The 113948-nt window shown below is 64.7% G+C and carries 100 protein-coding genes, 4 tRNA genes and 1 pseudogene (1 of these 105 cut by a window edge); 59 read left to right on the forward strand and 46 right to left on the reverse strand.

The features are described 5' to 3' along the window. The 3 genes and pseudogenes from SJY12_RS12225 to SJY12_RS12235 form a co-directional block, all read right to left on the reverse strand. Positions 1-181 carry the 5' end (the start) of a hypothetical protein gene (locus tag SJY12_RS12225; RefSeq protein WP_397505490.1) on the reverse strand. Its footprint begins 578 nt before the window's first position, so the window shows 181 of its 759 coding nt (coding positions 1-181); its start codon is at positions 179-181; its stop codon lies off the left edge, out of view. Positions 182-191: 10 nt separating this feature from the next. Next, positions 192-1406: a toxic anion resistance protein gene (locus SJY12_RS12230; protein WP_063506783.1), complete on the reverse strand. Its 1215-nt coding sequence runs from the start codon at positions 1404-1406 to the stop codon at positions 192-194. Between the two features lie 170 nt (positions 1407-1576). Further along, positions 1577-3326, reverse strand: a pseudogene (locus SJY12_RS12235) (fatty acyl-AMP ligase). 133 nt (positions 3327-3459) lie between these two features. On the opposite strand from SJY12_RS12235, the gene SJY12_RS12240 reads away from it, so the two are divergent. The 4 genes from SJY12_RS12240 (at position 3460) to SJY12_RS12255 (ending at position 5538) form a co-directional block, all read left to right on the forward strand. Continuing rightward, positions 3460-4044 carry a regulatory protein RecX gene (locus SJY12_RS12240; RefSeq protein WP_397505491.1) on the forward strand — a complete coding sequence of 195 codons (585 nt, stop codon included), beginning with the start codon at positions 3460-3462 and terminating at the stop codon, positions 4042-4044. Next, positions 4041-4541, forward strand: coding sequence for a DUF192 domain-containing protein (locus SJY12_RS12245; RefSeq protein WP_397505492.1), 501 nt, complete (start codon positions 4041-4043; stop codon positions 4539-4541). The genes SJY12_RS12240 and SJY12_RS12245 overlap by 4 nt, the downstream gene beginning before the upstream one ends. 62 nt (positions 4542-4603) lie before the next feature. After that, positions 4604-5002, forward strand: a complete 399-nt coding sequence (locus tag SJY12_RS12250; protein WP_160767452.1) for an NADH:ubiquinone oxidoreductase subunit NDUFA12 — start codon at positions 4604-4606, stop codon at positions 5000-5002. Positions 5003-5004: 2 nt separating this feature from the next. Beyond that, on the forward strand, positions 5005-5538 hold the full coding sequence (locus tag SJY12_RS12255; protein ID WP_083437281.1) for a DUF2155 domain-containing protein: 534 nt from the start codon (positions 5005-5007) through the stop codon (positions 5536-5538). Here the strand turns inward: SJY12_RS12255 and aat are convergent. Further along, a complete protein-coding gene (aat, locus tag SJY12_RS12260) occupies positions 5442-6125 on the reverse strand; it encodes a leucyl/phenylalanyl-tRNA--protein transferase (RefSeq protein ID WP_050599704.1) in 684 nt (227 codons plus the stop codon). The genes SJY12_RS12255 and aat overlap by 97 nt on opposite strands. Before the next feature lie 85 nt (positions 6126-6210). Here aat and SJY12_RS12265 point away from each other — a divergent pair. Both SJY12_RS12265 and SJY12_RS12270 read left to right on the forward strand, forming a co-directional pair. Next, a tRNA-Trp gene (locus SJY12_RS12265) sits at positions 6211-6286 on the forward strand. A gap of 54 nt (positions 6287-6340) precedes the next feature. After that, positions 6341-7231, forward strand: coding sequence for an LOG family protein (locus SJY12_RS12270; protein ID WP_397505493.1), 891 nt, complete (start codon positions 6341-6343; stop codon positions 7229-7231). Here the strand turns inward: SJY12_RS12270 and thiD are convergent. The 3 genes from thiD to glmM all read right to left on the reverse strand — a co-directional run bounded on the left by thiD (position 7213) and on the right by glmM (position 9670). Beyond that, entirely contained in the window at positions 7213-8043 is an 831-nt protein-coding gene (gene thiD, locus SJY12_RS12275) for a bifunctional hydroxymethylpyrimidine kinase/phosphomethylpyrimidine kinase (RefSeq protein WP_397505494.1), read from the reverse strand. The two genes, SJY12_RS12270 and thiD, sit on opposite strands and share 19 nt — an antisense overlap. After that, positions 8040-8264, reverse strand: coding sequence for a DUF1272 domain-containing protein (locus SJY12_RS12280; protein WP_063506775.1), 225 nt, complete (start codon positions 8262-8264; stop codon positions 8040-8042). The genes thiD and SJY12_RS12280 overlap by 4 nt, the downstream gene beginning before the upstream one ends. Positions 8265-8332: 68 nt before the next feature. Then, positions 8333-9670 (reverse strand): phosphoglucosamine mutase, encoded by a 1338-nt coding sequence (glmM, locus tag SJY12_RS12285; RefSeq protein WP_397505495.1) that lies wholly within the window; start codon positions 9668-9670, stop codon positions 8333-8335. 174 nt (positions 9671-9844) lie between these two features. Between glmM and SJY12_RS12290 the strand changes: the two genes are divergently transcribed. Then, positions 9845-10456, forward strand: coding sequence for a superoxide dismutase (locus tag SJY12_RS12290; protein ID WP_397505496.1), 612 nt, complete (start codon positions 9845-9847; stop codon positions 10454-10456). A 55-nt stretch (positions 10457-10511) separates the two neighbouring features. On the opposite strand, the gene SJY12_RS12295 is transcribed toward SJY12_RS12290, so the two are convergent. From SJY12_RS12295 to SJY12_RS12305, 3 genes are read right to left on the reverse strand one after another with little or no spacing between them, the layout of a single operon-like run. Further along, complete coding sequence (locus SJY12_RS12295; protein ID WP_397505497.1) at positions 10512-11693, reverse strand: AI-2E family transporter; 1182 nt, start codon at positions 11691-11693, stop codon at positions 10512-10514. A gap of 57 nt (positions 11694-11750) precedes the next feature. Continuing rightward, on the reverse strand, positions 11751-12356 hold the full coding sequence (locus SJY12_RS12300) for a sigma-70 family RNA polymerase sigma factor (protein WP_050599697.1): 606 nt from the start codon (positions 12354-12356) through the stop codon (positions 11751-11753). After that, positions 12356-12547, reverse strand: coding sequence for a NepR family anti-sigma factor (locus tag SJY12_RS12305; RefSeq protein WP_082835656.1), 192 nt, complete (start codon positions 12545-12547; stop codon positions 12356-12358). Before SJY12_RS12305 ends, SJY12_RS12300 begins: the two co-directional genes overlap by 1 nt. A gap of 263 nt (positions 12548-12810) precedes the next feature. Between SJY12_RS12305 and SJY12_RS12310 the strand changes: the two genes are divergently transcribed. Beyond that, positions 12811-14415, forward strand: a complete 1605-nt coding sequence (locus SJY12_RS12310) for a CHASE domain-containing protein (protein WP_228135210.1) — start codon at positions 12811-12813, stop codon at positions 14413-14415. Between the two features lie 192 nt (positions 14416-14607). On the opposite strand, the gene SJY12_RS12315 is transcribed toward SJY12_RS12310, so the two are convergent. Beyond that, positions 14608-15399 (reverse strand): response regulator, encoded by a 792-nt coding sequence (locus SJY12_RS12315; protein ID WP_397505498.1) that lies wholly within the window; start codon positions 15397-15399, stop codon positions 14608-14610. 238 nt (positions 15400-15637) lie between these two features. Between SJY12_RS12315 and SJY12_RS12320 the strand changes: the two genes are divergently transcribed. Next, the gene (locus tag SJY12_RS12320; protein WP_397505499.1) at positions 15638-16417 is read left to right on the forward strand and encodes a Crp/Fnr family transcriptional regulator; all 780 of its coding nucleotides are present in this window, start codon (positions 15638-15640) and stop codon (positions 16415-16417) included. A gap of 116 nt (positions 16418-16533) precedes the next feature. Here the strand turns inward: SJY12_RS12320 and SJY12_RS12325 are convergent, their stop codons facing one another. After that, positions 16534-16977 (reverse strand): response regulator, encoded by a 444-nt coding sequence (locus SJY12_RS12325; protein ID WP_397505500.1) that lies wholly within the window; start codon positions 16975-16977, stop codon positions 16534-16536. Between the two features lie 111 nt (positions 16978-17088). Further along, positions 17089-18249 carry an N-acetyltransferase gene (locus tag SJY12_RS12330; RefSeq protein ID WP_397505501.1) on the reverse strand — a complete coding sequence of 387 codons (1161 nt, stop codon included), beginning with the start codon at positions 18247-18249 and terminating at the stop codon, positions 17089-17091. 148 nt (positions 18250-18397) lie between these two features. Here SJY12_RS12330 and SJY12_RS12335 point away from each other — a divergent pair, with 148 nt between their 5' ends. Next, positions 18398-19495 (forward strand): fatty acid desaturase family protein, encoded by a 1098-nt coding sequence (locus SJY12_RS12335; RefSeq protein WP_397505502.1) that lies wholly within the window; start codon positions 18398-18400, stop codon positions 19493-19495. 60 nt (positions 19496-19555) lie between these two features. Here the strand turns inward: SJY12_RS12335 and SJY12_RS12340 are convergent, their stop codons facing one another. From SJY12_RS12340 to SJY12_RS12365, 6 genes are all read right to left on the reverse strand, one after another. Next, positions 19556-20074, reverse strand: coding sequence for a GNAT family N-acetyltransferase (locus SJY12_RS12340; RefSeq protein ID WP_397505503.1), 519 nt, complete (start codon positions 20072-20074; stop codon positions 19556-19558). Next, entirely contained in the window at positions 20071-21168 is a 1098-nt protein-coding gene (lptG, locus tag SJY12_RS12345) for an LPS export ABC transporter permease LptG (RefSeq protein WP_397505504.1), read from the reverse strand. The genes SJY12_RS12340 and lptG overlap by 4 nt, the downstream gene beginning before the upstream one ends. 9 nt (positions 21169-21177) lie before the next feature. After that, complete coding sequence (locus tag SJY12_RS12350; protein ID WP_160767539.1) at positions 21178-22398, reverse strand: LptF/LptG family permease; 1221 nt, start codon at positions 22396-22398, stop codon at positions 21178-21180. Positions 22399-22493: 95 nt separating this feature from the next. Continuing rightward, positions 22494-22856: an ATP-dependent Clp protease adapter ClpS gene (gene clpS / locus SJY12_RS12355; protein ID WP_050599689.1), complete on the reverse strand. Its 363-nt coding sequence runs from the start codon at positions 22854-22856 to the stop codon at positions 22494-22496. Between the two features lie 212 nt (positions 22857-23068). Further along, complete coding sequence (locus SJY12_RS12360; RefSeq protein ID WP_230833224.1) at positions 23069-23806, reverse strand: phasin family protein; 738 nt, start codon at positions 23804-23806, stop codon at positions 23069-23071. Between the two features lie 106 nt (positions 23807-23912). Continuing rightward, positions 23913-25778 carry a PHA/PHB synthase family protein gene (locus SJY12_RS12365; protein WP_397505505.1) on the reverse strand — a complete coding sequence of 622 codons (1866 nt, stop codon included), beginning with the start codon at positions 25776-25778 and terminating at the stop codon, positions 23913-23915. 135 nt (positions 25779-25913) lie between these two features. Here SJY12_RS12365 and SJY12_RS12370 point away from each other — a divergent pair, with 135 nt between their 5' ends. The 4 genes from SJY12_RS12370 (at position 25914) to SJY12_RS12385 (ending at position 29564) form a co-directional block, all read left to right on the forward strand. Next, the gene (locus tag SJY12_RS12370) at positions 25914-27101 is read left to right on the forward strand and encodes an LL-diaminopimelate aminotransferase (RefSeq protein WP_050599773.1); all 1188 of its coding nucleotides are present in this window, start codon (positions 25914-25916) and stop codon (positions 27099-27101) included. Positions 27102-27207: 106 nt separating this feature from the next. Continuing rightward, positions 27208-27876 carry a winged helix-turn-helix domain-containing protein gene (locus tag SJY12_RS12375; RefSeq protein WP_397505506.1) on the forward strand — a complete coding sequence of 223 codons (669 nt, stop codon included), beginning with the start codon at positions 27208-27210 and terminating at the stop codon, positions 27874-27876. An 89-nt stretch (positions 27877-27965) separates the two neighbouring features. Further along, positions 27966-28763 (forward strand): crotonase/enoyl-CoA hydratase family protein, encoded by a 798-nt coding sequence (locus tag SJY12_RS12380; RefSeq protein WP_397506710.1) that lies wholly within the window; start codon positions 27966-27968, stop codon positions 28761-28763. 69 nt (positions 28764-28832) lie between these two features. Continuing rightward, positions 28833-29564, forward strand: a complete 732-nt coding sequence (locus tag SJY12_RS12385; RefSeq protein WP_397505507.1) for a hypothetical protein — start codon at positions 28833-28835, stop codon at positions 29562-29564. Positions 29565-29889: 325 nt separating this feature from the next. Here the strand turns inward: SJY12_RS12385 and SJY12_RS12390 are convergent, their stop codons facing one another. Then, positions 29890-30306 carry a BLUF domain-containing protein gene (locus tag SJY12_RS12390; RefSeq protein ID WP_397505508.1) on the reverse strand — a complete coding sequence of 139 codons (417 nt, stop codon included), beginning with the start codon at positions 30304-30306 and terminating at the stop codon, positions 29890-29892. 235 nt (positions 30307-30541) lie between these two features. Between SJY12_RS12390 and asd the strand changes: the two genes are divergently transcribed. After that, positions 30542-31399 carry an archaetidylserine decarboxylase gene (gene asd, locus SJY12_RS12395; RefSeq protein ID WP_397505509.1) on the forward strand — a complete coding sequence of 286 codons (858 nt, stop codon included), beginning with the start codon at positions 30542-30544 and terminating at the stop codon, positions 31397-31399. A gap of 53 nt (positions 31400-31452) precedes the next feature. Here the strand turns inward: asd and SJY12_RS12400 are convergent, their stop codons facing one another. Together SJY12_RS12400 and SJY12_RS12405 are read right to left on the reverse strand one after the other, a co-directional pair. Next, on the reverse strand, positions 31453-32187 hold the full coding sequence (locus SJY12_RS12400) for an EcsC family protein (protein ID WP_397505510.1): 735 nt from the start codon (positions 32185-32187) through the stop codon (positions 31453-31455). Positions 32188-32523: 336 nt separating this feature from the next. Further along, positions 32524-33303: a thioesterase family protein gene (locus tag SJY12_RS12405; RefSeq protein WP_348030330.1), complete on the reverse strand. Its 780-nt coding sequence runs from the start codon at positions 33301-33303 to the stop codon at positions 32524-32526. A gap of 124 nt (positions 33304-33427) precedes the next feature. Here SJY12_RS12405 and SJY12_RS12410 point away from each other — a divergent pair. Both SJY12_RS12410 and SJY12_RS12415 read left to right on the forward strand, forming a co-directional pair. Beyond that, a tRNA-Cys gene (locus tag SJY12_RS12410) sits at positions 33428-33501 on the forward strand. A 23-nt stretch (positions 33502-33524) separates the two neighbouring features. After that, positions 33525-33600: transfer RNA gene (locus tag SJY12_RS12415), tRNA-Thr, on the forward strand. Between the two features lie 542 nt (positions 33601-34142). Here SJY12_RS12415 and SJY12_RS12420 read toward each other — a convergent pair. The 5 genes from SJY12_RS12420 to cysD form a co-directional block, all read right to left on the reverse strand. Continuing rightward, positions 34143-36614: an EAL domain-containing protein gene (locus tag SJY12_RS12420; RefSeq protein ID WP_397506712.1), complete on the reverse strand. Its 2472-nt coding sequence runs from the start codon at positions 36612-36614 to the stop codon at positions 34143-34145. Between the two features lie 906 nt (positions 36615-37520). Then, a complete protein-coding gene (locus SJY12_RS12425; RefSeq protein ID WP_050599680.1) occupies positions 37521-38651 on the reverse strand; it encodes an acyl-CoA dehydrogenase family protein in 1131 nt (376 codons plus the stop codon). A 32-nt stretch (positions 38652-38683) separates the two neighbouring features. Then, complete coding sequence (locus SJY12_RS12430) at positions 38684-39883, reverse strand: acyl-CoA dehydrogenase family protein (RefSeq protein ID WP_397505511.1); 1200 nt, start codon at positions 39881-39883, stop codon at positions 38684-38686. Positions 39884-40099: 216 nt separating this feature from the next. After that, positions 40100-42019 carry a sulfate adenylyltransferase subunit CysN gene (cysN, locus tag SJY12_RS12435; protein WP_397505512.1) on the reverse strand — a complete coding sequence of 640 codons (1920 nt, stop codon included), beginning with the start codon at positions 42017-42019 and terminating at the stop codon, positions 40100-40102. Further along, positions 42019-42939, reverse strand: coding sequence for a sulfate adenylyltransferase subunit CysD (cysD, locus tag SJY12_RS12440; protein WP_397505513.1), 921 nt, complete (start codon positions 42937-42939; stop codon positions 42019-42021). Before cysD ends, cysN begins: the two co-directional genes overlap by 1 nt. A gap of 84 nt (positions 42940-43023) precedes the next feature. Between cysD and SJY12_RS12445 the strand changes: the two genes are divergently transcribed. Continuing rightward, a complete protein-coding gene (locus SJY12_RS12445; RefSeq protein ID WP_397505514.1) occupies positions 43024-44022 on the forward strand; it encodes a helix-turn-helix transcriptional regulator in 999 nt (332 codons plus the stop codon). Here the strand turns inward: SJY12_RS12445 and SJY12_RS12450 are convergent. Continuing rightward, entirely contained in the window at positions 44019-44750 is a 732-nt protein-coding gene (locus SJY12_RS12450) for an acyl-CoA dehydrogenase family protein (protein ID WP_397505515.1), read from the reverse strand. The two genes, SJY12_RS12445 and SJY12_RS12450, sit on opposite strands and share 4 nt — an antisense overlap. After that, the gene (locus tag SJY12_RS12455) at positions 44747-45883 is read right to left on the reverse strand and encodes an acyl-CoA dehydrogenase family protein (RefSeq protein WP_397505516.1); all 1137 of its coding nucleotides are present in this window, start codon (positions 45881-45883) and stop codon (positions 44747-44749) included. Before SJY12_RS12455 ends, SJY12_RS12450 begins: the two co-directional genes overlap by 4 nt. Before the next feature lie 125 nt (positions 45884-46008). On the opposite strand from SJY12_RS12455, the gene SJY12_RS12460 reads away from it, so the two are divergent. After that, positions 46009-47430: an aldehyde dehydrogenase family protein gene (locus SJY12_RS12460; RefSeq protein ID WP_063507010.1), complete on the forward strand. Its 1422-nt coding sequence runs from the start codon at positions 46009-46011 to the stop codon at positions 47428-47430. 9 nt (positions 47431-47439) lie between these two features. Here SJY12_RS12460 and SJY12_RS12465 read toward each other — a convergent pair whose 3' ends face one another. Then, positions 47440-51006 carry a hydantoinase B/oxoprolinase family protein gene (locus SJY12_RS12465; RefSeq protein ID WP_397505517.1) on the reverse strand — a complete coding sequence of 1189 codons (3567 nt, stop codon included), beginning with the start codon at positions 51004-51006 and terminating at the stop codon, positions 47440-47442. 172 nt (positions 51007-51178) lie between these two features. Between SJY12_RS12465 and SJY12_RS12470 the strand changes: the two genes are divergently transcribed. The 4 genes from SJY12_RS12470 (at position 51179) to SJY12_RS12485 (ending at position 60447) form a co-directional block, all read left to right on the forward strand. Next, on the forward strand, positions 51179-52429 hold the full coding sequence (locus SJY12_RS12470) for a serine hydrolase domain-containing protein (RefSeq protein ID WP_397505518.1): 1251 nt from the start codon (positions 51179-51181) through the stop codon (positions 52427-52429). After that, complete coding sequence (locus SJY12_RS12475) at positions 52426-53862, forward strand: metallophosphoesterase (RefSeq protein ID WP_397505519.1); 1437 nt, start codon at positions 52426-52428, stop codon at positions 53860-53862. Before SJY12_RS12470 ends, SJY12_RS12475 begins: the two co-directional genes overlap by 4 nt. Continuing rightward, positions 53859-57671: a GMC oxidoreductase gene (locus SJY12_RS12480; protein ID WP_397505520.1), complete on the forward strand. Its 3813-nt coding sequence runs from the start codon at positions 53859-53861 to the stop codon at positions 57669-57671. The genes SJY12_RS12475 and SJY12_RS12480 overlap by 4 nt, the downstream gene beginning before the upstream one ends. 118 nt (positions 57672-57789) lie before the next feature. Beyond that, positions 57790-60447: a PAS domain S-box protein gene (locus SJY12_RS12485; RefSeq protein WP_397505521.1), complete on the forward strand. Its 2658-nt coding sequence runs from the start codon at positions 57790-57792 to the stop codon at positions 60445-60447. A gap of 6 nt (positions 60448-60453) precedes the next feature. On the opposite strand, the gene SJY12_RS12490 is transcribed toward SJY12_RS12485, so the two are convergent. From SJY12_RS12490 to SJY12_RS12540, 11 genes are all read right to left on the reverse strand, one after another. After that, a complete protein-coding gene (locus SJY12_RS12490) occupies positions 60454-61122 on the reverse strand; it encodes a response regulator transcription factor (protein ID WP_197462325.1) in 669 nt (222 codons plus the stop codon). A gap of 399 nt (positions 61123-61521) precedes the next feature. Beyond that, entirely contained in the window at positions 61522-61644 is a 123-nt protein-coding gene (locus SJY12_RS12495; RefSeq protein WP_082835456.1) for a DUF2474 domain-containing protein, read from the reverse strand. Beyond that, a complete protein-coding gene (gene cydB, locus SJY12_RS12500) occupies positions 61644-62651 on the reverse strand; it encodes a cytochrome d ubiquinol oxidase subunit II (RefSeq protein WP_397505522.1) in 1008 nt (335 codons plus the stop codon). The genes SJY12_RS12495 and cydB overlap by 1 nt, the downstream gene beginning before the upstream one ends. Next, entirely contained in the window at positions 62641-64095 is a 1455-nt protein-coding gene (locus SJY12_RS12505) for a cytochrome ubiquinol oxidase subunit I (RefSeq protein ID WP_063511892.1), read from the reverse strand. The genes cydB and SJY12_RS12505 overlap by 11 nt, the downstream gene beginning before the upstream one ends. A gap of 59 nt (positions 64096-64154) precedes the next feature. Further along, positions 64155-64316, reverse strand: coding sequence for a helix-turn-helix domain-containing protein (locus tag SJY12_RS12510; RefSeq protein WP_156488712.1), 162 nt, complete (start codon positions 64314-64316; stop codon positions 64155-64157). Beyond that, complete coding sequence (locus SJY12_RS12515; protein ID WP_397505523.1) at positions 64316-66139, reverse strand: SulP family inorganic anion transporter; 1824 nt, start codon at positions 66137-66139, stop codon at positions 64316-64318. Before SJY12_RS12515 ends, SJY12_RS12510 begins: the two co-directional genes overlap by 1 nt. Beyond that, entirely contained in the window at positions 66139-67371 is a 1233-nt protein-coding gene (locus SJY12_RS12520; RefSeq protein WP_397505524.1) for an FAD/NAD(P)-binding oxidoreductase, read from the reverse strand. The genes SJY12_RS12515 and SJY12_RS12520 overlap by 1 nt, the downstream gene beginning before the upstream one ends. 23 nt (positions 67372-67394) lie before the next feature. Then, positions 67395-67808 (reverse strand): TIGR01244 family sulfur transferase, encoded by a 414-nt coding sequence (locus SJY12_RS12525; RefSeq protein ID WP_397505525.1) that lies wholly within the window; start codon positions 67806-67808, stop codon positions 67395-67397. Continuing rightward, on the reverse strand, positions 67805-68218 hold the full coding sequence (locus tag SJY12_RS12530) for a DUF6691 family protein (RefSeq protein ID WP_397505526.1): 414 nt from the start codon (positions 68216-68218) through the stop codon (positions 67805-67807). The genes SJY12_RS12525 and SJY12_RS12530 overlap by 4 nt, the downstream gene beginning before the upstream one ends. Further along, on the reverse strand, positions 68215-68664 hold the full coding sequence (locus tag SJY12_RS12535; RefSeq protein ID WP_063512345.1) for a YeeE/YedE family protein: 450 nt from the start codon (positions 68662-68664) through the stop codon (positions 68215-68217). Before SJY12_RS12535 ends, SJY12_RS12530 begins: the two co-directional genes overlap by 4 nt. Then, entirely contained in the window at positions 68661-69590 is a 930-nt protein-coding gene (locus SJY12_RS12540; RefSeq protein WP_397505527.1) for an MBL fold metallo-hydrolase, read from the reverse strand. Before SJY12_RS12540 ends, SJY12_RS12535 begins: the two co-directional genes overlap by 4 nt. A 74-nt stretch (positions 69591-69664) precedes the next feature. Between SJY12_RS12540 and SJY12_RS12545 the strand changes: the two genes are divergently transcribed. The 9 genes from SJY12_RS12545 to SJY12_RS12585 all read left to right on the forward strand — a co-directional run bounded on the left by SJY12_RS12545 (position 69665) and on the right by SJY12_RS12585 (position 76802). Then, positions 69665-70336 carry a peroxiredoxin gene (locus SJY12_RS12545; RefSeq protein ID WP_397505528.1) on the forward strand — a complete coding sequence of 224 codons (672 nt, stop codon included), beginning with the start codon at positions 69665-69667 and terminating at the stop codon, positions 70334-70336. Then, positions 70333-70677 carry an ArsR/SmtB family transcription factor gene (locus SJY12_RS12550; protein WP_397505529.1) on the forward strand — a complete coding sequence of 115 codons (345 nt, stop codon included), beginning with the start codon at positions 70333-70335 and terminating at the stop codon, positions 70675-70677. The genes SJY12_RS12545 and SJY12_RS12550 overlap by 4 nt, the downstream gene beginning before the upstream one ends. Positions 70678-70854: 177 nt before the next feature. Further along, complete coding sequence (gene exbB / locus SJY12_RS12555; protein ID WP_397505530.1) at positions 70855-71595, forward strand: tonB-system energizer ExbB; 741 nt, start codon at positions 70855-70857, stop codon at positions 71593-71595. 2 nt (positions 71596-71597) lie between these two features. Next, complete coding sequence (gene exbD / locus SJY12_RS12560; protein ID WP_050599659.1) at positions 71598-72026, forward strand: TonB system transport protein ExbD; 429 nt, start codon at positions 71598-71600, stop codon at positions 72024-72026. After that, on the forward strand, positions 72023-72769 hold the full coding sequence (locus tag SJY12_RS12565) for an energy transducer TonB (RefSeq protein WP_397505531.1): 747 nt from the start codon (positions 72023-72025) through the stop codon (positions 72767-72769). The genes exbD and SJY12_RS12565 overlap by 4 nt, the downstream gene beginning before the upstream one ends. A gap of 15 nt (positions 72770-72784) precedes the next feature. Then, complete coding sequence (locus SJY12_RS12570) at positions 72785-75148, forward strand: TonB-dependent receptor (protein WP_397505532.1); 2364 nt, start codon at positions 72785-72787, stop codon at positions 75146-75148. A 60-nt stretch (positions 75149-75208) separates the two neighbouring features. Then, positions 75209-75892 carry a Fe2+-dependent dioxygenase gene (locus SJY12_RS12575; RefSeq protein ID WP_397505533.1) on the forward strand — a complete coding sequence of 228 codons (684 nt, stop codon included), beginning with the start codon at positions 75209-75211 and terminating at the stop codon, positions 75890-75892. After that, positions 75889-76473, forward strand: a complete 585-nt coding sequence (locus SJY12_RS12580) for a ferric reductase-like transmembrane domain-containing protein (protein WP_397505534.1) — start codon at positions 75889-75891, stop codon at positions 76471-76473. The genes SJY12_RS12575 and SJY12_RS12580 overlap by 4 nt, the downstream gene beginning before the upstream one ends. After that, entirely contained in the window at positions 76470-76802 is a 333-nt protein-coding gene (locus tag SJY12_RS12585; protein WP_397505535.1) for a PepSY domain-containing protein, read from the forward strand. The genes SJY12_RS12580 and SJY12_RS12585 overlap by 4 nt, the downstream gene beginning before the upstream one ends. A gap of 37 nt (positions 76803-76839) precedes the next feature. Here SJY12_RS12585 and SJY12_RS12590 read toward each other — a convergent pair whose 3' ends face one another. Continuing rightward, positions 76840-77631: a 2-keto-4-pentenoate hydratase gene (locus SJY12_RS12590; RefSeq protein ID WP_397505536.1), complete on the reverse strand. Its 792-nt coding sequence runs from the start codon at positions 77629-77631 to the stop codon at positions 76840-76842. Positions 77632-77795: 164 nt separating this feature from the next. Between SJY12_RS12590 and SJY12_RS12595 the strand changes: the two genes are divergently transcribed. From SJY12_RS12595 to SJY12_RS12615, 5 genes are all read left to right on the forward strand, one after another. Further along, complete coding sequence (locus SJY12_RS12595; protein WP_397505537.1) at positions 77796-78821, forward strand: LacI family DNA-binding transcriptional regulator; 1026 nt, start codon at positions 77796-77798, stop codon at positions 78819-78821. Between the two features lie 119 nt (positions 78822-78940). Beyond that, entirely contained in the window at positions 78941-79573 is a 633-nt protein-coding gene (locus SJY12_RS12600) for an RpiB/LacA/LacB family sugar-phosphate isomerase (protein WP_063506203.1), read from the forward strand. 102 nt (positions 79574-79675) lie between these two features. Continuing rightward, positions 79676-80449, forward strand: a complete 774-nt coding sequence (gene kduD, locus SJY12_RS12605) for a 2-dehydro-3-deoxy-D-gluconate 5-dehydrogenase KduD (RefSeq protein ID WP_397505538.1) — start codon at positions 79676-79678, stop codon at positions 80447-80449. Beyond that, positions 80446-81471 (forward strand): sugar kinase, encoded by a 1026-nt coding sequence (locus tag SJY12_RS12610; protein WP_397505539.1) that lies wholly within the window; start codon positions 80446-80448, stop codon positions 81469-81471. Before kduD ends, SJY12_RS12610 begins: the two co-directional genes overlap by 4 nt. Further along, on the forward strand, positions 81458-83020 hold the full coding sequence (locus SJY12_RS12615) for a carboxylesterase/lipase family protein (RefSeq protein WP_397505540.1): 1563 nt from the start codon (positions 81458-81460) through the stop codon (positions 83018-83020). The genes SJY12_RS12610 and SJY12_RS12615 overlap by 14 nt, the downstream gene beginning before the upstream one ends. A 110-nt stretch (positions 83021-83130) precedes the next feature. Here SJY12_RS12615 and SJY12_RS12620 read toward each other — a convergent pair whose 3' ends face one another. Beyond that, positions 83131-84465, reverse strand: coding sequence for a polysaccharide lyase family 1 protein (locus SJY12_RS12620; RefSeq protein ID WP_397505541.1), 1335 nt, complete (start codon positions 84463-84465; stop codon positions 83131-83133). Between the two features lie 181 nt (positions 84466-84646). Here SJY12_RS12620 and SJY12_RS12625 point away from each other — a divergent pair, with 181 nt between their 5' ends. From SJY12_RS12625 to SJY12_RS12650, 6 genes are read left to right on the forward strand one after another with little or no spacing between them, the layout of a single operon-like run. Beyond that, positions 84647-87421, forward strand: coding sequence for a TonB-dependent receptor (locus SJY12_RS12625; RefSeq protein WP_397505542.1), 2775 nt, complete (start codon positions 84647-84649; stop codon positions 87419-87421). A 33-nt stretch (positions 87422-87454) separates the two neighbouring features. Continuing rightward, entirely contained in the window at positions 87455-88432 is a 978-nt protein-coding gene (locus SJY12_RS12630; protein WP_397505543.1) for an alpha/beta hydrolase, read from the forward strand. Next, positions 88429-90057 carry a family 43 glycosylhydrolase gene (locus SJY12_RS12635; RefSeq protein ID WP_397505544.1) on the forward strand — a complete coding sequence of 543 codons (1629 nt, stop codon included), beginning with the start codon at positions 88429-88431 and terminating at the stop codon, positions 90055-90057. Before SJY12_RS12630 ends, SJY12_RS12635 begins: the two co-directional genes overlap by 4 nt. A 26-nt stretch (positions 90058-90083) precedes the next feature. Continuing rightward, positions 90084-91094: a TRAP transporter substrate-binding protein gene (locus SJY12_RS12640; protein WP_397505545.1), complete on the forward strand. Its 1011-nt coding sequence runs from the start codon at positions 90084-90086 to the stop codon at positions 91092-91094. Positions 91095-91096: 2 nt separating this feature from the next. Beyond that, the gene (locus tag SJY12_RS12645; RefSeq protein WP_397505546.1) at positions 91097-91576 is read left to right on the forward strand and encodes a TRAP transporter small permease; all 480 of its coding nucleotides are present in this window, start codon (positions 91097-91099) and stop codon (positions 91574-91576) included. Then, the gene (locus tag SJY12_RS12650; protein WP_397505547.1) at positions 91576-92859 is read left to right on the forward strand and encodes a TRAP transporter large permease; all 1284 of its coding nucleotides are present in this window, start codon (positions 91576-91578) and stop codon (positions 92857-92859) included. The genes SJY12_RS12645 and SJY12_RS12650 overlap by 1 nt, the downstream gene beginning before the upstream one ends. Here SJY12_RS12650 and SJY12_RS12655 read toward each other — a convergent pair whose 3' ends face one another. Next, positions 92860-94380: a UxaA family hydrolase gene (locus SJY12_RS12655; RefSeq protein WP_397505548.1), complete on the reverse strand. Its 1521-nt coding sequence runs from the start codon at positions 94378-94380 to the stop codon at positions 92860-92862. A 106-nt stretch (positions 94381-94486) separates the two neighbouring features. Between SJY12_RS12655 and uxaC the strand changes: the two genes are divergently transcribed. The 9 genes from uxaC to SJY12_RS12700 all read left to right on the forward strand — a co-directional run bounded on the left by uxaC (position 94487) and on the right by SJY12_RS12700 (position 106447). Further along, entirely contained in the window at positions 94487-95887 is a 1401-nt protein-coding gene (gene uxaC, locus SJY12_RS12660; RefSeq protein ID WP_397505549.1) for a glucuronate isomerase, read from the forward strand. Further along, on the forward strand, positions 95884-97254 hold the full coding sequence (locus SJY12_RS12665) for a mannitol dehydrogenase family protein (RefSeq protein ID WP_397505550.1): 1371 nt from the start codon (positions 95884-95886) through the stop codon (positions 97252-97254). The genes uxaC and SJY12_RS12665 overlap by 4 nt, the downstream gene beginning before the upstream one ends. 340 nt (positions 97255-97594) lie before the next feature. After that, positions 97595-98785 (forward strand): hypothetical protein, encoded by a 1191-nt coding sequence (locus SJY12_RS12670; RefSeq protein WP_397505551.1) that lies wholly within the window; start codon positions 97595-97597, stop codon positions 98783-98785. Further along, the gene (locus tag SJY12_RS12675) at positions 98782-100125 is read left to right on the forward strand and encodes a DUF2254 domain-containing protein (protein WP_397505552.1); all 1344 of its coding nucleotides are present in this window, start codon (positions 98782-98784) and stop codon (positions 100123-100125) included. Before SJY12_RS12670 ends, SJY12_RS12675 begins: the two co-directional genes overlap by 4 nt. Continuing rightward, the gene (locus tag SJY12_RS12680; protein WP_397505553.1) at positions 100122-102920 is read left to right on the forward strand and encodes a UPF0182 family protein; all 2799 of its coding nucleotides are present in this window, start codon (positions 100122-100124) and stop codon (positions 102918-102920) included. The genes SJY12_RS12675 and SJY12_RS12680 overlap by 4 nt, the downstream gene beginning before the upstream one ends. A gap of 17 nt (positions 102921-102937) precedes the next feature. Then, a complete protein-coding gene (locus SJY12_RS12685) occupies positions 102938-103456 on the forward strand; it encodes a hypothetical protein (protein WP_397505554.1) in 519 nt (172 codons plus the stop codon). Positions 103457-103460: 4 nt separating this feature from the next. Continuing rightward, positions 103461-104072, forward strand: coding sequence for a hypothetical protein (locus SJY12_RS12690; protein WP_397505555.1), 612 nt, complete (start codon positions 103461-103463; stop codon positions 104070-104072). Positions 104073-104109: 37 nt separating this feature from the next. Next, positions 104110-106152 carry a hypothetical protein gene (locus tag SJY12_RS12695; protein WP_397505556.1) on the forward strand — a complete coding sequence of 681 codons (2043 nt, stop codon included), beginning with the start codon at positions 104110-104112 and terminating at the stop codon, positions 106150-106152. 46 nt (positions 106153-106198) lie between these two features. After that, the gene (locus SJY12_RS12700) at positions 106199-106447 is read left to right on the forward strand and encodes a hypothetical protein (protein ID WP_397505557.1); all 249 of its coding nucleotides are present in this window, start codon (positions 106199-106201) and stop codon (positions 106445-106447) included. On the opposite strand, the gene SJY12_RS12705 is transcribed toward SJY12_RS12700, so the two are convergent. Continuing rightward, a complete protein-coding gene (locus tag SJY12_RS12705) occupies positions 106444-107364 on the reverse strand; it encodes a hydrogen peroxide-inducible genes activator (protein WP_397505558.1) in 921 nt (306 codons plus the stop codon). The genes SJY12_RS12700 and SJY12_RS12705 overlap by 4 nt on opposite strands. 101 nt (positions 107365-107465) lie before the next feature. Between SJY12_RS12705 and SJY12_RS12710 the strand changes: the two genes are divergently transcribed. The 4 genes from SJY12_RS12710 (at position 107466) to SJY12_RS12725 (ending at position 110655) form a co-directional block, all read left to right on the forward strand. Next, positions 107466-107675, forward strand: a complete 210-nt coding sequence (locus tag SJY12_RS12710) for a YdcH family protein (protein ID WP_160767508.1) — start codon at positions 107466-107468, stop codon at positions 107673-107675. Between the two features lie 67 nt (positions 107676-107742). After that, complete coding sequence (gene nhaA / locus SJY12_RS12715; RefSeq protein WP_397505559.1) at positions 107743-108933, forward strand: Na+/H+ antiporter NhaA; 1191 nt, start codon at positions 107743-107745, stop codon at positions 108931-108933. Continuing rightward, positions 108930-109910 carry a calcium/sodium antiporter gene (locus SJY12_RS12720; RefSeq protein ID WP_397505560.1) on the forward strand — a complete coding sequence of 327 codons (981 nt, stop codon included), beginning with the start codon at positions 108930-108932 and terminating at the stop codon, positions 109908-109910. Before nhaA ends, SJY12_RS12720 begins: the two co-directional genes overlap by 4 nt. A 16-nt stretch (positions 109911-109926) precedes the next feature. After that, positions 109927-110655, forward strand: a complete 729-nt coding sequence (locus tag SJY12_RS12725; protein WP_197458114.1) for a carbonic anhydrase — start codon at positions 109927-109929, stop codon at positions 110653-110655. Positions 110656-110884: 229 nt separating this feature from the next. Here the strand turns inward: SJY12_RS12725 and SJY12_RS12730 are convergent. Next, positions 110885-110976 (reverse strand) — tRNA-Ser (locus SJY12_RS12730). Positions 110977-111208: 232 nt separating this feature from the next. On the opposite strand from SJY12_RS12730, the gene SJY12_RS12735 reads away from it, so the two are divergent. From SJY12_RS12735 to SJY12_RS12745, 3 genes are all read left to right on the forward strand, one after another. Further along, the gene (locus SJY12_RS12735) at positions 111209-112009 is read left to right on the forward strand and encodes a DUF1134 domain-containing protein (protein WP_063505941.1); all 801 of its coding nucleotides are present in this window, start codon (positions 111209-111211) and stop codon (positions 112007-112009) included. A gap of 111 nt (positions 112010-112120) precedes the next feature. Continuing rightward, positions 112121-113302: an aromatic amino acid transaminase gene (locus SJY12_RS12740; RefSeq protein ID WP_063505942.1), complete on the forward strand. Its 1182-nt coding sequence runs from the start codon at positions 112121-112123 to the stop codon at positions 113300-113302. 6 nt (positions 113303-113308) lie between these two features. Further along, positions 113309-113848, forward strand: coding sequence for a GNAT family N-acetyltransferase (locus SJY12_RS12745; RefSeq protein WP_397505561.1), 540 nt, complete (start codon positions 113309-113311; stop codon positions 113846-113848). The last annotated feature ends 100 nt before the right edge of the window (positions 113849-113948 follow it).

Here is a 113948-nt window from a genome sequence, read left to right on the forward strand (position 1 = left end):
AGATGACGGCCACCGCGATCAGGAGGTTGCGCACCTTCGTCATCAAGTGGTCGCGCTTGGCCTTGGCCGAACCCTGCCCGATCGAGGGCGCACGCCGGTGCCGGCCGCCCTCGCGGTTGTCGCGCACCAGCGCCTTGCTCTCGGACAATATGCGGTCGCTGTCGCGGGTGAGGTCGTTCACGATGCCGCCCTCAGCCCTCAATGCTCAGCAGGCTGCTTTCGGCGACCTGCTTCTGCGCCTGCGCCTGGCCTTCGGCGCGCGCGATATAGCCCTTCGACTTCTCGACCTCGTCGGTCAGCAGCGTGACCGTCTGCTTCATGCTGTCGAGCGCGCGCAGCTTGAAGCTGTCGACCTCGTCCATCGTGTCGTAGATGTTCTGGAAGGCGCGTTGCAGCGTTTCCAGCGGGATCGTGCTCGCTGCGGCCTGTTCGTGGATCTTGCCGGTCTGGTCGCGCAGCAGCGTGCTGGTGCTGTCGATGATTCCTGCAGTGGTTTCGTTGAGCGCGGTGATCTGGCCCAGCACGAGGCGCTGGTTGGTCATCGCCTCGGCCACGGTCACTGCCGTGCGCAGCGCGCCGACGGTGGTGGTGCTGGCGCGGTCGACGCCCTTGACCAACTCGACATTGTTCTTTTTCACCAGGTCGAGCGCGAGATAGCCCTGCACGCTCACCGCCATCTGGGTGAGCAAATCCTGCGTGCGCTGGCGGACATAGAACAGCGCGGTTTCGCGCACCGCCTTGGCCTTGGCCGGATCGGTCGCGTCGAGTTCGGCGGCCTTTTCCTCCAGCTTCGCGTCGAGCGAGTTGGAGATGTGGATCATCTGTTCCAGATTGCCCATCGCCTCCCACAGTTTCTGCCGTTCGACGTCGATCGCGGCATTGTCCATGATCAGCTCGTCCTTGCCGCTGGCGAGGTTGTTGAGGATCGACTGGATATGCGTCTGCGCGCTCTGGTAGCTGCGGAAGTAATTGGTCAGCTTGTTGCCGAAGGGAATGATACCGAGGATCTTGCGCGGACCGGACAGCTTGCCGCGCTTGCCGGGGTCGAGGTCTTCCACCACGCGGCGCAGTTCGGCCAGATTGGCGCCGACGCCTTCGTCCTTGTCCATCGCGCGCACCGGACGGTCGAGGAAACGGTTCGACATGCCCGCAGCAGCCATGATTTCCTTGCGGCCCATATTGGTCAGCTGGTCGACCTTCTTGCCGAATTCGGGCGAATTCGCATCCTCGGCGATCAGATCGGCGACGAAGCCGTCGACCTTGGTCTGCAGCTTGCTCTTCACCTCTTCCGAAACCGGGACGAGGCCCGCAGCCTTCTCCGGCTTGACCTCGGGCACGGGATCGGGCGGCGTGAGGTCGAAGGCGGTTTCGGTGGCAGTTGCGGTCGGCGTTTTCGTATCGCTCATGGGCGCAGATCTCTCCAAGCGGCTATAATCCTGTATTAGGGTGGCAATACACGATCTTCAAGCGCGCAGTCGCGCGGCGCGGCGATAGTGCCGCGCCGATGGCGCGAAGCGCAAGGCAATTCGGAAAAGGGTCCGCTCGCAGCGCCGGCGCCCGACCGGGGGCGATTGCTTCAGGCGGCCAAGTCCAGCGGTACGATTTCGCCAGCGAGATACTGCTTTTTCGCCTTGGCCCGGCTGAGCTTGCCCGAACTTGTGCGCGGCAGGGTGCGCGGCGGGACCAGCTCGACCACGCAGCTCATTCCGGTGACGCCGCGGACCTTGTCGGCGATCTGGTCGCGCAGCTTGATCCGCTCTTCGGGGTCCGAAACGCGGCAATGGACCAGCACGGCGGGGGTTTCTTCGCCATTGTCGGTATCGACCGAGAAGGCGGCAATGTCGCCGTGGTTGAAGCCCGGCAATTGCTCGACCGCCCATTCGATGTCCTGCGGCCACAGGTTCTTGCCATTGATGATGATCATGTCCTTGGCGCGGCCGACGATGAACAGATAGCCATCGGCCATGTAGCCCATGTCGCCCGTGTCGAGCCAGACGTCCCCATTGTCCTTGGCGACGAGACAGTCGGTGGTTGCTTCCTCGTTGCGAAAATAGGAATGCATCACGCTCTTGCCGCGGCACCAGACCTTGCCGATCTGGTGATCGCCCTTGATCCGGCCGTTCTCGCCGCGGATCTCGACATCCATACCCGGTATCGGTTTGCCGCAATTGACGATTGCGCGGTACCGCGCGGGTTTGGACAGGTCGCGCGGGCGTCCCGACAGGCGTTCTTCCTCGACCAGTTCGACGCGGATGCCTTCACCCGGCGGCATGACCGTTACGGCCAGCGTGGCTTCGGCGAGGCCGTAGCTGGGGTTGAAGCTGCTCGCCTGGAAACCGGCATCGGCAAAGGCATTGACGAAATTCTGCATGACGTCGGGACGGATCATGTCCGCGCCATTGCCCGCAACGCGCCAGCGCGACAGGTCGAAGCGGTCGGCGACCTGGCTCTGGCTGGAAATGCGGCGCGCGCAGATGTCGTAGCCGAAAGTCGGCGAATAGCTGAGCGTGGTGCCCTGGTTGCGGCTGATCAGGTCGAGCCAGGCGAGCGGGCGGCGGGCGAAATGCTCGGTGCGCAGGTAGTCGACCGACACCTGGTTGGCGATCAGCGACAGGAAGCAGCCGACCAGACCCATGTCGTGATACCACGGCAGCCAGCTGACCACGCGGTCGTTGGTGCCGATATGCATCGATTCGGCATGCCCGCGCAGGTTGTGGAGCAGCGCCTCGTGCGTCACTGCGACCCCGGTGGGGAAGCGCGTCGAGCCCGACGAATATTGCAGGTAGCAGAATGTCTTCGGGCTGCGCTTCGGGCAGCTCGCATGGCGGGCCGGCGCGCTGGGCGAAATCGTCCCAGCTTTCGCCGTCGCAGCCCTGCCGGTCGGCGGCGGCCTTGGCCATTTCGGCGATTTCGGCGGGATAGATCAGGATTTTCGGGTCCGAGCTCTGCAGCTGGACCGAAAGCTGGTCGATATAGCTTTCCTTGCCGCCGAAGGTCGTCGGCAAGGGCAGCGGGACCGGCCACGCGCCCATCAGCGTGCAGCCGCAGAACAATGCCGCGAACTCCGCGCTCGTCTCAGCGACCAGCGCGACGCGGTCTTCCTTGCGAATACCCATCGCCACCAGCCGGTACGCGGCCTGCAGCGCGTCCTGCTGCATCTGAGCATAGGGATAGACCCGTTCCAGCGTCCCGCGCATGTCGTGGAAGTTGAGGCCCTTGGCGCTTCGCGCAGCGTAATCGATAGCCTCGTTGAACGTCGCGAAGTCCGACCGGCGGCGTGGCAGGTCGCAGTCATTCGGCGTCGGCGTCAGTACGGCGTCGGTCATAATTTTCGGCGATACCCGTGAATAGCTGGGGCCTTTCGGCCATTCTCTTTGCGTGCTCTTTCGCGCTCATTGTAGGATGGGCGCGCTCTCCCACATTTCCCAATCTTAAAGGACTGTGGCAGGAATATGGCCCATGGATGATGAACGCACAACATCCGGTCGTGCTCGTCGCCGGGCAAAACCGCTTGATCGCATCCGGCTGGAAGAGCTGGCGGTGTCCTACGTCGCCCGGTTTTCGACCAGCGCGGGGAAGCTGCGGACCTATCTCCAGCGCAAGCTGCGCGAACGCGGGTTCACCGAGGGGGAGGAGCCCGATCTCGACGGTTTGCTGCACAAGTTCGTCGCGCGGGGCTATGTCGACGACGAGGCCTATGGCCGCGCCAAGGCGGGTGACTTGGCAGCGCGCGGCTATGGCGCCCGGCGGGTCGAGCAGGCCTTGCGGGCGGCGGGAATCGAGGACGACTTGCGCCAGGCGCTCGAACCCGGCGAGGACCAGCGGCGCCGCGCGGCGCTGGTGCTGGCGCGCAAGCGCCGCTTCGGTCCCTATGCCCGCCCGGCAGAAGGCGACGCCGAGGCGCAGCGCAAGCTGCACGAGAAGCGACTTGCCGCGATGGTGCGCGCAGGCCATGATTTCGAAATTGCCCGGCGCGTGATCGAAGCGCGCGATGTCGAGGAGCTAGAGGAATGGGTCGCGGAAGCCGCCGAGGGGTACGAATGAAGGTGCTGGCCGCCATGGCCGGGATGGCGGCGCTGCTTGCGTGTTCGCCGCAGACACAGGCCGGGGCCTCCTCCGAGCCGGCCGGCGCGCAGGCGCAGGCCCCCGAAGCCGCGGTCCACCCCGTTTCGGGCCTCGCGGTCGTTCCCCTGACCGTGACCAGCGGCGAAGACCGCTACCAGTTCGCGGTCGAAGTGGCCGACACGCGCGAAGCGCAGGCCCGCGGCCTCATGTTCCGCACCGAGCTCGGCGATTTCGAAGGGATGATCTTTCCTTATGACGGAACGCGCGCGCAAAGCTTCTGGATGAAGAACACGCCGTTGTCGCTCGACATCATCTATGTCGGGCCGGACAACCGGATCAGCAATATCGCCGCCGAGACCGAACCCTATTCGCTCGACCCGGTCTACTCGGTGGGCCCGGTACTGGGCGTGCTCGAACTGCGCGGCGGACGCGCGGCGGAACTGGGGATCGAACCCGGCGATCGGGTCGAATGGTAAAGTCGCGCGGCCCCGCACGCGGGCGCTTGAGGCACGGCGAATAAACGGCTAACCGCGCGGACATGAACTTCCTCGGCAAGATCTTCACCTGGTGGAACGGTGCCACCATCGGCACGCATCTGTGGTCGGCCCGCAATGGCGAACACGTCGGCACCGATGCGCAGGGGAACAAGTACTACCGGTCGAAGAAGACCACCGGGGACGGGCGCGAACGCCGCTGGGTGATCTACGAAGGTGCCAACGATGCCAGCCGCGTGCCGAGCGAATGGCACGGCTGGCTGCACGGTTCCTTCGACGACGTACCCGAAAGCCATCTTCCGCCCGCCCGGATCTGGGAAACCGATTACACGCCCAATGCCACGGGTACGGCAACTGCCTATCGCCCCGCCGGAGCGCTCGAGCGCGGCGGGCAGCGGGCCCGCGCCACCGGCGATTACGAAGCCTGGTCGCCCGAGGCGTGACGATGCGCGGGGCGCTTGCCCTCCTGGCCATGGCGGCGATTGCCTCGGGCTGCGAGCAGCAGGCCGAAGCGCCCGAAGAAGCCGTCGCCACCGACATTCCCGAAGAGCTGCAGCAGGACGCGCTGCCGGTGCAGCCTGCCGCCGAAGCGGGAATCGGCACGCCGATGGCGGAACGCGTCGCCACGCTCGGCCTGCTCAACAAGCGCAACAATGTCAGCCGCGATCTCGAATTGCAGCCCGGCGACCAGCAGCGCGTGGGCGACGTGATCGTCCGCCTGCAGGCCTGCGAGCGCACGGCGCCGTGGGAAATGCCGAGCGAAACCGGGGCCTTCGTCCAGTTGCTGGTCAAGGAACGCGGGACTGAGGACCAGTTCCGCAAGGTGTTCTCGGGCTGGCTGTTCAAGAACTCGCCGAGCCTGAACGTGGTCGAACACCCGATCTACGACGTGTGGGTCAAGGAATGCACGATGGCCTTCCCGGGCGAGGAAGATGCGCCGAACCCGGCCACCACTGCAGGTAGCGACGCCGCGGCCTGACCGCCGGCTTGCGCCACCGCCGCCATGTATTGCGCTTGCGGCAGCGGAACCGCGCCCATCCGGCCCAGATGCTCGGTCATGAACTGACAGTCCAGCACGGCATAGCCCGCCTCGCGCAATGCCGCGACCAGCCACGCCAGCGCCACCTTGCTGGCATCGGATGTGCGGCTGAACATGCTTTCCCCGCAGAACACGCGGTCGAACGCCACGCCGTACAGCCCGCCGACCAGCTCGCCGTCCTGCCAGCATTCGATCGAATGAGCGTGACCGGCCCTGTGCAGCGCGTTGTAGCTCGCTTCGACGCGGTGGCTGATCCAGCTCTCGGCGTGCTCTTCGCGCGGCAGGGCGCATTGGGCGATCACGGCGGCGAAGGCGTGATCGCAGGTCACGCGGAAGCGGTCCTGCCGCAGCGTCTTTCGCAGGCTCTTCGACATGCGGAATCCGCCAAGCGGAATGATCGCGCGCTCGCGCGGCTCTACCCAGTAGACTTCGGGGTCGTCCCGGTGGTCGGCCATGGGGAATACCCCGCCGCGATAGGCGCGCAGCAGCAATTCGACCGGAATCAGCGAGAGGTTGGGGGCATGCATCGCGCTGCGCTCTACCACTTCCCGATTGCCAGCGATATCCGCCTTGCCAAGTAGGGATGGGCATACTAATGCGCGCCCTTCCTGCAGGGGTGTAGCTCAGCTGGTAGAGCATCGGTCTCCAAAACCGAGGGCCACGGGTTCGAATCCTGTCACCCCTGCCATTTCCTTTTCGCGGTGACTTGTCGTTGGCTCGCGCGCGCCCTATCGGGCAGCGCATGACAGAAGACGAAAAGCGCCGGCGCGGCATCGAAGACCGCAAGTTTTACGCTGCCGAACAGGAAGCCCGGTTCGAGAAACAGGGCCTCGAATTGCACACTCCCCAGACCGAGCATCCAAGCTACAAACTTGCGTTCCAGGACAAGGACTTCCTGCTGCGCGAGGAACTGCGCCCGGTGCGCTTCCAGCTCGAACTGCTCAAGCCTGAAATGGTCCTCGACGAGGCCGGGGTGGGCTCGACGCTGGTGATGTATGGCAGCGCGCGCATTCCGCCTCCCGAAGCGGCGGAAACCGCGCTCGAAGGCGCGAAGGACCTGCCCGAGGAAGAGCGCAAGGTCGTCGAGAGCCTGGTCGCCAAGTCGAAATATTACGAGGAAGCGCGCAAGCTGGCCAAGCTGGCGACCGAGAAGTCGATCATCGAGAACGGCAAGCGCCAGTTCGTCGTGTGCTCGGGCGGCGGTCCGTCGATCATGGAAGCGGCCAATCGCGGTGCCAGCGAGGCGGGCGGCGAATCGATCGGCCTCAACATCATCCTGCCGCACGAACAGGCGCCCAACCAGTATGTGACGCCCTACCTGTCGCTCAACTTCCATTATTTCGCGCTGCGCAAAATGCACTTCCTGCTGCGCGCGCGCGCGGTTGCGGTGTTCCCCGGCGGGTTCGGCACGTTCGACGAATTCTTCGAACTGCTGACCCTAATCCAGACGGGCAAGATGAAGCCCATCCCGATCCTGCTGTTCGGCAAGGATTTCTGGTCGCGCGTCGTCAATTTCGAGGCGATTGCCGAAGAAGGCACGATCTCGAAGAAGGATCTCGACCTGTTCCGCTGGTGCGAAACCGCGGACGAGGCGTGGGAATATCTGTGCGACTTCTACGATCTGGGCTGCTGATCGCGTTCGCCCCGGTTGCGGACCGCGTGATGGCCCAGCGGGCCTGACCCGTCGCCGAAACCGGGCGCGTTCTCGATCGCGGCATAGGTGAACGCGCGGGCGATCCGGATCGCGTGGGTCAGTGGCTGCCGGTGCCCCAGCAGCGTGGCCAGCGCGGCAGACAGGGTGCAGCCGGTGCCATGCGTATGGCGCGTGTCGAGGCGGGTATGCGCGAAGCTGGCGAATTTCCCCGAAGGCGAGGCGATCCGGTCGACCACCTGCGTTTCGTCGCCGCCGTGGCCGCCCTTGGCCAGCACCTGGACGCCATGGCGTTCGGCCAGCGCGTGGGCCGCATCGAACATCTCATCGTCGGCAAGCGGACCGCGACCGGCCAGTATCTCGAGTTCGGGCTTATTGGGGGTGACGATGGTGGCGATGTCCATCAACGCGGCGAACCCGGCGATCGTCTCATCGTCGGCCAGCACCGATCCGCTGGTTGCCACCATGACGGGGTCGAACACGATCGGGCCGGCGAAGGTGTCGAGCCGCTCGGCCAGCAGCCGGGCAGTTTCGGGGGAACCGAGCATGCCGATCTTGATCGCATCGGCGCCGATGTCGGACAGGCAGCTTGCCACCTGATCGAACACGAAGTGGGGCGGCAGCGGTTCGACACCCTGGACGCCGCGCGTATTCTGCGCGGTGATCGCGGTCAGCGCCGTCATCGCATAACCGCCCAGCATGGTGATGGTCTTGATATCCGCCTGGATACCCGCGCCGCCCGAACTGTCGGAGCCCGCGATGGACAGGATGCGGGGAGGCGGCGCGTCGCTCACGCGGCAGCCTTTCGCTTGGTGGCAGGCGGGAATTTTTCGTGCAGCTTCCTGGCCCGGGTCGGGCGGTCCATCAGTTCGCCACCGCAATTGGGGCACAGATCGTCCAGCTCGTTCGCGCAATCGGCGCAGAAAGTGCATTCGAAACTGCAGATGAAAGCGCCGGGATCCTGCGCGGGCAGGTCGGTTCCGCAACGCTCGCAATCGGGTCTCATGTCCAGCATGGCTTGCTCCGTTTCCGCCCTTGCAATGTGCGGCGGTTCAATTTGTCGATGGTGCGCGCGGCGAGGCGTCAGGACGCCGCCCGCACGGCATCGCAGATCCGGTCGACCAGCAACTCGACCTGGGCGGCATCGTCGCCTTCGGCCATCACCCGGATAACCGGTTCGGTGCCCGACGGGCGGATGACCAGCCGTCCGTTGCCCCCCAGTTCGCGTTCGGCCTCGGCGATCGCCTGCTGGACGCTGTCCTGCTCGAGCGGCGCCCCGTCATCATAGCGCACGTTCTTGAGCAATTGCGGCACCGGTTCGAAGAGCCGCAGCAATTCGCTCGCGCGCTTGCCCGAACGCACCAGGCCGGTCAGCACGCTCAGCGCCGCGACCGTGCCGTTGCCGGTGGTGGCGTGATCGAACAGGATCATGTGCCCCGACTGTTCCCCGCCGACGTTGAAGCCGCCGCTGCGCATGCGTTCGAGCACGTGCCGGTCCCCCACCTGCGTCCGTTCGAGCGTCAGCCCGATGCCCGCAAGATAGCGTTCGAGACCCAGGTTCGACATCACCGTGGCAACCACGCCGCCGCCGGTCAGCTTGCCGCGTTCGTGCAGCCGGGTGGCGATTGCCGCCATGATCTGGTCCCCGTCGACCGTCTCGCCCTTCTCATCGATGACGATGAGGCGGTCGGCGTCGCCATCCAGCGCGATACCGATATCGGCGCCTTCGGCGACCACGCGCGCCTTGATCGCCGCGAGCGAGGTCGAGCCCACGCCGTCGTTGATATTGGTCCCGTCGGGCTCCACCCCCATGGCGATCACTTCGGCGCCCAGTTCCCAGATCGCGCCCGGGGTGACCTCGTAGGCGGCGCCATTGGCGCAATCGACCACCACCTTCAGCCCATCGAAGCGCACGTCGCTGCCGATCGATTGCTTGACCGCGTGCATATAGCGCCCGCGGGCATCCTCGATCCGCCGGGCGCGGCCGATATGGCCGGGCTCGACGAGCTGCGGCTGCTCTTCGAGCAGCGCCTCGATCGAGGCCTCCGCCTCGTCGGACAGCTTGAAGCCATCGGGACCGAACAGCTTGATGCCATTGTCCTCGAACGGATTGTGGCTGGCCGAAATCATCACGCCCAGATCGGCGCGCATCTCGCGGGTCAGCATCGCGATAGCAGGGGTGGGCAGCGGCCCGGTCATGACCACATCCATGCCGACGCTGGTGAAGCCCGCCACCAGCGCGCTTTCCATCATGTAGCCCGACAGCCGCGTATCCTTGCCGATCACCACGCGGTGGCGATGGTCGCCGCGCAGGAAATGCGTGCCTGCCGCCTGGCCGACGCGCATCGCAGTTGCGGCAGTCATCACCCCGCTATTGGTGCGTCCGCGGATTCCGTCAGTGCCGAAGAACTTGCGAGCCATAGATGGTCAAACTCCCTTGTGTCGGGGCCCCAATGGCGCGGTTGCCCGAGAAATAAAAGGCCAGCGCCCCTCTTTTCGCGTGCTATATTGCCGCTATGTGCAACCACGCGCTTACAGGGGCGTTAGGGACGCGAGTACGAAATTTGTTCACACCAACCCAAGAGGGGACATTCCATGGCTTTTGAGCTGATCGACCTGCCTTACGACGACACTGCGCTGGAACCTGCGGTTTCGGCCAAGACGCTCTCGTATCACCACGGCAAGCACCACAAGGCCTATCTCGACAAGACCAACAAGGCGATCGAGGGCACCGCCCACGAAGGCAAGAAGCTGGAAGAGGTGGTTGCCGCCGCGCGCGATAGCGACCAGGGCCTGTTCAACAATTCGGCGCAGAGCTGGAACCACGGCTTCTACTGGCACTCGATGGCGCCGGAAGAAACCAGCCCGTCGGACGAGCTCAAGAGCATGATCGACGATGTCTTCGGCTCGGTCGACGGCGTGAAGGAAAAGCTCGCCGAACGCGGTGCGGGCCACTTCGCCAGCGGCTGGGTCTGGCTCGCCGTGAAGGACGGCAAGCTGACGATCGAGGAAACGCATGACGGCAACACGCTGGCCGATCTCGACGGGGTGAACCCGCTGCTCGTGATCGACCTGTGGGAACACGCCTATTACCTCGATCACCAGAACGCGCGCCCGGCCTATCTCGAGGCGGTCAATGGCAAGCTCAACTGGAGCTTCGCGAGCGAAAACCTCGCGCGCGGTACGACCTGGGAATATCCCTGCTAAGCGTCAGGAACCCGACGATTTCGAAACCCGTCGCTAGCAATGGCGGCGGGTTATTTTACTGCTGCGCGGCAGTTTCGGCGGTCTCGGCTTCGCCGAACAGATCGGTCGCGAACAGCGGTTCGCCGAAGATGAACCCGACCAGATTGGGGCGTCCGATATGGTCGAACAGCGCAGTCAGCATCAACAGGATGGGGACCGAGAGCAAGGCCCCGAACACGCCCCAGATCCAGGTGAAATAGGACAGCGCGATCAGGATCAGCACCGGGTTCATGGTGAAGCGCGCGCCCAGGATCGACGGGGTGACGAGATTGGCTTCGACCGTGTGCAGCGCCAGATAGGCGGCCGCCGGGACGAGGCCCAGCACCACTGTATCGGCGGTGCCGATGCCGAACAGGCCGAGCAACGCGACCATCACGATCGGTCCGACATAGGGCAGGAAATTGAGCAGCGCCGCCAGCCCGCCCCACATGATCGGGGCATCGACCCCCAGCGCCCAGGCGCCGAGCGCCACGACCACGCCGACCATGGCATTGATCGACCCCACCGTAAGGATATAGGCGGCGACCCGGTCCTGCACTTCGCGGATCACGCGCGCGGCCTTGATGCTGGTGCCGAAGCTGGCGCGGCCGAACAGCAGCCGCTGGCGCAGTCGCACGCGCGCCTCGATCATGAAATAGGCCATCAGCAGCGTCAGGATCGTCTCGAGGATCAGGCTTGGCGTGGCAAAGGCCACCTGTTCGAGCAGGCTGGGTGCGGCCAGCACCACTTCGCGGGTGCCGTCAGTGTTCATCAGCGCGGCGAGCTGTTCGTTGAGCGTGGCGATCCAGGCGAAGCGCTCGCGCAATTCGCCGAAGCGCGCCATCACGCCCTGCGCCATTGCTGGCACGTCGTCGAACAGCGCGACGGCCGGCTGCAGGATCAGTGCCAGCGCCAGCAGCAGGATGGCGAAGAAGAACATGAGCGCCGCAAGCGAGGCGAGCGCATTGGGCAGGCCCCAGCCGTTGAGCTTGTCGGCCAGCGGCGAAAGGATCACCGTCAGCACCAGTGCGGTAACCACTGGCAGGAACACCACCGAACCGATCGACAGCACGAAGGGCAGGGCGAGGAACAGGCCCAGCCCGATCAGCAGCACCAGCGACGAGATCAGCCGCAATTCCTGTTCGGCGAAGGCGTGCCTGCTCGACCGGCGGCGCGGCGCCGGTGACACGGTTTCCTCGGGCGGCTTGGTCTCGCTCATCGGCGCTTATCTGCCTCGCATGGCGATTGGTGACAAGCGGCGCGGTCGCGACGGTTGCTAGCTGCGGCTGCTGCCCATGCCGGAGGCCACATCGTCGAGTTCCTGCAGGATCGCGCGGTGCGCTGCGCTGTCGCTGATCGAACGCTTCGGAATGTTGCCATCCGCCAGCATCGCATTGAGCGCGGCGCGCGCACGGCCCACCCTGCTCTTGATCGTGCCAACCGCGCAGTCGCAGATTGTCGCAGCCTCCTCGTAGGAAAACCCTCCGGCGCCAACCAGCAGCAGCGCTTCGCGCCGTTCGGGCGGCAGCGTCAGCAGCGCCCGGTGCATGTCGGACAGGTGGATCGGTTCTTCCTGTCCCGCCGGTGCGGTCAGGACGCGCTCGGCGACGGTCTCGTCATATTCGCCGCGAAAGCGGTTGCGGCGCATGTCGGTGAGATAGGCATTGCGCAGGATCACGAAGGTCCATGCGCGCATGCTGGTGCCGGGCTGGAAGCGCTCCTGCGCCGCCCATGCCTTGAGCAGCGTTTCCTGGACCAGATCGTCGGCCATGTCGGCGCGTCCGCACAGGCCGCGCGCGAAAGCGCGCAGGTGGGGGACGACCTCGGTCAGTTCCCGTTTGAAGTCGGCTTTGTCCGCTGCCGTCCGTTCGTGGTCCGACATCAGTCCTTTACATCCAGCTTGTCGAGCAGGTCCTGGAAACTGTCGGGGAGGGGCTCTTCAACCACGGAGTCATAGAGTTGGCGCAGGCCGTTCGCCCAATCCGGATCCTGTTCCTTCCCCGGAGCAGATGGATGTGGCGGCGGCCCGCCAGCGGGCGCCCGCTGCGGAGTGTTCGGCGTATCTGAGCTCATGGCTTGAAGACTGCTACCCTTTTCGTATGTCACCGGCAGGATGCCCTACCGGCATCTTTCGATCCCGCAATGTGCTTCGCACAACGCATGGGACGATGTCGAGTTCCCTTGCTTTGTGCAATGGAACAATTAGGCCCCCGCGGCATAGTAAGCGTTACTATGGGACCAGGCAAACCGTCAGGGGCAGGAAGCTGGTAAGCGAAGAACTCCAACGCAAAGGGCGCCGCAGGCGTTGGCTGATCGACTATCCGCGCGGAATCCCGGTGCTGATCTTCGTCCTGGTCACCGCCATAACCGTGCTCAGCGTCTTCGCGATCGAGCGCGGCGAGGCGCAGCGCGATGCCGCGGATGTCGCGCGCAAGGCGCAGGCGATGACTTCGGCGATCGAACGCCGTGCCTATACCAGTTCGGCCTACCTGCGTGCCGGCGCCGCGCTGCTGTCGACGCAGGACGAGATCACGCCCGAACTGTTTCGCCGCTTCGTTTCCGAATTGCGGCTGGATGCCAATTACCGCGGGGCAGAGGGGATCGGCTGGGCCCCGGTCGTCACTGCGGCCGAACTGCCTGAATTCGAAGCCCGGCTGAGCCGCAGCCGCGTGGAAGAACAGCGGGTGTCGCCGAGCCTGGCCGAACAGCCGCGCGACATGCTCACTCCGATTCTCTACCTGCAGCCGGATACAGTGCGCAATCGCCGCGCACTCGGCTACGACATGTATTCGGAACCCATCCGCCGGGCCGCGATGGATCTGGCGGGGGCGAACGATCGGCCCACCGCCAGCGGGCCGATCGTCTTGCAGCAGGAAGGCGACAGCGAGGCTGCAGGCTTCCTCATTTACATGCCGGTGTTCGAAGGGCTGAGCAGTACGCGCGAACTCAAGGGCTTCATCTACAGTCCGTTCAATGCCTCGCAATTCCTCAGCTCGGCCAGCGAACTGGTCAGTTACGAGGCGGTCGGGGCGCGCTTGCTCGATACGGATGCCACGGCGGAGGTCGCGATCGCGCATAGCAACAGCTGGATCGAGGGGCGCCCCACGATTACCCGCGAACTCAGCCTCGCCAACCGGTCGATGCTGCTCGAAGTGCAGTCCGCACGCGAGGAAGGTTTGTCGGCCATGTCGATGATCACGCTGCTGTTCGGGCTGGCGGTCGCCAGCCTGCTGATGCTCGTGGCCCGCCTGCTGACCCAGCAGACGCTCGAGGATCGCCGCGCGATCAGCTGGTTCGAGGAACAGAACTCGATCCGCAACTCGCTGACGCGCGAGCTCAACCACCGGGTCAAGAACACGCTCGCAAATGTCCTTTCGATCGTATCGCTGACGCGGCGCCGGTCGCAGGACCTCGACGAATTCGCCGAAGGTCTCGACGGCCGCATCCGCGCGCTGTCGGCCACGCACGACCTGCTGACCCAGTCCGAATGGGGCACCACGCCGATCCGTTCGGTGGTCGAGGTCGAGCTCGCACCCTATGCGCGCGACCAGGACCATTCGCTCGATCTGGTGGGGCCGCATACCGAGCTGGCGCCCAATGATGCGCTGTCGCTGGGGCTCGCGATCCACGAACTGGCGACCAATGCGGCCAAGTTCGGTTCGCTCAGCGTCCCCGGGGGCGAGGTCGCGGTGCATTGGAGCCAGGTCAACGACACGCTGGCGAAAATCGAATGGATCGAAAGCAACGGGCCGCCGGTGGACAAGCCGCGCCGCCGCGGTTTCGGCACCGATCTGATCGAGAAGATCGTCGCGCATGAACTGCGCCACCCGGTCGAGCTCGATTTCTGCCCCGAAGGGGTGCGGTGCACGCTGCTGGTACCGGTGCGCGAACCGAGCGAGTTCGAACTGCGCCGCAAGGGTCCCGCGGCGGTCGGGCGCTAACAGCACGGGTTTCGCGGCCGCAAGACCCCGCGCCGACCTCTCGCAACTACATCAATTGATCCGAGAAAAACGCGGCCCGATCGCGCCGCGTCGGTGCCGACCGCATCGGCACGGTGCAGCCTTCGCACTGCAGGCAAAGAAAAACCCGGGCCGCAGGGACCCGGGCTTTCAAAAACCGATTGCCGGCGGGGGTTAGCCCAGCGGGCGGCTCGAGCCGAAGAACAGCGCTTGGCTGATCGCGGCACGAACGGTCTGTTCCTGGAACGGCTTGGTCACGAGATAGGTCGGCTCGGGACGGTCGCCGGTCAGCAAGCGTTCGGGATAGGCGGTTATGAAGATCACCGGCACGCTGCTGATCGCAAGGATATCATCGACAGCATCGAGGCCCGAGGACCCGTCCGCCAGCTGGATATCCGCCAGCACCAGGCCGGGCGTCTTCTGCGCCACGACTTCCTGTGCCTGCGTGCGCGTGGCAGCGGTGCCGCAGACTTCATGGCCGAGCGAGGTCACGAGGTCTTCGAGCTGCATCGAGATGAGCGGTTCGTCCTCGATGATCAGCACACTGGTCGACAACTCGCGGTCGATTTCCGAAACCGCTTCCTGGGCCAGCCGCTCGATATCCTCGGCCGACATGTCCATGATTTCGCCCGCCTGGTCGGACGAGAAGTCCTCCAGCGTGGTCAGCAGCAGCGCTTGCCGGTTCAGCGGGGTTACCGATTTCAGCCGGTCCTGCGCCGCATTCTCATGCGTGTTGTCGCCGACGGCTTCGGGCACTTCCATATAAGCGCTCGACCAGACCTTGTTGAACGCCCGGTACAGCGGGACGCGGCCGCCTTCGAGCGATTCCTTGAGTTCGCTGTCAGCCAGTGCGGCTTCCAGCGTGGCACGTACGAATGCGTCTCCCGTGGCCTGCGAACCGGTCAGTGCGCGCGCATAGCGGCGCAGGTACGGCAGGTTACGAGCAATTTGATCACCAAGCGACATTTAGACCCCTTCCTTAAGGTGCGCGCTTCTAACGTCCCGATGGGGGTTAGGTTCCTTGGGCCGATGCCGCAACCCGCAGGTTTGACATCCATGCCGTTTCAGGCCCATTCCGGGTGCTGGGGATTGCCTGTCGAGGACTGCCGCGTTGCAAGAAATTGCCGATCCGATTGCCTGTGTCGAGTGTCCGCTCCAGTCCTGTCCGGGACTGCGGCCGCTCGAGCCGAACCAATTATCCTACATGCAGCGGTTCAAGGACGGCGAACTTGCGCTGCAGCGCGGCGATATCCTGATCGAGGAAGGCGCGTCGCATCGCCGCCTGTTTACCTTGCTCGACGGCGTGCTCATTCGCTCGCGTGCGCTCGAGGACGGGCGCCGGCAGATCCTCAATTTCATGTTCCCCGGCGATCTGGTCGGCTTGCAAAGCGCCTTCGACCAACCGGCAACCCATACGATCGAGGCGCTGATCGACGCGCGCCTGTGCCGTTTCCGTCGCGCCGATTTCGCCGATCTCATCGCGCAGCACCCGGCGCTGGGCTACGACATCACCTGGCTGGCGGCTAAGGAAGAAACCGCGCTCGAAGGCCATATCGTTTCGCTGGGACAACGCAGTGCGCGCGAACGGGTGACCTATCTCGCGGTCTGGCTGCTCGACCGGGCGCAAGCGACCTGTCTCGCCGATCATCACAATACGCTCGCGCTGCCGATCACGCAGGCGCAGATCGCGGACATGCTCGGGCTGTCGCTGGTGCATACCAACCGCACGCTGCGCCAGCTCGCGCGCGAAGGGCTGGTGGACTGGCAGTCGCGACGGATCCACGTGCCCGATCTCGACCACGCCGCCGACTATGCGCAGTTCGAGCGCAAACAGGGCGGTGGGCGCCCATACATTCTGATTGTTTTTGCTTCGGAATGTCATTTTAGGCAAAAAATTTCACCCCGCTTGGGAACCCAGTTTCTGGCGGCGCGTATTCCTTATGTCACCGCCGAGACCCCCCCTCCCGTCCAAAGCGGCTGGTGATACGATCCCGAAAGGCCTCCGTTGCACGGCAACGGAGGCCTTTTTTCTGTCCGGCGTAGTTTCGGCAGGGTTTGTGATCCGGAACGCGCGCCTTGATCCGGCGCGTGCGGCCGCGTCTATCGCAGCGCGCCGCGCAGCCGCGAGATGATCCCGCGCGGCTTCGCCTGGCGCAGCACGGCAATCAGTTCCTGCGCGTCGTAAGGCTTCTCGAGCGTGCAGCCCAGCGCGGCGATGTCCGCCGGAATGTCCTGCGGGGCGCCGGTCGAAAAGATGATCTGGGGGCTGTCGGCGCCCAGCGTGCGCACCAGTTCGGCAATCGCCCAGCCGTCGTCGCGATCGGCCAGGTGGACGTCGAGCACGATCGCTTCGGGACGCCCGTCGCGCAGGTGCTGCATGGCTTCTTCTGTCGACGCGCACAGCGCCACCCGGGCCACGCCTGCATCGAGCAGCGCCTGCTCGATCGTCATGCCGAGCACGGCGTCATCCTCGACGACCAGCACGTGGCCGGGCAGTTTAGCGGGGGCGGCCGTCTCGGGGTGCTGCGTCATCGTCTCTCGCATGGCTGGCGACACGGGCGCCGCTTTCGGCTGTCCAACGGGAGGCGGCCGGGCGCAGTTCCCGGCCCGCGCGCATTGCCGCCGGGCCGTGGCGCAATTGCGACAATCCCGCGGTCAGGAGGCAAGCGAGCGTTCGTAAATCGCATATTCGCGGTTGACCGTGCTGCCAATCGCATCAGCAATTGCCTTCATCCCCTGGTTGTCGTCGAGGATCCAGCCGATCTCCGCGCGCTTGGTCTGGTATTCGGCGATCGCCACCTCGCGGATCTGGCTGATCATCATGAAGGCCAGCTGGCTGGCGAGCCGCGAATTGTGCAGTTCGCGGCGCACCCCCATCAGCGGAACGCGCATGCCCGCACCGCTCGGCTTGCGCATCCAGCGCAGCAGGCGGAGCCAGCCCAGCGGCCACAGCCTGCCGTTCACCTTGCGCAGCACATCGTTGATGTCAGGCAGGGTCAGCATGAAGGCCACCGGCTTGCCGTCGACCTCGGCGATCAAATTGATCTGCGGATGGATGATCGGCTTCAGCTTCTTGCCCGCATAGGCGATCTCGGCATTGGTGAAGGGGATGAAGCCCCAATTGTTCGACCATGCATCGTTGAGGATGGCGAGGATGGTCTCGACCTCCTCGTCCCACCGCGACAGGTCGACCGGGCGCAGGCTGATCCGCTCGTTGCGCTGGCCCGACTGGACGATCCGGCAAATCAGCGGCGGGAACCCCACCGTCACGTCGAGATCGTAGGTCAGCAGCGTCTTGGCGCGCGCATAGCCCGCGCTTTCGATCCAGTGCTGGTAGATTTCGGAATGGTGCCCCATCATGATCATCGGCGCGTGATCCTGTCCGCTTACCAGCAGGCCCGGCTCTTCCCAGATCGACATCGAAATCGGCCCGATCGCGCGGTCCATGCCCTGGCCGCGCAGCCAGTCCTCCGCCGCGCGCAGCAGCGCATGCGCCACCGTTTCATCGGCGGCGTCGAAATAGCCGAACATGCCGGCACCCGGGCCGAAACCCTGCTGGCGCGGCAATTCCAGCGCGAGGCGGTCGATATGCGCCGAGATCCGGCCGACCACCGCGTCGCCGCGCCGGGCCACGAACAGCTGGTGTGCGGCATGGCCGAAAAAGGGGTTCTTGGCAGGATCGACCAGTTCGAGCTGTTCGCCCCGCAATTGCGGCACCGCATGCGGCTCGCGCGATGCGAAGCGGCGGCCCGTATCGACGAAAAGGGCACGGCCCCGCTTGCCTTCGACCGGATCGATCACCACTTCACCATTCATTCGCGCACACCTCGTTCAGCTTGGATTAGCCCTGTGTGCGCTAGCTGATCTTTGTCAAGGAACCGCACCGCGCCGATCACTATGATCGCAACCCATCGCTGTAATGCGGGTGCGTTTTCGGCTAAGGGCCGCTCCAGGATACCAGACCATGAATGTTCAACAGACACAGATTTCGCCTGCCGATACCCTTTCGCGTCGCGAGGCGGGAAGCGGCTGGCATGCGCAAATCCCCGACGACAAGGCCATGCTGCGCGCCGCGCGCGACCTGACCAAGGATATCTCCGCCCACCGCGCGGACATCTACTGGGCTGACATGATCGTTTCGGCGCTGGTCGGCTATGGCGCGCTGGCGGGCGCGATCCTGACCGGCAGCCTGCCGCTGGCAATCGCGCTGGGCGTGGTTTCGGTGCTCGCGCTCTACCGCGCGCTGCTGTTCATCCACGAGATCTCGCATTTCCGTAACGGGGCGCTGCCAGGCTTCCGCACCGCTTGGAACGCATTGGTCGGCGTGCCGATGCTCACTCCGTCGTTCATGTATGAAGGCGTGCACACGCTGCATCACAAGCGCACGCAATACGGCACGATCGAGGATCCCGAATACCTCCCGCTGGCGCTGATGAAGCCGTGGAGCCTGCCCGCATTCGTGCTGATCGCGCTGCTCGCACCGGTCGCGCTGCTGCTGCGCTTCGCCGTGCTGGTCCCGCTGGGCGCGATTATCCCGCCGGTTCGCCGGCTGACCTGGCAGCGGCTGAGCGCGCTGGCGATCAATCCCGATTTCCGTCGCCGCAATCCCGAAGGCGACCTGCGCCGCCGGGTGCTGCTGCAGGAAGCGGGCGGCATGCTGTGGAGCTGGGCGCTGATCGGCAGCGTCTTCGCGTTCGGCTGGAAGCCGCTGCTCGTCGCGCTCGCGGTTGCCTCGGTGGTCGCGCTGCTCAACCAGCTGCGCACTCTGGTGGCGCATCTGTGGGAGAACGAGGGCGAGGCCATGACCGTCACCGCGCAGTTCCTCGACAGCGTCAACGTGCCGCCCCCGGGCCGGATCGCCGAACTGTGGGCGCCCGTCGGCCTGCGCTATCATGCGCTGCATCACCTGATGCCGTCGATGCCCTATCACTCGCTGCCCGAAGCGCACCGTCGGCTGGTGGCCGAGCTGGCAACCGATTCCAGCTACCACGGCGCCAACCATGCCGGGATGGGCGTGCTGGTATCGCGCATCGCAAGCAACACGATGCGCCCGCGCGGCTGAGGCATTCGCGCTTGTGCCGCTGGTCCTGCGGGGCCGGCGGCGCATCGCCGCAGCCGCCGCTCAGTCGATAAACCTGATCATCGCGATACGGCGCTCCGCGGGCAGGCCCGCAGCGATCTCGGCGTCGAGCTCGCTTGCCAGTCGCGGGTGCGCGGCCAGGTCCCCGACCTCGACGAAGCCGATCCGCGCATAAAAGGGGGCATTCCACGCGACATCGCGGAAAGTGGTCAGCGTGGCTGCCCGAAATCCGCCATTGCCCGCATCGATCAGGCAGGCGCGCAGCAGTACCGCGCCGATCCCTTGTCCCTGCCAGCGGGGCAGCACGTCCATCTCCTGAATATGCACTTCGCGCCCGCACGGCCTTGCCGCAAGGAAGCCGACGATGCCGCCCTGCGCCTCGGCGACGAGGCAGTGCCCGCGGGCGATCAGGCGGCGATGCTCATCCGCAGGGATCACGCGCGCCGGGTCGATCGCGGCGCTGTCGGGGTCGTCGGCGAAAGCCGTGGCCGCCTCGCGTTCGATGCCGGGGAGCGCCTCGGCATCTTCGGGGCGCGCCAGCCGGATCGAGAACGCGCTCATTCCTCGGTGCGGATCAGCACCGTCTCGCCGATCAGCAGGAACAGGAAGAACGGTGCCCAGGCGGCAAGGAAGGGCGGGTATCCGCCGAAGCTGCCCATTGCGAGCGCGGCATTGTCGACCACGAAATAGGCGAAGCCCAGCGCCATGCCGATCACCGCGCGGACGAACAATTGCCCCGACCGGGCCAGGCCGAACGCCGCCACCGCGCCAAGCAGCGGCATCAGGAAAGCGGACAGCGGGCCCGATATCTTGTGCCACCATTTCGCGCGCAATTCGGCCGTCGGCCTCCCCGCGCGTTCGAATTCCGCAATCGAGCGGGTCAGTGTCCAGAAGGGTTCGGCATCGGGGTCGATCTTGGCAAGATCGATCTGATCGGGAGTCAGCGCTTCGCCCACCAACAGCGTATCGGGGGTGTCGGTCACTGCGTTCTGCACTCCGAAGCGCGTGACGCCCGACAGCTGCCAGCCCGGCGCGGCATAGCGCGCTTCCTCGGCCTCGACCTGCTCGGTGATCATGCCGTCGGCATTGCGTTCGTACCAGGTGACCTGGCGCATCACGATGCCCTCGCCCGACCCGGCGAGATAGCCGGCCGTCAGGATGTTGCCGTTGTCGTTGAGGTAGATATTGGTGCGCACGCGCTCCTCTTCGGGGATCGGCCCGTATTCGACCGCTTCCCACGCCTTGAGCGTCTCGGTCGCCTGGGTGACCACGCGCTCGTTGAAGGCGAAGGTGGCCACCGACACCAGCCCCGCGGTCAGCAGCAGCGGGGCCAGCACCTGATGCGCCGACAGCCCCGCCGCCTTCATGGCGATGACCTCGCTGTTCTGGTTGAGCGTGACCAGCGTGATCAGCGTGGCGAGCAGCACCGAATAGGGCAGGAAACGCGATACCAGCTGCGGGATGCGCAGCCCCGCATAGGTGAGCAATTCGCCCTGGCCATTGCCTTCCACCGCCAGGATCTCGCCGCTGCTCGACAGCAGGTCGAGCATCATCAGAACCAGCACGAGGACGAACAGCATTGCCGCGATCCGCGCGACGAACATCTTCGCGAGGTACAGCGTCAGCGTGCGCGAGGGGAAGAAATCGAGCTGCATGGGTTCCCGCTATTCGGCTGCTGCCAGGTCGATCTTGAGCCGTCGACGGCGGAATACGCGGCCGACGCGCTTGGCCAGCTTGTCGAACCAGATTTCGAGCGCACCGATCGCCTGCCCGCCGGGGACGTAGGCGACCCGCCAATACATCCACACGATCAGCGCGGCGAACAGGAAGAACGGCCCCCACAGCGCCAGGATCGGATCGACGCGGCCCAGCGCGGCGACGTCTTCGCCATACTGGTTCACCTTGTGATAGGCGACCACCATCACGATCGACAGGAACACGCCCAGCGCGCTGCTCGAACGTTTGGGCGGCACGCCGAGCGCCACGGCCAGCAGCGGCATCAGTGCCATCATCACCACTTCGACCAGCCGGAAGTTGAAGCTTGCCTGGCTGGCGTCGCGCTGGGCTTCGGGGCGTTCGTCGCTCCACCCGATGCGCAGCAGTTCGGGCAGGATGTATTCGCGTTCGGCATCGCCGCGCGCGCGAAATTCCTCCACCGCGGGCAGGTCGATCGGCAGGTCGTGGCGCGTGAAGGTCAGCACACGCGGCGTCTGGCTGCCGGTGTCCTGCACGATCGTGCCATCGGTCAGTCGCAGGATGATCGTATCGGGGCTGTCGGTGGTGGCGAGGAAGGCGCCTTCCTTCGCGGAGATCGACAGCACCTGGCCGCGGTCGTTCGCGACGCGGGCGAAAATCCCCTTCAGGCGGCGGCCGTCGTCCTCGCTTTCCTCGATCCGCAGCGCCATGCGATCGGCCAGCGTGGTAAATTCGCCCACCTTGATCGAGGCGCCGAGCGCGCCCGAGCGCAGCTCATATTCCATCTGCTCGTAATAATAGCGGCTGACCGGCTGGATGAAGAACACCAGCGCGACATTGACCATCATCAGCACGGCGGTGATGGCGAACGGGACGCGCAGCAGGCGGCCATAGCCGAGCCCGACCGCGTGGAAGACGTCGAGTTCGCTGGTCGTCGCCAGCTTTCGGAAGGCAAGCAGGATGCCCAGCAGCAGGCCCAGCGGAATGGCGAGGCTGGCATATTCGGGCACCAGCGCGATCAGCATCTTGAACACGACGCCCACCGGGCCGCCTTCGACCGCGACGAAATCGAACAGCCGCAGCATCTTGTCGAGCACGAGCAGCGACGCGGCGATGGCAAACACCGCCAGCATCGGCACGGTCACGAGCCGGAAGATGTATCGATCGATGCTGGGCAGGAATTTGAGCAAGGGGCCGCCGGTCAATTGTCTCCGCGCCAGCCCCTAGCGCGCTTTTGCCTGCAGGTCATGCCCCTTGTGCGGACGGGCCGCGCGGCGTCGCCGGTTCAGGCCTTCTCCAGCGTGCATTGCAGCGGGTGCTGGTTCTGCCGAGCGAAGTCCATCACCTGGTGGACCTTGGTTTCGGCAACCTCGTAGGGGAAGATCCCGCAGACCCCGACACCCTTCTGGTGGACGTGGAGCATCACGCGGGTGGCTTCCTCCATGTCCATCTTGAAGAAGCGTTTCAGGACGATGACCACGAATTCCATCGGCGTGTAATCGTCATTGAGCAGCAGCACCTTGTACTGGCTGGGCTTCTTGGGCTTGGCGCGGGTCTTGGTGGCAATGCCGACCTGACCGTCGCCCTCGCGCGAATCGTCGTCCTCACCGGCAGCGCGGATGGGGGTAAGGGGGGGAATCTCGGCCATTGCTGAACCCATTATCGTAACGCTTGGGCAAATCGCAAGGCACGAGCGGTGAGCCCGTGCCTGTGCGCGCCCGCTGGGCCGCACGGATGCAGCCTGTGCGGCAGACGGAAAAAAGGGCCGGATGGCAAAACCATCCGGCCCACGGTGTCCAATTCGCCGGGCGAGGGAGAGAGGAGAGAGTGCCCGGTGGAATTGAAGCTGGAAATTCGGCCTCAGGCGGCCTTGCCGACCTTTTCGGCGGCCAGGCTCATGCGGTTCGACATCGGCGCGAACGCCTCGTTGACCAGCTTGAGCATGGCTTCGGTGTTCTTCGACGCAGTCGAGACCATGGCATCGAAATTGCGGCGGGCGATTTCGCCCTGCAGTTCGAAGAGCTCGGTCGGCGACTTGATCGCGGTGAACTTCTTCATGTCTTCCTGCACGGTCTCGGCAGCCGACTTGGCTTCTTCCGCATAGCTGCGACCCATGTCCTGCATGCCCGAAGCGAGGATCTTGCCCGATTCGACCACGGCCTCGAGATTGCCCTTCTGGAATTCGGCGGCTTCCTTGGTCATTGCAGTGCCCTTTTCGTAGGCGGCCTTGACGCGGGTCTGCATGTCGGCAGCCATGTTCTGCGCCTTGGCGGTGTAATCGGTGGTGTTAGCGGTCTTGGCAGTAGCCATGATGGTGTCCTTCAACTGGGAGATCGGGGCGGTCTTGGCGAGCGCCGCAGCCGGCGCCGCGGGAGTGGCCTGCTTCGCCGCCGGCGCTGCTTTGCGCCGGGCGGTCTTGGGTGCGGCCTTTTTCGTCGCGGCTTTCTTCGGCTTTTTCGCAACGCTGGCGGGGCCGGCATCGGCTTCCACGGCCTTGGCGATGGCCGCGGTGCTTACTGCATCGCTTGCCGGCGCAGCCGCAGGCTCGGTCGAAACCGTGGCAGTCGCCTTGGCGCTCTTGTTCTGGCTGTCACCCATCGGGAACCTCGCTATGTTGCAGTGCACAAAATAGGCACTGCAGCCGCGAAGTCAAGGATATTTTGTGCACTGCACAATAAAGCGCGACTGCGCCGGGCGGGGCCGGTTATCGCGCCGCGACGTAGCGTCCCGGCGCATCCTCGATCACTCGGTCTCCGCGGCCGCCGGGCTTGCGCTTGCCTTTCGCGGCCACCGTGGCGGGATCCTGTTCGCGCAGCCATTCGATCCAGTCGGGCCACCAGCTGCCGGGATGCTCCTGCGCACCGTCGCGGAATTCGGCCAGGGTGCGCGGCGATCCCGTATTGGTCCAGTACTGGTACTTGCCCGAGCCCGGGGGATTGACCACGCCCGCGATATGGCCCGATCCCGCCAGCACGAATTTCAGCGGGCCGGCAAAATGGTCGGTAATCCGCCAGACACTTTCGGCGGGCGCGATGTGGTCTTCCTTGCCCGCCTGGACGTAGGTCGGGGTCTCGACCAGGCCGAGATCGATCGGCGTGCCGTCGGCGCTCAGCGCATCGGGTTCGACCAGCCGGTTGTCGCGGTAGAAATCGCGCAGATATTGTTCATGCCACTTGGCGGGCAGGTTGGTGACGTCGCCATTCCAGTGAAGCAGGTCGAAGGCCGGGTAATCCTCGCCCAGCAGGTAATTGTTGACCACGTAGTTCCAGATCAGGTCGGTGCCGCGCAGCAAGTTGAAGGTCGCCGCCATGTAACGCCCGTCGAGATAGCCTTCGGGGGTCAGGCCCTTGATCGCCGCCAGCTGCTGGTCGTCGACGAAGTTGCGCAGCTCGCCCGCCTTCTCGAAATCGACCTGCGCGGTGAAGAAGGTCGCGCTCCTGACCTTGTCTTGCTCGCCGCGGCGGTGCAGCACCGCCAGCGTCCCCGCCAGCGTCGTTCCGGCCACGCAATAGCCGATCGCGTGGACCGCCGGCACGTCCAGCCGCGCACGGATATGGTCGATCGCGTCGATTTGCGCGCGCACGTAATCGTCCCACACCACGTCTTTCATGCTGGCATCGGCCGATTTCCAGCTGACCATGAACACGGTGACGCCCTGTTCGACCGCCCAGCGCACGAAGCTTTTCCGGGCGTTGAGGTCGAGGATGTAGAACCGGTTTATCCATGGCGGGAAGATGACCAGCGGCGTCGCCAGCACCGTGTCGGTCGTCGGCGTGTACTGGATCAGCTGGTAGAGCGGGGTCTCGTGCACCACCTTGCCCGGCGTCACCGCGATGTTCTCGCCCAGCGTGAAAGCGCTCGCGTCGGTATGCGACAATTGCCCGCGCCTGAGATCGGCGAGCAGGTGTTCCATCCCCGTGACGAGGTTTTCGCCCTGCGTTTCCAGCGTGCGTTCCATCACCACCGGGTTGAGCAGCGGGAAATTGGCCGGGCTGGCCGCATCGGTCATCGTCCGCGTGGTGAACCGCAATTGTTCGCGCTTGTCGTCGGACAGCCCGTCGATCCGGTCGACCATTTCGGCCACGCGCTCGGCCAGGAACAGATAGGTCTGGTGGATCAGCGCATAGGCGGGATGCGCGCGCCAGCGCGGGTCGGCGAAACGGCGGTCGCGGCGCGGCATGTCGGCGGCGTCCCGGGCCTCTTCCTGCCCGCCGGCGCCCAGTCCGTATTGCGCCAGCACCTGCTGCCACACCTCCATCCCTTCCTGCCACAGCGCCTGCTGCTGTGCGGGATCGGCCAGCGGCATCTGGCGGTACCAGTCCTGCGCCAGCCCCATCCACCGCGCCGGGTCCATCCACGGCACCAGCGCCTGCGGATCGGCCAGTTGCTCGGCCTGGTATTCCAGCCACATCGTCTGCAGCTTCGTCCCGACCTCGGCCCAGTGGCGCATGTCCTCCGCCGACAGCGGGTTGCCCCCCGCCGCCTCGGCCATCGGCGCGAACAGCGCGCGGGCGAATTTCGCCGGCGCTTCGAAAAGGTTGGTGAAGGGGTCGGGGCCGTCGTCGGTCATCATCGCTCCTGCCTGGTGCCAAGCGCCTGTTGGGGTCGCAATAGGATATTCCGCCTCCGCATGCACGCGCGCCGATTGCACCGGGGAGGTGAATAGGTAATCAGTGTGACTCGCCTACAGCCCGAAAGAGCCATGATGTCCGACGAATTCTACCGTATCAAGCGCCTGCCGCCCTATGTCATCGCCGAGGTCAACGCGATGCGGCACGAGGCGCGGCGCGCGGGGCGCGACATCATCGATCTCGGCATGGGCAATCCGGACCACCCGCCGCCGCAGCACGTGATCGACAAATTGTGCGAGGTCGCGGCCAAGCCGGGCGCGCATGGCTATTCGCAGTCCAAGGGCATTCCCGGGCTGCGCAAGGCGCAGGCGAACTATTACGGCCGCCGCTTCAACGTCGATCTCGATCCCGATCGCGAAGTGGTGGTGACGATGGGCTCGAAGGAAGGCCTGTCGTCGATGGCCACCGCGATTACCGCGCCGGGCGACGTGATCCTCGCGCCGAGCCCGTCCTATCCGATCCACACCTTCGGCTTCATCATCGCCGGGGCGACCATCCGCAGCGTGCCGACCACGCCCGACGAGCGCTATTGGCGCGCGCTCGAGAACGCGATGGACTACACCGTACCGCGGCCGACCGTGCTGGTGGTCAACTATCCCAGCAACCCGACTGCCGAAACGGTCGACCTCGCGTTCTACGAACGGTTGGTCGCCTGGGCGAAGGAGAACCGGGTCTGGGTGCTGTCCGACCTCGCCTATTCGGAACTCTATTACGACGGCAAGCCGACCCGCTCGATCCTCGAGGTCCCGGGGGCGAAGGATGTCGCGGTGGAATTCACCTCGATGTCGAAAACCTATTCGATGGCCGGCTGGCGGATGGGCTTCGCGGTCGGCAACCCGACGCTGATCTCCGCGCTGACGCGGGTGAAGTCCTATCTCGACTACGGCGCCTTCACCCCCATCCAGGCGGCCGCCTGCGCCGCGCTCAACGGGCCGCAGGACGTGGTCGAGGAAAACCGCGCGCGCTACCAGAGCCGCCGCGACGTGATGGTCGAAAGCTTCGCCCGCGCCGGGTGGGATATCCCCACGCCGCCCGCCAGCATGTTCGCCTGGGCCAAGCTGCCGCCCGGTTTCGAGGAGATGGGCAGCCTCGAATTTTCCAAGCAATTGCTCGAACATGCCGATGTCGCGGTCGCGGCCGGGGTCGGCTATGGCGAGGAGGGCGAAGGCCATGTCCGCATTGCCATGGTAGAGAACGAGCAGCGCATTCGCCAGGCAGCGCGCAATGTGAAGCGCTTCCTCGCCGACCACGCGGGGCGCTGATGCGGCTGTTGCATCCGGATCGGTAGCATTTCCGCGTCCGGGCGGTTCTCAAACCTCGGTTTTTACTTAGTCTCCGGCCCGCATCGGAAAACCGAGGGGTCGCTTGATGAGGGGCGCGACATTCGCATGGCTGTCGACCAGCCCGGCTGTCCCGGTCCGATGGGATCTGGGCCATGCCGGCTGGTCGATGGAACACGCACCGGATGCCGCCAGCGCATCCGCGGCGCTGCCGGGCGTGCTCGACTGGCGGGCCGCCAGCCGGCTGCGTGACTGGCATGAGCTTACGGGACGCAGCCGGATCGTCGCGGTGGGGGTCGATAGCCCGCGGGAACGCGCGCGCTTGCTCGATGCCGGGCTGGGCGATGCGCTCTCCAGCCACGTCGCCTTCGTCGAGCTCGGCGTGCGGCTGGCGCGGCTGCGCCACGGCGAAAGCTCGCTCCCACGGTCGATGCGGGCGGGGCCGGTGACGCTCGACCTGTTCCACCGCGACGGGCGGCTCGATGGCCGCTGGCTGGGGCTGCATCCGCGCGAATTCGGCCTGCTCTGGCGGCTCGCCGAAGCGCGCGGCATGCCGATCACCCGCCGCCAGCTGCTGCGCGATGTGTGGCGGATCGAGCATCCGCCCGAAACCAACTCGCTCGCCGTGCATGTCTCGCGGCTCCGGGCCAAGCTGGCGGTTTCCGCCTGCAGCTGGCTGGTGGAAACGCATCCGCAAGGCGGCTACCGGCTGGCGGCCCGGCCCGCGGCCATTCCCTGCGAGGCGCAATGCGCCTGACCGGCCGTGCCGCTGCCGGCACGCGGCAACTGGACATGGCCCGCCCGATGGGTACCAAGGGGCGCACAGTTGCGGAGAGAGGTTTCAGCATGCAGTTCAACGATCGCGTTTCCATCGACCTGGCCGATAATGGCGTGGCGCAGGTCCGCTTCACTCGCGGCAACAAGATGAACGCGCTCGATCCCGCTCAATTCGACGCGGTGATCGCCGCGGGCGAAGCGCTGCGCACGATGAAAGGGCTGCGCGTCGCCGTGCTGTCGGGCGAGGGGCGCGCCTTTTGCGCCGGGCTCGACACTGCCAGCTTCGGCGGCAACGGCGGCGGATCGTCCAAGCTTGCCGAACGCGGCTATGGCAATGCCAACCGCGCACAGGAAGCCGCGATGACCTGGCGCAAATGCCCCGTGCCGGTGATTGCCGCAGTGCACGGCGTGTGCTTCGGCGGCGGGCTGCAGATCGCCAGCGGCGCCGATATCCGGGTGGTGCACCCGCAGACGCGCATGGCGGTGATGGAAATGAAATGGGGCCTCGTGCCCGACATGGGCGGCTATGCCCTGTGGCGCGGGCTGGTGCGCGACGACGTGCTGCGCGAACTGACCTACACCAACCGCGAATTCATCGGCGAGGAAGCGCTCCAGCTCGGTCTCGCCACCATGCTCGACGACGATCCGCACGCCCGCGCCACCGCGCTGGCCGAAACCATCGCCAACAAGAACCCCGAAGCGATCCGCGGCGCCAAGCGCCTGTTCCGCGTGATGCATGAAGAGGGCGAGGATGCGATCCTGCTGGCCGAGAGCGAGGAACAAGACGCCATCATGCGCCAGCCCAACCAGATCGAGGCAGTCATGGCCGAAATGCAGAAACGCGCGCCGGTGTTCAAGGACGTGTGACCGGGCCTTGGCCTTGGCTGATTGCGCGCGTTAACATAGCAATGAGGATCTGCGCCTAAGCACGCTGGTATGCAGCAATTCGGCCAAATCACTCGCCGCCTGTCCGGATGGGTCATGCTCTGCCTTGCACTGGCAGTCGCGGGGTGTTCACTCACCGATCAGACGCCAGTCTATCGCTATCGGCTGACCGTGGAGGTCGATACGCCCGATGGGGTGAAGACCGGATCGAGCGTGATCGAGGTGGATACCGAGGTAGCGGGTGAATATTCGATCCCGACACCCGGGCGGGTTACCAATCGCGTACGCGGCGAAGCGGTGTCGGTCGATCTCGGCGAGGGGCGGGTGTTGTTCGCACTGCTGCGTTCGGAAGCCGACATCGATTGGGCAGGACGGGTAATGTACCGCCTTTCTCCGCAATACGCCGGCGAAAATGCTCTTCGGGACGGATATCGGAACATGCTGCGGCACCGGCCGGAAAGGACCGTGCCGCGACATTTTTCGCGCGCCGACCAGGTGAATAAACGCTCGGCCTATCCGATGCTGGTCACTTTTGGCGACCTCGACGATCCTGCCAGCGTCGAACGAGTGGATCCCGACGATCTGGCCGCGACATTCGGAGAAGGGGTCCGCCTCAAGCGCATCACTGTGCAGATCACCGACGATCCGGTTACGAGCGGGATTGAGCAACGGTTGGGATGGTTGGGCAACATCAGGGAAATGAATCTCTCCAATGAGGACTTCCCAGAAGATTTTCCCGTTGGTGATTTTAGTGGGCTCTTCCAAAAGGATACAATGAGGTGAAATGGAATGTTTTATCTCGTTGGTCGCCTTTGATAGCTGCAATCGCGGTTTTGGATTAGATACCGATAAGTTGGCTAATCGGCTCGGCTAACATCCCAGCGCTCGCCACCATATCCTACCGCCGCACCCACCAATCACCCCGCCCGCGGGATAGCGCAGGCCGAAGCGTAGCCCAGGCCGCGCGTGATCGCGGGGAACAGCCTGCCGCCGGCTGCGGCGAGCGTCATTTCGGTAGGGACGGGGCGCGAATGCTGCGCTTCGATTGCCTCGCCCAATTCGACCGCGCGGAGAAAATCGCTTTCGTCCGCGGTTATCTCGCCCGAGGCTAGGCCGCTTCGGTCGCGGCCTGCGACGCGGCGAGGAATTGCCGTACGAGGTGTTTGAGATGCGTCGGGAAATGGTCGAGCCCGGGGGTCTCGCCGATCGGCGCCCCGATCTTCGTGCCCGGCTTGAGCCGTTTCATGCGCCAGTTGGGAAATGCGCGCTGCGCGATTTCGGTCTGGCTCAGGATCTCGATCTGCGAATGGCGCGTGTCTTCGCCAAGCCGCGAAAGCAGCGCATCGATTGCGCTCCGGGATCCTTCCACGACCTGGAAGAAGCGGTTTTCCGCGAAGATCAGGAACCCGGTGAGATCGTCTCGGGAATTGTTTCGTGCTGAGGTTTCGATGATCTTGAACACATCGTCGGGAGCAAGGACGCTCGATGCCCTGCTCACATAGGCTATTTGCAACACCCGGTTCACTCCTGAATTTTCGCTATCCTAACCAGTCTGGCTTACCGAGCCGTTAAGAAATTGCCGGCCAGTGGGTGCGCCACGGCGCCGTTCTGTCACCGCTCCGCTCTTGGCCGCGGGGCTTCCCATCGCTGCAAATTCTCGGGTATCGCCGGCATCCCCATCGCGCTGCCCGATTGCGCGTGTTCAACACCGCAGCCGGTTCATCCAGGGGCACGATCGGGCTTGCTCCACGTTAGAGGTCATGATGTTCGATCGCCTGTCTGTCCTGCCGCAATATCTCCTGCCCAAACGCGGGCTGACCCGTCTTGCCGGACGCGTTGCCCGGGCGCGTGGGGGGCGGGCGACGACCCGGCTGATCCACTGGTTCGTCGGAAAATACGGCGTCGACATGAGCGAGGCCGAAAACCCGGACATTGCCAGCTACGCCTCGTTCAACGATTTTTTCGGCCGCCCGCTGAAACCGGGCGCGCGGCCGCTGGCCGATGCCGATTTCATCTCGCCGGTGGACGGTGCCATCAGCCAGTTCGGCGCGATCGACGATCACCATATCCTGCAGGCCAAGGGGCATCGCTTCACCACGACCCAACTGGTCGGCGGGGACGCCGCGCTGGCGGGCCGGTTCCGCCACGGCAGTTTTGCGAACCTGTATCTCTCGCCGCGGGATTATCACCGGCTGCACATGCCGTGCGCGGGCCGCCTGCAACGCATGATCTATGTTCCCGGCGCGCTGTTCTCGGTCAATCCCGTGACCGCGCGCGGCGTGCCCGGACTGTTTGCCCGCAACGAACGCGTGGTCTGCGTGTTCGATTCCGAAACGCATGGGCCCTTCGTGATTGTGCTGGTCGGCGCGACGATTGTCGGCAGCATGGCCACTACATGGCACGGGGTGGTCAATCCGCAGCGCACCGGGGCGATTGCCGAGTGGGATTATTCGGACCAGCCGGTCGTGCTCGAACAGGGCGAGGAAATGGGCCGCTTCCTTCTCGGATCGACGGTGATCATGCTGTTCGAGAAAGATGTCATCGAATTCAATGCGGACTGGCGCCCCGAAGGCCCGGTTCGGCTGGGAGAGGTGATGGGCAACAGGCCCGCCCGGTAATCCCGGTTCACGGCTACGCGCAGTCTCGGATCAGGAAACGCGCCGTGCGGTGCTCAGGCGGCGGCGGAGGCGTCGCCCTTCAGCCGCCGTGCCTGGAATGCGAAGCGCGCGGCCTTGCCGACATCCTCCTGGAACGATGAATTGACCAGTCCGCCGACGATCGAACCCACGAGGGGTACGACCATGCCCGCCCGGCTGCGGAAGCTGGTGAATGCGATCGCGCGCGAAATCCGCTCGACTGCCTGATCGACGATCGGCGCGATGTGTTCGTGATCGGCATGGACGAGTTCCCCGGCCGGGCCGAGCGCCGCTTCCAGCGCCGCAATGCGGTCCCGGCGCGCCTCGGGTTCGTCCACTGCGGCCAGTTCGAGGATCTGGAGGCGGAACAGCTTTTCTGCCGGGCCATCGCCCGCGTAGCCATAGGCGCGCCCGGTATCGCGGATGGCGCGCAGCGCAATGGCGATGGTGGCCGGGATGTCCGCGCTCATCGACAGCGCACCGCCCAGGCCAGCGGCGGCCCCGGTGGTCGCGCTGACGCTGCGCGCGGTGCGCGATACCTTGCGGGCCGCCTGCCGCGCCGCCTCGAGATCGGCCGCATCGTGATCGAACTGGACGAGGCGCGGGGCGCCCGCCGCCCGGTCGAGCCCCTTCAGCACGGTTTCGACCAGACCCTTCGGGACCACGCTGGCGATCGCTGCGCCGAATGGATGCGTCAGCCGCTCCAGTCCGCGCCCGAGGCGGGAAGGGGTGCTGTCGCGGAACCGGCGCTGCTCTTCGATGATATCCATGCCAACCGAATGGCTGCGGGGCGAACACGTTCCGGAACGGGGCTGGTAATTCGGCAGCCGGTCGGTGGCTTCGCCGGTACGCCAGTTCCCCCGCGCTCGCTCCTTTAGCCCCGGATAGAGGCGACTCGCACGCCGCTTTCCTACAGCGTGGGCGATCGGCATGAGCGGCCCGCTCTTTGACCGCGTGAAATTGCTACCCTGCCGGGCGTGACCGGTGCAGTGCCTTATACTGCCGGAAGGTCACACATGCGCGGGCGTTGCCGGGGGCAAGCTGCTGGCTGCGCTGATCATTCCGGGAAGGTCACGCTTTTCGCAGGCGCGTAAAGCGGTCCATGTTCAGCCGAACACCGCCACGCATTGCATGCCGTCGAGCATCTGCTTGCCGTCGGCGTTCCACAGCCGCAGCCGTTCGGAGGAGTAGCCATGCGCGGCGTGCTGGCTGGCGTTCTCGCTCATCCACCAGCCGTCGCGGGTCGCGGGCGCGGGCTCGAGCAGGTTGAACGACCAGTTGACCGAGCTGATCGGTCCCTGCCGTTTCATCGCGCGCATCGCGCCCGGGGGCAGGACGTCGCCCAGCAGGATGAGCTCGCTCACCGGGTCGAGCCCTTCGCGGTCGGTCAGCCGCGCCCAGCGGCGCACCACCGGGTCGCCCGGGCCCTGCTGCTCCTGCGCGCGGCGGATCTCGAAGTTGTTCTGGATAAAGGCGGGGCCCTTGCCGTGCATCGCGTTCTCGGCTTCCTCGGGCGGACCGGGCCAGTCGCCGACCGGTGCGGCATCGTGCATCGCATTCGCCTCGCGCTCGGTGCCGAACAGCCAGAAGGCGGTCAGCGTGCATTGCCCCTCGCACCAGATCTCGCTGCGCACCTGCGCGACGTTGCGACCTTGCCGGACGATCTCGCGGCGTAGCTCGACATCGGGTCCCGTAGGGGCGACGAAGGCGACCTGGGCGCCGCGCAGCGGCGGCAGGTCGGGGAATGCGCGGGTAACCGCGGTATAGGCGATCAGCGCGGAGGCGCCGCCGTAGAGCGTGCGGCCCTGCATCCAGTGGTCGAGCCCGGAAAAGCGCGTTTCGCCGCCTGCCGCGGTGATCGGATCGAGAAGGTTGGCAATGCTCATGCGCAGGGTCATTGCCCCTATCCGGCCATGCGTCCAGACTGACGTTACGTAAGGCATCACTGGGCGATTGCCTTTGCCGCGGAGAATCGCTAGTGCGCCGCTTCCTTCCCGAGAGGGAGGGCGAGGCCCGATGGCGGAGTGGTTACGCAGAGGACTGCAAATCCTTGCACGCCGGTTCGATTCCGGCTCGGGCCTCCACTTCCCGCGCAACCCGCGAAAGTGCCGCTTTAGCTCAGTTGGTAGAGCACATCATTCGTAATGATGGGGTCACAGGTTCGAGTCCTGTAAGCGGCACCATTCACGGCCGAGGCCGAAAAGCGCCCAGCCCGCTCCAGCTGCATCGCCGGATGAACGAGAAGAAGCGCGAGCGTGGTCCGGCATTTGCGCGCGCGCGTTGCGGCTCCGCCCGCCGTGTCGCCAAATGATTTGGCCGAGCACTCCGCCACGTCGGACATTGCCGGCGGCAAGTGGTCTAGTCCGACAGGGGTAGGGTCGAAATCTGCAGCGCCGCCCCCGGGAACCTCCGGAAGAAGTCCGCGCGGGCAAGTTCGGTTCCGGTCGCCGCGCACACATCCAGCAGATCGGGCGCCTTGGTCCACTGACCATCCCGCCAGCACCACGGCAGGGAATGCCTGGTGTCGATTATGACTGCAGTTCCTTCGAGCTGGTAATAAGCGATCTGCACGGCGCCCTCGTCTGTTCGGCGAGACGCCAATAGAAAATCGGAGGGCCGATACACCCTAGGATTATCACTTAGAAAGCCGGGCGGCGGGGACAGTTTGACGCGAGCACTGGAGCGCTGGCAATCCGGGAGCAGGAGCGGCCGGGAAGCCGCGCGGTCAGGCGGTTTCCTTGTCCGAATATCCGAACCGAAGCGCGCAGGCTTCGTCCACCGGGACGGCAGGGCTGAACAGGTAACCCTGCCCGTAATAGCAGCCAATCTCGAGCAAGGTCCTTCTCTGCTCTTCGGTTTCTATGCCTTCAGCGATCACCTCGATACCGAGGCTGCGGCTCATCACGACCATGGCCTGAACGATGTTCTTGGACATCACCGAAGTGCATATGTCGCGTACGAAAGAGGCATCGATCTTGACCCGGTCGATCGGGAAATCGCGAAGATGGGTGAGCGAGGAATAGCCGGTGCCGAAGTCGTCGAGGGCGATCCTGATCCCGCGACTTCTCAATTGGTCCAGAACGCTTTTCACATTCTGGTTGTCGCCGACCATCAGCATGGTTTCGGTAATTTCCAGGGTTACCCATGCCGGATTGATTTGGTGTCGCTCCAACGCCTCGAACACGCGGGGTACGAAGTCGCGGCTTATCAGGTCGGCTTCGGTGGCATTGATGCTGACATATTGCACTCCGCCATGCGCGGCCATCAGGCTCGGGAGATCGCGCGATACGTTCTCGAACATTCGTACGCTGATCTGGCGGGAAAGGATGGGGTCCATGATCGCGGGAATGACGGCGGATGCCGGTATCAGCGTATCGTCTGCGGTTTTCAGCCGCATGAGCGATTCGAAACCGATAAGCCGGTTGTCGGTGATCTGGATGATCGGCTGGTACCCGGACTGCACCCGGTCCTCGCCCAGAGCCTGGGTTACGGTCTCTATGGCCCGCCTACGCTCGACATGCGGCAGTTCCATGGACGAGTTGTAGAAGTGGACCGTTCCCGGTTCGCGTGCCTTGCCATGATACAGCGCCAGATCGGCCTTGTGGATCAGCGCGTCGAGGGATGCGAGCGCCGTGCTCTCCGCAACGCCGCATGTCGCGCCGACACCGACACCGCCTTCTCCCAGGTCGACCGCCTCTTCGATCGTCAGCAGCAGGTTGCTGGCGAAGTCCTGAACCTCGTCCTCCGACATCGATAGCGGACTGAGCACCGCGAATTCGTCGCCGCCCCACCGGGCAAGGATCGCGTTTGCGGGTACGGCGTCTTCGATTTGCTTCGCAATTCGCCGCAAGAGCTTGTCGCCCGTCTGATGGCCGAAAGTGTCGTTGACGAACTTGAAGCCGGTAAGGTCGAACAGCATCGCGTAGAAGGTGCAATTGATCGCCGCGGCATCTTTCAGGCGCTCGACTGCACGCGCTTCGAACGCATTGCGGTTAAGCAGGCCCGTCAGATCGTCGTGACTGGCCGCATAGCGCAGGTCCAGCATCGCTTGGAGCTTTTCCGTAATATCGCGGACAGTACCGATCATCACGGATTTGCCGCCCTTGGCATTCTCGACGAACTCCGCGATTATCCGGGCCTGTCGTCTTTGGCCCCCCCGGCCCACGATCTCCGCGGTGAAATCGAGGTTCTTCCCTGTCCGGCGGGACTCCAGATAGAGCGCTTCGACGCGCTCGCGTTCATGCGGGGAGTAAAACTCGAGGGTATCGTCGAGCGTCATCGGACGCTGCTGATCCAGCCCCATGATCTTGTAGGCTTGATCGGAAAAGGTCAGCGACTGCGTCTCGACGTCGAATTCCCATGAACCCAGCTTCGCGATTTTTTCCGCTTGCTGGAATGTCCTGACGCTTCGTTCCAGCCTGCGATGCGACTTGGCCAGTTCGTCTCGCGCGGCAACAACCGCGTCGATGTTAAACGCCTCGACGATCGTCCCGACTGTCGATCCGCTGGAATCGACCATCGGAGAAGCGGTGTAGGAGACGTTGTAGAAATTGCCGTCCTTGTGGACGAACATGTCTTCGCCGCTAATCTGGTGGCGTTCGGGAAACGCCCGGTCGATGGGGCATTCTTCGATCGGGAAGGGCGACCCGTCGGGGTATTGGTGATGGATCAGGCCGTGGAGGCACCGTCCGACCGCCTCTTCGAAACTGTAACCGGTCAATTCTTCAGCAGCGCGATTCATGAAAGAACAGTTCTGCTGCTCATCCATCATGAAGATGGCCATCCTGGTGTTGTTCAGGATGGCATCCAGCCGGGAGCTGGTCCGTTCGAGGCGGTCCCTGATCGAGTTGAATTCGGAAATGTCCCGGATCGCTGCGAAGAAAACGAACTCGCCCTGGGATTGGATCAATTGCAGCGAGACCGAGACTTCGTAAGTGCTTCCGTCTTTTCGGCCGTGCACCGTCTCGAACGAAAGCCTGGGAACTTCTGCGGATAAAAGCGGGCCGACGAAGGCTTTGAATTCTTCTTCGGAGAACTCCGGCTTCAGGTCCCAGGGGTGCATTTCGCTGAGTTCTGCCAACGAATAGCCGAGGTTTTCGCGCGCACCCCTGTTGACCAGGATAAAGCGGAAGTCATCCGCGGCGAAGACGTAGATCTCGGACGCCGACTGCTCGACGACTTCTCCCAAACGATCCACGCCTAAAGTTGACATCCGAACCTCATCCTAGGGAGTCTGAGTATCGCAAAGAAGGTAAACCAAACCCTTCATGCCTATCACGCGTAAGGCCTCGTTCCCGATTGACCGGCTGTATCGCTGCGCGCTCGCGGCGGGAGGGCCGCTATCGGCGATGGGGACCTCGTTCCGGTGCTGGTCCGGTCAACCCACGTTTGAAGATTGTGCAGGAGGAGGCGGGCTTTGGGGGCCGGCATGCGCGCCCGCCGACCATGCTGTACCAGACGGTGCGGAAAGCCGGGGCGCCGAGCCGATCCGGCCACAGCGGCTTTTCGGGAAGCCACCGGCGGCCCCTCCGCGCGCAGGCGAGAGCGGCCTCAGGCGGGGATGAAGCAGCAAGGGTAGCCTGCAAAGCGGTTTCGACGAGCCGCCGAGCCCCATGTGGGTTCATTTCTGACAATCCCCAAAACCTAGCGGATTGCGACTCATGTTATTATTATTTGAAACCAAGCTATCAAAAGCGGGAATCGGAAGCAAATTCCCGATATTTTTCTTACGATTATCCGAGCAGGTGCAAGCGGTGTCATGCGCTGTCACCGGGGCGCGCTTGCGCCTGTCCTGATTCATCCGACCGGCCGACGCCTGGCCCATGCTGCCGAGGGGCAGGTGGACTGGCGGTCAGCCCAGTCTGTCGTGAGACATCCGTGATCAGGTCGTGGTTCCGGGAAGCGTCAGCCCGTTGCCGTGCCAACAGCAGCAGCTAGGAACCGGCATGCTAGCCGTGCCGCTGTACATCTCTCGCCCGCGGGCCCGAAGCGGTCAATGCCGCTGGTCAATGATTGGATGATGACTTGCCGGCGGCGCACCCTATGAGGGCGGGCTGGAAGCCAGCCGCGCCGCTCATGGGGCGTGTATCATCCACGCACGCCGTCACGAAAGCGAAACGTGCCGTTTCAGGTGGTGGTCGACGCTGCCAAATTCGGATTCGAAGATCGTCAGGCGCTTGAAGTAATGCCCGATCGCATATTCATCGGTGACGCCATTGCCGCCGTGGATCTGCACGGCTTCCTGGCCGATCAGGCGCGCGGCCTGGCCCACGCCGACCTTTGCCGCCGAGGCGGTGCGCTTGCGTTCCTTTTCGCCGGCATCGAGCTTGATCGTGGCGAGATAGGTCAGCGAGACCGAGGTCTCATAGGCGGTATACATGTCGACCATGCGGTGCTGAAGCACCTGGAACTTGCCGATCGGCACGCCGAATTGTTTGCGTTGCCGCGAATATTCGACCGTCATCGCATGCGCGACCTTCATCGCGCCACAGGCCTCGGCACATTGCGCGGCGATCGCCTCGTCAGTCACCTGCTCGATCAGCGGGAGCGCGGCACCTTCTTCGCCGATCAGCGCATCTGCGGGGACCGAGACATTCTCGAAATAGATTTCCGATGCGCGGCGCCCGTCGACGGTTTCATAGTCGCGCGTGACGATACCGTCGGCCGATTTATCGACAATGAAAACGCTGACGCCTTCGCGGTCGCGGCGGTCGCCGCCGGTGCGGGCAGTGACCATGAGGTGGCTGGCCCAGGGGGCGCCGATGACCACGGCCTTGTGGCCGTTGAGGACGTAGCCATCGCCGTCTTTCTTCGCCGTCGTCTCGAGATCGGCATAATCGTAGCGGCCACGCGGCTCGGCATAGGCGAATGCGAAGACACGTTCCCCGCCGATGATGGCCGAAAGGTGTTCCTCGCGCTGGGCGTCGCTGCCAGCATGCTTGAGGAAGCCGCCGGCGCAGACCACGGTGGGAACGAAAGGTTCGACCACCAGGCCCTTGCCGAATTCTTCCATGACGATCATCGCGTCGATCGCGCCGCCGCCAAAACCGCCGACATCTTCGCTGAAGGGCATGCCCAGAATGCCGAGTTCGGCGAGCTGCGCCCAGATTTCGGGGCGCCATCCGGCATCGCTCTCGATGGCAGCGCGGCGCGTTTCCCAATCGTATTGTTCACGGACCAGGCGCGAAAGACCGTCGCGCACCATGTCCTGTTCTTCGGTGAAGTTGAAATCCACGTGTCGTCCCTTTCCCGTGCCGTCCGGCGCTCTCAGAGCCCGAGGATCATTTTCGTAATGATGTTGCGCTGGATCTCGTTCGATCCGCCATAGATCGAGGTCTTGCGCATGTTGAAATAGGTTGCCGCCGAATTGTGAGCGTAGTCGGGGCCGATCGGGTATTCGTTCGATCCCGTGTCGTTGGCTATGCTGCCGTAATAAGGGGCCGAGTAGCTGCCGACCGCTTCGAGCGTGAGTTCGGTCAGGCGCTGCTGGATTTCAGTGCCCTTGATCTTGAGGATCGAGCTTTCCGGTCCCGGACCCTTGCCGGCCTGCTCGCCTGCAAGCGTGCGCAGTTCGGTGATCTCGAGCGCGGCGAGGTCGATCTCGAGCTGGCTCACCTTGCGGGCAAAATCCAGATCGTCGATCAGCGGTTCGCCATCGAGCGTTTCGTTGGCAGCAATTTCGCGCAGCTTTTCGACGCCGCGCTTCGAGCGGGCCACACCGGCGATCCCGCTGCGTTCGTGAGCGAGCAGGAACTTGGCATAGGTCCAGCCCTTGTTCTCTTCACCAACGAGGTTTTCGACCGGGACGCGGACATCGGTCAGCCAGGTTTCGTTGACCTCGTAACCGCCGTCGAGCAGCTTGATCGGCTTCACTTCGACACCTGGCGACTTCATGTCCACGAGGATGAAGCTGATGCCTTCCTGCGGCTTGGCGGCGTCCGGATCGGTGCGGCAGAGGAAGAAGCCCCAGTCGGCATATTGCGCCAGCGTGGTCCAGGTCTTCTGGCCGTTGATGACGTAATGATCGCCGTCGCGCACCGCCGTGGTCTTGAGCGAGGCAAGGTCGGAACCCGCGCCGGGTTCGGAATAACCCTGGCACCACCATACTTCGCCGCTGCGGATGCCCGGAAGGTGCCGCGCCTTCTGCTCTTCGCTGCCGAAGGTGTAGATCACCGGCCCGACCATGGAGACGCCGAACGGCAGCGGCATGATCGCATTGACCCGCGCGTTCTCCTCGGACCAGATGTATCGCTGGGTAGGCGTCCAGCCCGTGCCGCCATACTCGACCGGCCACGCAGGAACCGACCAGCCCTTTTCTCCGAGGACCTTGTGCCAGGCGAGAAAATCCTCGCGCGAGAGGTCTTCGCGCAGGCCCACGTCGCCAAGGTGCTTGGGGTAATTTTCTTCGATGAAGGCGCGCACTTCGTCGCGGAAGGCCTGCTCTTCAGGGGTGAATTCGAGGTTCATATGCTCAAGCTCCGGTTTCCATCCGCTAAGGCTCGGAATTCCCCGTCCAGTTTCTACCGGGTCGGACCATTCGGCTAGGTGAAGGTCTTCGCGAAGCGCGGCGCCTTTGACAAGTGCAAGCTCGACAAATCCTATCTGAAGCGCGTGCAATCTACGCTTTCGCCCGCTCGATCACGGCGGCCGGGGCCAGCTTCGCGCCAGGCCCCGGCCGTATGGTCACTTGAGCGGCAGGATGCGGCCGATGATGTAATCCGCGGCTTCCTCGGGAGTCATTTCGACCGTGTTGACGCGGATCTCCGGGTCTTCGGGAGGCTCATAGGGGCTGTCGATCCCGGTGAAGTTCTTGAGCTTGCCCGCGCGCGCCTTCTTGTAGAGCCCCTTCACGTCGCGGGCCTCGGCCACTTCCAGCGGCGTATCGACGTGGATCTCGACGAACTCGCCCGCGTCGATCATGTCGCGGACCAGCTGGCGATCCGCGCGGAACGGACTGATGAAGGCGGTGAGGACGATCAGCCCCGCATCGGTCATCAGCTTGGCCACCTCGCCGATGCGGCGGATGTTCTCGATCCGGTCGCTTTCCGTGAAACCGAGATCCTTGTTGAGGCCGTGGCGGACATTGTCGCCATCGAGCAGGTAGGTGTGGCGGTTCATCAGCGCCAACTTCTTTTCGACTTCGTTGGCGATGGTCGACTTGCCCGAACCCGACAGGCCGGTGAACCACAGCACGCGCGGCGTCTGGTTCTTCATTGCTGCGTGATGATCGCGGGTGATGTCGGTCGGCTGCCAATGGACGTTCTGGCTGCGCCGCAGGCTGAAATGCAACATGCCTGCGCCGACCGTGCGATGGGTGATCTTGTCGATCAGGATGAACCCGCCCAGCGCACGGTTGTCGACATAGGAATCGAACACGATCCGCCGGTCGGTGGTGATCTCGCACACGCCGATCTGATTGAGGTGAAGTGTCTGCGAGGCGAGGTGCGACCCCGAGCCTGACGGATTGTTGACGTCGATCTCGTATTTGGGTTCCGCCGCGGTCACGCTGACCATCTGTGCGCCCAGCTTGAGCCAGTAGGCGCGCCCGACGACCAGCGGTTCGTCGTCCATCCACACGATGGTCGTCTCGAACTGGTCGGCGACTTCGGGCGGACTGTCGGCTGCGGCCAGAACATCGCCGCGCGAACAATCGATCTCGTCGGCCAGCGTGATGGTGACCGACTGGCCGGCAACCGCTTGGTCCAGGTCGCCATCCATGGTGACGATCGACTTGACCGTGCTGGTCTTGCCCGAGGGGAGCGAACGCAGTTCGTCGCCGGGTTTGACCGTGCCGCTGGCGATCAGGCCGGAGAAGCCGCGAAAATCGAGATTGGGGCGATTGACCCATTGTACCGACATGCGAAACGGCTTGGCCTGACTGGCGGTGTTGCTGACCTCGATGGTCTCGAGGTGGTCGATCAGGACGGGACCATCGTACCAGGGCGTGTTGCCGGATCGGGTGGTGATGTTGTCGCCGGCAAGGCCGGACATGGGAATGGCCGTGAAATCCTCAACTCCGATGCTGTCGGCGAATTTCCGGTAATCGGCCACGATCGCTTCGAACTTTTCCTGATCGTAGTCGATCAGGTCCATCTTGTTGACGGCCAGGACGAGGTTCTTGATGCCGAGCTGGTGACACAGGAAGCTGTGACGCCTGGTCTGGACCAGCACGCCCTTGCGCGCATCGATCAGGATAACCGCACAATCGGCGGTCGAGGCGCCCGTCACCATGTTGCGCGTATATTGCTCGTGTCCCGGGCAGTCGGCGACGATGAACTTGCGTTTCTCGGTCGCAAAAAAGCGATAGGCGACGTCGATCGTGATACCCTGTTCGCGCTCGGCGGCGAGCCCGTCAACGAGCAAGGCGAAGTCGATCTCCTGCCCCTGCGTGCCCACGCGTTTGCTGTCGTTCTCGAGCGCGGCGAGCTGGTCTTCGAAGATCATTTTCGAATCGTAGAGCAGGCGGCCGATCAGCGTCGATTTGCCATCATCCACGCTGCCGCAGGTGATGAAGCGCAGCATCGACTTGTTCTGGTGCTGCTCGAGATAGGCTTCGATGTCGTCCGCGATCAGCGCGTCCGTCCGGTAGATGGGGTCGTTCATCAGAAATAACCCTCCTGCTTTTTCTTCTCCATCGACGCGTCGCCCGCGTCCTTGTCGATCACGCGGCCCTGCCGCTCGCTGGTGGTGGTGAGCAGCATTTCCTGCACCACTTCCTGCAAGGTGGCGGCCTCGCTCTCGACCGCGCCGGTCAGCGGGAAGCAGCCCAGCGTGCGGAAACGGATCGAGCGCTCGGTAATCTCGGGCCGATAGCCCATCACCTTCTCGAGCCGGTCGATGTCGTCGGCCATGAACAGCCCGCCTTCATGCTCGTAGGTCGGGCGTTTGGCACTGAAATAGAGCGGCACGATCTCGATATTCTCGGCCATGATGTACTGCCAGATGTCGAGCTCGGTCCAGTTGGACAGCGGGAAGACGCGAATGCTCTCGCCCTTCTTCTTGCGCGCATTGTAAATGTTCCACAGCTCGGGGCGCTGGTTTTTCGGGTCCCAGCCATGCGTCGCCGTGCGGAAGGAGAAGATGCGTTCTTTCGCGCGGCTCTTTTCCTCGTCGCGGCGCGCACCGCCGAAGGCGGCATCGAACCCGTGCTTGTCGAGCGCCTGCTTAAGCCCTTCGGTCTTCCACATGTCGGTATGCAGCGGGCCGTGATCGAAGGGATTGATCCCGCGTTCCTCGGCTTCGGGATTCTGGTGAACGATCAGTTCCATCCCCGCATCACGCGCAGCCTTTTCGCGCAGCGCATACATGTCCTGAAACTTCCACGTCGTGTCGACATGCATCAAGGGGAAGGGCGGTGGCGAGGGATAGAAGGCTTTCTTGGCGAGGTGCAGCATGACGGCGCTGTCCTTGCCGATCGAATAGAGCATCACCGGCCTGTCTGCCTCGGCAGCGACCTCGCGCATGATGTGGATGCTCTCGGCCTCGAGCCGCTGGAGGTGGGTCAGGGTCTGGGGTTCGGTCATGTGGGGCTCCGTAACACTTGCCCCAGAGATAGGAGCGGATCGTCAGGATAGACCTCCCAAATGGGAGGTGATAGAAAAGCTTGCATGCGGATTCCCAATCTCGGCGAGACCGACCTGCTCGTACCGCTCCATTCGGGGGTGTTCGAGCAACCCATGTGGCAGACATTCCTGCGCCAGTTGCGGCGCGTCTGCGGCGCGCGGGGTGCGGCGATCCGGCTGGCGAGCGCGGGTGAGGGGGGCGATATCGCCTTGGGCGACGGGGCCCCGATTGCGGCTGTTACTGCCGCAATGCGCGAGGCGCGTGTCTATTCGGGTGGCGATCTGGACGGTCGCGAGGATGGCCTGCGCGCCGTCCGCGTGAGCGGAGCGGACATCGACCTCACCTTGTGCGTGCTCGCGGACAACACGCCGGGGGCCGAAGTCGCCAGCCTGCTATCGGCGCTCGTCCCGCATGTGCGCGTGGCGCTCCAGGTCGTCGCTTCGATCGAGCGCGAGCGCAACCGCGCTTCGGTCAGTGCGGAGGCGTTCCGGCGGATGAATTTCGGCTGGATCGCGCTGGACCAGCGTTGCCGCATCGTCGATATGGATGCGCAGGCAGAGCGCTTGCTTGAACGCTCGGGCGTGCTGCGCCGGGGGGCGTATGACCGGCTGGTCCCATCTTCTCCCGCGATCGATCGCCAACTCACCGCGCTGGCCAAAGCGATGGCGCGGGACCGCCGCCACCGGCCGCGTGCCATCAACCTGGCGCAGGATCCATGGATCGATATCCTGGTGGCGCCGATGCGGATCGATGCGCTCGCTCGCGAAAGCGAGGCGGTGGCAGTGGTCTATCTGCGCGGCGACCGTTCATCGAGCGCCGACCGGCACGAACAATTGGTCGATCTGTTCGATCTGACCCCCGCCGAAGCGCGGCTCGCCTGGTCGTTGGCGCAAGGGCTCTCGATCTCCGAGGCGGCGCAGGCGCACGGTCTGACCGTGGAAACCGCCCGCTATTACTCAAAGAAAATCTACGCCAAGACGGGCGCGCGCGGGCAAGTCGACCTGGTGCGCAACATCCTGACCGGTGTGCTTGCGCTGGCCTAGTCGGTTCGCGCGGTCAGCCCGGGCCAGAACGCGTCGGCCCCCGCATCGACCACCAGTGTGCCCAAACGCTTGCTCCAATAGGCGTCGTTCCCGTATTCGGACCGCCATTGCCACAGCCGCCGCGTCAGCGGATGAAGCCCGTATTCGTGCGTGAAGCCGATCGCGCCATGAACCTGATGAGCGACCGTCGTGCCCACCTCCACCGCGCGGTTGGCGCGCAGTTTCGCTGCGGCAATTTCGAACCCGGCATCCCCGCGCTCAAGCGCCTGTGCCGCACCGACGGCTGCGCAATTCGCGGCAGCCGCCTCGCAGGCGAATCCGGCGAGCGACTGCTGCACGGCCTGGAACTTGCCGAGCGGCCGGCCGAACTGTCGCCGCTCGTTGACATAGCCGACCGACAGCGCGAGCGCCGCATCGAGCGCGCCGGCGATCTGCGCCGTGCGCGCGAACGCCATCAGGGCGAAGTGCGCTTCGGTGCCTTCCCCGGCCGTCTTGGCAACGATCATAGCGGGCAGGTCGATGGCCAAGGCGTGGTAGCCGGCGAGGCGGAAAACGGTCAGCGCGTCCATCCAGTCACCGCCGAAACCGCCATCGGCTTCGGGCATCAGCAGCGCGGGCAGGCCCAATTGTTCGAGCCTGGCCCCGTCACGGTCCATCGTGGCATCCGCGCCCAGTTCGGCAAATAGCGGATCGGCCATTTCGGCCAGCATGCGTCTGGTGTCGCTCATCGTAGTCCCAGCCCCCGGGCGATGATGCCCTTGACGATTTCGCGTGTTCCCCCGCGCAGCGAGAAGCTCGGGCTGACCTGCAGCAGGTAGAAGCAGACTGCCTGCACGACCTGTGCATCGATGCGTTCCCAATCGACCGCGGCCTGCACCAGCTGCGGGATCGCCTGTTCGTAGGAATTGCCGAGGTCCTTGACCATGGTCGCCTCCAGCGCCGGGTCTTCGCCGCGCGCCAGCTTGGCAGCGACCGATGCGCTCATCAGCCGCAGGGTCCAGGCTTCCGCGGCCAGCCTGCCGACCAGTTCGGCCAGCGCGGTATCCTGCGCAGTTTCCGCATGGCGCACGAGTTCGAGGAACAGCACCATCGACGACAGATAGCGTTCGGGTCCCGACCGTTCGAGCGAGAGCTCGGCAGTCGCTTGCTTCCAGCCGGCACCCTCTTCGCCCAGCAACGCATGCGCTGGCAGGCGGACGGCGTCGAAGAACACCTCGTTGAACTCATGCGCGCCGGTGAGGTCGGTGATCGGTTTCACCGTCACACCGGGCGTATCCATCGGGATGACGAATTGCGACAGGCCCTGCTGGCGTTCGCTGCCCGCTTCGCTGCGTACCAGGGCGATCATGAAATGGCTGACATGCGCGCCGCTGGTCCAGACCTTCTGCCCGTCGATCACCCAATCCGAGCCATCGCGCCGTGCCGTGGTGCGGACCGAGGCGAGGTCCGAACCCGACCCCGGTTCGCTCAAACCGATGCAGGCGAAGGCTTCGCCGCGCGCGATCTCTGGCACCCAGCGGCGCTTCAGTTCCTCGTTTCCAAGCCGCAACAGCAATGGCCCGCTTTGCCGGTCGGCAATCCAGTGTGCGCCGACCGGCGCGCCCGCAGCAAGCAATTCCTCGATCACGACATAGCGTTCGAGCTGGCTGCGTTCATGCCCGCCGTATTCCTTGGGCCAGGTCATGCCGAGCAGCCCGGCCTCGCCCAGCTTTTTGCTGAACTGCGGGTTTGCCTTGGTCCAGCAATTCGCACGGCGGACCGGGTCGCGCTCGCCATGCGCGGCCACCAGCGCGCGCACCTGTTCGCGCAGGTCCGGCGCGGTCTCGGGCCAATCGACGGCTTCGGTAACGAAGGTCTGCATTGCTCTCCTCTTCGGCGCCTCTCTCTCCAATTTGGCGCCGCACCGCAAGACCCGTTGCATCGAGCAACGAATTTCGACAGTGTGATGCCAAGGGACGAATCCCAGATTTGCGCGAGGAGAGAGACATGACCGACTACAAGAACCTGATCGACGGCAAGATGGTCGATAACGGCCAATGGCTCGAGGTGCTCAACCCCGCCACCGAGCAGGTCGTTGGCCGTGTGCCGTCCTGCGGCAAGGAAGAACTCGACAGCGCCGTTGCAGCTGCACGCCGCGCCTTCACCCAGTGGAAGAAGACCACCGCCGAAGAACGGCAGCAGGTCGTCCAGGGGATCGCCGCTGCGATCAAGGAGAATGCCGACGAGCTCTACCGCTTGCTGACCAGCGAGCAGGGCAAGCCGCATGCGCAGGCACAGCAGGAAATCTACGGCGCGGCGGGCCTCGCTGCCGCCCAGTCGACGCTCACGCTTGACGATGTGATCAACCAGGACGACGATACCCGCCTGTCGCGCACGCGGCGCGTGCCGGTGGGCGTGGTCGGCGGCATCGTGCCGTGGAACTTCCCGATCATGATGGCGATCCAGAAGATCGTCCCGGCGCTGGTCGCGGGCTGCACCATCGTGCTCAAACCGTCGCCCTTCACGCCGCTCACCACGCTGCGGGTGGCCGAACTGATCAAGGATGTCGTGCCCGCGGGTACGGTGAACATCATCACCGGCGAAGACACGCTCGGCCCGCTGATCACCGAGCATCCCGATATCGACAAGATTACCTTCACCGGTTCGACCGCTACGGGCAAGAAAATCATGGAAGGCGCCTCGGGCGACCTCAAGCGCATCACGCTGGAACTGGGCGGCAACGACGCCTCGATCGTGCTGCCCGATGCGGATGTCCAGAAGGTGGCCGAACAGCTGTTCTGGTCGAGTTTCTCCAACGCCGGCCAGGTCTGCATCGCGGCCAAGCGGATCTACATCCACGAGGATATCTACGACGACCTGTCGAAGGCAATCGCGGATTATGCCAAGACCGTGGTCGTCGGTGACGGTTCGCAGCAGGGCACGGGCGTCGGGCCGATCCAGAACAAGAAGCAGTACGAGCGCGTGCTCGACTTGATCCAGGACGCCAAGGACAATGGCTACAAGTTCCTCACCGGGGGCGACAAGGATCCCTCGGGCACGGGCTATTACGTGCCGATCACCATCCTCGACAATCCGCCCGAGGATGCGCGCATCGTGGCAGAGGAACAGTTCGGCCCGGTCATGCCGCTGATGAAGTTCGCCAGCGTCGACGAAGTGATCGAGCGGGCGAACAATTCGGAATACGGGCTGGCAGGTGCGGTCTGGACCAAGGATACCGACAAGGGCGTCGAGATCGCCGAGCAGCTCGAAACCGGGACCGTCTGGATCAACGAATTCATGCAGCTGTCGCCCTTCGCGCCCTTCGGCGGGCATAAGCAGTCGGGCTTCGGCGCCGAATACGGCATCGATGGGCTGAAGGAGTTCACCTATCCGCAGGTGATCACGGTCAAGCGCGACGCCGCCGTCTGATCGATATGCTTACACCGGGCGGGGCGGGCCGAACCCGCCGCCGCCCGGGGTCAGCACCACGAAGGTATCGCCCGGCTGCATTTCGGCCCTGGCGGTAGCCCCCAGATCCTCGCGCGACCCGTCCGCGCGTTCCACCCAGTCGCGTCCCGGCGCGGCATCATGCCCGCCGGCAATGCCGCGCGGCGCGATCGCCCGCCGGTTGGCGAGCATGTTGGCGTGCATCGGTTCGAGGAAGGTGATCCGCCGCTCCACCCCGTTGCCGCCGCGAAATTCGCCATCGCCCCCCGACCCCGCGCGGATCGCGAAGGCATCGACCCGCACGGGTAGGCGGGTCTCGAGGATTTCGGGATCGGTCAGCCGCGAATTGGTCATGTGGGTCTGCACCGCGCTGGTGCCATCGTGGTCCGGCCCCGCGCCCGAACCGCCGCAGATCGTCTCGTAATACTGGTCGGTTCCGTCGCCGAAAGTGAAGTTGTTCATCGTCCCCTGGCTGGGGGCCAGGCGGCCGGTTGCCGCAAACAGCGTGTCGGTGACGACCTGGCTGGTCTCGACATTGCCCGCCACCACTGCGGCGCCGGGGCGGGGGTTGAGCATCGATCCTTCTGGGATCACCAGTTTGACCGGCCGCAGGCACCCGTCGTTCATCGGGATGGCATCGTCGACCAGCGTGCGCACGACATAGAGAGCGGCTGCCCGGGTGATCGATTTGGGAGCGTTGAAATTATCGGGCAGCTGGTCGCTGGTGCCGGTGAAGTCGAACACGGCCGCGCGGCTGGCATGATCGATCCGGATCGCGACCTTGACCACGGCACCATTGTCCATCGGGTAGGCAAACTCGCCATCGTCCAGCCGCGACAGCAGCCCGCGGACGCTTTCCTCTGCATTGGCGAGCACGTGATCCATATAGGCGGAGACGACTTCTGCGCTCTCGTCGCGCGCCGCCGCCTGGAGCAGTTCCATCCCCCGGGTGCACGCTGCCAATTGAGCGCGCAGATCGGAAATGTTGCGATCGGGATTGCGCGCCGGATAGCGGGCTGATGCCAGCAGCTCGCGCACGTCGCTTTCACAGAAGCGGCCTTCATCGACCAGCAACATATTGTCGATCAACACGCCTTCCTGTTCGATCGTCCGGCTCTCGGGGGGCATTGATCCGGGCGCGATCCCGCCGACGTCCGAATGATGTCCACGCGCGGCCACGAACGCATCGGGTTCGCGGCTGTCCTCGCCATAGAACACCGGGACGATCACGGTGATATCGGGCAAATGGGTGCCGCCGCGATAGGGATCGTTGAGCATGTAGGCGTCGCCGCGCCTGAACCCGCGACCGTCACGGGCTTCGCCGCGGGCCTCGATCACGCGCGCAATGCTGTCGCCCATGCTGCCCAGATGCACCGGGATATGCGGGGCATTGGCGATCAGTTCGCCGGCCGCATCGAACAGCGCGCAGGAAAAATCGAGGCGCTCCTTGATGTTGACCGAGGTGGCGGTGGATTGCAGCACGACGCCCATTTCCTCGGCAATGGCCATGAACAGATTGTTGTAGATCTCCAGCCGGACGGGATCGGCGAGGGTCCCCGCCGCACTGCTGCGCGCCAAAGGTTCGTTGCGCTTCAGGATCAGGCTACCCTCGACCGCCCGCTCCGCCTGCCAGCCGGGTTCGACCACCGTGGTCGAGGCCGGATCGATGACCAGTACGGGCCCCGCGACCGGTTCGCCGCAAACCATTGCGGCGCGGTCGATGGTCTCCCAACCGCCCGTGGCAGCCGTGCCCGATGATACCGGTTCGGCAACCGCTTCGCCAAGCCCGCCCGAAGTGCCGCTGGCTTCGACGCTGAGCGCTTCGACGATGATCGGGGCGGAGGCGTCCGAATAGCCGAAACGCTGGCGGTGGAGCGTGCGGAAAGCGGCGTCCATATCCGCGCGATCTTCGCAGTCGAGCGTGAGCACGCTGTCGCTGCCGGCAAACCGCAGCCGGGCGCGGCGTTCGAGAACGATCTGGTCAGGCGCGATGCCCTGTTCGGCAAGGGCGGCGCGGCTATCCGCTTCGAGCGCGCCGAGTTCGGCGGTGAAGTCTTCGGTCAGCGGACGCACGAGGCTGACCTCGCGGATCGCCTTTACCGGCGCGAGCCCGATGCCATAGGCGGACAGGATCCCCGCCAGCGGATGGACCAGCACTGTGCCCATGCCCAGTGCATCGGCCACACGGCAGGCATGCTGTCCGCCCGCTCCCCCGAAACAGGCGAGCGCATAAGTGGTGACGTCATGCCCGCGCGCGACGCTGATCTTGCGGATTGCATTCGCCATGTTGTCGACCGCGATGGCCAGGAAGCCTTCGGCAATGTCCTCGAGCGAACGGCTTTCGGGCAGGCCAGCGGCGATGTCTTCCAGCCGCGCGCGCGCCGCGGCTGGATCGAGCGGCTGGTCGCCATCGGGGCCGAAGACGCTCGGGAAAAACGCTGGATCGATCCGGCCGAGAAAGAGGTTGCAGTCGGTCACCGTCAACGGGCCGTCCTTGCGATAGCAAGCCGGGCCCGGATCGGCGCCTGCGCTTTCCGGGCCGACGCGGAAGCGCCCGCCATCATACCGGCAGATCGAGCCGCCGCCTGCGGCCACCGTGTGGATCTGCATCATCGGTGCGGCGATCCGCACTCCGGCTACCACGCTGTCGGCAGTAAGCTCGTATTCGCCCGCGTAATGGGCGACATCGGTGCTGGTCCCGCCCATGTCGAACCCGATGAGCTTGCGATGGCCCAGCGGCTCGCTCGCCGCGACCATCCCGACCACACCGCCGGCCGGGCCCGAGAGAATCGCGTCCTTCCCGCGGAAGGCGCCCACTTCGGCCAGCCCGCCGTTCGACTGCATGAAGCGCAGGCTGTCGGTCTGCGGCAGGCCCGCCTGCAAGGCATCGGTATAGCGCCTCAGAACAGGCGAGAGATAGGCATCGACCACCGTGGTGTCGCCGCGCGGAACCAAGCGGATCAGCGGGGCGACCTCGTGGCTGACGCTGACTTGGGAGATGCCTTCCTCGCGCGCGATCTCGGCGAGGCGTTCCTCATGTGCTCGGTAGTGCCAGCCGTGCATCAGGACGATGGCCAGCGCATCGAACCCGTCGGCCTTCAGCGCAGCGAAATGAGCGCGTGCCGCTGCTTTATCGAGCGGGGTCAGAACCGTGCCGTCGGCACCGACCCGCTCGTCGATCTCTATGACACGTGCGGGCAATTGTTCGGGCAGCAGGATATGCCGTGCGAATATCTCGGGGCGCGCCTGGTTGCCGATCCGCAGCGCATCGCCGAAGCCTCTCGTAATCGCGAGGGCCAACCGCTCGCCCTTGCGTTCGAGCAGCGCATTGGTGGCTACGGTCGTACCGATCCGCAGTTCGGCGATCGGGCCCTCCCCGTGACGGTCCATCAGTCGCCGCACGGCTTCGCTCGCGGCATCGTCGTAATGGCCGGGGTTCTCGGACAGCAGCTTGTCGGTCACCAGCTGTCCTGCGGGAGTTGCGGCGACGACATCGGTAAAGGTCCCGCCGCGATCGACTGCGAAGCGCCATGCGCCCGGATTTGCCTTGGCATTCATGGCTCAGGGCTTTGCACGCACCGGCAAGGCATTTCAAACGCCGCGACCCGCGGCGCTGCCGGGACCATCGGATCCCGCATCTGCGTAATCCCCCGAACCGGGAATTAACTATTTAACATTAGCTATATTCGCGGGGCGAGCGGGGGTTCGCCGGAAAAGACGGGGAGCCAGAATGTCGCAGCAGGCACTTTTGCCGAGATCGGCCGAACCGAGCCGGTTCAATGACGACGATTGGGCACGCGGTCATGTGGCCGCGGGCTTCGAGCCGGTAGCACATGCTTTTGCAGCGACCATCCGGTCGGGCGCGGCGCTGGGCGCTGCCTGCACCATCATCCACCGCGGCGAAACGGTGGTCGATTTGCAGGGCGGGTGGCAGGATCGATCGCGCCAAGTGGCCTGGCAGGGTGACGATATCGCGCTGGTCTATTCGCTCACCAAGGGGGTGACCGGAATGGCTGCGGCAGTCGCCGTCTCGCGCGGCCTGTTCGCCTATGAAGAGCCGGTCGCCGACATCTGGCCCGAATTCGCCGCGCAGGGCAAGGGCGCGGTGACAGTTGGCGAAGCGCTGTCCGAACAGGCGGGGCTCGCGGCTATCGATTTCAAACTCACGCTCGATACCATGGGTGACGAGGACGCCATCTGCGCTGCCATCGCGCGGCAGAAGCCCAATTGGACACCCGGAGACTATGCGGGCAACCATGCCTATACGCTGGGCTGGATCGCCAGCGAGTTGATCCGCCGCCGCGATCCGCAGCGCCGCAGCCTGGGCCGGTTCTTCGCCGAGGAAATCGCCGCCCCGCTGGGGATCGACGTCTTCATCGGGCTGGACGAAAGCTTCGATCGCAGCCGCATCGCCCGGATCGCTGGCTTCGGCGTGCCCGACCTGTTCCTGCACCACACCACCATGCCCTGGCCGCTGACGATCAGGATGTGCCTTCCCGGCACGCTGGCGTTCCGCACGCTCAACAACCCCTTGCTGCTGCAGGGACCGGGGGCGCTCGACTGCGAGGCTTTCTGGCGGGCCGGGCAGGGGGCCGCCGGGGGGATGGCCTCTGCACGCGGGCTGGCCGCACTCTACCAGGTCTTTGCCGAGGGCGGGGAGCGCCTCGGGATCACCCGCGCGGTGATGAACAAGATTTCCTCGGGCCATCGCTATCCGCGCAAGGGCCTCAAGGACCAGATCCTCGCGCTCGACATGTATTATTCGCACGGCTTCGAGAAACCATTCTCGGATTGGGAATACGCCCGCAGCCGAAACGCCTTCGGCAGCTTCGCAGTGGGCGGTTCGCTTGCCTACGCCGATCCCGAGGACGAAGTCGCCTACGCCTGGATAACCAACCAGCTCGGCACCGGAAAATGGGACGACCCGCGCGAGAAGATCGTCCGCGACGCCTTTTATGCCTGCCTGGAGAATCGCTCATGACTATTGCCCAGATCGTCCTGTCGGACCTCCACCTGGGGGCCCGCGACAGCCTGCTTACCCATGTGCTCGGCGGCGGGGAAATCGCCCGCGAGCCGTCCCCCGTGCTGGCGGCCTTCGCTGCGGGCCTGCGTGCGACGCTGGGGGATCGGGAAAAGCCCCAGCTCGTGCTGCTGGGCGATGCGCTTGACCTGGGTCTGTCGCCCTTCGGCGATGTGTCGAAGGCGTTCCTCCAGCTGATCGATGCGTTTTACCCGGAACACGGGCAGGAAATCTTCCGCCGGGACATCGTCTATATCGCGGGCAATCACGATCATCACTTGTGGCGCATGGCGCAGGACCACCGCTTCGTGACGCAGCTGCAGGACGGGCAGATCCCGGGCGATCTCGAACACATCACCCCGATTATCGGACAGCCGACGCACAGCTGCCGGCTGATGGAATTGCTGATCGCACAGCGTCCGCACCTGGCCGGCGCTTCGGTGCGGATCGCCTATCCCAACTGGGGCCTGGCCGATGCCGATCGCAAGCGGGCGGTGGTCATGCATCACGGACATTATCTCGACGGCATGTATCGTGCGCTGTCGAACATGCGCGGCTTTCTCGAACAGACGCCCGCACGCCCGGCAACGATGCACCAGCTCGAGGCGGAGAACGGCCCGTGGATCGATTTCCTGTGGTCGGATCTGGGCAGCGCAGGCGAAGTCGGCGGGCAGACCGGTTCGCTCTACCAGACCATGCTAAGCGCCGGCGCCAGCCACGATTTTGCCGAAAGCATCGCGCGGCGGCTGACCGGCGGGTTGAACGCGAAGCTGGGCATCAATCCGCAAATGCAGCTGAAATACGGGATCACGCTCGATAACCTGATCCGCGCCGGGGTCGATCTGACCGCGGGACGCGCCGCCGAACGCCAGCGCGAAGGCTATGGCCACGTACTTGGCGAAGCCGAGATCGACGACATCGGCTGGTATCTCGGGCAACCCATGGCTGCCCAGCTGCGCGAGGAACTGGGCGAATTGCCCCGCGAAATGCAGTTCGTGTTCGGACACACGCACAAGCCGTTCCAGGACGAATTGATGGTCGATGGCTACGCCGCCCCGGTCGGTGTCTTCAACACCGGCGGCTGGGTACTCGACGAACCGACGCTGATGCCGGTGCAGGGCTGTGCCGCCATGCTGATTTCCGACGAGCTCGAGGTCGCCTCGCTGCGGCTCTTCAACGACCCGACCGACGGCACGATGGCGCCGGTTCGCGTCGAAGGCAGCGGGCGCGTGTCGCGGCTTGTCGATGACGCGAGTGAGGCAGTGGCGGGCGCAGCCGACGAATGGGCCGCATTCTCCAGCGAAGTACACGGGCGCATCGTCGCGGAAGCCGACCGGCGGGTCCGCGACATGCTCGACCAATCGAACCACGCCGTGCGGGAGGCAGCAGAATGACTACCCAGAAACGCATCGCAAAGCCTCTCGACCAGGCGCAATCACATTATACAGTTCTCGTCGTCGGCTCCGGCTACGGTGCGGGTGTTGCGGCTTCGCGGCTGGCCCGTGCCGGCCAGCAGGTCGCAGTGCTCGAGCGCGGCCGCGAACGCCTGCCGGGCGAATATCCGAACAAGCTCGCCGATGCGCAGGGTGCGATGCAGATCAATGCGAAGGGCGGGCGGATCGGTGAACCCGACGCCCTGTTCGAACTGCATGTAAACGACGATCAATATGCTCTGGTCGGCTGCGGGCTGGGCGGCACATCGCTCATCAACGCCAACGTCGCACTCGAGCTCGACAAGCGGCTGCTCGATCAGGCGCATTGGCCCGCAGCCTTTCGTGACAACCGCAGCGAGATCGACGGTTATTTCGAACGGGCGCGCGAAATGCTGGCGCCCAACCCCTATCCCGACAGCCATCCCGTACTGGGCAAGCTCGAAGCGCTCGAACATTCGGCCAAGGCGATGGGGCAGCGTTTCTACAAGACCCCGATCAACGTCACTTTCGAGGACAAGATCAACAAGTTCGGCGTTCCGCAGCCGGCCTGCACGAATTGCGGCGACTGCGTTTCTGGTTGCAATGTCGGGGCGAAGAACACCACGCTGATGAACTACCTGCCCGATGCCGCGAGCCACGGGGCGGACATTTTCACGCAGGTCAAGGTCCTGTGGATCGAACGCGACGGACCGCGCTGGCGCGTCCATATCGAGCCCAATGGCGAAGGGGCTGCGCAGGGCCCGGGCAGCATCACGGCCGACCATGTCATCCTCGGCGCGGGCGCGCTGGGGTCGACGGAGATCCTGCTCCGCTCGCGCGAGAAGGGGCTGCCATTGTCCGACAGGCTGGGGAAGAATTTCTCGGGCAATGGCGACGCGCTGGGCTTCGCCTATGACAGCTACCTAAAGGCTGAAAAGCAGGGCGATACGCTGACTGCGCAGCCCCTCTATGCGATTGGCGTTGGCGCTTCGGATATCGCGAAGGATGCCTATCCGGGGCCCTGCATTACCGGCGTGATCGACATGCGGGCGACCGAGGATGTCACCGACGGGCTGGTTATCCAGGAAGGTGTCGCGCCGGGGATCATTGCCACCGCGCTCGCGCCTGCATTCTTCTTCGGAGAGGCGCTGGCCGATGGGTTCACGCGGTTCGGCATGGACCAGGTCAAGCCGCGCCTGCTCGATGCCAAGGCAATGGGCGAGGCGGTCCAGACCGATCCGGGAAGCATCGCGCAATGGGCATACAAGGGGCCCATGGCGCGCACGCAGACCTATCTGGTGATGAGCGTCGACGATTCGGGTGGGCAGCTCGCACTCGAAGACGACCGGCTTGCGATCCATTGGGCCCAGGCCGGCGAACAGCGTAGTTTCCGGCGCGACGACGACCGCATGGCCGAAGCCGCGCGCGCAATCGATGCGCAGTATTTCTCCGATCCCCTGTGGAGCGACCCGTTCGGCAAGAAGCTGATCACCGTCCATCCGATCGGTGGCTGCGGGATGGGTGACGATGCCGCGCATGGCGTGGTCGACGATACCTGCCGCGTGTTCGCCGGCACGAGCGGAGCCGAGGTGCACGAAGGGCTCTACGTTTGCGACGGGGCGGCGCTGCCCGGGGCGGTGGGCGTCAATCCGTTGCTGACGATCACCGCAGTGGCCGAGCGTGCGATCGAAAAACTGGCCCGGCGACAGGGCTGGCAGATCGATTACACGCTGGGCAAGGAAGCGCCCTTGCCAGCGCCAGTGGAGCAAGCCGCAGAAAAGCCGCAAGCCGACCCAGCACCCGAACCCGCGGCGGCCACGACCGCCCACGGCATGCGGCTCGACATCGCCAAGTGGGTTCCCGGCCATGCAATCGAGGCTGTGGCGCAAGCCGTCGAGAAAGCCGCACGGCATTTCAGGACCGGGGCGATCGATGAAGGCAAGGAAGCGATCCGCCAGCTGGTGATCGACCATCCCAATGCGATGAGCCCGGGGCTGTCGTTCACCGAAACCATGGCAGGTCACATCAGCGCCACCGAATGCCATCACCGTCCGTGCGGCCATGTCGAGCGGATCCGCGACGATTATGCCAATGGCGAAGCCTGGGGGCGCAGCGAGGGCAGCGCGTGCGATTTCCGCCTGACGGTGACCACAGACAACCTCCATCGCATGCTCGAGGAGAAGGACCATCGCTCGCGGATCACCGGCGCGGTGACGGTCAGCGCGCTATCGCCCAATCCGCTGCCCGTTCGCGAAGGAACCTTCCGGCTGCTGGTCGCCGATCCCGAACGGGCGGAAAGCTGGACGATGCTTTACGACATGGTCCTCGAAGGACCTGAAGGCCCCGTTCATTTCCATGGCTTCAAGACGCTTGCGCAGCGCGGTAAGTCCGATCCGTGGACCGATCTGACCACTTTGTTCGTGACGCTGCGCACAGGCGAGGATGCGACCGGCGAACTGATCGGGCGCGGCGTGCTGAAGCTGGGCATCGATGAATTCATGCGCCAGCTGACGACGATCGAAGTGCACGACAGCAATAGCCTGATCGGTCACGTGGTGAACCTGATCCCGCAGGCGCGCAAAGCGATCGAAACCTATTTCGTCGCCAAATATGCGGGCTTCTTCGCGATGACCACGTTCCGCGCCTATGGCGGGATGCTGGCAACGCTCAACGATTTCCCCGCCAAGGACGCCGCTGGTCTGGTCGCGCGCGCTTTGCGGCTACCCCTTCCCGAACGCCATGTCGTCCCGACCGCCGATGGCATCAACATCGGCCTGACCCGCTATCGTGGCGGCCCGCGCGGGCCGCTGGTACTGGCGCCGGGACTGTCGGTGCGCGCCTCCAGCTTCGCGACACCGACGGTCGAGGAAAACCTCGCCGAAAGCCTCGTCGCCCAGGGCTATGATGTGTGGCTGTTCGATTACCGCGCGAGCGCGGATTCGGGCAATGATACCGAGCATCCGCCCGAGTTCACGATCGACGACATCGCGCGATATGACTGGCCTGCGGCAATCCGCAAGATCCGCGCTGTCACGGGCGCCGACAGCGTCCAGGCGATCGCGCATTGCGTCGGTTCGATGAGCCTCCTGATGGGTATTGGCGCGGGCTGGGTGTCGGGCGTGCGGTCGATGATCGCCTCGCAGCTGACGCTGCATCCGGTGACCGACTGGCTCAACTACATGAAGGCCGATCTCGGCCTCGTCGGCGCGCTGGAACAGGTGTCGATGCTCGATGGCCATCTCGATTTCGTCGGGCAGGGCACCGAAGAGGACAATGAAATCGATGCCATCGCCTACCAGATCCCTGTGCCCGAAGGGCAGGCCTGCAAGAACCCGGTATGTCGCAGGGTATTCGGGGTGTTCGGTCCGAGCTGGGATCATGCGCAACTGGGCCACGATACGCATCTGGCGCTGGGCAGCATGTTCAGCCGTGTTGCGCTCAAGCCGTTCGAACACCTGCAGGACATCATGCGGCAGGGGCTGGCAGTCGATGCGGCGGGAGATGCGATCTACACGACGGAGGATGCGGCGCGGCGGCTGGCGTTGCCAATCAGCTTCCTGTCGGGCGCGACCAACAAGCTGTTCTATCCCGAAAGCGGGCAGCGCACTCGGGTCTGGCTGCAGGACCGCAACGACCGCGAGCTATACCAGCAGCGGATCGTGCCCGATTACGGCCATATGGACTTGTTCATAGGGCATAGCGCGCATCGCGATGTCACGCCAGTGATCCTCGAACAGCTCGAATGGCTGGACGGCCAGGCGCAGCATGCGGCGGACCGCCACCAGGCGTAATCGCTCGCTTTTGCAGTGCAGCGGATAACGCCCGCTGGCGCGCGCCGAGGGCTGGTGTTGGAGCACTTGGCTGCGCTACGCAATTTTTCGCGTCGTGGAGGTTCGGCAGTTGGACAAGATGTTTCGCCGAGAAATTCTCGAGGCGATCGGGCACGGGGTGGTGTTCACCGATCCCGCAGAGAAGATCACTTACGCCAATCGCTATTTCTGCAAGATTACCGGCTATAACGAGAGCGAGGTGCTCGGGCGGACGTGCCGGTTCCTGCAGGGGCCCGAGACTGCAGCCGAGACCAAGTGGCGGATCCGCCAGGCGCTCGATGCGCGTACGCAATTCGATGGCGACGTCCTCAACTATCGCAAGAATGGCGATGCGTTCTGGAACAGCATGTCGATCACGCCGCAGTTCGGCGACGATGGTGAACTGATCGGCTATGTCGGGATCACGCGTGACGTCACCGAGAGCAAGGCCCGCCAGCTTCGCAATGAAGAGCTCGAGCAGCAGTTTCGCCTGATCTTCCAGAAGATCCAGGCAGGTATCGTGGTCCACTCGCCCGAAGGGGATGTGGAGATGATCAACCTGCAGGCTTGCCGCCTGTTGGGTCTTTCGCACGATGAAGATGCCGCACTGGGCGAATTCGAGGAGCTTACGCTCATGCTCGAGGACGGGACGACGCTGGCGAAGGAGGATTATCCGGCGCGGCAGGTGGCGGCGACGGGCGAATTCAAGCGCGGCCTGATCGTCGCTCTTGCACAGGACGGGCTGAAAAATGTGCGGTGGCTGTCCTGCAGTGCCTTTCCAATCTGCAACGACGCTGGCGAAGTCACGGTCATCGTATCCAGCGTGACCGATATCACTCATGCGCGCGAACAGCAGTTCGCGGCCCAGCGCGACCGCGAGCGGTTCGAACTGGCATCGCGCGCCGCGAAGAGCATGATCTTCGACTGGAACCTCGTCACCGGCGCGCTCTGGACCAACCAGAATTTCGAACGGATTTTCGGAACGCAGCCGCCGGCCGAAATGAATTTGGACAATGTCGCGCAGTTCGTCCTCGAGGCCGAGCGCGAGACTACGCATGGCCAGCTGCTCGAGGCGTTCGAGCAGGGCAGCGAACGGCTCGAAGGGGAATTCCGCTTTGCTCGGCCGCGGGGCGGCGTCGGGATCGCGCATGCGGAATTCATGATCCATTACAATGACGAAAAACCTGTGCGTATTGTCGGGGCGATCCGGGACCTGACCGAGCTGCGGCGCAAGGAGCAGCGGCTGGAAACCTCGGAAGAGCGGCTGCGGATCGTGGCCGAACTTTCGAGTGACATGCTGTGGGAACTCGACCCGCGCACCGACCTGTTGTGGCGCGCCAGCGAAGGGGTGGAGCGGCTCGGGCTCGATCCGTCGCTGGCCCCCTATTCGGGCGGCGTGTGGCACAACACCATCCTGCCCGAAGACCGACGGGAGGTGATCGCTTCCTTCTGCGAGGCGATCGAAGGCAAGGCGGATCGCTGGCGCGCCGAATACCGGATCGAGCGCGCGGACGGGTCACACCTCCTGGTCGAGGACCGGGCGGCGATCATCCGGTCGAAAGACGGCACAGCAATCCGCGTCGTCGGGGCGGTGCGCGATATCACCGAAAGCCGGCGGCTCGAGGACATCCTGCGCGAGAACCAGTCGCTCGAAGCTCTGGGGCAGCTTACCGGTGGGGTGGCCCACGACTTCAACAACATGCTGATGATCATCATGGGCAATGCGGAGACGCTGGCCGAAGATCTCGCCAGTCCGTCGGACCGCGAACGGCTCGAACTGATCCACTCGGCGGCGCGCAACGGAGCCGAACTTACCAGCCGCCTGCTGTCCTTCGCGCGGCAGCAGCCGCTGGCCCCGCAACGGATCGATATTGCCGAACAGATGGCGCAGGCAGCCCGCCTGATCCGCCACGCACTGCCCGACCAGGTGGAACTGACGGTCGATGTCGAAGGCCAGGCGCTTTATGCCGAGGTCGATCCCAGCCAGCTCGACAATGCGCTGGTCAATCTGGCGCTCAATGCCCGCGACGCAATGCCGCAGGGCGGTTCGCTCTCGCTGGAAGCGCGCCCGTACCGGGTCGAGGCCGGTCTGCTCGATTCCGTGCTGGAGCCTGGCGACTACATCCGGATAGCGATGGTCGATACCGGTGCCGGGATCGCGCCGGAGATCGCGCCGCGCGTTTTCGAACCCTTCTTCACCACCAAGCCGATCGGCGATGGAACGGGGCTGGGGCTCAGCATGGTCTATGGCTTTGCCAAGCAATCCGGCGGCCACGCGTTGGTGGAAAGCAGCCCGGGCAAGGGGACGGCGGTCAGCATCTTTCTTCCGCAGGCAGCCGGTGGTCGGCCCGTCCCACGCTCAAACGACGCAAGTCCGCGGATGGACGGGGAAAATGCGACCATCCTGCTGGTCGAGGACGATGCGCAGGTGCGCGACTACGTCGAATGGATTCTGAACGCCGAAGGATATTCGGTGCTGAGCGCGTCCGATGGCCGCGAGGCGCTGGAGATACTGGAGCAGCATGCGGAAATCGGGCTGATGTGCACCGATGTCGTCATGCCCGGCGGGATGGACGGTATCGAACTCACGCGCGAGGCGCAGCGCCGCTTACCCGGCCTCAAGGTGCTGGTGATTTCAGGCTATGCGAGCGAGGCATCGCTGCGCGAGGCGCTCGATTGGAGCGATACCGCTTGGCTGCCCAAACCGTTCACCCGCCGTGACCTGGCGGGTGCACTGGCGCAGATGGAGCGAAGCTGACCGCGCTCAGCAGTTGACGGATGCGGGCCGGGCGGCGAACTTCGCCCTTTCGAAGGTCAGAGCGAATTCCACCGCGTTGCGGACCTCCAGCTTCTTGAAGATATTCGCACGGTGAACCTCGACGGTTCGCGGGCTGATATCGAGCGCGCGGGCGATTTCCTTGTTGCTGCTGCCATGCACGATCTGGTTGGCGATTTCGCTTTCGCGCGATGTCAGCCGCGCAATCAGCGATTTGCACGCTTCCACTTCCGCAACCTGCCGCCGGAGTTCCACCGACCGTTCGATATGCCCCGCGATCTTGTCTGCGAAGCTCTTGATCGACACCGGCTTCTCGACGAAATCGACCGCGCCGCATTTCATGGCTTCGACGGCTAGGCTCACTTCGCCATGCGAGGTAAGCATGATGACGGGTATTGCCTGCGCTTCGGCCGGGATCTTGCCCAGTACTCCCAGCCCGTCGAGTTCGGGCATCCGCATGTCGAGGACTACGCAATCTGGAATCTCGAATTCGAGGCTGTCGAGGAAATCCACGCCGCTGCGAAAGGGACGGCAAACATAGCCGAACCGTTCGAGCCCGCGCACCAGCGTCTGGCGCACACCGGATTCGTCATCGACGATCGCGATGCGGTGTTTAGCGTCGTTATTGGCGTTCGTGTCCTGCGGATCAGCAGTCAATAGTTCCTCCACCCCTGCTCGGTCGTATCGGCGCATCGAGGCGCACAATACAACCCCTTTCCGGCCGGAACCTGCTCTTACCCCGCCCTCGAGCAATCGGCGCGCCCCGACAACGGATGTGGGGGTTAGCCGAATTATCATTAACATCGTCGGAACGCAAATTTGCGGCGCATAAACAAGATGCTATCGGACGGGGCCTAGGATGGGGCGCGGCTGCATTCTACCCAGCGAGATCGGGGGGCGACTGTTCGTGCAGCTAGACTTGCGTGAACGCTTCATTTGTCGTCGGTGAAGGCGGCGACGGCAGAGATCGACATGGTCGGAACGCCCAGAAAAATTCTCAGGACCGTTACTTGGGTCCTTCGCGAAGTGCGCTCGCGTAGCTTTAAGGGCGCCCTATCAGGACTTGAGCCAAGTCCTGATAAGGAAGGCTACCGTTCCCAGCACTGCGACGCTGGCGAGCCAGATTGCTGCCATCCATCCCAGCCGCTGCCACAGCGGGCGATCTTCGGGCTGCCCCATCAATGGTAACCTTCGTCGCCCACCTTGCCGCGAAAGACCCAGTAGGCCCAGGCGGTATAGGCGATGATCAGCGGCATGGTGATGGCAACGCCCACCAGCATGAAGATTTGGCTGCGTTCGGGTGCCGCGGCATCCCAAATGGTGACGCCGGGCGGGACGACATAGGGCCACATGGTGAAGCCGAGCCCGGCCATGCCGAAGAAGAACAGCGTCAGGCTGAGCCAGAAGGGCTTGCTGTGGCGCTCGACCGACAGCGAACGCAGCAGGGCGATGGCGATAACGCCGGTCAGGATAGGCACGGGCGCAGCGAGGTATATTTCCGGCGCCGTCAGCCAGCGATCGGCATATTCGGGGTTCAGGAAGACGTTGTAGAGGCTGACCCCGCCCATCAGCGCGAGGGTGGCCCATGCCGCGCGCTTGCCCATCTGCCGCGCGTGGTGCTGGCCAGGCCCGTCGAGCTTCCATACCAGCCAGGTCGCGCCGAGCAGGGCATAGCCCGCCACCGTGCCGAGCCCGGTCAGCAGCGTATAGGGCGTCAGCCAGTCGAACCAGCTGCCCGCATAGGCGCGGTCGACCACCTCGATGCCTTGCAGCAACGCGCCCAGCGTCATCCCTTGCGCCATCGCCGCGACCAGGCTTCCGCCGGTGAAGGCGGCATCCCACAGCCGCCGATGGCCAGGGTCGCGCCAGCGGTATTCAAAGGCGACTCCGCGAAAGACCAGCCCCAGCAACATGGCGATGATCAGCGGATAGGTGGCGGGCAGGATCACCGCGTAGGCCAGCGGGAAAGCAGCGAAAAGCCCGCCGCCGCCCAGCACGAGCCAGGTTTCGTTGCCATCCCAGACCGGGGCGATCGAATTCATCGCGCGGTCGCGTTCGGGCCCGACTTCGAAGGTCGGGAAGAGGATGCCGATGCCCAGATCGAACCCGTCCATCACGACATATGCGAAGACCGCAAAGGCGATGATGAACGCCCAGATCACGGTGAGGTCGAAATTAACGGCCATCGGTCGCCTCCTCCTGATTGCGCGGCAGGGTGCTGGGGTCGCCCGGGTTCTGCGACGGCCCCGGGGTAATGCCGGCGGTCCGGATGGGGCCCGTATCGCCGCGCTTGACGCCCTTCTCGCCGACATGGGGCGATTTGCGCATCAGGTGGAGGATGTACCACACACCCGCGCCGAAGACCGCGAAATAGACCAGGACAAAGGCCACCAGCGATGCGCCGACCGCGGGCGCATCGAGCGGGCTGGCTGCATCGGCCGTGCGCAGGAGATTGTAGATCACATAGGGCTGGCGGCCGACCTCGGTCGTGATCCAGCCGGCAAGCACTGCGACAAAGCCGCTGGGCGCCATGACCAGCGCCGCACGGTGCAGCCATTGCCAGTCGTAGAGCTTGCGCCGGAACCGTGCGACGAGGCTCCACAGACCCAGCCCGAGCATGGCGAAGCCGATGCCGACCATGATGCGGAACGACCAGAACACGATGCCGACCGGCGGTTCCTCGTCGTCGGGAATGGTGTCGAGCCCGGCGAGCGGCGCATCGAGGTCGTGCTTGAGTATCAGCGAGGATAACTTCGGGATTTCGAGCGCATATTTGACGCGTTTCTCCTCGCTGTCGGGAATGCCGAACAGGATCAGCGGCGCCCCGTCGGGGTGGCTCTGGTAATGGCCTTCCATTGCCATCACCTTCTGCGGCTGGTGCTCGAGCGTGTTGATGCCGTGCATGTCGCCGGCGACGATCTGGATCGGCGCGACGATTGCCGCCATCCACATTGCCATGGAGAACATCTTTCGCGCGTGCAGGTTGGTGCGGTCGCGCAGCAGATGCCAGGCGCCGACCCCGCCGACGACGAAGGCAGTCGTGAGGTAGGCGGCAGTCACCGTGTGGACCAGGCGATAGGGGAAGCTGGGATTGAAGATGATCTCGAGCCAGCTGTCACCCGGCAGATATTGTCCGTTGGCGCCGATCTCGTACCCCACCGGCGTCTGCATCCAGCTGTTGACCGACAGGATCCAGAAAGCGGACACGAAGGTCCCCACCGCGACCATCAGCGTGGCGGCGAAATGGAGCTTCTTGCCGACGCGGTTCATGCCGAACAGCATGACGCCGAGGAACCCGGCCTCGAGGAAGAAGGCGGTCAGGACCTCATAGGCCATCAGCGGGCCGATGACGGGTCCGGCAATGTCGGAGAAGACCGACCAGTTGGTGCCGAACTGGTAGCTCATCACGATGCCCGAGACGACGCCCATGGCGAAGGCGATGGCAAAGATCTTCAGCCAGTATTTGAACAGGTCGAGATATAGCTGCTTGCCGGTCTTGAGCCACAGGCCTTCGAGCACTGCGAGAAAGCTGGCGAGCCCGATCGAGAATGCCGGAAAGATGAAGTGGAAGCTCACCGTAAAGGCGAACTGGATCCGGGCGAGTAGAAGTGCGTCGACGCCTTCGAACATGACTTTTTCCCTATCTCTCTGCCTGTCTAGTGGAGCGGGGGGCTCGGGGCCCGTCCGATTTACGCAAGGGGTGTTGCATTGGATCGGCGCTCGGCACGCCAGCGATAGAAGGTCTTCTCCGAAATTCCGATTTCGCGGCAACTTTCGCATACGCCCCGGCCTGCGGCAATGAGCGCCGCGATCCGGCGGCAGCGGGCGTCCTTGTCGGGGATGCGCGGCATCAGATCATCCCGCGCGCCATGTCGGCGGGCGGCACCTCGGACGGGCCGCCATTGGCCGCAAGCTCGCGAAAGGCGCGGTTCTGCGACAGGAACACCCGGCCGCTGAGCTCGGCGACGAAATCTGTGCGGTTCAACCGGTCCATGACCGGCCCCTTGACCTCGGACAGGTGCAATCCGATCCCGGCGTCGGCGAGGCGATGATTGATCGCCTCGAGGCTTTCGAGGCCAGAAGCGTCGATCTCGTTCACTGCGCTGCACATCATGATCACGTGGCGCACTGCGGGTCGGTCAGCGACTTCCTCGAGGACATATTCCTCGAGCCAGCGCGCGTTGAGATAGGTCAGGCTCTCGTCGATGCGGATCGACAGGACGTGCGGCACGGTGAACACGTCGTGGCGGTCGATATTGCGGAAGTGCTCGGTCTCGGGAACGCGGCCGACGATCGCGGCATGCGGGCGGCTGGCGCGCCACAGATAGAGCAGCAGTCCCACCGCGACCCCCGCGATCACCCCAAGTTCGACGCCCGCCACCAGAGTGATGACGATGGTCACCATATGTGCCGCGAAATCGGCCTTGGAATAGCGCCACAGCTGGCCCGGTGTCTTCAGATCGACAAGGCTGAGGACGGCAACGATGATCGTCGCGGCCAGTGTCGCGATCGGCAGGCTGAACAGCAGCGGTGTCAGGAACAGCCCCGCCAGCGCGATACCCACCGCGGTATAGGCGCCCGCCGCGGGCGTTTCCGCACCGGCATCGAAATTGACCACCGACCGGGCGAAACCCCCGGTGACGGGATAGCCGCCCGAAAAGGCGCTGGCGATGTTGGACGCGCCGAGGCCGATCAGTTCCTGGTTCGGCGCGATCCGCTGGCGGCGCTTGGCGGCCAGCGTCTGCGCGACCGACACGCTCTCGACAAAGCCGATGATCGAGATCAGCAGCGCGGGCACCCATAGCTGCGCAATCAGGTCGGGATTGGTGGAGGGCAGGGCAAATGGCGGTAATCCCTGCGGGATCGCCCCGACGAGGTTGACCCCGCGCGCGCCGAGGTCGAGCGCGAGCGCCGCCACGATGGTTGCAGCGACGGCGGCAACCGGCCCCGCCTTGGCGACGATATCGGCGGCATGCTGCGTCAGGCCCAGCCGGACCAGCAGCGGCTTCAACCCTTTGCGTACCCAGAACAGGAACAGCGTGGCGGGCAGCCCGATCGCGAGCGTCCAGGGATTGATCTGGTCGATGGCGGCGGCAATCCCGCCGAGCATGGCGGGCCAGGTATCCCCGCCCGCGCCGACACCCAATATGTGCTTGAGCTGGCTGGTCGCGATCAGGATCCCGCTGGCCGTGATGAAGCCGCTGATGACCGGATGCGACAACAGATTGGCAAGGAAGCCCATCCGCAGCAGGCCGAGCACTGCCAGCATGATGCCGGATAGCGCGGCGAGCGTGATCGCGGCTTCGAGATAGAGCGCCGTGCCCTGCGCTGCCACCGCACCGGCCGCGCTTGCAGTCATCAGCGAAACCACCGCCACCGGCCCCACCGCCAGCGTGCGGCTGGTCCCGAAGATGGCATAAGCTACCAGCGGCAGGATCGAGGCATAGAGACCCACGACCGGGGGCAGGCCCGCCAGCAGCGCATAGGCCAGGCTCTGCGGGATCAGCATGATGGTGACGACCACGGCCGCGACCAGATCCCGCGTCAGGACCGCGCCGTTATAGGAGCGGCCCCATTCGAGAATCGGGAAATATTGCGCCAGCGCATGCGCGCGCTGGCGCTGCCCGGGTGCGCCTGGCGGTGCCGCGCTACCTTCGGTGCCGGCCGGTTCCATCAGGCTGCGGTCTTGACCTGCGGCCGTGCCAGCCACTCATGGCCCTTGAGCATGCCGTTCCAGTAGATCCACGGCAGCGCCTCGGACTTGAGCAGCCAGCTGAGCCTGCGCGGACGGGTGCCGTCGATCAGCCAGGTGGGCAGGCTGGGCAGGAGCTTGCCGCCATACCCGAATTCGGCGAGCACGATCTTGCCGCGTTCGACAGTCAGCGGGCACGAACCATAGCCGTCGTAATCGGCGACCGGCTGCTTGCCGTCGAGCACAGCCAGCGCGTTGACCGCGACGATCGGGGCCTGCTTGCGTACGGCGGCTGCGGTCTTGGCATTGGGGCTCGACCCGGCATCGCCGAGCCCGAAGACATTCGGATAGCGCACATGGCGCAGGGTGATCGGATCGATATCGACGAAGCCGCTTTCGGCCTGCGCGAGCGGGCTGTCGGCAACGAACGCCGGGGCGACTTGCGGGGGAACGACATGGAGCATGTCGAACGCGACCGTTTCCTCGCCGGCTTCGGTTTTGAACGTGGCGGTCTTTGCCGGTCCGTCGACCGCGACAAGTGTTTGGTTGAGCTTGAGGTCGATGCCGTATTTCTCGACATATTCCATCAGCGCGGGGACGTATTCCTTGACGCCGAACAGCACTCCGCCGGCATTGCGGAACTCGACATCGATATCGCCCAACACGCCGCGATCGGCCCAAGCGTCGCACGACAGGTACATCGCCTTCTGCGGTGCGCCCGCGCATTTGATCGGCATGGGCGGCTGGCTGAAGATCGCCCGGCCTGATCTGAGCGTACGAACGAGGTTCCAGGTGTAGGGCGCCAGGTCGTAGCGATAGTTCGAAGTGACGCCATTGCGGCCGAGCGTCTGCTCCAGTCCCTCGATCTGTTCCCAGGCGAGCCGTATGCCCGGTGCAACGATCAGCAGCCGATAGGCGATCGTGCTGCCATCGCGCAGCGTAAGCTGGTTGTCTTCGGGGTGGAAGGTTGCCGCCGCCTGCCGGATCCAGCGGGTGCGTTTGGGCATGACGCTGGCCATCGGGCGGCAGGTCACGGGCGCATCGAACACCCCGCCGCCGACCATGGTCCAGCCGGGCTGGTAATAGTGGTGTTCGCTCGGTTCGACGATGGCAATGTCGAGCAGGGGCCGTCGCTTGAGCAGCGATGCGGCGGTGGCGATGCCGGCCGCGCCGCCACCGATGATGACCACTTCGTGCGTGTAGCTGTGTGCCATGCCAGATCTCCGGTTTGCGGGTGCTATTCGGCCAGTTGCGATGCGAGCGCGGACAGGTCGTAGCCCGCGGCGCTGGCTTGCTCGAGGCGGTCGGCTACGCTCAATCCTTCGGGATTGGCGAGCGCATCGAGCGTGATCGAACGGGTGCCGGTGCGACAATAGGCGAGCACCTTGCCGCCGGCTTCGCGGCGGACCTGCCCGAAGGCGGCAACCGCTTCGGCAGGAAATGCGCCGCCGGCAACGGGGATATGGTGGAAGCGCATGCCGGCGCTTTCCGCCGCCGCGCGCATCACTTCCGCGGCGGGCTGGTCATCGTCCTCGCCATCGGGGCGATTGCAGACCAGCACGCTGAACCCGTCCTGGACCAATGCCGGCAGCGCTTCGGGCGAAAGTTGCGGAGCCACTGCAAAGCGATCGGTTACGCGTTTGCAGGTCATGCCGATTTCGCTTCGAACAGCCGGACCAGGGCCATGCCCGCCAGCATCGCGGCGACGAATATTGCGGCCGCACCCGGTTCGATCACCAGAGCGGCAATTCCGGGGCCGGGGCACAGGCCGGCGATGCCCCAGCCAATTCCGAACAAGGCGGCTCCGCCGATCAGGCGCGGCGTGAGATCGGCGCGGGTGGGAAGGTGGAAGGCCTCGGCCAGCCACGGCGTCTGCATCCGCGGAACCGCTCGCCAGACGATTGCCATGACGAGCACTGCCCCGCCCATCACGAAAGCGAGCGTCGGGTCCCACGCGCCGAACAGGTCGAGGAAGCCGCGTACGCGCGCCGGGTCGGTCATTCCGCCAAGTGCGAGACCGGCGCCGAACAGCGTACCCGAAACGAGGGCGGGGAGGGTCATCGCAGCACCTCCATGCCGAGCGCATTCATCGCGGCGACAGTGGCGATGCCCGCCGCCATGAAGGTCAGCGTGGCAACGATCGAGCGGGCGGACAGGCGGCTGACGCCGCAAACCCCGTGACCGCTGGTGCACCCGCTGCCCAGCCGCGTCCCGATACCCACCAGCAGGCCCGCGACAATCAGGACCGGGGCGCTGGCGAAGCGGGCTTCGATACCGCCTTGCAGCATGGACACGACCAGCGCGCCGAGCGGTAGGCCGATAACGAATGTCCAGGCTCCGCTGCGGGCAATGCCACTGCCGCCCAGCCCCGCAGCCTTGGCCGCAATCCCGGAAACGCCTGCAATACGACCCAGGCCAAGCAGCATGACGGCTGCAGCAAGGCCAATCAGCACGCCGCCCGCAAGGCCGGCGAGCGGGGCCGCCTCGGGATAGCCTGGCAGCGTCATACCGCGTTCACCGGGATCTTGATGTAACTGACGCCATTATCTTCCGGTTCGGGCAACCGCCCGCCACGGATGTTGACCTGCACCGAAGGCATGATCAGCTTGGGCATGTCCAGGGTCTTGTCGCGGCTGGTCCGCATGGCGACGAAGTCTTCCTCGGTGACGCCGTCCTTCACATGGACGTTTTCCTCGCGCTGCTGCTTGACCGTGGTCTCCCAGGCATATTCGTCGCGGCCCGGCGCCTTGTAGTCATGGCACAGGAACAGGCGGGTTTCGTCGGGAAGCGACAGCAGGCGCCGGATCGAGCGGAACAGTTCGTGTGCATCACCGCCGGGGAAGTCGGCGCGTGCGGTGCCGAAATCGGGCATGAAGATCGTGTCGCCGACAAAGGCCGCATCACCGATGATGAAGGCCATGTCTGCGGGCGTATGTCCGGGCACGTGCAGCGCGATGCCCTCGAGCTCGCCAAGGGCAAAGCTTTCGCCATCGTCGAACAGCTTGTCGAACTGCGATCCGTCGCGCTCGAAATCGGTACCGGCATTGAACAGCTTGCCGAACACTTCCTGCACGCGGATGATCTCGCGGCCGATCGCCAGCTTGCCACCCAGCCTTTCCTGCAGATAGGGCGCCGCCGAGATATGATCGGCATGCGCATGCGTCTCGATCAGCCAAGTAACTTTCAAATTATTCGAAGTGACATATTCGATAATTCGATCGGCGGAGCCGTTCGAAGTCCGGCCCGAGGCCGCTTCGAAATCGAGCACCGAGTTGATGATCGCCGCCTCCGCGGTCTTGGGATCATGCACGACGTAGGATATGGTGTTGGTGGCTTCGTCGAAGAAGCCAGCGATCGAGGGACGTCGCGTCTTGTCGTCGCGGGCGCGCCCGATCTGCTGCGTGGCGTGGGCGAGTGGTTGGTCGGTGGCCATCGGACTTACTCCAATAAATTACATAAACTATGTATATGTATTGCACTATTGATGTCAAGTGGTAGGAAGGCGCGATGAGGCAGGACGCGCACAACTCCGGCGATGCATCTGCGGCCCCCTGCGCGGGCCTGCGGATCGGCGACATGGCCCCCGATTTCTCGGCGCGCAGCACTACGGGCGATGTCCGTCTGTCCGATTACCGCGGGCGCTGGCTGGTGCTGTTTTCGCACCCGGCTGATTTCACGCCCGTCTGCACTACCGAATTCGTCGCGCTGGCGCGTGCGGCGGGTGATTTCGCGCAGCGCGACTGCGCGCTGATGGCGCTGTCGGTGGACAGCCTGTTCTCCCATTTCGCGTGGCTCAGGATGATCCGCGACCGGTTCGATGTCGAAGTCCGCTTCCCCATTCTCGAGGATCCGACGCTGGTGATCGGCCGCGGTTACGGCATGGTCGCACCGGGCGACAGCGACAGCGGCGCCGTACGATCGACCTTCTTCATCGATCCCGAAGGCGTAATTCGCGCGATGACCTGCTATCCCGCCAATGTCGGGCGTTCGACTCCCGAAATGCTGCGCATGCTCGACGCGCTGCAGGCGGTCGACAAGGAGACTTCGCTGGCACCCGCGAACTGGCAGCCGGGCGAGGCACTGCTGGGCCAGCCACAGGCGGACCTCGACAGTGTCTTCGCGGCCGAAGGCGAGGCCGACTGGTTCCTGGGCAAGGCCGGGGCGGGAGCGCGCAGGTGAACGATGACGATCTGGTCGCGGCGCTGAAGGCGGTGGCCCACCCGGTCCGCTTGCGCATCCTGCAGACGCTGTCGGGCGCCGAACGCAATGTCGGCGAAATCGACGACGCGGCGGAGATCGGACAGCCGACGCTGTCGCAGCAGCTGGCCGTCCTGCGCGGTGCCGGGCTGGTGGCCACGCGCAAGGACGCGAAGCTGGTCTATTACAGGATCGACGAAACCAAGCTCGGCCACGTGACCGCCGCGCTGGCGCAATTCGCCGGCGAAGCGGTGGGGTCAGAAGCGCCGGTCCGTCGCCACACTTCAGCGCCCGGCGTGGCCAATTTTGCCCAGCTCGGCTGAGCTGGGGCGAATTCCGTAACTCCCAATAAGCACGCTCCCTGATCATGATCAGGGAGGCGGCGAATGGTGCAATTCATGCACCATCGCGCAGCAGAAAACGCAAATGAGAATGACTTGCAATAGAAGTTGCGCGGGCTTAGGCGGACGCTCCAAGCGAATCAGCAGGGCCCAGCACACGTGTTCCGACAACTCCTTCCCGCAGTCTTTCTCATCGTCGCGACTCCGGCCGCGGCAGGCACCCAGACACTGCCGCACGATCTCAGCGTGTGGGGCATGTTCGCGCAGGCCGACTGGGTGGTGAAACTGGTGATGGTCGGGCTGGTCCTGGCCTCGGTCGCCACCTGGACCGTCCTTATCGCCAAGCATCTCGAGCTCGCTCGCCAGCGCAAGAGCGCCGAAGCTTTCCGCGACACGCTGGCCGAAGCGGGATCGCTGGCGCAGCTCGATGCCGCGTCCGCCGCGCATCCCATCGTTAAAGAGGCGCGGGCGGAAATCGCCCAGTCCGCCGATGCTCTGGCGGATGCCGAGGGCCTGAAGGAGCGCCTCGTCTCGCGCCTCGACCGCTACGAGGCGAAAGTTGCCCGCAAGATGACGCAGGGGGTCACGATCCTCGGCACCATCGGGGCGACGGCACCCTTCGTCGGCCTGTTCGGCACGGTGTGGGGCATCATGAACAGCTTCATCGGGATTGCCGAATTGCAGACCACCAATCTCGCCGTGGTGGCACCGGGCATCGCCGAAGCCCTGCTGGCGACGGCACTGGGCCTCGTGGCCGCCATCCCCGCCGTGGTGATCTACAACCATTTCGCGCGTGTGATCGCCGCGCACCGCGCCGTGGTCGCCGATAGCGCGGCCGCCTTGCTACGCATCGTCTCGCGCGATCTGAGCCGCGGCACGCTGCCCGCGGTCGAGGGCTGACCATGGCGCTCAAACTTGCTTCGGACAGCGAGGACCTCGCGGTCGCGCATGAAATCAACGTGACGCCGTTCATCGACGTGATGCTGGTGCTGCTGATCATTTTCATGGTCGCCGCGCCGCTCGCGACCGTCGACGTCAAGGTCGATCTGCCGGTATCCAACGCGCAGGCGGCGGCCAAGCCCGAAACCCCCGTCTACCTTTCGCTACAGGCCGACGGGGCCATCCTGGTAAATGAGGACGCGGTCGAGCTCGGCGGGCTCGGTATGGCGATCGAACAGGCGACTGCAGGCGACCGTGAGGAGCGCGTTTTCCTGCGTGCCGACAAGGCGATCACCTATGACGAGATCATGCAGGCCATGAACGCCCTGCGGGCTGCGGGCTACGTCCATGTCGCTCTGGTCGGCGCGGAAGCCGCCGGAGCGGCGCAGTGATCGATATCGGGGCAGGCCGCAGCCACTGGATGCTGGGAGGCGGTTTCGCGATCGCCGGCCACGCAGCCGTGCTGGCGGGCGTGCTCCTGGTCAACACTGGGCCGGTGGAACCCCCGGTCGAGGATCCGGTGGTGCTGGTCGAGCTGCCATCGCAGGCGGCCCCAGCGCCTGCGCCGGCCGTTTTGCAGCCGGTCCAGCAGCAGGCCGACTACATCCCGCCGCAAACCTTGCCGCCGCGCGTCGAAGCGCCGCGCGTGAACGCACCTTTGCCGCGCGAATTCGTCGCTACGCCGCCGCCCCCGCCGCCGCTTCCTGCCCAGCGCAGCGCAAGCCCGCCGCCGAGGCCCGCTGCCCCGGCCGCGCCGCCGCGCGCTGCCCTGGCGACAACACCGGCGGGCAGTGGCACCGGAACCGCGGCTACCCCCGGCGACGATCCGAAGGCGAAGCGCGAGGAAGCCGACTATTATTCTCTGCTCAGCGCGCATCTCAACCGCAAGAAGCGGTACCCCAGCGAAGCCAAGAAGGCCCGCCAGCAGGGCGTCGTCACCGTTCGCTTCACCGTCCATGCGGATGGCCGGATCAGCGGCAGTTCGATCCGCACATCGAGCGGCCACGACCTGCTCGACCAGGCCACGCTCGACCTGATGGAGCGCGTCGCCCCGCTGCCCAGATTCCCGCGATCGATGACGCGCGACCGCGTCACGATCTCGCTTCCCATCGACTACTCACTACGCACGAAATGAGAGAAAGGTTTTACCATGAGGGATCGTAACCGGGGCGTGATCCGCCCGCTCAGCCTGCGCGGTGCCGGACGGGGCACTGCTGCGGCGATGGGCCTGTCGGCCGCGTTGATTGCCGGCGGTGCACAGGCGCAGGATGCCAATGGCGAAGACGAAGTCGTCCTCGACACGCTGCAGATCGAAGACGCCACCGCCGACGTTAACCCCAACGCCCAGCCGGGCGTACCCTACAAGGCGCGCACTTCGGGTGATCTGCGCCGCTTGAAGCCGCTCTCGGAAACCCCGCAGACGATCCAGGTGCTGACCGAACAGCAGCTCGAGGAACAGGGCGCAACCGACCTGCGCGACGTGCTCGACAATGTCCCCGGCGTGACCATCGGTACGGGCGAGAACGGCAACGCCTTCGGCAACCGTTACATCATCCGCGGCCACGAGGCCCGCAGTGACGTCTTCGTCGACGGCCTGCGCGATCCGGGCATGACCACGCGCGAGACTTTCGCGGTCGACCAGATCGAAATCACCAAGGGGCCGAGCTCGAGCTTCGCGGGTCGCGGTTCGACCGGCGGCGCAGTTAACTCGATCACCAAGAAGGCCAGCACCGATTACCAGTTTACGCGGGTGGACGCGGGCATCGGTACCGATGACTATTACCGCGTCACGCTCGACGCCAACGTGCCGCTGACCGATACGCTCGCGCTGCGTGCCAACCTGCTCTACGGTTACGAGGAAGTGCCCAACCGCAACTTCTCCGACCGCGAGCGTTACGGCGCCGCTGTGTCGGCCGCCTTCAAGCCCAGCGAAGTGTTCGAACTGGTGCTCGACTACTATCACCTGACGGCGAACGATACGCCCGATCTCGGCGGCTACGTTCCCCGGCCGACCGGTACCGGCCCGGACGATGTAACGGTTTACGAACCGTGGGACGACGTGCCCAATTACACGCAGAACGGCAACTTCCTGGATTCGGATGTCGATACGGTCACCGGCCGCATCTACATCACGCCGTTCGATGGCTTCACGATCGTCAATTCGACCCGCTACGGCGAAACCAGCAATGGCTATGTCCTTACCGGTCTTCGCGGCGGTGCCTACGATCCGGCGACGGACACCTACGCCCCGGTCACGCTCAGCACGCACCAGGGCAATCAGGAAGTCGAATATTTCGTCAACCAGTTCAATGTGCTGGGCGAATTCGCCACCGGCACCGTGCTGCACAATCTGATCGTGGGTGCCGAATATTCGGACCTCCAGGTCGCCAATGGCACTTACGACCTGACCGCGAACGGCGCGACCAATTGCGTCACTGCCGGGCGCGGCGGACTAAGCCCGAATTACTGCATCACCGATGAGAACCGCAATGTGATCTTCGGCGAGAACGAAATCCACAACATCGTGCAGCGCACGATCGCGGATGGCAGTGTCGACAGCGATTGGCAGGTCGAGACGCTGTCGGTCTATGCGATGGACACGGTGGACTTCACCGACTGGCTGTCGGTCCATGGCGGGATCCGCATGGATGCCTTCAGCTACAGCAACGTGGTGACCAGCCGCGGCACGGTCACGCCCTACACCTACAGCGATACGCTGTGGAACGGCCATGCCGGGATCGGGGTGAAGCCGCTTGAAGAAGTGTATGTCTACTTCAACTACGGCACGGCCAAGAACATCAACGGCGGCGAATCCGATCTTGGCGGCAATTGCGGCTACGGCGGCATCTGTGTCGACGACGGTACCGGCATCGGCGATGGCAGCCCGGAAAGCAGCGACAGCTTCGAACTCGGCGTCAAGGCCGACCTGTTCGACGATCGCTTCCTCCTGACTGCCGCGGCCTTCCAGATCACCAAGGGCGACGTGTTCGAATTTGCCGGCGACGGTTACAGCGCCGGTGGCTCGCTCAACACCGGCGAGAACCGTGTACGCGGTCTCGAATTCGGGCTGGTCGGCAACATCACCCCGCAGCTGCTCGCGCAGGCGGCGCTGACCGTGATGGATTCGGAAATCACCGACTCGAACGACCCCGACAAGATCGGCCGCCGGCTGAGCAATTTCGCCAACACGCAGTTCAGCGGCCAGCTGCGCTACCAGGTCACCGATGCGATCGCCTTCGGCGGCACCGCGACCTACAAGAGCGCACAGTACACCGGCCAGCCTGACGATGCGGCGAGCTACGACAGCAATCTGGACATCTTCACCTACCGCGTGCCGGATTACTGGACCTTCGACGCCTTCGCGAGCGTGGATTTCAACCAGAATTTCGGTGCCCGCGTAAACGTGACCAACATCGGTAACGAGGATTACTACGTCTCGGGCTATCGCTCGGGTCACTTCCTCTACAAGGGTGACGAACGCCGGGCGACGCTGACGCTCACCGGCAAGTTCTGATACGGCAGGGCGCGGGCTTCGGCTCGCGCCCTTCCACTCTTGCGACAAGACGACACTGCCATGCTGACCATCATCGAGAACCTGCTTAACGATGAAGAAGTGCGCCGCTTTCGCGAGCGCTTGCATGCTGCCGACTGGCAGGACGGGGCGGGAACCGCCGGTACCCGCTCGATTGCTGTAAAGCAGAACCTCCAGCTCCCCCGGAAAGATGCCTTGGCGCAGGAACTGGGCAATGCGATCCTGCGGCAGCTCGGCCAGCATCCGGAATTCGTTTCTGCATCGCTGGCGGAGAAGATCTGGCCGCCGGTGTTCAATCTCTACCAGGACGGCGGACATTACGGCACGCATTCCGATGCGGCGCTGATGCGCCTGCCTGAAGCGGACCTGACCATTCGCAGCGACCTTTCGGCCACGCTGTTCCTGTCCGACCCGGACAGCTACGACGGCGGCGAGCTGATCGTCGAGGAGCAGTTCGGCGCGCAGGCGGTCAAGCTGGCGGCGGGCGACATGGTCCTCTACCCTTCGTCGAGCCTGCATCAGGTGGCGCCGGTGACGCGCGGGCAGCGGATCTGTGCGATAACCTGGATCCAGAGCGCGGTCGCGGATACGCCGGCGCGCGCGCTGCTGTATGATCTCGATCAGTCGATCAGGGGGCTGACGCCCGAGCGGCCGAAAGACGATCCCGAGATCAACCGGCTGATCCACGTCTATCATAATCTGCTGCGGCGCTGGGCCCAGGTGTGATCGGCACGCGGCGGGCATTGCTGTGGGTGGCGCTGGCCATCCCGGCGGCGCTGATGATCCAGCGCTTCGCCAGCGGCGAAGCACTGGCGATGGATTTGTACCATCCGAGCGGCGAGATGGCAGTGCGGCTAATGATCCTTGCGCTGCTGCCCGGTCCGCTGGCGGATGCGCTGGGGCACAGCCGCTTCCTGCGCGGCTGGCTGGCGATCCGCCGCAATTTCGGCGTGGCCGCATTCCTTTACGCGCTGCTGCACCTCGTATTCTATGTGCTCGACATGCGGATGATCGCCGCGATGCTCGATGAAGTGGTTATCCCCGGCATCTGGACCGGCTGGCTCGCCCTCGTCTTGATGCTGGTTCCGGCGGCGATCAGTTCCGACCGGGCCATGCGCTGGCTGGGCCGCCGCTGGAAAAGCTGGCAGCGACTGGTGTACCCGGCATTCCTGTTGGCGCTGATCCACTGGCTGCTGCTCGATTGGCAGTGGGGGCCAGCACTCGTTCATTTGGCGCCGCTAGTACTCGCCTGGAGCTTACGTTTCGCGGTGCGGCGCCCGAAATCGCTATCGAGGAGTATCGCATGACCTTTCGCCAAAACGCCAAACGCTCTGCTCTTGCCGCTGCCGCATTCGCAGCACTCGGCCTTGCAGTGCCTGCGCAGGCCGATGGCGACGTGACCTGCAATGCCGGCCCGCACAAGGCTTGGCAGAAGATGTCCAAGCTCAAGAAGAAAGCCTGGCTGGAAGAGTGGGAACTGCTCAAGATGCAGGTCGAGGGCAATTGTTACGAAGTCTATGCGCGGACGAAGGAAGGACAGTCGATCGAGGCTTTCTTCCATCCCGTTACGCTGAAGAAGCTGGTGGTCTTCCGCCGCGGACAGGAAATCTACCGCGCCGACGGTTTTACCGGATAGCTCGTTTGCGCTGTTGCGGCGCATTCTCGGCTCAGGGTCAGTCCCGGTCCCCGGCGATCACCCGCGCGGAAATTTCACCGATCCCGTCGAATACCGCGGTGGCGTGCTGGCCAGCGGCTATTTCGTGCACGCCGGTAATTGCGCCGCTCGAAATCCACCAGCCCGCCTGCGGATCGATGCCGCGCTCCGCCAGATTGCGCAGAAGGAAGGCCGCCGCGCCGAATGGCCCGTCGAGCATCGTCGCAGTCGTCGCACGGCCCTTTTCCTCGCCGTCGATCGCAAGCGTGACCCCGACCTCATCGAGCCGCGACCAGTCTGCCCGATCGACCAGGCGCCCCAGCAGAAGGCCCGCGTTATTGCCATGGTCGGACACGGTCACGCAGGGGCCGTCGCGATTGATTGCCGCATAGGGCGAAGATGCTACCTCGAGCCCGATGCGAACCTCGTCGACCCAGTCCATGGCCTGTTCGGGGGAGGTGGGCGGCGCGGCCTCGCGCGGGGCGAGCCGCAGCATGAATTCGGCCTCCATGGCAGCGAAGCCGCCGCTGAAGATCGGAAATTGGGCCAGGCCTTCGGCTTCCGGTTTGATCGTGTCGGCGAAAGCGGGCCCGATCAGGCGATTGGCTCCCAGTTCATGGCTGGCGGGGGGATTGATCTTGCCCACCTTCCAGCCGCCGATCGGGCGATCCCACTGTTCGAGGGCGGCATCCTGGATGGCATAGGCCCCGGCAAGATCGGTCGGCCGGCGCCCGGGATATTCGGCCAGGGTCTTCCAGTTGCGGCGGGCATCGACAAAGGCGCGTGCAATGTCGCCGGCTGCGGAATTCATGGGGGCCCCTCTCGAAATATCCCACTTGCAGGGTGTCTTTGACGAAAAAGGAAACCGGTGTCAAAACGTATTTCGCCATCGCCCTGCGGATAGCGTTCAGCTGCGCCCTCCCATTTTCCGAGTTGGCGGCTATGAAGATGGCGCACAGCAAAAGGTTGCGACGAATGGCAAAGTCCGGTCCGGCACCTACGATCAACGACGTAGCGCGGGTTGCGGGCGTCTCGAAGAAAACCGTCAGCCGGGTGATCAACCGGTCCCCTCTGCTCAAGCAGGCCACGCGCGAAAAGGTCGAGAAGGTCATTGCCGAGCTCGGCTACACGCCGAACCCGCAAGCGCGGGCCCTGGCGCTGCGGCGCAACTTCCTGCTCGGGCTGCTGCACGACAATCCCAATGCGCAGACCGTGCTCAATTTCCAGGAAGGGGTGCTCGACGCCATCCGCGACACCGAATTCGCACTGGTGGTGCGGCCGGTCGATCGCCATTCGCCTGCCATGCTCGACGACATCCGCAACTTTCTCGAGCAGCAGCGGCTCTACGGCGTGCTGATCCTGCCGCCGATTTCCGAGAATGACGAACTGGCCGCGCTGTGCCGCGAAATGGGTTGCGGCTATGTTCGCATGGGATCTGCAGCGCTCGACGAGGCGGAGCAACTGGTCCAGTCGAACGATCGCGAAATGGTCGAAGGGGTGGTCGATTACCTGGTCGAGATCGGGCATACGCGGATCGGGTTGATCGAAGGGCCGCAGGGTTTCCGGTCTGCCTTCGAACGGCGCGAGGGTTTCCTTACCGCCGTGACGCAGCACGGGCTGGAAATACCCGACGACGCGCTGGTGCAGGGCAATTACCGGTTCAGTTCAGGGGTCGAGGCGGCGAACCGGCTGCTCGACCAGAACCCGCATGTCACCGCGATTTTTGCCAGCAATGACGAAATGGCGGCGGGCGCCTATCACGCGGCGCGCGAACGGGGCGTCGACATCCCGCGGGATCTTTCGATCGTGGGATTCGACGATTCCCCCATCGCCGCGCATATCTGGCCGCCGATGACCACGGTCGGCTGGCCGATCCGCGAAATGGGCAAGGCCGCCGCGCTCAAGCTCGTCGCGCCCGATACGGCGGAAGCCAAGCCATCGTGCTTCCCCGCGCGGCTGGTTACGCGCAATTCGGTCGCCCCGCCTTCCAAGAAAATCTGATCCGCCGCTTGAAATAGCCTCTGGTTTGCGGATACAACGTGTTTTGACACCGGTTTCCTAACTGGACTTTTGGAGCCGCCTGAATTCGCACCAGCGCCCCCAGCGGGCAGGGAGAACCCATGAAGATCGCCCTCATCACCGAGAACAGCCAGGCCGCCAAGAACGGCCTCATCTACGATGCCCTCAACACCGCTGCCGAACCGTTCGGCCACGAAGTGTTCAATTACGGCATGTACACCGCCGAAGACAGTGCATCGCTGACTTATGTGATGAACGGTGTGCTGGCGGGCATCCTGCTCAATTCCAAGGCTGCCGATTTCGTCGTGACCGGCTGCGGCACGGGCATGGGGTCGATGCTCGCCTGCAATGCGATGCCCGGCGTGTTCTGCGGCCTCGTGATCGACCCGACCGATGCCTTCCTGTTCAACCAGATCAATGCCGGCAACGCGATCGCGATGCCCTATGCCAAGGGTTTCGGCTGGGCCGCCGAGCTCAACCTGCAGGATTGCTATCGCAAGCTGTTCGAAAACGAAGCGGGTGCGGGTTATCCGCGCGAACGGGCCGAACTGATGCGCAAGAACCGCGGCTTCCTCGCCGACCTCAAAGCTGCCAGCACGCATGACATGCTGACCGTGCTGAAGAATGTCGATCAGGACCTGCTGCGCGCCGCGATCGCGGGCGAGCGCTTCGCAGAATATTTCTACGCCAATTCGCAGGATGACGCGATCAGCGACTATCTGCGCAATCTCTGACCCCTTCGGGAATCGCATGACCGGCATGAACCGGCACCGGGGGCAGGGGATCGCGTCGTCGCGACGCGATCCCCACCGCACCACACTGGGAGAGTGAATACCATGGCCACCACCCCCTTCGACCTGACGGGGCGCACCGCGCTCGTCACGGGTGCCAATACGGGTATCGGGCAGGGCATCGCCATCGCGCTGGCACAGGCCGGGGCCGATATTGCTGCAGTGGGCCGCAGCCCTGCCGACGAGACCGCCGAACAGGTCTGCGCGCTGGGCCGCCGCTGCGAGCTCGTTTCCGCCGACCTGTCCTCGATCGAACCGGTCGCGGACGTGGTCGACACGGTCGTAGGCAAACTCGGGCGTCTCGATATCCTCGTTAACAACGCCGGGATTATTCGCCGCGAGGATGCGCTCGACTTCTCGGAAGAGGACTGGGACGCCGTGATGGACACCAATCTGAAGACGCTGTTCTTCCTATGCCAGGCGGCCGCGCGCCACATGACCGGCTGGGCATCGCAAGGTGGCGAACGCGGCAAGATCGTCAACATCGCATCGATGCTGACCTTCCAGGGCGGCATTCGCGTGCCGAGCTACACCGCCAGCAAATCCGGCGTCGGGGGCCTGACCAAGCTGATGGCCAATGAATGGGCGCCGCGCGGCATCAACGTCAACGCGATCGCGCCGGGCTATATCGCGACCAACAACACCGCTGCGCTCCAGGCGGACGAAACGCGCAATCGCCAGATCCTCGAGCGGATCCCCGAACAGCGCTGGGGCGACCCGGCCGATATCGGCGGCGCGGCGGTCTTTCTTGCCAGCCGCGCGGCGAATTATGTCCAGGGGCATATCCTCGCGGTCGATGGCGGATGGCTGGCGCGATGACAGCGCTGCCGAAATCGGGCCACGTGGTCTGTTTCGGCGAGATGCTGGCGCGCCTGTCGCCCGAGGCGGGGACGCCGCTGGCGCGCGCGCACACTCTCGCGCTCGCAATCGGCGGGGCCGAGGCCAATGTCGCCATCGCGCTTGCCAGCCTTGGCCAGCCTGCCGCGATGCTCAGCACTGTGCCGGACAATCCGCTGGGGCTCCGCGCGCTCGCCGCGCTGGGCGAAGCGGGTGTGGATCAGCGCTTCGTACGCCGCGCAGCGGGCCGGATGGGACTGTATCTGTTCGAACCGCCCAGCGGTCCGATCGGGGGGCGGGTGACCTACGACCGCGCGGGAAGCGCCTTCGCCATGGCGCAGCCCGAAGATTTCGACTTTGCGGGAGCGCTCGATGGCGCGCGGCTGCTGCATCTTTCGGGCATCACGCCTGCGCTGGGCCCCGACGGGGTGGCGCTGGCGAAGAAAGCCGTTGCCGCCGCGCGTGCGGCAGGCGTGCCGATCTGCTTCGACGGCAATTACCGCGCCAGTTTATGGGATGCCTGGGATTGCAATCCGCAGGCGATCCTGACCGAACTGGTCGAAGCGGCCACCATCCTGATCGGCAATCACCGCGACATCTCGCTGCTGCTCGGCAAGAGCTTCTCAGGCGATGGGCCGGATCGCCGGCGCGAAGCCGCCGAAGCCGCCTTCGCGCGCTTCCCCGACCTGGCGGCGATCGCCTCGACCGCGCGTCATATCGAAAGCTCGACCACGCATGGCCTCGCCGCCCGGGTCGACCTGCGCGAAAGCCATTGGCAGACCGAAGAGGTCCGGATTGCCCCGGTGGTCGACCGTATCGGCACCGGTGATGCCTTCGCCGCGGGCGTGCTGCTGCGCTGGCTGGAAGATGGGTCCGCGCAGGAGATGGCCAAGACGGGTCTGTCGCTGGCGGTGATGAAACACGGTATTCCCGGCGACACCATAGCTGTGACGCGCAGTGAGCTGGAGAGCTTTCTTCCGGCAGGAGCCGATGTCAGCCGCTGACGGCATGACCCGCCGCGCGGCTCTGCGCGGGGGCCTCGCAGGGGGCGCATTGCTTGCGGCCCCGGCGGTGGCGGCAGGGAGCAGCGGCGACCCCCGGGCTCTGGCCTACCGCGGCATGATCGATCGCGGGGTGCCCGCATTTCTCGGCATTCGCTATGCCCGCGCGGCGAGGTTCGACCGCCCGGTGCGCGAGCCTGTTCCTACCGCGCCCACGCCCGCGACGCAGTTCGGTCCGCTGTGCCCCCAGCGTAATCCGATGTCCCCGGCAATGAGCGAGGACTGCCTGTTCCTCAACATCTGGACGCCGGATGCCCATTCTTCCGCGCGCCGCCCGGTGATGGTCTATTTTCATGGCGGGGCCTACAATTGGGGCTCGGTCACCGACCCGCTGACGCATGGGGCGAAGCTTGCCGAACAAGGCGATGTGGTGGTCGTCACGGTCAATCACCGGCTCAACCTGTTCGGCTATGGCTGGCTGGGACCGCTCGGTGAGCGTTTCCGCCATAGCGGCAATGCGGGGCAGCTCGACCTGATCTGCGCGCTCGAATGGATCCGCGAGCATATCGGGGCCTTCGGCGGGGACGCGGACCGCGTGATGGTCTTCGGCCAGTCGGGCGGCGGCGCCAAGATCGCGACGCTGATGGCGATGCCCGCAGCCGATGGTCTCTTCCACACTGCCGCGACGATGAGCGGCCAGCAGGTCACTGCGCAAGGGCCCGGCAATGGCTGGCGGCGGACGCGCGCCCTGCTCGACCATCTCGGACTGGCGGAAGACGACGGCGCTGCCCTGCTTGCCCTCCCGTATGAGCGCTTGCTCGAAGGCCTGGAGGCGACCGATCCGGTGCTCGGGGGCAGTCTCTATTTCGGCCCGACGCTGGATATGCTGCATCTGCACCGCCATCCGTTCTGGCCCGATGCTGCGCCGCAATCGCGGCACATCCCGATGATCCTCGGCAACACGCGGCACGAGACGCGCGCCTTCATCCGCAGCGACGGGCCCGTCGTGCAAGGTCTCGACTGGCAGAATATCGCCGAGCGGCTGGCCCCGCAGATCCGCATCGATTTGCCCGCGGACTGGGTGGTCGCGCAATATCGCGCGGAGTTTCCGCACTGGTCGGCCGAGCAAGTATTCTATGCCGCGACCACCGCCGGACGCAGCTGGCCCGGACAGGTGATCGAGGCCGATGCGCGCGCCCGCGCAGGGGCGCAGGCCACCTGGGTCTATCAGCTCGACCGGCCCAGTCCGATCGATCCCACGCGCGGTGCGGCGCATACCGACGATCTGCCCTATGTCTTCGGGACGCTCGCTGCGGCGGGCAGCTATTCGGGAACCGGGCCACGCGCCCGCACGGTCAGCGCTGCGATGATAACTGCCTTTGCGGGCATGGCGCATACGGGCCGGCCGGGGCTTCCATCATGGGCGCCCTATACGCTTGCCGAACGCGAGACTTTGGTGATTGGCGAAGAGAGCATCGCGACCGAGTACGATCCACGCGGGTGGGAGCGCGAGCTGTGGGCGCGGGGGCCTTATATCCAGCCGGGGAGTTGAAACTCGGTCAGACCTGATGCGGCGGTCCGTCACAGTGGGTAGGCGGCTCGCTTGCGGCATGAAGACATACCGCCGCGAAGCCGCCTACCTCTTAAGAAGCCCCGGCATGGTTATCGATTGGTGGCGCGCATCTCACGGTCGCGGGGCGAAAGATGCTCCTGCGCACCTTCCTTCTGGCCTGGCCAGATGCCCGACTTCGGGGTCATGGTGGCAAGGTCCCAATCCGCTTCAACGAAAGGCGCGCTCGTCGCTTCGAATTGCGGATAGCCGCCGACCTCGTCTTCCGAATCGATCACCTCGCCGCGTCCTTCGGCGATGTAGAAGAGGACGCGGATTTCCATTTCGCTGCGATCCCACGGGCGCGCGCCCGAGGTTGCGAGCAGGACGGTCTCAACATCCTCGCTGGGCATGATCGAATAGCCGTCCAGATCATGCAGCGGCGTATCCTGCTGAAGGATCTGTGCGCGTGTGTGGCCATAGCGGCCGAACATCGGCAGGTCGTTCCCATACCGGTCGATCGCGACATTATCGCGGCCATAGTATTGCAGATCACCCACACCGCCGATCGTCAGGAATGGCAGGCCCGCATCGGTGCTGTTGCCGCCGCGCATGACATTGCCCACTGCGGTAAGCTGGCCGTCGACCGGCGCGTGGCCCGCCCATTCCAGATCCATCAGATTGTAATGCACCGCGCGATATTGCGGATCGTAGATCAGATTGTTGATCATCAGCGCCTCGACCCCGCCCTTCAGCAGCGGCGAGCGTTCGACATTGTGGGCCCAGACATTGCGTTCGAACACGATGCCGGTGGCATTGTCGTGGATCAGCGAACCCTTCGAGTGTTCGCCCTTGGGGTGCGTCGAATTGGCCAGGCCCTCGGCCGCCAGGTTCGACCGGAAGATTATGTTGCGGCTGGTGCCTTCGCGCCATTCTTCCACCGTATCCCCGGTAAAGCGCGGACCCGAAGCGGACATGTTCTCGTCGACACCCCAGAAGAAGCTGTTGTTCTCGATCAGCAGATTGTGCGCCGAGCGGGTGGAGATAGCGTCCACTTCCCAACCGTGGCGTTTCGGCAGGCCGTCGCTGCCCACCGCCACGCGCAAATGGCGGATGATGACATCATGCGTGTTTACATTGATCCCGCCGCGCAGGATGGTGATGCCGGGCGAGGGCGCGGTCTGGCCCGCGATGGTGACATGCGGCTGGGTGATGGTGAGCGAAGACCTCTCGAGGTCGATCGCGCCGCCGACTTCGAACACGATGATCCGCGGTCCTTCGCGGTCAAGCGCGTCGGCAAGGCTGCCGGGGCCATCCTTGGCAAGCGTGGTCACGCGGACGATCTGCCCGCCCGCGCCGCCGTCGGTCGGTTCGGCAGCATTTACCGCTACTGGCGAAGCAATCACAAACACGCACAGCGCGAGCAGGCAATTTACGATATATTTCATGACCATTTCCTCTCCGTTGATTGCATCCTTGACAGCGAAGGCGAGATCGAGCAAGAAGAATTGACACCGGTTACCAAAACAGCCGGGTCGAGGGAATTCAGAGTGTCGGGGAGGGGTGCGGCCAAGGCCGCTATTTCGCTTCTCCAAAAAAGACACCGGTGCCAATTTGGAGGAGGATGCGATGAGGTTTGTGGTTCCCACGGGGAGCGTGAAGGCGGCTCTGCTAGCTGGCAGCGCGCTGGTAATTTCGACGCCTGCGCCTGCGCTTGCGCAGGACGCGGGTACGCTCGATGCCGAGGAGGTGAGCGATGCGGCCTCGGAAGCCTCGGGCGAGATTTCCGATAGCGATAACGTGATCATCGTGTCCGGCTTCCGCCAGTCGCTCAATGCGGCCATCGCGGCGAAGCGCGAGGCGGTCGGCCAGGTCGACGTGATCGTAGCGGAAGACATCGCGAAATTCCCCGACACCAACCTTGCCGAATTGCTCCAGCGTATTCCCGGCGTCGCGATCGAACGCGATGCGGGCGAGGGCCGCCAGATTACGGTCCGCGGCCTCGGGGCGCAGTTCACGCGGGTTCGCGTCAACGGCATGGAAACGATCGCGACCTCGGTCGATGGCGCCTCGTTCAACCGCGACCGCGCGTTCGACTTCAACGTCTTCGCATCCGAGTTGTTCAATTCGATCGTCGTGAACAAGACCGCCTCGGCCGCGCTTGACGAAGGCTCGCTGGGGGCCGTGATCGATCTCAACACCGGCAACCCCTTGTCCTATGGTGCGGGCCTGAAGCTCGTGGGTTCGGCGCAGGCGCGCTATAACGATCTGAACGATGATCTGGCGCCGCGCGTCGCGGGCTTGCTCGCGTGGAACAATGCCGACGAGACCTTCGGCATCTCTGCATCTGCGGCCTGGACCAAGTATGAAACGCCCGAACTGGGCAACAATTCGGTCCGCTGGGCGAACAATGCGACCTTCCGTTCGGTCGATGGCGTCGACTGCGCGGCCAATCCGGCCGATTCCGGATGCGTCGAGGTGCGCGAGGCGTTCCATCCGCGCATCCCGCGCTACGGCCTGGTCAATCACGACCGCGAACGCTTGGGCGCAACGGCGGCGATCCAGTTCCGCCCGACCGATCGAACGGATATCGAGCTCAATGCGCTTTATTCCAACTTCAAGGAAGACCGCGACGAATATTGGGGCGAAGTGCTGCTGCGCTCGAACGAGGACGAGATCGACCTGTCGAATTATGTGATCGACAGCGACAACAATCTGATCAGCGCGGACCTGCAGAACGCGTGGGTTCGCAACGAGCGATACCACCGCGAAAGCGAAACGGATTTCTACCAGATTTCGGGTCGGCTCGAGCAGGCGTTCAGCGACACCTTCCGCGTTTCGCTGCTGGCCGGCTTTTCCAAGTCGGACGCCACCATCCCGGTCGAAACGACGATCATCTTCGACGATCGCGATGGCGAATACAGCTATGATTACACCGATATGAAATTCCCGCGGCTGACCTTCGAATCCGATGTCACCACTCCGGGCGCATTCCAGCTTGCCGAATTCCGCGACCGGCCGAGCTCGGTTGAGAACAAGTTCAAGACCGTCGCATTCGATCTCGAATGGGAGCCGACCCAAGGCCTGAAGCTTTCGGGCGGTCCGTTCTATCGGCAGTTCGATTACGCGACCGAAAGCGCGCGTCGCGACAGCCAGTACTGTTCGGTCTTCACCTGCGCTCCGGGGGCCTATGGCGCTCCGGTCACGGGCGACCTCGCCGAACTGTTCGAACTGGGCGATGCCGGTCAGCCGGCGGGGAACACCAACAGCTGGATCGTGCCGGACCTTGATGCGGCGATCGCGTTCCTCGATCTCTACAATCGTCCGGCCGTCACCCGCGAGGGCGACGTGCGCGGCGTCGAGGAAAAGGTCACCGGGGGGTATTTCCAGACCGACTTCGAAATCGACCAGGGTATGCGCGTGACCGGTAACTTCGGTGCCCGCTACGCGCGCACCGAGCAGGCCTCGCAGGGGTTCAACAACGGACAGTACGTCACTGTCGAACGCACTTATGAAGACTTTCTGCCCGCGTTGAACCTGAATGTGTTCCCGAGTGACGACTTCATCATCCGCGGTGCCATCGCCAGGGTTATCACCCGCCCGTCCCTGGGCAATCTGACGCCGGGCGGTTCGGTCGATGAATTCAACTTCCGGATCACCACCGGCAACCCGTTCATCGAACCCTATCGGGCCTGGAATTACGACCTCTCGGCGGAGTGGTATTTCGCCCCGGGTGCGATCCTCTCGCTGGCAGGCTTCATCAAGGAGGTCGAAAGCTTCCCGGTGGGCAGTTCGCAGCAGATCACCTATGCGCAGAGCGGGCTGCCGCTGTCGCTGCTGACTTCGGGAACGCCGGCCTACGATGCCATCGTCAACGGGACCGACCCGAACCGCGAGTTCGAGTTCCGGTCGACGACGAATGGCGAAGGCGCCACGATCAAGGGGCTCGAGCTCGGCCTGCACCTGCCGTTCTCCGTTTTTTCCGCAGGTGCGCTGTCGAACTTCGGCGTGCTGGGTAACGTCACCTATGTCGACAGCTCGCAGGAAATCGAGTTTGAGGGCGAGACTTTCGAAACAACCTTCGCAGGGGTTTCGAAATACTCCGCCAACGGCACCGCGTACTATGACGACGGGCGCCTGTCGGTGCGCGTTTCGGCCGCCTATCGCGACGGATACAACGCCGGCGGCAGCGGCAATGGCAACTTCCTCGAAGGCTTCAGTTCGTCGTTCAATCTCGATGCCGCGATCCGCTACAAGCTCAACGACTTCATCGAGCTGACGCTGGACGGAAACAACCTGACCGACGACTACCGTTTCCGTTGGACCGACGACGTCGCTCGCCGGAACTACGAAAACAACCACTTCGGCCGCATCATCATGGCCGGTGTGCGCTTCGAATACTGACCCGAAGCGCGTGACGACGAAGAGGACCCGCGTATGAGAAGTGATCGACGGTCGCTTCTCGTCGCGGGTCTCTCGCTGTCGGGAGTTCTGGCCGGCGGGGCGGCTGCGCGCGCCGACCGCAACCCTGCAGATGCGAAACTCGCGGCGCTTGAACTCTGGCCGGGGGGCGCGCCCGGCTTGCCCGATCGGCCGCCGCTGGAACGCATCACTGACCGGGCGGCAGACCCGTCCTACCAGGACCGCGCGGTCGCCGGGATAACCGCTCCGCGTGTGAGCGTATTCCAGCCCGAACGTCCCACCGGGGCCAGCGTCCTGCTGCTGCCGGGCGGCGGATACCGCCATGTGGTCGTGGACAAGGAGGGGCATGAAATGGGCCAGTGGCTTGCCGGCCGCGGCATCACCGCTTTCGTGCTATTCTATCGTTTGCCCGGCGACGGTTGGGCGGCCGGACCCGACGTGGCGCTCAGCGATGCGCAGCGTGCGATGCGGCTCATTCGCGCGCAGGCGAACCGCTTCGCGATCGACCCGGCGCGGGTCAGCGCCATGGGCTTTTCCGCGGGCGGGCATCTGTGCGCCGATCTTGCCACGCGGTTCGCGAAGGAAACCTACCGTCCGGGCGACGCAGCCGACGCGCTTTCGGCCCGTCCCGATGGCGCGGCCTGTATCTATCCGGTGATCAGCATGGATCCCGCGATCGCCCATGCCGGTTCGCGCCGCCTGCTGATCGGCGAGGGGGCCAACGCCACACGCGAGCGTGCGCATTCGCCGGACCACAACGTCGCAGCGGACACTCCGCCAATGTTCCTGCTCCACCCTGAGGACGACGGCTCGGTCCCGGTGGAAAACAGCCTGCGGATGCGGTCCGCACTCAAGGCACAGGATGTGCCGGTCGAGACGCATTTGTTCGCCAGCGGCGGACACGGGTTCGGGCTGCGCAGGGCGGTAGGCAAGCCGGTGGAAAACTGGCCCGAGCTCTGGCTGGCCTGGGCCGCAAGAAGGAAGCTTGCATGACTATCCGCCGAAGGGATCTCCTGGTCGGTGTCGCCGGGGCCGGAATGTGCGCATTCTCGCCCGGTTTTACAGCGCCCCTCGCTGCGCGAACCCACGCCCAACGCAGCTCTGGCGGCTCGTCGCAGACCTATCGCCGCGGGTTCGACAACCAGCGAATTCCCGATCTCGGCAATGGCACCTTCCTGAATCCCGTAGTGTCGGGCGACCGTCCGGATCCCGCGATCCTCAAGGATGGCGCCGATTACTACATGACCTTCTCCACCTTCGACGCCTATCCCGGGCTGACGATCTGGCATTCGCGCGACCTGGTGAACTGGCGGCCGCTGGACGCCGCGCTGACGCGCAATATCGGGTCGGTCTGGGCCCCCAGCCTGCACAAGGACAAGGGCCGCTACCTGCTCTACATCCCCGTGAAGGCCAAGCCGCAGAACGACATCTTCGTCGCCTGGGCTGACGATATCACCGGGCCGTGGAGCGATCCGATCCCGCTCGGCCTGCCGAACCATATCGACCCCTGCCATGCGGTCGCCGAAGACGGCAGCCGCTGGCTGTTCCTGTCGGGCGGCGACCGTGTTCGCCTGTCCGACGACAATCTCTCGCTCGCCGGCGCGGTCGAGCATGTCTACGATCCCTGGCGCTATCCGTCCGACTGGATCGTCGAAGGGTTTTCGCCCGAAGGTCCGAAGATCCAACACATCGGCGGCTGGTATTACATGATCACCGCAGTGGGCGGCACCGCCGGTCCGCCGACAGGCCACATGGTCATCGCCGCCCGTTCGCGCTCGCTGCATGGCCCCTGGGAACACCATCCCGGCAATCCGCTGGTTCGTACCGAAAGCGTGGATGAGGCGTGGTGGTCGCGCGGCCATGCCTCGCTGGTCGAGGCGCCCGATGGCAGCTGGTGGTCGCTCTATCATGGCTATGAAAACGGCTATTGGACGCTTGGCCGCCAATGCCTGCTCGATCCGGTGGAATTCACCGCCGACGGGTGGTTCCGCATGACCGGCGGCGACCTGTCCGCGCCGATCGCCAAACCGGGCGGCGGGGCGGCGGTCACGCATGGCATGCCGCTGACCGACGATTTCTCCGCCCCGCTTGCGCTGGGCAGCAAATGGGCCTTCTTCAAGCCCGACGCCGATGAAGCGGCGCGGGCGAACAGCGGCAACGGCGTGTTGCGGCTGAAGGGCAAGGGCGCGGCGCCGTCCAGCGGCTCGCCGCTGTTGCTGACCGCAGGCGACCGATCTTATCGCTTCGAATGCGATATCGAACTCGCGCCCGGCGGACGGGCGGGGCTGATCCTGTTCTATGACGACAAGCTCTATTGCGGGCTGGGTTTCGATGCGGAGCGCTTCGTCACGCACCAATATGGCCGCGAGCGCGCAAGACCCGCCAATCCGCATGGCGGGCGGATGCGGATGCGCGTGACCAATCGGCGCCACATCGTCACCTACGATACCAGCGGGGATGGCGGAAAAACCTGGCACCGCTTCGACCGTGGGATGGAAGTGTCGGGCTATCACCACAATGTGCGCGGCGATTTCCTGATGCTGCGGCCCGGCCTCTATGCGGCGGGGCCGGGCGAGGCGAAATTCCGTGACTTCCGCTTCACCGCGCTCGCAGATTGAACAAAATGACGGGGAGCGGAGGAAACATGACGAACGGGCGCATGGCGCTGTCGCGGCGAAGCGTGCTGGCCGGCGGCATGGTGCTGGGGGCAGGCGCGATCCTGCCCGGCTGCAAACCGGTGATGTCGGGGCTGCTGACCGGCGCCGACGCGCATCCGGGCGATTACCCGACCGTACGCGCGGTCGAGTTCATGGGCCGCTATCTCGATGAGAAAACGGGCGGCCGGCTGGGCATCAGGATGTTCGCCGGCGGCCAGCTCGGCAGCGAAACCGATACGCTGGAGATCACCAGTTTCGGCGGCATCGATTTCAACCGGGTGAACTTCGCGCCGCTCAACTCGATCGAGCCGATGACGCTGCCTTTCTGTCTGCCCTTCGTATTCGATTCGGTCGCGCATATGCGGCGCGTGGTCGACAGCGAGGTGGGCGACGAAGTCATGGCCTCGCTCGAACCGCACAATCTCATCGGCCTGTGCATTTACGATTCGGGTGCGCGCAGTTTCTACAATGTCCGGCGCCCCATCACCACGCCGGAGGATCTGCGCGGGCTCAAGATCCGCGTGCCCGCATCGGACCTCTATATCGCGATGGTCAATGCGCTGGGCGCCAATGCGGTGCCGATCCCCTTTGGCGAAATTTACCAGTCGCTTGCCCAGGGTGTGATCGACGGCGCGGAAAACAACTGGCCCACTTTCGTGGGCGAGCGCCATTACGAAGTCGCCAACTATCTCAGCCTGACCCAGCACCTGCTGACCCCCGAGGCGCTGGTGATGAGCAAGGCGAGCTGGGAACGGCTGTCGCGTACGGACCAGCTGCTCGTGCGCGAGGCGGCCAAGGCTTCGGTCGTCGAGATGCGGCGATTGTGGGACATTCGCGTCGGCGAGGCCGAGACCGCAGTGGCCGCGTCGGACGTTGCCGTGAACACGGTCGATACCGAACCCTTCGCAGCGTTGATGCGGCCGGTGTGGGATCAATTCATTACGACACCCGCGCAGCAGGACATCGTCCGGCGCATCCGCGATATGAGGGAAGGATGACTATGGCCGCGACCCTATCGCGCTGGTTGATCGGCTTCGGTTCGATCGGGCTTCTGGCGATGACCGCGATCATCGGCTGGCAGGTGTTCGGGCGCTTCGTGCTCAACTCGAGCCCGTCTTGGACCGAACAGGCTTCGCTGATCATGATGATCTGGTACGTCATGTTTGCCGCCGCCGCGGGGGTCTATGAAGGCTTCCATATCCGCATCGCGCTGCTCGAGGAAAAACTGGGCGACCGCGCGCGGCCGCTGCTGCGGATCATCGCGCTCGTGATTGCCGCGATCGGTCTGGTGCTGCTCGTTTACGGCGCGCAGCTGTGCTGGGCAGTGCGCGGCAATGTCGTACCCTCGCTCGGCGTCAGCCGCGCGGTAGCCTATGTGCCGCTGCCCGTTTCGGGACTGCTGATGACATGGTTCGCGCTGCCACAGCTGCTGACCGGACGTCATCCGGCGGATGATGCCAGTGAAGGGGAGCGCGGCTGATGGAACTGCTGATCCTGTTCGGCGTGCTCCTCGCCATGCTCGTCATTGGCGTACCGGTGGCCTTTTCCCTGCTCGCGGCGGCGCTTGCCTGTTTCCTCGCGATGGATATCCCTCCCATCGTCGCGGTCCAGCGCGTCGCCGCGGGAATCAGCGTTTTCACGCTGATGGCGATCCCCTTCTTCATCTTCGCGGGCGACCTGATGTACCGTGCGGGGATTGCCGACCGGCTGGTCCGCGTGGCCGATGCCGCCATCGGGCGCGTGCGCGGCGGCTTGGGGATCGTCGATGTCGGCGCCTCGATGATGTTCGGTGCGGTGTCCGGCTCGGCTATCGCCAGCGCCTCGGCGATCGGCTCGACCATGGTCCCGCTGATGAAGGAGAAAGGCTATCCTGCAGATTATGCGGTCAACGTCACCGTAACCGCGGCGATCGTGGGCCTGCTGATCCCGCCTTCGCACAATATGATCATCTATTCCGCCGCCTCGGGGATCGGCGTATCGATCGGCGATCTGTTCCTTGCCGGCGTCATCCCCGGCGTGCTCACCGGCCTGATGCTGATGCTGGTAGCGTGGCTGGTGGCCAAGCGCGGCAAACTGCCGCTCGGCTGCTTCCCCGGCTGGCGCGAGTTCATCCTCGCAAGCGCCTATGCAATCCCCGGTCTGATGACCGCAGTGATCATCATGGGCGGTATCCTCAGCGGGTTTTTCACGCCTACCGAAAGCTCGGCTATCGCAGTGATCTACACCATGCTCATCGGGACCTTCGTCTATCGCAGCCTGGGGTGGAAGGGCATGTGGGAAGCCGCCGGGAAGTCGGTGCGCACCGCTGCGATGGTCTTGTTCATCATCGCTGCCGCCACCGCCTTCGGCTTCGCGCTCGCGCTGCTCGAAGTGCCCGCCGCGATGGGCGCGCTGATCGGCGTGATGACCGACAATCCGATCCTGACCCTGCTGATCATCAACCTCATGCTGTTGGCGCTGGGCACTTTCATGGACATGGCCCCGCTGATCGTCATCACCACGCCGATCTTCCTGCCGGTGGCGATGGATGTCGGGGTCGATCCGGTGCACTTCGGGATCATCATGATGCTCAATCTGGGCATCGGCCTGGTCACGCCGCCGGTCGGCTCGGTGCTGTTCGTCGGCTCGGCGGTGGGCAAGATCCCCGTGACCGCGCTGGTGAAGACCATCTGGCCGTTCTATCTCACGCTAATTGCAGCGCTGGTAGTGATTACCTTCGTGCCTGCGCTCTCGCTCTGGCTGCCGGGGGCATTCGGCAGCTGATCACAGCGTCACCCCGCGTTTCCAGATCGAAATCACGCGCTGGTCGCTGCGTTCGGCGGCGGTGGGCTCGCCGCTGGCAATGGCGAGCAGATAGTCCGCAAAGGCGGCATCGACCGCCTCCACCCCTTCGGCAAGCGCGCGGCCCGCGTCGAAATCGATCCAGCCCGGCTTGGTTTGTGCAAGCGCGGTGTTGGACGAAATCTTGACCGTGGGCACCGGGAAGCCGAGCGGGGTGCCCCTTCCGGTGGTGAACAGCACCAGGGTCGCCCCCGCCGCGGCCAGCGCGGTGGAGGAGACCGCATCATTGCCCGGCGCTTCGAGCAGCGTCAGGCCCGGCCGCGATACAGTGCCGCCATAGTCGATCACATCGACCAGCGGTGCGCAGCCGGCCTTCTGCACCGCGCCAAGCGATTTTTCTTCCAGCGTGGTGATACCGCCCGCGATATTGCCGGGCGAGGGGTTCTTCGAAACCGGCTGGCCCTGGTCGAGGAAATAGCGCTTGAAGCGGTTCACCAGCGCGCCTGCCTGCTCGAAAACCTCCGGTGAAACGGCGCGCGCCAACAATGCTTCCTCGGCGCCGAAGATCTCTGGGATTTCGGTCAGCACGAGGCTGCCGTCCGACCCTGCGAGACGATCGCTGTAGCGCCCGAGCAGGGGATTGGCGGTCAGCCCCGACAGCGCGTCCGACCCGCCGCATTTCAGCCCCACGGTCAGCGCGCTCGCCGGCGCATCTTCGCGCATTACCGGAGCGAGTTCAGCCACCAGATCGGCAATTTGCGCAAGCAGGCGTTCGCGCTCGTCGCCCGGGTCCTGCGCGCGGACAAGCCGCAGCTTGGCGCGGCTGCGCTCGGGGACACTGGCAACAAGGTCACCGAGCTGGTTGCTTTCGCAGCCGAGCCCCACCAGCACCACGCCGCCCGTATTGGGGTTGTCGCACAGCGCGGCCAGGAGCGCGCGCGTGCCCGAAAGATCGTCGCCCAATTGCGAACAGCCGTGCGGATGACCGAACCCCACGATTGCATCGACCCTCCCGCGATGGATTGCGCTTGCTTCGCGCGCCACCAATTCCACCAGCGGGGCGACGCAGCCGACAGTGGGCAGCAGCCAGATCTCGTTGCGGGTGGCAAAGCGCCCGTCGGCGCGCCGGTATCCCCGCCAATTGCCCAGTGGTGGGGAGGCTTCCGGGCTCGGCGCAGGCGGCGCAAATGTGCCATACTCCATCTCCCCATCCAGCGCGGTGGCGAGATTGTGCGAATGGACATGCTCGCCCGCTGCGATTGGCTGGCTGGCAAGGCCGATCGGGGCGCCATAGCGCAAGACCGGTTCGCCTTCGTTGTGGGGGCGGAGGGCGAATTTATGGCCTCTCGGGATCGCTTCGGGCAGCCGCAGGACAATTCCGTCCAGTTCGATCCATTCGCCGGCCTTGTGATCGCGCAGTGCGACGCCGGCGCCATCGGCCAGGTGCGAGCGCCAGACATCGGGCAACCTCATCCCTGTGGAAGCGCTGTCGGCCTCGGTCATTGCGCGTCGCTCCTTATCCCCCTGCCTGACCGGTTGATTTCCTCTCCGGTAAGCGGCAGAAACCGCTCTTGACACCGGTTACCATAGTTCGTCGCGGGAGAGAAGAATGAGCACGCCCCTGAAGCTGCATGAGGATCGCCTGTTCCCGGCGGAGCCCGGCATCCGCGCGCTTGCGTGCGAGCTCTATGCCGATGTCGCCGATCTGCCGATCATCAGCCCGCATGGGCATACCGACCCGGCGTGGTTCGCTCATGACGAGCCGTTTGGCAATGCGACCGAATTGCTACTGCATCCCGACCATTACGTGTTCCGTATGCTGTATTCGCAGGGCATTGCGCTGGAGGATCTGGGCATCGGGGGAGGCGGGGCCGATCCGCGTGCCGCGTGGCGCATCTTCGCCGACAACTATCACCTGTTTCGCGCCACGCCTTCGCGGATGTGGCTCGACTGGGTCTTCGCCAAGGCCTTCGGCATAGAGGTGCGGCTCGATGCGAGCACGGCCGATCTCTATTTCGATACGATCACCGAGAAGCTGCAGCAGGACGATTTTCGCCCGCGCGCGCTGTTCGACCGCTACGGCATCGAAGTCCTCGCCACGACGGAAAGCCCGCTCGACCCGCTCGACCATCACCGCGCCATTCGGGCCAGCGGGTGGGGTGGCCGGGTCATTACCGCCTATCGCCCCGATCCGGTGGTCGATCCCGAGTTCGAAGGCTTTGCCGACAATCTGCGCGCATTCGGCGACCTCACTGGCGAGGATACGCTGTCATGGCCGGGCTATCTCGCCGCGCACCGCCAGCGGCGCGAATACTTCGCTGCGATGGGGGCGACCTCGACCGATCACGGCCACCCCAGCGCAGCCACTGCCAATCTGTCCGATGCCGATTCTGCCGCGCTGTTCGATCGTGTGAAGCACGGGGGCGCCTCCGCCGCCGATGCCGAACTGTTCCGTGCGCAGATGCTCACCGAAATGGCGGCGATGAGCGTGGACGATGGCCTGGTGATGCAGATCCACCCCGGCAGCTTCCGCAACCATAACCACCAGTTGTTCGCCAGGTTCGGCCGCGACATGGGGGCAGATATCCCCACGCGCACCGACTATGTGCAGGCGCTCAAACCGCTGCTCGACCGGTTCGGGAACGAGGCGGAGCTGTCGATCATCCTCTTCACGCTCGATGAAAGCGCCTATGCGCGCGAACTGGCGCCGCTGGCGGGACATTATCCGTGCCTCAGGCTCGGCCCGGCGTGGTGGTTCCACGACAGCCCCGAGGGCATGCGCCGCTTCCGCCAGATGACCACCGAAACCGCCGGCTTTTACAACACGGTCGGCTTCAACGACGATACGCGCGCCTTCCTGTCGATCCCCGCGCGGCACGACGTCGCCCGGCGGGTCGATTGCGGCTTTCTTGCGCAGCTTGTCGCCGAACACCGGATCGAGGACTGGGAGGCCGCCGAGGTCGCCCATGACCTCGCCTATACTCTGGCGAAGCAGGCCTACCGCCTGTGAGGCTCGGGCCCGATACGCTCGCCCACCTGCCTGCCGATGTCGGTACATACTCTTACGACCGGGACGCGCAGAAGATCGGCATCGTTCATTTCGGGATCGGGGCGTTCCACCGTGCGCATCAGGCCTGGTATACCGATTGCGCGATGACCGCGGGGGACCGCGACTGGGGCATTTGCGGCGTTTCGCTCCGCTCGCCCGACGTCGCCCGGCAGCTCAATCCGCAAGACGGGCTCTATACGCTGACCGAACGGCGGGGCGATGCTGCGCAAACGCACGTGATCGGGGCGGTTCGCGAAGTGCTCTACGCCCCCGATCAGGCCGGGGCGGTAGTTACCCGGCTCGCTGATCCGGCCTGCCATATCGCAAGCTTCACCGTCAGCGAGAAGGGCTATACGCGCAGCCCTGACGGCGGCCTCGACCTTACCGCGGGACGCAGCAGCTTCTATCCCTTGTTGGCGCAAGGACTGGCCGAGCGCCGCGCGCGCGGACTGGGCGGCCTCACGCTCCTGCCCTGTGACAATCTGGCGGAAAACGGCAAGGTGTTGGCGCGGCTGATGGAGCAGTGGCTGGCGGCGGACATGCCCGACATGGTCGAGTGGTTCCGGCGCGAATGCCGTGTCCCGTCGACGATGATCGATCGCATCGTGCCGCGCAGCGGGCCGCAGGATCTGGCTGAGCTCGAGCAGCACCTCGGAATGAGCGATGCCGGAGCGGTCTTTACCGAGCGGTTCAGTCAATGGGTGATCGAGGACGACTTTGCCGGCCCGCGTCCGCAGTGGGAGAACCACGGCGTGGAGTTGGTCGATGATGTCGCCCCCTTCGAGACCGCCAAGCTGCGCATGCTCAATGGAGCGCATTCGCTGCTTGCCTATTGCGGGCTCGAGGCCGGCTATACCTATGTCCACGAGGCCGTCGCCGATCCCCGCCTCGCCGCGCTTGCCGAGCGGCTGATGCGCGATGAAGCGATCCCGACGATCACTGCCGCGCCCGGTCAGGATCTCGCGGCCTATGCCGGCCAATTGATGCAGCGCTTTGGCGACCCCGCGCTGATGCACCGGCTCGACCAGATCGCCATGGATGGTTCGCAGAAGATCCCGCAGCGCTGGCTCGACACGGCCGCCGTCCTGACACGCTGCAGCCTGCCCTGCGACGCGATCGCTGCAGGTTTTGCGGCCTGGGTGCGTCACCTTGCCGATGGCCGCTGCGTCGATGATCCTCACGGTGAAGAACTGCATGCGATTGCCATTACGGGAGGCGCACGCGGTATCGTCGACCGGTGCTTGGGGGCAGGAACCGGCATGACGGCGCTATGGTCCGGCTACCAGCATCTGGCACAGACCCTGTTATCAGCCGAACGGGAAGATTGAGATTTCAATTCCGCTCAGGCTTAAAAAAACCTTTCCGGATACTTACGGCTGCAAACCAGATATTATCCAAAACACGTTTACCGCGATAAGTATTCTGATATTGTGCAAGTACAGGCGATAGTTAACAAGCTAGTACTGATATATCTGTCTCTCACCTGCCGTATAGCGTCAAAAATACCAGTCTATACTTCACAATATTGCCGTTTATCGCGATGGTTAAGTCATAACTTTTTCAATCAATATCTTGAGGTTGTTGTTTTACCGCATCTCAAAGGCAGGTTCGGAAGGGGTTCGGACATAACTTGCCCCCTAATCGGGCGTTGGAGGTCAAGGCCCGCCAATGCTCGTTTCTGTAATCGGCATATTGATACTGGCAGTGACAGTGCTCGATGCGCTGCTCACCGTGCTCGATGCGAACGGGCGCAGCCTGTTTTCGACGCGCGCCTACCGTTTGTTCTGGTGGATCGGCCGCCACTGCGCGAAACTGCTGCCCTATCCAGTCGCCCAGCGCGCGCTGAGCATGGCCGCACCACTGATGATCGCGTTGATGATCGTCCTGTGGGTCAGCGGTATCGTGACCGCCTTCGCGCTCATCTTCTTCGGCGGCCTGTCGGTTGGCGATTTCATCACCGGGGGCGGGTCGCAGCCGAGCCTCGCTGCTGCTTTCCGGCTCAGCTGGGTCACGCTTTCGACGATCGGTTTCGTCGAAATCAGCCCGTCGAACATGGCCTATTCGGTCGCAGTGGCGCTCGAGGCGCTGCTCGGCAGCGTGCTGCTCACTTTCTCGATCACCTACTTCCTCAGCGTGCACCGGCGGATACTCGATTACGACCGGGTGGTCGCCGATCTTCACCACCGCATGGACGGCCGCGACGATCCGCTGGAAATCGTCGCCGAGCGTTATGCCGCCGAGGATATCGACGGGCTCGAACGCTGGCTCGAGCGGTTGCATGACGGGCTGATCGGCATGCACCAGGGCCTGGCCCGGTATCCGATCGTCTATTTCTACCGGCCCCAAGAGCGCGGACGTAGCCTGCCGAAGACGCTGCAGGCGCTGGGCCGGATCGCTGACGGGCTCACCCACTGCCTGCCATCGCCGTCGCGGTCCGACACCAGCCCGGCCTTGCGCGCGCTGACCGCGGGAATGAGCGACCTGGTGGGCGATTTGCGCGAAGCCTATGTGCCGATGCCCGTCGGGCCGACACCGCAGCCGGTATCGCGTGCCGAATTCGAAACCACGATGCGCAGCGACACATTGCAGGGCGCGCCATCGGTCATACGTTACCGCGAAATATGCCACGCGCTGGGTGACGTTGCCGACACGGACAGTAGTCCCGGCGATGCTTATACCCGCTATCGCAACTGGTTCCTTGCCGATCGGCAGACCCGCGCGTTCGTCGCGGCGGTGAGCCACGATCTCGGCTATGACGAAGACCTGCGCCCGCGGCGATCGTCCTATCTGGCAGCCCTGCTCAACCGCGGGCCCAAGCAACGTCCCCAGGCGCTGCATGCCCGGCGAGCGCAGCCATGAGAATACCGATCAACTACTCGGCCATTCTGGGGCGGCTGCGGATGCGGGTCCACCGCGCGTTCTGGATCGCGCCCATGCTGGCGATTTTCGGGGCGATCGCCACGGCGGCATCGGTCGCGCGGCTGGACTTCACCACTTCCGCAAGCCTTGGCGGCGTGCTGACCACGGGCGGCCCGGTGGGCGCACGCAATCTGGTCGAGATCGTGGCGACCACCTCGTTGACCGTGGTCACGATCGCCTTCTCGGTGACGATCGTGGCGCTGCAGGTCGCGGCAGCGCAATACTCCCCGCGAGTCCCGCGGCAATTCATCCGCGACCGCGCCACGCAGTTCGTGATGGCGGTGTTCATCTTCACCTTCGTCTACAGCCTCACGGTGCTCCGCTCGATCCACGAGAAGGAGGGGTTCGTCCCGCAATTCGCAGTGACGCTGGCGTTCCTCTTCGCGCTCGCGAGTGTCGTCGCCTTCGTTTATTTCATTCACCACATCGTCCACGCGGTTCGGATCGAGCAGGTGCTGCGCCAGGTCGAGGAGCACACCGTCGCGTCGATTTCCGCCAATTACGAAGCGCTCACCGACGACGACCCCAAACCCGAACTGCCCGCCATCCCGGCACATGCGGTGCCGGTCCTCGCGCCGGCTTCGGGCATCATCCAGCGGATAAATCCCCGGCTCCTGCTGCGCTATGCGCAGAAAGAGGACCTCGTCATCGAATACACCTATTTGCTCGGCGACCAGGCGGTGATGGATACCGCGCTGGCGTGGGTGTGGACGCGGGATCCCGACCGGGAGCAGCCCGATCCCACGGGCGATTTGCGCAAGCGCGTGATCCGGTCGTTGCAACTCGGGCATGAGCGCAGCGTCCAGGCGGATGTCGCCTTCGGGCTGACCCAGCTGGTCGATATCGCCCTGCGCGCGGTTTCGAGCGCCATCAACGATCCCACCACTGCTCGTGCATCGATCCGCTCGGCGGAAATCGTGCTCGTCCAATTGTCCAAGCACCGGCTGGGCGACCGGCTGATCAAGGATGACGATGGGATCGTGCGGGTCGCAGTGCCGCGGCGGTCTTTCGGCGACTATCTCGACATGGTCGTCACCCCGCTCAGGAACACCTGCCCGGGCGACATGGCGGTCATGCTGCGCCTGTGCGAAATGCTCGAGGATGTCGGCCGCGCTGCCGCGCATCGCGCCGAGCAGCGCGAGCGGATCGCCGCGCAGATCGAACTGGTGAAACGGGCTGCCATACGCGCCGTCGAAGAACAGGCCGACCTCGACAAGATCTTCCGCGCCGCGCATTCGGTCGAAGTCGCGCTGGCGGGAAAGCCGCCGCAGCTGTCATGACCCTGCGCCCTTCCACCAAGGTCCGCGCGGCGACGTTCTTCCTGCTCGGCGGTGTGACCAGCACGCTGTTCTACTGGATCGTGGGGCTGGCCGCTTTCCTGCTCGCGGTCATCTTCTCCGCCCGTTTCTACACCGAGGTCCTGTGGTTCGACGATATCGGCTATCTCGATGTCTATCTGACCATCGTGAAGACCAAGATCTGGATGGGGGTGGTGCCGTTCCTGTTCATGGCGGCAATGGTCGCGGGCAACATGCTGCTGGCGCACAAGCTGGCCCGGGTCGACCGGATCATTTCCGCGGACGAGCGGCGCGTGGACAGCTGGCGGCGCACGGCCGAACCCTATTTCCGGCCTATCGTGATTACCATCGCGCTGATCTGCGGCCTGCTGCTCGCGCTGCAGACCTATCCGCATTGGCAGGACTACATCCTGTGGGCGAATGGCGAAGAGTGGGGGCGTAACGATCCGCAGTTCGGGCGCGATCTCAGCTACTTCATGTTCGAGCTGTCGCTGCATGTGGCGATCAACCACTGGCTTTTCGTCTGCGTGCTGGTGGTGCTGCTGCTGACGGCGTTGACCAGCTATGTGTTCGGCGGCATCCGGCCGCAAGCGCCCAATTCGATGCTGCCGTTCCAGGTCAATCTGCATTTGTCGGCGCTCGTCTTCGCGTTGATGGCGCTGCTGGGATGGGGGATGCTGCTGCAATTGCATCTGCTCAGCTATTCCGAGCGCGGTGTGGTGACCGGGCTGGGGTTCACCGACTCCAATGCCAGCCTGCTCGCCTACAAATTCGTCGCCGCGGCAGTGGTTGCCGGCTTCGTGATGTTCCAGGTCAACATCCGCCGACCCGGCTACATCATTCCGACCGCGATCATCGTGTATCTGATCCTCGTCGGTCTCTCGATCGTGCGGTTCTATCCCAACCTGTTCCAGCTGATCATCGTCGAACCGCAGGAGCTCGAACGCGAGCGGCCCTATATCGAGGACCATCTCCAATTCACCCGCTACGGTTTCGCGCTCGATCAGGTCGAACGCCGCACCGCGTCGATTGCCGAAACGGGCGATCTGCAGGCGATCGCAGGCGACCGGCGCCTACTTGAATCGCTTCGGCTGTGGGACCCTGCAACGCTGCTGATCAATTTCCGCGAATTGCAGGCGTTCCGGGCCTATTTTGATTTCACCGACATCGATGTCGATCGTTACCGCATCGACGGTGAATTGCAGCCGGTCATGATCGCGGCACGCGAGGTCAATACCGAGAACCTGCCCGAGCATTCGCGGCGCTGGCAATCCGAACGGATGATCTACACGCATGGCTACGGTCTCGTCTCGGCATCGGCGGTCGAATCGACTCCGGCAGGCCTGCCGAAATTCCTCTCGGGCGACGCGCCCAGCGCCGGGATGGGGCCGCTGTTTGTACGCTATCCGCAGGTCTATTTCGGCGAAAATTCGCCCGAGTTCTCGATCGTCGGGACCAAGACGATCGAACTCGACCGGCCGCAGGAAGGGCGCAGCTTCGCCAAGCACGATTACGCTGGCGGGCGCGGGGTTTCGATCGACGGGCTTGTCCCCCGACTGCTGTTCGCCACCCGGTTCTGGGACCTGCGGCTGGCGTTGACGACGCTGCTGGGGGACGACAGCCGCATCCTGTTCCACCGCAATGTGCGCGACCGGGTCAAGCGCGTGGCGCCGTTCCTCGAAGTGGATTCCGACCCCTATCCGGTCGCCGCCGACGGACGGATCAAATGGGTCATCGACTGTTACACGACCAGCGACATGATGCCCTATTCCAAGCGGGTGAACCTGGGCGATCTGTCGCAGGTCTTCCAGGGCAAGCAGGAAGAGTCCGGGATCATCCCTGCCGAGTTCATCCGGCTGCTGGAACGGCGCACGCAGCGCGCGAACTACGTGCGCGGCAGCGTCAAGGCGATCGTCGATGCCTATGATGGCAGCGTGACGCTGTACGTCACCGACCCGGACGACAAGCTGCTTCAGGCCTGGCGCCGCGCCTTTCCCGACGCCTTCACACCGGTCGAAGAAGCCAGCGCGGAGATCAGGGCGCATTTCCGCTATCCGCAGGACCAGTTCCAGATCCAGTCGGTGATCTGGGCGGATTATCACATGCGCGCGCCCGACGCCTATTATGCGCGCGAGGGTGCCTGGCAGATCCCGCAGGACGCCAATTTCATCTCGCTGCGCCGCGAACGCGCGCGGCCCGGCCACGAACAACGCAATGCCGACCTGCGCCCCTATTGGCTGAAGACCCGCTTTCCCGGCGAGGAAGACGCCGAATTCGCGATCGTCCAGCCGTTCAGTCCCGAAAGCCGCAACGTCCTGTCGGGCTATCTGGTCGGGGGCAGCGACGGCGACCGGCTGGGGCGGCTGACCTCCTACGAATTCGCTCCGGACACGACGGTTGTCGGGCCCTCGCAGGCGCAGGCGCGGATCGATCAGGATCCGCGGATCTCGGCATGGATGACGCTGCGAATGCAGTCCGGTTCGCGCGTCTCGCGTGGCAAGCTGCTGACCGTGCCGCTCGACAATGCAGTGCTCTATGTCCAGCCGCTGTTCGTCCAGGCGGACAAGTCGAGCGTGTCCGAACTGCTCGGCGCCCAATTGTCCAGCGTTCCCGAACTCAAGCAGGTCGTCATCGTCTTTGGTGACCGGGTGCTGATGCGCCCCACGCTGAAGGGGGCGGTCGCCGCCCTGTTCGAAGACGAGAGCGAAGGCGCCGCGCTCGATCAGGCAACTGCGGATACCGCACCCGCTTCCCCCCAACCGACGCGCAGCAACTAGGCGAGAAAGGCCCAGCCATGCTTACGATCATCCTCATCCTGGTCATCGTGGTCATCCTGGCCAGCCTGATCGTCGCCGCCCTGCGGCGCCACGACAGCAACAACTATTTCGATCAGGATCGCCAGCCGTTTTACGCCGAGCCCGACGAACTGGTCGATTGCGGCCTGCTGTATTCGCAGAAGGACTACGAAGGCAAAGAGTCGCACACCTATACGGTAACCCCGGCGGGGGAGGCCGGGCTGCGGGCGTGGCTGCGCGAGCCGACCAACGATCCCGGCTTCCTGATGCGCAATTACGCCGGGATCGTCGAACGGCACGACCCGCTCGAGGTGGCGCGCAGCCGGCGCCCCATCCATGCCGCCCGCAAGGCCGAATACGAACGCCTCGAGCAGTTGCTCGTGAACCGGCCCGAGTGGCGCTACGCGCTCGCCGCCAGCCGGCTGGGCATACGCTTCGAACGTGCCTGCCTGACCTTCTGGAACGATGTCGCGAACGAGAATTCGGCCGAGGGTCGCGACCAGAGCGAAGCGGAGTAACCCCATGCTGCTCATCATCCTGATCATCGCCTGCATCCTCGTCCTGCTTGCCTATCTGGTGGTCACCGTCAGGCGGCACGACCGGAACGCCTATGCCGATCGCGAGCGCGACCCCTTCTACAGCGAAATGGCGCGGCTCGCGGCGGCCGGGCTGCTTTACGAGGAAGAGGAACGCAGCATCGGGCGGCAGCGCCACTCGTTTATCGTAACCCCGGCGGGCGAAGCCGTGCTGCGCAACTGGATGCGCGAGCCGATGAACGAGCCGGGACTGCTGCGGCTGTATTTCGCAGGCATCGTCGGCCCGGCGGATGTGGTCGCCCTGGCGCGCGAACAGGCAGCCAAATGCACCGAGCGGCTCGCGAAATTCGACCGCGTCGACGAGCTGTTCGGCCGCAAGCAGGGCTGGGAGGCCGAGCGCGCGCATCTCGAGCTGGGCCGACGCTTCGAAACCTTCTGCCTCGAATTCTGGGAGCGGCAGGTCGACCAGCCATTCAACGCCCATCTGTTCGCCGACGACGGCGGCGAGAACGAGGATCCGGGCACGGACGAAAAGGCACCGCGCACTGGGTCCCAGCACGACGACACGGGCTCAGCCGACCGATCCGACGCGGATTAGGGCCCCGCCTGCGATTCCCACTGCAAAGGAGGAAACCATGAAGAAGCTCAACACCCTGGCCGCGGCGACAGCCGTATCGGCGTTAAGCGCAGGATATGCGGCCTGTGTACCATCAGCCGCAGCTGCGCAGGATGGCGGCGCAAGCGGCACCGGGTCGCTGGTCGAACAGGCCGACGCGGTGACCCGGGAGACCAGCACCGCCGAAATCGTCCAGCGCTCCGACCAGTCGGGTACGTTGGGCGAAGTGACGGCGATCGAGCTGTTCACCGGCCGGCAGCTACAGCCCGACCCGGCCCGCGGCATCTTCCAGAAGGCGCGCGGGGCGACGGCGCGGATCACCTATCTCGGGGTCGATAATGCCGCGGCCATCTACCAGAGCGACGACGCGGGTGATGGAGCCGACGGTTCGTCCGCGACGATCCGCCTTGGCAATGACAGCGCTGCGGGCACCGACAGCACGGCCTATATCGATCAGCGCGGCGACAAGGGCGTGGTCGATATCCGCCAGCAGGGCGATGCCAATTTCTCGGTCGGCATCCAGCACGCCAATCCCGCGGGTGGCGCCAGCGGTGCGGAACAGACGCATACGCTTGCGGGCCACGACCATCGCAGCGAAATCGTCCAGGAAGCAAGCGGTACGCTGGCCGATGTCACGCTGTCGCAGGGCGGGGGCAGCACGGGCCAGGTGCGCCAGACCCAGATCGGCGCCAAGGCGTCGATCGCGATCAAGAATGGCCCCTCAAGCCGCGCGCGACTGGTGCAGACCGGTTCGGGCCGGGGTAACGTGGCAGACGTCGATGTGGATGGCGGTGAGAACACCACCGATATCTCGCAGCGCGGCGAGGATGGAGCGCACGAAGCCAGCGTGGCGCAGGCGGGCGAGAAATCGGAAGTTGCCATCGTGCAGGAGGGCCGGAAGGGCAATGTCACCACGATCGACCAGAACGGGACCGATGGCAGCGCGGTAGTGCGGCAGGAAAATTCGCCGAACAACAAGGCGCAGATCGATCAGGCGGGCGCGGGTTCGGTAAGCCTTGAAGGGCTGATCGAGCAGAGCGGCGCGGGCGGCAACAATTCGGCCGATATCGACCAGACCGGCAGCACGCACACCGCGGTCGTCCGTCAGCGTGGCGCGGGTGGCGGCAGCGTCGCCGGGATCGACCAGTCGACCGACAACACCGACGAGAACGAGGCGACGGTCGACCAGGTCGTCGATGCCGCTTCGGGTACCGACACGGTCGACATCGATCAGGGCGGCAGCGCGAATCGCGCGACGATCGAGCAGAGACGCGGGGGCGGCAACACGGGCAGCAATGCGAGCGTCACCCAGCCCGGTGGCCGCGGCCGCGCAACCGTGGCCCAGGAAGGGCCCGCGCTGAAAGCCCAGATCGACCAGAACGGCAACGCCAACGAGGGCGAGATCAGCCAGAAGGGCAAGGGCACCGCCGGCGAAGCGTCGATCAAGGCGGGCAGTGGGACCGACAACAACATGGCCCGCATTTTCCAGGAAACGGGCGGGACGATCGCTTCCATCGACCAGACTTCTCCCAACAACGAAGCGACGATCGAACAGGCCAATGCGCAGCCTGCGGCGGGGACGGTCGAAGCCGATATCGACCAGAGCGCGGATGTGCAGAATATCGCTTCGATCGTGCAAACGGGTGGGGGCACCGTCCGCAGCGCTTCGCTGGCGCAGTCGGGCCGCGAAAATGATGGCGCGATCGACCAGTCGGGCGCGGCGAACGGCATGACCGCGAACGTCCAGATGGCGGGAGATCTCAATACGGTGCAGCTAACCCAGGACGCCCAGGGCAATGGCAACCTCCAGGCCGAACTCAAGCAGCAGGGCGACGGGAACTCGATCACCTGGGACCAGCGCGGCAGCGAACTGGGGGCCACCGTCACGCAGCAAGGTTCGGGGAACGCGGTCGAAGTGACTCAGTCGGGCAGCGGTTACGATGTCAGCATCACGCAGAACGGCGACAACAACAGTCTGCGGATCACCTATTCCGGTCCGTCCGAGGGCGGGGGCGGATTCACCGTGGTGCAGAACGGCGGAGAAACCCGTCATGCTGACTAGCCTCTGGCTCGCTTGCGCAGGATTGGTTGCGGCCTGGCCAGCTGCGGTGGGTGCAGGCTGCGAAAGCTGCGCGGAAAGCTATTGCAGCGATGCCGGTGCAGCGCCGCAGGGAACGCTGGTGACGAGCAGCGCGACGATCGGCTTCGCAATTGCTGAGGAGGGTTTGCGGCTGACCGTGCGCCATCGCGGATCGAGCGCCGAAACCGTCCTCGACCTGCCCTATCCTGCCCCCAAGCGCGCCAGCCACGCGGACGAGGGCGGGGCGGGCGGCGCCTGCGATCCGCCGGCCGGTTAGCCCCTGGGGCCGGCAGCCGGCAGGCGGATTCGCGCTTCTTCGGCGATGGTTTCACCGATTTCGGTATAGAGTTCGGCAAAGGCCGCGGAGGACCGCCAGGCGACGCCCACGCTGCGATATTCCTGCCAACCTTCCGGTTCGGCGATGCGGACGACATCGAGCCCGCCTGCATCGGAGCGGATGTAGAGTTCGGGCAGTATCGCCAGCCCGACGCCCGAGCCGACCATCTGCTGCACGGCATCGAGGCTGGTGCCTTCGTAATCAGCCAGCACGGTGGCATCCAGATGCCTGCAGATATTTTCCAGCTGGCGGTGGTAGTGGTGACGGTGGTCGAGCGTAAGGAATGTTCGGCCAGCGAAGTCGGCAGCGACCAGTCGCGGTCGTTCGTTCAGCGGATCGTCGGGCGGGACCACGATGCGCAGCGGCTCGCGGAACAGCGGTTCGATGGCGAGACCCCGGCCCGCTATGGGCAAGGGGGAAAGCACCATGTCGAGTTCGCCGGCCGCCAGTTCCGCGTGCTGCTGGTCGGGAATGCCTTCGCGGATGTACAGCCGCAGCCCCGGATAGCGCCGATGCAGCGTCTTGATCACGCTGGGCATGAGGTAGGGGCCGAGCGTTGGCGTCACTCCGAAACGGATCGATCCCACGAAGCGTTCGGCCGCGCGGTCGGCGGCATCATCGAAGTCGCGCACCGCATTCTGTACATTGCGCGCCGCGCTCAACAGGTCGCGTCCTGCCGGGGTCAACTGCATGCCCTTGGGGACGCGTTCGAACAGCTTGAGCCCCAGGCTGGTTTCGAGCGTGCGCAACTGCTGGCTCAAAGCCGGCTGGGTCAGCGCAAGGGCGGTCGCCGCCTCGCTCATATTGCCGGTGTCGGCGAGCTTCGCGAAGATCGCGATCTGCTTGAGAGTAGCCATGCTCTCCCATTAGCTTTTCTTATGGGTGCGGCGCAAGAATTCGAATTGGATTATAGTGCGGGCACCGCGCATATCGGCTCGACACAACGATGGAGAGCGACATGACCAAGAGGTCACCCGATGAAAAGATCATGAAGCCCTATCTGCGCCGCATGCTGCGCGAACATCGCGCGCTCAATCGGCTGATCGATACCACCAAGGCGATCGGCGCGACCGAGGACGTCAAGGCAATGAAACGCCTCAGGCTGCGTCTCAAGGACAAGATCGCCTCGCTCCAGAACCACTATTACGGGCGCAGCTTCCCAAGCTGACCCGCAGGCGGCGGCCGAACTCCCCCTCCCCAACCAAGCTCAGGAGCCGGCCGTCGCCTCTTCTCCCATGACCCTACTCACTTCCACCGAGCGCTTGCGCGCCTTCATCGCCAGCGAGAGCGCGGGCGGCATCGTCCTGATCATCGCTGCCGCGGTGGCGCTGGCCATCGCCAACTCCGCGCTGCTGCCCGCCTATGAGGCCTTCCTCGCCACCCCGGTGGTATTCAGCGCGGGCAGTCTGGTCGCGATCGACAAGCCGCTGTTGCTGTGGATCAACGACGGGCTGATGGCGCTGTTCTTCTTCCTGATCGGCCTCGAGGTGAAGCGCGAGATCGTGACCGGCCAGTTGCGCAGCTGGAAACAGGCGTCGCTCCCGGTCTACGCCGCGATCGGCGGCATGGTCGTGCCGGCGCTGGTCTTCGTGGGCCTCAATTTCGGCTCACCGGAAAACCTGCGGGGCTGGGCAATCCCCGCGGCGACCGATATCGCCTTCGCGCTGGGCTTGCTCGCGCTGCTCGGATCGCGCGTTCCCGTCGCGCTGAAGGCGCTGCTGCTGGCGATTGCAATCATCGACGATATCGGCGCGATCGCGATCATCGCGCTGTTCTACACCGAGAACATGAACCTTGTCGCGCTCGCCCTTGCCTTGGTGCCGGCTGCAGGGTTGCTGCTGCTCAACCGCGCGGGTGTTGCCCGGTCGATTCCTTATTTCCTGCTCGCTGCATTCCTGTGGATCTGCGTTCTCAAGTCCGGCGTGCACGCCACGCTGGCCGGTGTGGCCACCGCGATGTTCGTGCCCATCGCGGTCGGCGACGAACGTCCGCTCGAGCGGCTCGAACATGCGTTGCACCCCTGGGTGGCCTTCCTGATCCTGCCGATCTTCGCCTTTGCCAATGCCGGCGTGTCGTTCGCCGGGGCCGGGATCGACGCGTTGCTCGCACCGCTGTCGCTCGGCATCGCCGCAGGGCTGGTCGTCGGTAAGCAACTCGGGATATTCGGGGCCTGCTGGCTGGCGGTGAAAAGCGGATTGGCGACGCTGCCCGCGGGTGTGGGCCTGCGCCACGTCTATGGCCTGTCCTGCCTTGCCGGCATCGGTTTTACGATGAGCCTGTTCATCGGCAATCTCGCCTTCGTCGATCCCGGACAGATCGCCGCGGTCAAGTTCGGCGTGCTGGGCGGATCGCTGGTCTCGGCGCTGGCAGGCATCCTGGTCCTCCGGTTTGCTGTGCGCCGGGCCGATGGTACCGTTACTATATGATATCTGCTCTTTTATTCACCGTCTTCGGTCTGGTCGCGCTTGTTTTCGGCGGCGAATTGCTGGTGCGCGGCGCGGTCGCGCTGGCCGAGAAGGCGGGCGTCAGCGCGCTGGTCATCGGGGTCGTGATCGTCGGTCTCGGCACGTCCATGCCCGAACTGGTGACCAGTATCGAAGCTGCCCTTATGGGATCGCCCGCGATCGCCTGGGGCAACATCGTCGGCTCCAATATCGCCAACAGCCTGTTGATACTGGGCGCTGCCGCGCTGGTGGCCCCGATGGCGATTGCCTCGACCAACCGCTGGCGTGATCCGGTAGTGGCGCTTGCCGGTAGCGTGGTGCTGTTCCTGCTCGCGCTGACCGGAGTGGGCAGCCTGGTCATCGGAGTGCTGCTGCTGGCGGCTCTCGCCGGCTATATCGCTTGGTGCTACCGCGAGGAACGCCTTGCCGACCCAGCAGTGGTTCACAATGCGCCTTACGATCGGGCGCAGGCACTCGAATTGACCGATACAGGCCTGCACGGCGCCCGCAATGGCTGGACCCGGCCGGTGATGTTGACGCTTATCGGGCTGGCCGTGCTGGTCGGTGGCGGCCGCCTGCTGGTCGACGGGGCGATCGATCTCGCGCGGATCGCGGGGCTGAGCGAAACCCTCATCGGTCTGACCATCGTCGCAATCGGCACGTCGCTGCCCGAACTGGTCACTTCGGTCGTCGCTGCGCGCAAGGGACAGCCCGAAGTCGCGTTCGGCAATGTCGTGGGCTCGAACGTCTACAACCTTCTGGGCATCGGCGGCGCCACGATGCTGATGGCCCCCGGTGCGGTCCCGGCAGGGCTGCTGCCGCTCGATATCGGCCTTGTCGTAGCCAGCGCGGTGGTCATCCTTTTCCTCGCCGCAGCCCGTGGAGTGTCGCGCCTGCCCGCTTTCGCGCTGCTGGCGGCGTATGCCGGCTATCTCGGTTTCCTCGTCCTTACCGCATGAACCAAAGGAGCATAACATGATGTCTCGACGCAATGTACTCGCCGGTGCCGCAGTGGCCGGCGGCGCGATGGCTGCCGGTACCGGCATGGCCGCGGCCCAGGCCCCGCAGCCCGCCCGGCTGGCCCCCGTGGTCGACGGCAAGACCGCGCTCTCTCCCGATCAGGCGCTCGAACTTCTGATCGAGGGCAATCGCAACTTCCTTAACGACGTGCCGACGGCCGCTCCTGTCGGGCGCGAGCGCCGCCTCGAGATCGCACAGGGACAGGCGCCGTTCGCGGCCTATGTCACCTGTTCCGACAGCCGTGTCTCGCCCGAAATCCTGTTCGGCCGTGGGCTGGGCGAACTGTTCATCATCCGCAATGCGGGCAATACCGTCGATACGGTGGCGCTGGGCTCGATCGAATATGCCGTGGCAGAGCTGGGCGTGCCCCTGATCGTGGTCATGGGCCACGAATCCTGCGGCGCGGTCAAGGCGGCCAAGGCAGTCGTCGACGACAACGCCACCTTCCCGGGCAGCATCGGCCGCATGATCGAACCGATCATTCCCGCGGTTCTCGAAGTCCGAGGCAGCGAGGGCGACATGCTGGACAACGCCATCCGCGCGAATGTGTCGCGCGTGGTCAAGCAATTGCGCACCACGACCGACCCGCTGCTGCTCGACCCGCAGGCGGCGGGCAAGCTCAAGGTCGTCGGCGCGCATTACGACCTCGACACCGGCAAGGTCGACTTCTTCGACCAGCCGTAGGCGCCAGGGCGTGTCCCGGTCCCCGGCCCGCCGCCGCGCGGGAGGGGCACCGGGACGCGATTGCCAGACAGTATTGCTGAACGAAGGCGGCGCGATACCAGTGCCTGCGCACCGCATCCCTCTTCCCCACAGCCGTATCCTCGCCGGTTGAGCGACCGGTTCGGCGTTCGCGCCGGACGGACGTTCGCCTTTCTCAAGAGGGGATTCGGATATCGGCCCGAGAAGCCAGTGGCGGAGACGGAGGGATTCGAACCCTCGATACCCGTTACCAGGTATGGCTCCTTAGCAGGGAGCTGGTTTCAGCCACTCACCCACGTCTCCGCATGTCGCATGGTCCGGCGCTGCCGGTTGCGAGGGGCGCGCTATAGCCACGGTATCCCGGCCCATCAAGGGGAGTTTTGCGGCAAGGCTGCGGACACCGCCCGACCCCCGAAACGACTCGCTTCGCCGCATTTCCGATTCGGTTCATCGCCGTTTCATTGCCGGGGCGCTCAAAGGGGATTCTTCTCACGGCGCAGCTGTCTGCGCCAGTGCCGCCGACACGGAGGGATCGATGACCACATTCACACGCAACTGGCCGCGCCTTGGCCTTGCGCTCGCCGCATTCGGGCTCGCCGCCGCCCCGCTGGCCGCACAGGTCGAGACGATCGATCCGAACAATGCGATCGATGGCGACCTGGTCGAACAGCCGGGCGACCAGCCGGTCTATGGCGAGCCGGCGCCGACGCCGAGCTACACACCCGCGCCGCAGGCGGCCGCGCCCGCCGAGGGCCCGGCGGAAACCTATGCCGACCAGCCGCAATGGTCCGAGCAATCGGCCGAACAGGCTGCGGGCGAAGCGGTCGACGGCGCCGGTGTCGACGATCCCGCGACCACTTACCGCGAGGACGATTTGATCGGCGCGGCGGAGGGCGTGTTCGGCAAGGGCGCCGAAGGGGTCGCCAAGATGATCCGCAACCTGCTGGCCGACCAGGGCGAGCCCAATGCCTATATCGTCGGTCGCGAGGCGGGCGGGGCGTTCATCGTCGGTGCGCGGTACGGATCGGGCACGCTCTATCACAAGGTCGAGGGCGAACAGCCGGTCTACTGGACGGGCCCGTCGATCGGTTTCGACGCCGGGGCGAATGCCGGCAGCACCTTCGTGCTGGTCTACAACCTCTACGACAGCGAGGAGCTGTACGAGCGCTATCCCGCAGGCGAGGGGCAGGCCTATGTCATCGGCGGGCTCACCGCCAGCTATCTGCGCAAGGGCGACATCGTGCTGATCCCGATCCGGATGGGCGCCGGGCTGCGGCTCGGGGTCAATGCGGGTTACATGAAGTTCTCCAAGAAGCATCGCTGGCTGCCCTTCTGAACCACGGCGCACAAGACGCCCTTCGGACCGCCCAACCATAATTCGCACGGGCACGGGGCCGCAGCGGGATTTCCTGTTGCGGCCCTTGGCATATCGGGCGATGAGGCGGGCATGCTTGACCAACTCGACGCCCAGTCTCCCGACGCGCTGCTCGCGCTCATCAAGATGCACGCACAGGACCCGCGCGAGGACAAGATCGACCTCGGCGTCGGCGTCTATCGCACCAATGACGGCGCGACGCCGGTCTTCCGCGCGATCAAGGCGGCAGAGCAGAAGCTGGTCGATACGCAGGATTCCAAGAGCTATCTCGGGCCCGAAGGCGACACCGGCTTCGTCGATGCGCTCAAGCCTTACATCTTCGGCAAGGACGCCGCGATGGGTGGCCGCCTGGAAGGGATGCAGACGCCGGGCGGCACCGGCGCAGTGCGGCTCGCGGTCGCGCTGTCGAAGGCGGCGGGCGTGCAGCGCGTCTATCTCGGCACGCCGAGCTGGCCCAATCACGCGCAGATCCTCGAGGACGTGGGCGTCGAAACCGGCACCTTCCGCCATGCAGCCCCGGACGGCACGGCCGATATCGACGCGCTGCTCGACGTGATCGCCAATGCGCGCGCCAGCGATGCGGTGCTGCTGCACGGTTGCTGTCACAATCCGACCGGTGTCGATTACACTCCCGAGCAATGGGACCGGATCGCCGACGCGCTGGCCGACAGCGGCGTGCTGCCGATCCTCGATGTCGCCTATCACGGCCTCGGCCTGGGGCTGGAAGAGGATGTCGCGGGCGTCCGCAAGGTGCTGGCCAAGGTGCCCGAAGCGCTGGTGGCCTACAGCTGCGACAAGAACTTCGGTCTCTACCGCGACCGCGTGGGTGCCTTCTACATGATCGCGAAGAGCGCGGACGATTTGCCCGCGATCACTTCGAACGCCAATGCGCTCGCGCGGGCCAACTGGTCGATGCCGCCCGATCACGGCGGCGCGGCGGTACGCACCGTGCTGCGCGACGACGCGCTGACCGCGACCTGGCTCGACGAGCTGGCCGAGATGCGCGAACGCATGCGCCGCGTGCGCGAGCGGCTGGCCGCGGCGGACAACGACGTGCCCGGGCTCAACCTCGCGACGCTGGCTCACCAGAACGGCCTGTTCGCAGTGCTGCCGCTGTCGAAGGATCAGATCGTCAGCCTGCGCGAGGACCACGGCATCTACATGGCCGGGTCGGGCCGGATCAACGTGGCCGGCCTGCATGAAGGCAACACCGCCAAGTTCATCGCCGCGCTGGCAGACGTCACCGGGAACTGAACGGCGATGGATCGCCAGCCGATCCTCAAGACCGAGCGGCTGGTCCTGCGCCCGCTGACCGAGACCGATCGCGAAGCGCTTCATGCCATCGCGTCGGACCCGGCGGTGTGGGAACAGCACCCGATCCACGACCGCTGGCGGCGCGAGGTGTTCGACGCCTTCTTCGACACCTGCCTGGCCAGCGGGGGCGCGCTGGCCGTGCTCGACCGGCGCGACGAGCGCATGCTTGGCATGACGCGCTTCGACCGGTTCGATCCCGACGAGGGCGGGGTGGTCGAAATCGGCTGGACCTTCCTGGCGCCGCGCTGCTGGGGCAAGGGCTACAACCCCGAGATGAAGCGCGCCATGCTGGCCCATGCGTTCGCAAGCGTCGCGCTGGTCGAATTCCGCGTTGGCGACACCAACTACCGCTCGCGCAATGCGCTGGAGGCGATCGGCGCGCAGCGCACCACCCGCTACGAACTGGAGAAGTACCAGGGCAAGCGGGTGATCCATCTGGTGTACGAGATCGACCGCGAAGCTTTCACTGGCGGGCCGCTGGGCTGATGTAGGACGAATGTAGGACTGCCGCCCCCAAGTCCTGTCACATGGACCGCATGTTACACGGTCCAGACGGAAAAAACGGCGGCCGGCGACCGCTTCTGCC

The organism is Qipengyuania sp. R86523 (assembly GCF_044596365.1).
In the GTDB taxonomy this organism is placed as follows: Bacteria; Pseudomonadota; Alphaproteobacteria; order Sphingomonadales; family Sphingomonadaceae; genus Qipengyuania; species Qipengyuania citrea.

What these genes read in the sequence shown, in the direction of transcription:
- SJY12_RS12460 (WP_063507010.1), top strand. Translation starts at nt 46,009, where the DNA reads ATGACCGACTACAAGAACCTGATCGACGGCAAGATGGTCGATAACGGC.
- SJY12_RS12245 (WP_397505492.1), top strand. Translation starts at nt 4,041, where the DNA reads ATGAAGGTGCTGGCCGCCATGGCCGGGATGGCGGCGCTGCTTGCGTGT.
- SJY12_RS12370 (WP_050599773.1), top strand. Translation starts at nt 25,914, where the DNA reads ATGTCCGACGAATTCTACCGTATCAAGCGCCTGCCGCCCTATGTCATC.
- SJY12_RS12735 (WP_063505941.1), top strand. Translation starts at nt 111,209, where the DNA reads ATGACCACATTCACACGCAACTGGCCGCGCCTTGGCCTTGCGCTCGCC.
- uxaC (WP_397505549.1), top strand. Translation starts at nt 94,487, where the DNA reads ATGAGCACGCCCCTGAAGCTGCATGAGGATCGCCTGTTCCCGGCGGAG.
- SJY12_RS12340 (WP_397505503.1), bottom strand. Translation starts at nt 20,074, where the DNA reads ATGAGCGCGTTCTCGATCCGGCTGGCGCGCCCCGAAGATGCCGAGGCG.
- SJY12_RS12400 (WP_397505510.1), bottom strand. Translation starts at nt 32,187, where the DNA reads ATGGATATCATCGAAGAGCAGCGCCGGTTCCGCGACAGCACCCCTTCC.
- SJY12_RS12470 (WP_397505518.1), top strand. Translation starts at nt 51,179, where the DNA reads ATGTCGCAGCAGGCACTTTTGCCGAGATCGGCCGAACCGAGCCGGTTC.
- SJY12_RS12475 (WP_397505519.1), top strand. Translation starts at nt 52,426, where the DNA reads ATGACTATTGCCCAGATCGTCCTGTCGGACCTCCACCTGGGGGCCCGC.
- SJY12_RS12450 (WP_397505515.1), bottom strand. Translation starts at nt 44,750, where the DNA reads ATGAGCGACACCAGACGCATGCTGGCCGAAATGGCCGATCCGCTATTT.
- SJY12_RS12685 (WP_397505554.1), top strand. Translation starts at nt 102,938, where the DNA reads ATGCTTACGATCATCCTCATCCTGGTCATCGTGGTCATCCTGGCCAGC.
- SJY12_RS12300 (WP_050599697.1), bottom strand. Translation starts at nt 12,356, where the DNA reads ATGTCGGACCACGAACGGACGGCAGCGGACAAAGCCGACTTCAAACGG.
- SJY12_RS12375 (WP_397505506.1), top strand. Translation starts at nt 27,208, where the DNA reads ATGAGGGGCGCGACATTCGCATGGCTGTCGACCAGCCCGGCTGTCCCG.
- SJY12_RS12495 (WP_082835456.1), bottom strand. Translation starts at nt 61,644, where the DNA reads ATGGGGCAGCCCGAAGATCGCCCGCTGTGGCAGCGGCTGGGATGGATG.
- SJY12_RS12530 (WP_397505526.1), bottom strand. Translation starts at nt 68,218, where the DNA reads ATGACCCTCCCCGCCCTCGTTTCGGGTACGCTGTTCGGCGCCGGTCTC.
- SJY12_RS12455 (WP_397505516.1), bottom strand. Translation starts at nt 45,883, where the DNA reads ATGCAGACCTTCGTTACCGAAGCCGTCGATTGGCCCGAGACCGCGCCG.
- SJY12_RS12250 (WP_160767452.1), top strand. Translation starts at nt 4,604, where the DNA reads ATGAACTTCCTCGGCAAGATCTTCACCTGGTGGAACGGTGCCACCATC.
- SJY12_RS12480 (WP_397505520.1), top strand. Translation starts at nt 53,859, where the DNA reads ATGACTACCCAGAAACGCATCGCAAAGCCTCTCGACCAGGCGCAATCA.
- kduD (WP_397505538.1), top strand. Translation starts at nt 79,676, where the DNA reads ATGGCCACCACCCCCTTCGACCTGACGGGGCGCACCGCGCTCGTCACG.
- SJY12_RS12600 (WP_063506203.1), top strand. Translation starts at nt 78,941, where the DNA reads ATGAAGATCGCCCTCATCACCGAGAACAGCCAGGCCGCCAAGAACGGC.
- SJY12_RS12305 (WP_082835656.1), bottom strand. Translation starts at nt 12,547, where the DNA reads ATGAGCTCAGATACGCCGAACACTCCGCAGCGGGCGCCCGCTGGCGGG.
- SJY12_RS12675 (WP_397505552.1), top strand. Translation starts at nt 98,782, where the DNA reads ATGAGAATACCGATCAACTACTCGGCCATTCTGGGGCGGCTGCGGATG.
- SJY12_RS12640 (WP_397505545.1), top strand. Translation starts at nt 90,084, where the DNA reads ATGACGAACGGGCGCATGGCGCTGTCGCGGCGAAGCGTGCTGGCCGGC.
- SJY12_RS12740 (WP_063505942.1), top strand. Translation starts at nt 112,121, where the DNA reads ATGCTTGACCAACTCGACGCCCAGTCTCCCGACGCGCTGCTCGCGCTC.
- SJY12_RS12385 (WP_397505507.1), top strand. Translation starts at nt 28,833, where the DNA reads ATGCAGCAATTCGGCCAAATCACTCGCCGCCTGTCCGGATGGGTCATG.
- SJY12_RS12710 (WP_160767508.1), top strand. Translation starts at nt 107,466, where the DNA reads ATGACCAAGAGGTCACCCGATGAAAAGATCATGAAGCCCTATCTGCGC.
- SJY12_RS12540 (WP_397505527.1), bottom strand. Translation starts at nt 69,590, where the DNA reads ATGGCCACCGACCAACCACTCGCCCACGCCACGCAGCAGATCGGGCGC.
- SJY12_RS12445 (WP_397505514.1), top strand. Translation starts at nt 43,024, where the DNA reads ATGCGGATTCCCAATCTCGGCGAGACCGACCTGCTCGTACCGCTCCAT.
- SJY12_RS12295 (WP_397505497.1), bottom strand. Translation starts at nt 11,693, where the DNA reads ATGAGCGAGACCAAGCCGCCCGAGGAAACCGTGTCACCGGCGCCGCGC.
- SJY12_RS12585 (WP_397505535.1), top strand. Translation starts at nt 76,470, where the DNA reads ATGACCTTTCGCCAAAACGCCAAACGCTCTGCTCTTGCCGCTGCCGCA.
- glmM (WP_397505495.1), bottom strand. Translation starts at nt 9,670, where the DNA reads ATGGCTCGCAAGTTCTTCGGCACTGACGGAATCCGCGGACGCACCAAT.
- SJY12_RS12690 (WP_397505555.1), top strand. Translation starts at nt 103,461, where the DNA reads ATGCTGCTCATCATCCTGATCATCGCCTGCATCCTCGTCCTGCTTGCC.
- SJY12_RS12725 (WP_197458114.1), top strand. Translation starts at nt 109,927, where the DNA reads ATGATGTCTCGACGCAATGTACTCGCCGGTGCCGCAGTGGCCGGCGGC.
- SJY12_RS12570 (WP_397505532.1), top strand. Translation starts at nt 72,785, where the DNA reads ATGAGGGATCGTAACCGGGGCGTGATCCGCCCGCTCAGCCTGCGCGGT.
- SJY12_RS12505 (WP_063511892.1), bottom strand. Translation starts at nt 64,095, where the DNA reads ATGTTCGAAGGCGTCGACGCACTTCTACTCGCCCGGATCCAGTTCGCC.
- SJY12_RS12610 (WP_397505539.1), top strand. Translation starts at nt 80,446, where the DNA reads ATGACAGCGCTGCCGAAATCGGGCCACGTGGTCTGTTTCGGCGAGATG.
- SJY12_RS12320 (WP_397505499.1), top strand. Translation starts at nt 15,638, where the DNA reads ATGCAGCGGTTCAAGGACGGCGAACTTGCGCTGCAGCGCGGCGATATC.
- SJY12_RS12330 (WP_397505501.1), bottom strand. Translation starts at nt 18,249, where the DNA reads ATGAATGGTGAAGTGGTGATCGATCCGGTCGAAGGCAAGCGGGGCCGT.
- SJY12_RS12430 (WP_397505511.1), bottom strand. Translation starts at nt 39,883, where the DNA reads ATGAACCTCGAATTCACCCCTGAAGAGCAGGCCTTCCGCGACGAAGTG.
- SJY12_RS12525 (WP_397505525.1), bottom strand. Translation starts at nt 67,808, where the DNA reads ATGACCTGCAAACGCGTAACCGATCGCTTTGCAGTGGCTCCGCAACTT.
- aat (WP_050599704.1), bottom strand. Translation starts at nt 6,125, where the DNA reads ATGCATGCCCCCAACCTCTCGCTGATTCCGGTCGAATTGCTGCTGCGC.
- clpS (WP_050599689.1), bottom strand. Translation starts at nt 22,856, where the DNA reads ATGGCCGAGATTCCCCCCCTTACCCCCATCCGCGCTGCCGGTGAGGAC.
- SJY12_RS12325 (WP_397505500.1), bottom strand. Translation starts at nt 16,977, where the DNA reads ATGCGAGAGACGATGACGCAGCACCCCGAGACGGCCGCCCCCGCTAAA.
- SJY12_RS12635 (WP_397505544.1), top strand. Translation starts at nt 88,429, where the DNA reads ATGACTATCCGCCGAAGGGATCTCCTGGTCGGTGTCGCCGGGGCCGGA.
- SJY12_RS12365 (WP_397505505.1), bottom strand. Translation starts at nt 25,778, where the DNA reads ATGACCGACGACGGCCCCGACCCCTTCACCAACCTTTTCGAAGCGCCG.
- SJY12_RS12625 (WP_397505542.1), top strand. Translation starts at nt 84,647, where the DNA reads ATGAGGTTTGTGGTTCCCACGGGGAGCGTGAAGGCGGCTCTGCTAGCT.
- SJY12_RS12465 (WP_397505517.1), bottom strand. Translation starts at nt 51,006, where the DNA reads ATGAATGCCAAGGCAAATCCGGGCGCATGGCGCTTCGCAGTCGATCGC.
- SJY12_RS12280 (WP_063506775.1), bottom strand. Translation starts at nt 8,264, where the DNA reads ATGCTGGACATGAGACCCGATTGCGAGCGTTGCGGAACCGACCTGCCC.
- SJY12_RS12720 (WP_397505560.1), top strand. Translation starts at nt 108,930, where the DNA reads ATGATATCTGCTCTTTTATTCACCGTCTTCGGTCTGGTCGCGCTTGTT.
- SJY12_RS12545 (WP_397505528.1), top strand. Translation starts at nt 69,665, where the DNA reads ATGAGGCAGGACGCGCACAACTCCGGCGATGCATCTGCGGCCCCCTGC.
- SJY12_RS12515 (WP_397505523.1), bottom strand. Translation starts at nt 66,139, where the DNA reads ATGGAACCGGCCGGCACCGAAGGTAGCGCGGCACCGCCAGGCGCACCC.
- SJY12_RS12680 (WP_397505553.1), top strand. Translation starts at nt 100,122, where the DNA reads ATGACCCTGCGCCCTTCCACCAAGGTCCGCGCGGCGACGTTCTTCCTG.
- cysN (WP_397505512.1), bottom strand. Translation starts at nt 42,019, where the DNA reads ATGAACGACCCCATCTACCGGACGGACGCGCTGATCGCGGACGACATC.
- SJY12_RS12255 (WP_083437281.1), top strand. Translation starts at nt 5,005, where the DNA reads ATGCGCGGGGCGCTTGCCCTCCTGGCCATGGCGGCGATTGCCTCGGGC.
- cydB (WP_397505522.1), bottom strand. Translation starts at nt 62,651, where the DNA reads ATGGCCGTTAATTTCGACCTCACCGTGATCTGGGCGTTCATCATCGCC.
- SJY12_RS12360 (WP_230833224.1), bottom strand. Translation starts at nt 23,806, where the DNA reads ATGGGTGACAGCCAGAACAAGAGCGCCAAGGCGACTGCCACGGTTTCG.
- SJY12_RS12405 (WP_348030330.1), bottom strand. Translation starts at nt 33,303, where the DNA reads ATGAGCATTGCCAACCTTCTCGATCCGATCACCGCGGCAGGCGGCGAA.
- SJY12_RS12510 (WP_156488712.1), bottom strand. Translation starts at nt 64,316, where the DNA reads ATGCCGCGCATCCCCGACAAGGACGCCCGCTGCCGCCGGATCGCGGCG.
- SJY12_RS12520 (WP_397505524.1), bottom strand. Translation starts at nt 67,371, where the DNA reads ATGGCACACAGCTACACGCACGAAGTGGTCATCATCGGTGGCGGCGCG.
- SJY12_RS12535 (WP_063512345.1), bottom strand. Translation starts at nt 68,664, where the DNA reads ATGACGCTGCCAGGCTATCCCGAGGCGGCCCCGCTCGCCGGCCTTGCG.
- SJY12_RS12670 (WP_397505551.1), top strand. Translation starts at nt 97,595, where the DNA reads ATGCTCGTTTCTGTAATCGGCATATTGATACTGGCAGTGACAGTGCTC.
- cysD (WP_397505513.1), bottom strand. Translation starts at nt 42,939, where the DNA reads ATGACCGAACCCCAGACCCTGACCCACCTCCAGCGGCTCGAGGCCGAG.
- SJY12_RS12615 (WP_397505540.1), top strand. Translation starts at nt 81,458, where the DNA reads ATGTCAGCCGCTGACGGCATGACCCGCCGCGCGGCTCTGCGCGGGGGC.
- SJY12_RS12485 (WP_397505521.1), top strand. Translation starts at nt 57,790, where the DNA reads ATGTTTCGCCGAGAAATTCTCGAGGCGATCGGGCACGGGGTGGTGTTC.
- SJY12_RS12620 (WP_397505541.1), bottom strand. Translation starts at nt 84,465, where the DNA reads ATGAAATATATCGTAAATTGCCTGCTCGCGCTGTGCGTGTTTGTGATT.
- SJY12_RS12230 (WP_063506783.1), bottom strand. Translation starts at nt 1,406, where the DNA reads ATGAGCGATACGAAAACGCCGACCGCAACTGCCACCGAAACCGCCTTC.
- SJY12_RS12270 (WP_397505493.1), top strand. Translation starts at nt 6,341, where the DNA reads ATGACAGAAGACGAAAAGCGCCGGCGCGGCATCGAAGACCGCAAGTTT.
- SJY12_RS12705 (WP_397505558.1), bottom strand. Translation starts at nt 107,364, where the DNA reads ATGGCTACTCTCAAGCAGATCGCGATCTTCGCGAAGCTCGCCGACACC.
- SJY12_RS12380 (WP_397506710.1), top strand. Translation starts at nt 27,966, where the DNA reads ATGCAGTTCAACGATCGCGTTTCCATCGACCTGGCCGATAATGGCGTG.
- SJY12_RS12655 (WP_397505548.1), bottom strand. Translation starts at nt 94,380, where the DNA reads ATGACCGAGGCCGACAGCGCTTCCACAGGGATGAGGTTGCCCGATGTC.
- SJY12_RS12745 (WP_397505561.1), top strand. Translation starts at nt 113,309, where the DNA reads ATGGATCGCCAGCCGATCCTCAAGACCGAGCGGCTGGTCCTGCGCCCG.
- SJY12_RS12290 (WP_397505496.1), top strand. Translation starts at nt 9,845, where the DNA reads ATGGCTTTTGAGCTGATCGACCTGCCTTACGACGACACTGCGCTGGAA.
- SJY12_RS12695 (WP_397505556.1), top strand. Translation starts at nt 104,110, where the DNA reads ATGAAGAAGCTCAACACCCTGGCCGCGGCGACAGCCGTATCGGCGTTA.
- exbD (WP_050599659.1), top strand. Translation starts at nt 71,598, where the DNA reads ATGGCGCTCAAACTTGCTTCGGACAGCGAGGACCTCGCGGTCGCGCAT.
- nhaA (WP_397505559.1), top strand. Translation starts at nt 107,743, where the DNA reads ATGACCCTACTCACTTCCACCGAGCGCTTGCGCGCCTTCATCGCCAGC.
- SJY12_RS12595 (WP_397505537.1), top strand. Translation starts at nt 77,796, where the DNA reads ATGGCAAAGTCCGGTCCGGCACCTACGATCAACGACGTAGCGCGGGTT.
- SJY12_RS12575 (WP_397505533.1), top strand. Translation starts at nt 75,209, where the DNA reads ATGCTGACCATCATCGAGAACCTGCTTAACGATGAAGAAGTGCGCCGC.
- SJY12_RS12630 (WP_397505543.1), top strand. Translation starts at nt 87,455, where the DNA reads ATGAGAAGTGATCGACGGTCGCTTCTCGTCGCGGGTCTCTCGCTGTCG.
- SJY12_RS12315 (WP_397505498.1), bottom strand. Translation starts at nt 15,399, where the DNA reads ATGTCGCTTGGTGATCAAATTGCTCGTAACCTGCCGTACCTGCGCCGC.
- SJY12_RS12650 (WP_397505547.1), top strand. Translation starts at nt 91,576, where the DNA reads ATGGAACTGCTGATCCTGTTCGGCGTGCTCCTCGCCATGCTCGTCATT.
- lptG (WP_397505504.1), bottom strand. Translation starts at nt 21,168, where the DNA reads ATGCAGCTCGATTTCTTCCCCTCGCGCACGCTGACGCTGTACCTCGCG.
- asd (WP_397505509.1), top strand. Translation starts at nt 30,542, where the DNA reads ATGATGTTCGATCGCCTGTCTGTCCTGCCGCAATATCTCCTGCCCAAA.
- SJY12_RS12335 (WP_397505502.1), top strand. Translation starts at nt 18,398, where the DNA reads ATGAATGTTCAACAGACACAGATTTCGCCTGCCGATACCCTTTCGCGT.
- SJY12_RS12240 (WP_397505491.1), top strand. Translation starts at nt 3,460, where the DNA reads ATGGATGATGAACGCACAACATCCGGTCGTGCTCGTCGCCGGGCAAAA.
- SJY12_RS12590 (WP_397505536.1), bottom strand. Translation starts at nt 77,631, where the DNA reads ATGAATTCCGCAGCCGGCGACATTGCACGCGCCTTTGTCGATGCCCGC.
- SJY12_RS12645 (WP_397505546.1), top strand. Translation starts at nt 91,097, where the DNA reads ATGGCCGCGACCCTATCGCGCTGGTTGATCGGCTTCGGTTCGATCGGG.